Annotated in this window: 114 protein-coding genes and 2 tRNA genes (1 of these 116 running past the window's edge); 56 read left to right on the forward strand and 60 right to left on the reverse strand. The window is 37.7% G+C overall.

What is annotated here, in order from left to right; all coding sequences use genetic code 11:
* Window positions 1-256: 256 nt before the first annotated feature.
* Together SOP96_RS12315 and SOP96_RS12320 are read left to right on the forward strand one after the other, a co-directional pair.
* Window positions 257-676 carry a SufE family protein gene (locus SOP96_RS12315; RefSeq protein WP_326321357.1) on the forward strand — a complete coding sequence of 140 codons (420 nt, stop codon included), beginning with the start codon at window positions 257-259 and terminating at the stop codon, window positions 674-676.
* Between the two features lie 2 nt (window positions 677-678).
* Window positions 679-1,644 (forward strand): glycosyltransferase family 9 protein, encoded by a 966-nt coding sequence (locus SOP96_RS12320; protein ID WP_326321240.1) that lies wholly within the window; start codon window positions 679-681, stop codon window positions 1,642-1,644.
* Window positions 1,645-1,711: 67 nt separating this feature from the next.
* Here SOP96_RS12320 and SOP96_RS12325 read toward each other — a convergent pair.
* The 3 genes from SOP96_RS12325 to SOP96_RS12335 all read right to left on the reverse strand — a co-directional run bounded on the left by SOP96_RS12325 (window position 1,712) and on the right by SOP96_RS12335 (window position 3,183).
* A tRNA-Val gene (locus tag SOP96_RS12325) sits at window positions 1,712-1,786 on the reverse strand.
* A 33-nt stretch (window positions 1,787-1,819) separates the two neighbouring features.
* Window positions 1,820-1,894, reverse strand: a tRNA-Val gene (locus tag SOP96_RS12330).
* Window positions 1,895-1,938: 44 nt separating this feature from the next.
* Window positions 1,939-3,183: a bifunctional folylpolyglutamate synthase/dihydrofolate synthase gene (locus SOP96_RS12335; protein WP_326321241.1), complete on the reverse strand. Its 1,245-nt coding sequence runs from the start codon at window positions 3,181-3,183 to the stop codon at window positions 1,939-1,941.
* A gap of 99 nt (window positions 3,184-3,282) precedes the next feature.
* Here SOP96_RS12335 and SOP96_RS12340 point away from each other — a divergent pair, with 99 nt between their 5' ends.
* From SOP96_RS12340 to SOP96_RS12360, 5 genes are read left to right on the forward strand one after another with little or no spacing between them, the layout of a single operon-like run.
* Window positions 3,283-4,629, forward strand: a complete 1,347-nt coding sequence (locus SOP96_RS12340) for a TolC family protein (protein WP_326321242.1) — start codon at window positions 3,283-3,285, stop codon at window positions 4,627-4,629.
* Between the two features lies 1 nt (window position 4,630).
* Window positions 4,631-5,221: a SprT-like domain-containing protein gene (locus tag SOP96_RS12345; RefSeq protein ID WP_326321243.1), complete on the forward strand. Its 591-nt coding sequence runs from the start codon at window positions 4,631-4,633 to the stop codon at window positions 5,219-5,221.
* 2 nt (window positions 5,222-5,223) lie between these two features.
* Window positions 5,224-6,306 carry a mannose-1-phosphate guanylyltransferase gene (locus SOP96_RS12350; protein ID WP_326321244.1) on the forward strand — a complete coding sequence of 361 codons (1,083 nt, stop codon included), beginning with the start codon at window positions 5,224-5,226 and terminating at the stop codon, window positions 6,304-6,306.
* A gap of 31 nt (window positions 6,307-6,337) precedes the next feature.
* Window positions 6,338-7,012: a hypothetical protein gene (locus SOP96_RS12355; protein ID WP_326321245.1), complete on the forward strand. Its 675-nt coding sequence runs from the start codon at window positions 6,338-6,340 to the stop codon at window positions 7,010-7,012.
* Window positions 6,972-7,517 (forward strand): GNAT family N-acetyltransferase, encoded by a 546-nt coding sequence (locus tag SOP96_RS12360; RefSeq protein ID WP_326321246.1) that lies wholly within the window; start codon window positions 6,972-6,974, stop codon window positions 7,515-7,517. Before SOP96_RS12355 ends, SOP96_RS12360 begins: the two co-directional genes overlap by 41 nt.
* An 82-nt stretch (window positions 7,518-7,599) precedes the next feature.
* On the opposite strand, the gene bcp is transcribed toward SOP96_RS12360, so the two are convergent.
* Entirely contained in the window at window positions 7,600-8,049 is a 450-nt protein-coding gene (gene bcp / locus SOP96_RS12365; RefSeq protein ID WP_326321247.1) for a thioredoxin-dependent thiol peroxidase, read from the reverse strand.
* Window positions 8,050-8,081: 32 nt separating this feature from the next.
* Here bcp and SOP96_RS12370 point away from each other — a divergent pair, with 32 nt between their 5' ends.
* A complete protein-coding gene (locus tag SOP96_RS12370; RefSeq protein ID WP_326321248.1) occupies window positions 8,082-8,702 on the forward strand; it encodes an endonuclease III domain-containing protein in 621 nt (206 codons plus the stop codon).
* Between the two features lie 78 nt (window positions 8,703-8,780).
* Here the strand turns inward: SOP96_RS12370 and SOP96_RS12375 are convergent, their stop codons facing one another.
* Both SOP96_RS12375 and SOP96_RS12380 read right to left on the reverse strand, forming a co-directional pair.
* Window positions 8,781-9,227 carry a DinB family protein gene (locus SOP96_RS12375; RefSeq protein WP_326321249.1) on the reverse strand — a complete coding sequence of 149 codons (447 nt, stop codon included), beginning with the start codon at window positions 9,225-9,227 and terminating at the stop codon, window positions 8,781-8,783.
* Window positions 9,228-9,383: 156 nt separating this feature from the next.
* Complete coding sequence (locus SOP96_RS12380; protein ID WP_326321250.1) at window positions 9,384-11,180, reverse strand: DUF885 domain-containing protein; 1,797 nt, start codon at window positions 11,178-11,180, stop codon at window positions 9,384-9,386.
* 233 nt (window positions 11,181-11,413) lie between these two features.
* Between SOP96_RS12380 and SOP96_RS12385 the strand changes: the two genes are divergently transcribed.
* The 4 genes from SOP96_RS12385 to SOP96_RS12400 all read left to right on the forward strand — a co-directional run bounded on the left by SOP96_RS12385 (window position 11,414) and on the right by SOP96_RS12400 (window position 14,133).
* The gene (locus tag SOP96_RS12385) at window positions 11,414-11,875 is read left to right on the forward strand and encodes a hypothetical protein (RefSeq protein WP_326321251.1); all 462 of its coding nucleotides are present in this window, start codon (window positions 11,414-11,416) and stop codon (window positions 11,873-11,875) included.
* A gap of 181 nt (window positions 11,876-12,056) precedes the next feature.
* Complete coding sequence (locus tag SOP96_RS12390) at window positions 12,057-12,761, forward strand: MotA/TolQ/ExbB proton channel family protein (protein WP_326321252.1); 705 nt, start codon at window positions 12,057-12,059, stop codon at window positions 12,759-12,761.
* Window positions 12,762-12,818: 57 nt separating this feature from the next.
* Window positions 12,819-13,217 carry an ExbD/TolR family protein gene (locus tag SOP96_RS12395; protein WP_326321253.1) on the forward strand — a complete coding sequence of 133 codons (399 nt, stop codon included), beginning with the start codon at window positions 12,819-12,821 and terminating at the stop codon, window positions 13,215-13,217.
* A 34-nt stretch (window positions 13,218-13,251) separates the two neighbouring features.
* Entirely contained in the window at window positions 13,252-14,133 is an 882-nt protein-coding gene (locus SOP96_RS12400; RefSeq protein WP_326321254.1) for a ferric siderophore ABC transporter substrate-binding protein, read from the forward strand.
* Window positions 14,134-14,146: 13 nt separating this feature from the next.
* Here SOP96_RS12400 and SOP96_RS12405 read toward each other — a convergent pair whose 3' ends face one another.
* The 10 genes from SOP96_RS12405 to SOP96_RS12450 all read right to left on the reverse strand — a co-directional run bounded on the left by SOP96_RS12405 (window position 14,147) and on the right by SOP96_RS12450 (window position 22,542).
* Window positions 14,147-14,539 (reverse strand): hypothetical protein, encoded by a 393-nt coding sequence (locus SOP96_RS12405; RefSeq protein WP_326321255.1) that lies wholly within the window; start codon window positions 14,537-14,539, stop codon window positions 14,147-14,149.
* A 50-nt stretch (window positions 14,540-14,589) separates the two neighbouring features.
* Window positions 14,590-15,030: a hypothetical protein gene (locus tag SOP96_RS12410; RefSeq protein WP_326321256.1), complete on the reverse strand. Its 441-nt coding sequence runs from the start codon at window positions 15,028-15,030 to the stop codon at window positions 14,590-14,592.
* 112 nt (window positions 15,031-15,142) lie between these two features.
* Entirely contained in the window at window positions 15,143-16,546 is a 1,404-nt protein-coding gene (locus SOP96_RS12415) for a nucleoside recognition domain-containing protein (RefSeq protein WP_326321257.1), read from the reverse strand.
* 176 nt (window positions 16,547-16,722) lie between these two features.
* The gene (locus tag SOP96_RS12420; RefSeq protein ID WP_326321258.1) at window positions 16,723-17,235 is read right to left on the reverse strand and encodes a DUF6973 domain-containing protein; all 513 of its coding nucleotides are present in this window, start codon (window positions 17,233-17,235) and stop codon (window positions 16,723-16,725) included.
* Between the two features lie 52 nt (window positions 17,236-17,287).
* Window positions 17,288-18,142: an acetyl-CoA carboxylase, carboxyltransferase subunit beta gene (gene accD, locus SOP96_RS12425; RefSeq protein WP_326321259.1), complete on the reverse strand. Its 855-nt coding sequence runs from the start codon at window positions 18,140-18,142 to the stop codon at window positions 17,288-17,290.
* A gap of 79 nt (window positions 18,143-18,221) precedes the next feature.
* On the reverse strand, window positions 18,222-19,292 hold the full coding sequence (fbaA, locus tag SOP96_RS12430; protein WP_326321260.1) for a class II fructose-bisphosphate aldolase: 1,071 nt from the start codon (window positions 19,290-19,292) through the stop codon (window positions 18,222-18,224).
* Between the two features lie 70 nt (window positions 19,293-19,362).
* Complete coding sequence (locus SOP96_RS12435) at window positions 19,363-20,229, reverse strand: NAD kinase (RefSeq protein WP_326321261.1); 867 nt, start codon at window positions 20,227-20,229, stop codon at window positions 19,363-19,365.
* A gap of 6 nt (window positions 20,230-20,235) precedes the next feature.
* Window positions 20,236-20,886, reverse strand: coding sequence for a CBS domain-containing protein (locus SOP96_RS12440; RefSeq protein ID WP_326321262.1), 651 nt, complete (start codon window positions 20,884-20,886; stop codon window positions 20,236-20,238).
* A 185-nt stretch (window positions 20,887-21,071) separates the two neighbouring features.
* Window positions 21,072-21,602 carry an RNA methyltransferase gene (locus SOP96_RS12445; RefSeq protein ID WP_326321263.1) on the reverse strand — a complete coding sequence of 177 codons (531 nt, stop codon included), beginning with the start codon at window positions 21,600-21,602 and terminating at the stop codon, window positions 21,072-21,074.
* A 58-nt stretch (window positions 21,603-21,660) separates the two neighbouring features.
* Window positions 21,661-22,542, reverse strand: a complete 882-nt coding sequence (locus tag SOP96_RS12450) for a bestrophin family protein (protein WP_326321264.1) — start codon at window positions 22,540-22,542, stop codon at window positions 21,661-21,663.
* 105 nt (window positions 22,543-22,647) lie between these two features.
* On the opposite strand from SOP96_RS12450, the gene SOP96_RS12455 reads away from it, so the two are divergent.
* The 3 genes from SOP96_RS12455 to mutS all read left to right on the forward strand — a co-directional run bounded on the left by SOP96_RS12455 (window position 22,648) and on the right by mutS (window position 26,532).
* Window positions 22,648-22,812, forward strand: coding sequence for a hypothetical protein (locus SOP96_RS12455; RefSeq protein WP_326321265.1), 165 nt, complete (start codon window positions 22,648-22,650; stop codon window positions 22,810-22,812).
* A 97-nt stretch (window positions 22,813-22,909) separates the two neighbouring features.
* Window positions 22,910-23,779 carry a cupin-like domain-containing protein gene (locus SOP96_RS12460; RefSeq protein WP_326321266.1) on the forward strand — a complete coding sequence of 290 codons (870 nt, stop codon included), beginning with the start codon at window positions 22,910-22,912 and terminating at the stop codon, window positions 23,777-23,779.
* Between the two features lie 164 nt (window positions 23,780-23,943).
* Window positions 23,944-26,532, forward strand: a complete 2,589-nt coding sequence (gene mutS, locus SOP96_RS12465) for a DNA mismatch repair protein MutS (protein ID WP_326321267.1) — start codon at window positions 23,944-23,946, stop codon at window positions 26,530-26,532.
* A 31-nt stretch (window positions 26,533-26,563) separates the two neighbouring features.
* Here the strand turns inward: mutS and SOP96_RS12470 are convergent, their stop codons facing one another.
* Window positions 26,564-26,992, reverse strand: a complete 429-nt coding sequence (locus tag SOP96_RS12470) for an energy transducer TonB (RefSeq protein ID WP_326321268.1) — start codon at window positions 26,990-26,992, stop codon at window positions 26,564-26,566.
* 206 nt (window positions 26,993-27,198) lie between these two features.
* Between SOP96_RS12470 and SOP96_RS12475 the strand changes: the two genes are divergently transcribed.
* The gene (locus tag SOP96_RS12475) at window positions 27,199-27,570 is read left to right on the forward strand and encodes a ribosomal maturation YjgA family protein (RefSeq protein WP_326321269.1); all 372 of its coding nucleotides are present in this window, start codon (window positions 27,199-27,201) and stop codon (window positions 27,568-27,570) included.
* Window positions 27,571-27,574: 4 nt separating this feature from the next.
* Here the strand turns inward: SOP96_RS12475 and SOP96_RS12480 are convergent, their stop codons facing one another.
* The 3 genes from SOP96_RS12480 to SOP96_RS12490 form a co-directional block, all read right to left on the reverse strand.
* Window positions 27,575-28,492, reverse strand: a complete 918-nt coding sequence (locus SOP96_RS12480) for a YARHG domain-containing protein (protein ID WP_326321270.1) — start codon at window positions 28,490-28,492, stop codon at window positions 27,575-27,577.
* Between the two features lie 34 nt (window positions 28,493-28,526).
* Window positions 28,527-29,165 carry a DUF2306 domain-containing protein gene (locus SOP96_RS12485; RefSeq protein ID WP_326321271.1) on the reverse strand — a complete coding sequence of 213 codons (639 nt, stop codon included), beginning with the start codon at window positions 29,163-29,165 and terminating at the stop codon, window positions 28,527-28,529.
* A gap of 95 nt (window positions 29,166-29,260) precedes the next feature.
* The gene (locus tag SOP96_RS12490; RefSeq protein ID WP_326321272.1) at window positions 29,261-30,463 is read right to left on the reverse strand and encodes a BaiN/RdsA family NAD(P)/FAD-dependent oxidoreductase; all 1,203 of its coding nucleotides are present in this window, start codon (window positions 30,461-30,463) and stop codon (window positions 29,261-29,263) included.
* Between the two features lie 200 nt (window positions 30,464-30,663).
* Between SOP96_RS12490 and SOP96_RS12495 the strand changes: the two genes are divergently transcribed.
* Window positions 30,664-31,158: an acyl-CoA thioesterase gene (locus SOP96_RS12495; RefSeq protein ID WP_326321273.1), complete on the forward strand. Its 495-nt coding sequence runs from the start codon at window positions 30,664-30,666 to the stop codon at window positions 31,156-31,158.
* Window positions 31,159-31,212: 54 nt separating this feature from the next.
* Window positions 31,213-32,268, forward strand: a complete 1,056-nt coding sequence (gene thiL, locus SOP96_RS12500) for a thiamine-phosphate kinase (protein WP_326321274.1) — start codon at window positions 31,213-31,215, stop codon at window positions 32,266-32,268.
* A 267-nt stretch (window positions 32,269-32,535) separates the two neighbouring features.
* Here the strand turns inward: thiL and pepT are convergent, their stop codons facing one another.
* The gene (gene pepT / locus SOP96_RS12505) at window positions 32,536-33,783 is read right to left on the reverse strand and encodes a peptidase T (RefSeq protein WP_326321275.1); all 1,248 of its coding nucleotides are present in this window, start codon (window positions 33,781-33,783) and stop codon (window positions 32,536-32,538) included.
* A 188-nt stretch (window positions 33,784-33,971) separates the two neighbouring features.
* On the opposite strand from pepT, the gene SOP96_RS12510 reads away from it, so the two are divergent.
* Together SOP96_RS12510 and SOP96_RS12515 are read left to right on the forward strand one after the other, a co-directional pair.
* Window positions 33,972-34,820 carry a hydroxymethylglutaryl-CoA lyase gene (locus tag SOP96_RS12510; protein WP_326321276.1) on the forward strand — a complete coding sequence of 283 codons (849 nt, stop codon included), beginning with the start codon at window positions 33,972-33,974 and terminating at the stop codon, window positions 34,818-34,820.
* A gap of 149 nt (window positions 34,821-34,969) precedes the next feature.
* A complete protein-coding gene (locus SOP96_RS12515; protein WP_326321277.1) occupies window positions 34,970-35,806 on the forward strand; it encodes a sulfurtransferase in 837 nt (278 codons plus the stop codon).
* A gap of 56 nt (window positions 35,807-35,862) precedes the next feature.
* On the opposite strand, the gene SOP96_RS12520 is transcribed toward SOP96_RS12515, so the two are convergent.
* The 5 genes from SOP96_RS12520 to SOP96_RS12540 all read right to left on the reverse strand — a co-directional run bounded on the left by SOP96_RS12520 (window position 35,863) and on the right by SOP96_RS12540 (window position 39,120).
* Window positions 35,863-37,164 carry a C2 family cysteine protease gene (locus tag SOP96_RS12520; RefSeq protein ID WP_326321278.1) on the reverse strand — a complete coding sequence of 434 codons (1,302 nt, stop codon included), beginning with the start codon at window positions 37,162-37,164 and terminating at the stop codon, window positions 35,863-35,865.
* 11 nt (window positions 37,165-37,175) lie between these two features.
* Entirely contained in the window at window positions 37,176-37,565 is a 390-nt protein-coding gene (locus tag SOP96_RS12525; protein ID WP_326321279.1) for a hypothetical protein, read from the reverse strand.
* A 159-nt stretch (window positions 37,566-37,724) separates the two neighbouring features.
* A complete protein-coding gene (locus tag SOP96_RS12530; protein WP_029296148.1) occupies window positions 37,725-38,051 on the reverse strand; it encodes an SUF system Fe-S cluster assembly protein in 327 nt (108 codons plus the stop codon).
* Window positions 38,052-38,060: 9 nt separating this feature from the next.
* Complete coding sequence (locus SOP96_RS12535) at window positions 38,061-38,759, reverse strand: 3'-5' exonuclease (RefSeq protein ID WP_326321280.1); 699 nt, start codon at window positions 38,757-38,759, stop codon at window positions 38,061-38,063.
* A gap of 13 nt (window positions 38,760-38,772) precedes the next feature.
* On the reverse strand, window positions 38,773-39,120 hold the full coding sequence (locus SOP96_RS12540) for a tRNA-binding protein (protein ID WP_326321281.1): 348 nt from the start codon (window positions 39,118-39,120) through the stop codon (window positions 38,773-38,775).
* A gap of 213 nt (window positions 39,121-39,333) precedes the next feature.
* Between SOP96_RS12540 and SOP96_RS12545 the strand changes: the two genes are divergently transcribed.
* The 7 genes from SOP96_RS12545 to SOP96_RS12575 all read left to right on the forward strand — a co-directional run bounded on the left by SOP96_RS12545 (window position 39,334) and on the right by SOP96_RS12575 (window position 45,650).
* Window positions 39,334-39,909, forward strand: coding sequence for a DUF4840 domain-containing protein (locus tag SOP96_RS12545; RefSeq protein ID WP_326321282.1), 576 nt, complete (start codon window positions 39,334-39,336; stop codon window positions 39,907-39,909).
* A 97-nt stretch (window positions 39,910-40,006) separates the two neighbouring features.
* A complete protein-coding gene (locus SOP96_RS12550; RefSeq protein WP_326321283.1) occupies window positions 40,007-40,573 on the forward strand; it encodes an RNA polymerase sigma factor in 567 nt (188 codons plus the stop codon).
* Window positions 40,566-41,927, forward strand: a complete 1,362-nt coding sequence (locus tag SOP96_RS12555; protein WP_326321284.1) for an outer membrane beta-barrel protein — start codon at window positions 40,566-40,568, stop codon at window positions 41,925-41,927. The genes SOP96_RS12550 and SOP96_RS12555 overlap by 8 nt, the downstream gene beginning before the upstream one ends.
* A gap of 26 nt (window positions 41,928-41,953) precedes the next feature.
* The gene (locus tag SOP96_RS12560) at window positions 41,954-42,925 is read left to right on the forward strand and encodes a T9SS type A sorting domain-containing protein (RefSeq protein ID WP_326321285.1); all 972 of its coding nucleotides are present in this window, start codon (window positions 41,954-41,956) and stop codon (window positions 42,923-42,925) included.
* Between the two features lie 102 nt (window positions 42,926-43,027).
* On the forward strand, window positions 43,028-44,563 hold the full coding sequence (locus SOP96_RS12565) for a YifB family Mg chelatase-like AAA ATPase (RefSeq protein WP_326321286.1): 1,536 nt from the start codon (window positions 43,028-43,030) through the stop codon (window positions 44,561-44,563).
* A 46-nt stretch (window positions 44,564-44,609) separates the two neighbouring features.
* On the forward strand, window positions 44,610-45,296 hold the full coding sequence (locus SOP96_RS12570) for a hypothetical protein (protein ID WP_326321287.1): 687 nt from the start codon (window positions 44,610-44,612) through the stop codon (window positions 45,294-45,296).
* A 96-nt stretch (window positions 45,297-45,392) separates the two neighbouring features.
* Window positions 45,393-45,650: a hypothetical protein gene (locus SOP96_RS12575; protein WP_326321288.1), complete on the forward strand. Its 258-nt coding sequence runs from the start codon at window positions 45,393-45,395 to the stop codon at window positions 45,648-45,650.
* Between the two features lie 121 nt (window positions 45,651-45,771).
* On the opposite strand, the gene SOP96_RS12580 is transcribed toward SOP96_RS12575, so the two are convergent.
* The 4 genes from SOP96_RS12580 to SOP96_RS12595 form a co-directional block, all read right to left on the reverse strand.
* On the reverse strand, window positions 45,772-46,623 hold the full coding sequence (locus tag SOP96_RS12580) for a GLPGLI family protein (protein ID WP_326321289.1): 852 nt from the start codon (window positions 46,621-46,623) through the stop codon (window positions 45,772-45,774).
* 54 nt (window positions 46,624-46,677) lie between these two features.
* Window positions 46,678-46,962, reverse strand: a complete 285-nt coding sequence (locus SOP96_RS12585) for a hypothetical protein (RefSeq protein ID WP_326321290.1) — start codon at window positions 46,960-46,962, stop codon at window positions 46,678-46,680.
* A gap of 215 nt (window positions 46,963-47,177) precedes the next feature.
* Window positions 47,178-47,654: a YdeI/OmpD-associated family protein gene (locus tag SOP96_RS12590; protein ID WP_326321291.1), complete on the reverse strand. Its 477-nt coding sequence runs from the start codon at window positions 47,652-47,654 to the stop codon at window positions 47,178-47,180.
* A 91-nt stretch (window positions 47,655-47,745) separates the two neighbouring features.
* On the reverse strand, window positions 47,746-49,947 hold the full coding sequence (locus SOP96_RS12595; protein ID WP_326321292.1) for a S46 family peptidase: 2,202 nt from the start codon (window positions 49,945-49,947) through the stop codon (window positions 47,746-47,748).
* 87 nt (window positions 49,948-50,034) lie between these two features.
* Here SOP96_RS12595 and SOP96_RS12600 point away from each other — a divergent pair, with 87 nt between their 5' ends.
* From SOP96_RS12600 to SOP96_RS12660, 13 genes are all read left to right on the forward strand, one after another.
* Window positions 50,035-50,490: an META domain-containing protein gene (locus SOP96_RS12600; protein ID WP_326321293.1), complete on the forward strand. Its 456-nt coding sequence runs from the start codon at window positions 50,035-50,037 to the stop codon at window positions 50,488-50,490.
* A gap of 507 nt (window positions 50,491-50,997) precedes the next feature.
* Complete coding sequence (locus tag SOP96_RS12605) at window positions 50,998-52,788, forward strand: metallophosphoesterase family protein (RefSeq protein WP_326321294.1); 1,791 nt, start codon at window positions 50,998-51,000, stop codon at window positions 52,786-52,788.
* 116 nt (window positions 52,789-52,904) lie between these two features.
* Window positions 52,905-53,237 carry a hypothetical protein gene (locus SOP96_RS12610; protein WP_326321295.1) on the forward strand — a complete coding sequence of 111 codons (333 nt, stop codon included), beginning with the start codon at window positions 52,905-52,907 and terminating at the stop codon, window positions 53,235-53,237.
* A gap of 124 nt (window positions 53,238-53,361) precedes the next feature.
* Window positions 53,362-54,780 (forward strand): hypothetical protein, encoded by a 1,419-nt coding sequence (locus SOP96_RS12615; protein ID WP_326321296.1) that lies wholly within the window; start codon window positions 53,362-53,364, stop codon window positions 54,778-54,780.
* A gap of 275 nt (window positions 54,781-55,055) precedes the next feature.
* Entirely contained in the window at window positions 55,056-56,285 is a 1,230-nt protein-coding gene (hflX, locus tag SOP96_RS12620) for a GTPase HflX (RefSeq protein ID WP_326321297.1), read from the forward strand.
* Window positions 56,285-56,920: a DUF4919 domain-containing protein gene (locus SOP96_RS12625; protein ID WP_326321298.1), complete on the forward strand. Its 636-nt coding sequence runs from the start codon at window positions 56,285-56,287 to the stop codon at window positions 56,918-56,920. Before hflX ends, SOP96_RS12625 begins: the two co-directional genes overlap by 1 nt.
* A 21-nt stretch (window positions 56,921-56,941) precedes the next feature.
* Window positions 56,942-58,219: a cation:proton antiporter gene (locus SOP96_RS12630; RefSeq protein ID WP_326321299.1), complete on the forward strand. Its 1,278-nt coding sequence runs from the start codon at window positions 56,942-56,944 to the stop codon at window positions 58,217-58,219.
* Between the two features lie 50 nt (window positions 58,220-58,269).
* Window positions 58,270-58,986: a DNA alkylation repair protein gene (locus tag SOP96_RS12635; protein ID WP_326321300.1), complete on the forward strand. Its 717-nt coding sequence runs from the start codon at window positions 58,270-58,272 to the stop codon at window positions 58,984-58,986.
* A 17-nt stretch (window positions 58,987-59,003) separates the two neighbouring features.
* Entirely contained in the window at window positions 59,004-59,672 is a 669-nt protein-coding gene (locus SOP96_RS12640) for a hypothetical protein (RefSeq protein WP_326321301.1), read from the forward strand.
* Between the two features lie 14 nt (window positions 59,673-59,686).
* Complete coding sequence (locus SOP96_RS12645; RefSeq protein WP_326321302.1) at window positions 59,687-61,744, forward strand: hypothetical protein; 2,058 nt, start codon at window positions 59,687-59,689, stop codon at window positions 61,742-61,744.
* Entirely contained in the window at window positions 61,744-62,985 is a 1,242-nt protein-coding gene (locus tag SOP96_RS12650) for a hypothetical protein (protein WP_326321303.1), read from the forward strand. Before SOP96_RS12645 ends, SOP96_RS12650 begins: the two co-directional genes overlap by 1 nt.
* An 8-nt stretch (window positions 62,986-62,993) precedes the next feature.
* Window positions 62,994-63,332 carry a DUF6122 family protein gene (locus SOP96_RS12655; RefSeq protein ID WP_326321304.1) on the forward strand — a complete coding sequence of 113 codons (339 nt, stop codon included), beginning with the start codon at window positions 62,994-62,996 and terminating at the stop codon, window positions 63,330-63,332.
* A 64-nt stretch (window positions 63,333-63,396) separates the two neighbouring features.
* A complete protein-coding gene (locus SOP96_RS12660) occupies window positions 63,397-64,467 on the forward strand; it encodes a calcium:cation antiporter (protein ID WP_326321305.1) in 1,071 nt (356 codons plus the stop codon).
* 9 nt (window positions 64,468-64,476) lie between these two features.
* Here the strand turns inward: SOP96_RS12660 and SOP96_RS12665 are convergent, their stop codons facing one another.
* Complete coding sequence (locus SOP96_RS12665; RefSeq protein WP_326321306.1) at window positions 64,477-64,857, reverse strand: group III truncated hemoglobin; 381 nt, start codon at window positions 64,855-64,857, stop codon at window positions 64,477-64,479.
* A gap of 150 nt (window positions 64,858-65,007) precedes the next feature.
* Here SOP96_RS12665 and SOP96_RS12670 point away from each other — a divergent pair, with 150 nt between their 5' ends.
* The 4 genes from SOP96_RS12670 to SOP96_RS12685 all read left to right on the forward strand — a co-directional run bounded on the left by SOP96_RS12670 (window position 65,008) and on the right by SOP96_RS12685 (window position 67,380).
* The gene (locus tag SOP96_RS12670; protein ID WP_326321307.1) at window positions 65,008-65,979 is read left to right on the forward strand and encodes an ion channel; all 972 of its coding nucleotides are present in this window, start codon (window positions 65,008-65,010) and stop codon (window positions 65,977-65,979) included.
* Window positions 65,980-66,468, forward strand: coding sequence for a YkgJ family cysteine cluster protein (locus SOP96_RS12675; RefSeq protein WP_326321308.1), 489 nt, complete (start codon window positions 65,980-65,982; stop codon window positions 66,466-66,468).
* 125 nt (window positions 66,469-66,593) lie between these two features.
* A complete protein-coding gene (locus SOP96_RS12680) occupies window positions 66,594-66,941 on the forward strand; it encodes a hypothetical protein (RefSeq protein WP_326321309.1) in 348 nt (115 codons plus the stop codon).
* A 193-nt stretch (window positions 66,942-67,134) separates the two neighbouring features.
* Window positions 67,135-67,380 carry a hypothetical protein gene (locus tag SOP96_RS12685; protein WP_326321310.1) on the forward strand — a complete coding sequence of 82 codons (246 nt, stop codon included), beginning with the start codon at window positions 67,135-67,137 and terminating at the stop codon, window positions 67,378-67,380.
* Between the two features lie 183 nt (window positions 67,381-67,563).
* Here SOP96_RS12685 and gdhA read toward each other — a convergent pair whose 3' ends face one another.
* From gdhA to SOP96_RS12700, 3 genes are all read right to left on the reverse strand, one after another.
* Window positions 67,564-68,922, reverse strand: a complete 1,359-nt coding sequence (gdhA, locus tag SOP96_RS12690; protein WP_326321311.1) for an NADP-specific glutamate dehydrogenase — start codon at window positions 68,920-68,922, stop codon at window positions 67,564-67,566.
* Window positions 68,923-69,112: 190 nt separating this feature from the next.
* Window positions 69,113-70,222 carry a DNA-processing protein DprA gene (gene dprA / locus SOP96_RS12695; RefSeq protein ID WP_326321312.1) on the reverse strand — a complete coding sequence of 370 codons (1,110 nt, stop codon included), beginning with the start codon at window positions 70,220-70,222 and terminating at the stop codon, window positions 69,113-69,115.
* A gap of 51 nt (window positions 70,223-70,273) precedes the next feature.
* Entirely contained in the window at window positions 70,274-71,044 is a 771-nt protein-coding gene (locus SOP96_RS12700) for a rhomboid family intramembrane serine protease (protein WP_326321313.1), read from the reverse strand.
* 244 nt (window positions 71,045-71,288) lie between these two features.
* Between SOP96_RS12700 and SOP96_RS12705 the strand changes: the two genes are divergently transcribed.
* Window positions 71,289-72,215 (forward strand): DUF3078 domain-containing protein, encoded by a 927-nt coding sequence (locus SOP96_RS12705; RefSeq protein WP_326321314.1) that lies wholly within the window; start codon window positions 71,289-71,291, stop codon window positions 72,213-72,215.
* 145 nt (window positions 72,216-72,360) lie between these two features.
* Here the strand turns inward: SOP96_RS12705 and sufD are convergent, their stop codons facing one another.
* The 6 genes from sufD to SOP96_RS12735 all read right to left on the reverse strand — a co-directional run bounded on the left by sufD (window position 72,361) and on the right by SOP96_RS12735 (window position 77,370).
* Window positions 72,361-73,665, reverse strand: a complete 1,305-nt coding sequence (gene sufD, locus SOP96_RS12710; RefSeq protein ID WP_326321315.1) for a Fe-S cluster assembly protein SufD — start codon at window positions 73,663-73,665, stop codon at window positions 72,361-72,363.
* Between the two features lie 173 nt (window positions 73,666-73,838).
* A complete protein-coding gene (locus SOP96_RS12715) occupies window positions 73,839-73,958 on the reverse strand; it encodes a four helix bundle protein (protein ID WP_326321358.1) in 120 nt (39 codons plus the stop codon).
* Between the two features lie 177 nt (window positions 73,959-74,135).
* The gene (gene sufC, locus SOP96_RS12720) at window positions 74,136-74,879 is read right to left on the reverse strand and encodes a Fe-S cluster assembly ATPase SufC (protein WP_169231780.1); all 744 of its coding nucleotides are present in this window, start codon (window positions 74,877-74,879) and stop codon (window positions 74,136-74,138) included.
* Window positions 74,880-74,996: 117 nt separating this feature from the next.
* The gene (locus tag SOP96_RS12725; protein WP_326321316.1) at window positions 74,997-75,377 is read right to left on the reverse strand and encodes a GxxExxY protein; all 381 of its coding nucleotides are present in this window, start codon (window positions 75,375-75,377) and stop codon (window positions 74,997-74,999) included.
* Window positions 75,378-75,532: 155 nt separating this feature from the next.
* The gene (gene sufB, locus SOP96_RS12730) at window positions 75,533-76,981 is read right to left on the reverse strand and encodes a Fe-S cluster assembly protein SufB (RefSeq protein ID WP_326321317.1); all 1,449 of its coding nucleotides are present in this window, start codon (window positions 76,979-76,981) and stop codon (window positions 75,533-75,535) included.
* 59 nt (window positions 76,982-77,040) lie between these two features.
* Window positions 77,041-77,370, reverse strand: coding sequence for a HesB/IscA family protein (locus tag SOP96_RS12735; RefSeq protein ID WP_326321318.1), 330 nt, complete (start codon window positions 77,368-77,370; stop codon window positions 77,041-77,043).
* A 144-nt stretch (window positions 77,371-77,514) separates the two neighbouring features.
* On the opposite strand from SOP96_RS12735, the gene SOP96_RS12740 reads away from it, so the two are divergent.
* A complete protein-coding gene (locus SOP96_RS12740; RefSeq protein ID WP_326321319.1) occupies window positions 77,515-78,348 on the forward strand; it encodes a GLPGLI family protein in 834 nt (277 codons plus the stop codon).
* A 50-nt stretch (window positions 78,349-78,398) separates the two neighbouring features.
* Here the strand turns inward: SOP96_RS12740 and ypfJ are convergent, their stop codons facing one another.
* The 13 genes from ypfJ to SOP96_RS12805 form a co-directional block, all read right to left on the reverse strand.
* Window positions 78,399-79,250 (reverse strand): KPN_02809 family neutral zinc metallopeptidase, encoded by an 852-nt coding sequence (gene ypfJ, locus SOP96_RS12745; RefSeq protein WP_326321320.1) that lies wholly within the window; start codon window positions 79,248-79,250, stop codon window positions 78,399-78,401.
* 76 nt (window positions 79,251-79,326) lie between these two features.
* Entirely contained in the window at window positions 79,327-81,411 is a 2,085-nt protein-coding gene (locus tag SOP96_RS12750; protein WP_326321359.1) for an LTA synthase family protein, read from the reverse strand.
* Between the two features lie 223 nt (window positions 81,412-81,634).
* On the reverse strand, window positions 81,635-82,153 hold the full coding sequence (ribH, locus tag SOP96_RS12755) for a 6,7-dimethyl-8-ribityllumazine synthase (protein WP_326321321.1): 519 nt from the start codon (window positions 82,151-82,153) through the stop codon (window positions 81,635-81,637).
* A 1-nt stretch (window position 82,154) separates the two neighbouring features.
* A complete protein-coding gene (locus SOP96_RS12760; RefSeq protein ID WP_326321322.1) occupies window positions 82,155-82,862 on the reverse strand; it encodes a YfgM family protein in 708 nt (235 codons plus the stop codon).
* Between the two features lie 182 nt (window positions 82,863-83,044).
* Complete coding sequence (locus SOP96_RS12765) at window positions 83,045-83,581, reverse strand: adenine phosphoribosyltransferase (protein ID WP_326321323.1); 537 nt, start codon at window positions 83,579-83,581, stop codon at window positions 83,045-83,047.
* A 2-nt stretch (window positions 83,582-83,583) separates the two neighbouring features.
* Window positions 83,584-84,774 (reverse strand): hypothetical protein, encoded by a 1,191-nt coding sequence (locus tag SOP96_RS12770; protein WP_326321324.1) that lies wholly within the window; start codon window positions 84,772-84,774, stop codon window positions 83,584-83,586.
* A gap of 50 nt (window positions 84,775-84,824) precedes the next feature.
* A complete protein-coding gene (locus SOP96_RS12775) occupies window positions 84,825-85,838 on the reverse strand; it encodes a hypothetical protein (RefSeq protein WP_326321325.1) in 1,014 nt (337 codons plus the stop codon).
* 147 nt (window positions 85,839-85,985) lie between these two features.
* Window positions 85,986-87,317 carry a quinol:cytochrome C oxidoreductase gene (locus SOP96_RS12780; RefSeq protein ID WP_326321326.1) on the reverse strand — a complete coding sequence of 444 codons (1,332 nt, stop codon included), beginning with the start codon at window positions 87,315-87,317 and terminating at the stop codon, window positions 85,986-85,988.
* Window positions 87,318-87,325: 8 nt separating this feature from the next.
* Window positions 87,326-88,060, reverse strand: a complete 735-nt coding sequence (locus tag SOP96_RS12785) for a c-type cytochrome (protein ID WP_326321327.1) — start codon at window positions 88,058-88,060, stop codon at window positions 87,326-87,328.
* A complete protein-coding gene (locus SOP96_RS12790) occupies window positions 88,053-88,574 on the reverse strand; it encodes a DUF3341 domain-containing protein (protein WP_066435200.1) in 522 nt (173 codons plus the stop codon). The genes SOP96_RS12785 and SOP96_RS12790 overlap by 8 nt, the downstream gene beginning before the upstream one ends.
* Window positions 88,561-89,958, reverse strand: a complete 1,398-nt coding sequence (gene nrfD / locus SOP96_RS12795) for an NrfD/PsrC family molybdoenzyme membrane anchor subunit (protein WP_034677738.1) — start codon at window positions 89,956-89,958, stop codon at window positions 88,561-88,563. The genes SOP96_RS12790 and nrfD overlap by 14 nt, the downstream gene beginning before the upstream one ends.
* Before the next feature lie 25 nt (window positions 89,959-89,983).
* Window positions 89,984-93,043 carry a TAT-variant-translocated molybdopterin oxidoreductase gene (locus SOP96_RS12800; RefSeq protein ID WP_326321328.1) on the reverse strand — a complete coding sequence of 1,020 codons (3,060 nt, stop codon included), beginning with the start codon at window positions 93,041-93,043 and terminating at the stop codon, window positions 89,984-89,986.
* A gap of 22 nt (window positions 93,044-93,065) precedes the next feature.
* The gene (locus SOP96_RS12805; protein ID WP_326321329.1) at window positions 93,066-94,424 is read right to left on the reverse strand and encodes a c-type cytochrome; all 1,359 of its coding nucleotides are present in this window, start codon (window positions 94,422-94,424) and stop codon (window positions 93,066-93,068) included.
* Between the two features lie 184 nt (window positions 94,425-94,608).
* Between SOP96_RS12805 and SOP96_RS12810 the strand changes: the two genes are divergently transcribed.
* The gene (locus SOP96_RS12810) at window positions 94,609-95,148 is read left to right on the forward strand and encodes an SPOR domain-containing protein (RefSeq protein ID WP_326321330.1); all 540 of its coding nucleotides are present in this window, start codon (window positions 94,609-94,611) and stop codon (window positions 95,146-95,148) included.
* Window positions 95,149-95,244: 96 nt separating this feature from the next.
* Here SOP96_RS12810 and SOP96_RS12815 read toward each other — a convergent pair whose 3' ends face one another.
* The 6 genes from SOP96_RS12815 to SOP96_RS12840 form a co-directional block, all read right to left on the reverse strand.
* A complete protein-coding gene (locus tag SOP96_RS12815; protein ID WP_326321331.1) occupies window positions 95,245-96,519 on the reverse strand; it encodes a DUF6080 domain-containing protein in 1,275 nt (424 codons plus the stop codon).
* Between the two features lie 147 nt (window positions 96,520-96,666).
* Window positions 96,667-97,506: a T9SS-dependent choice-of-anchor J family protein gene (locus tag SOP96_RS12820; RefSeq protein WP_326321332.1), complete on the reverse strand. Its 840-nt coding sequence runs from the start codon at window positions 97,504-97,506 to the stop codon at window positions 96,667-96,669.
* 89 nt (window positions 97,507-97,595) lie between these two features.
* Entirely contained in the window at window positions 97,596-99,137 is a 1,542-nt protein-coding gene (locus tag SOP96_RS12825) for a protein adenylyltransferase SelO (protein WP_326321333.1), read from the reverse strand.
* Window positions 99,138-99,212: 75 nt separating this feature from the next.
* Window positions 99,213-101,591, reverse strand: a complete 2,379-nt coding sequence (locus tag SOP96_RS12830) for a transglycosylase domain-containing protein (protein WP_326321334.1) — start codon at window positions 101,589-101,591, stop codon at window positions 99,213-99,215.
* 6 nt (window positions 101,592-101,597) lie between these two features.
* Entirely contained in the window at window positions 101,598-102,062 is a 465-nt protein-coding gene (locus tag SOP96_RS12835) for a gliding motility lipoprotein GldH (protein WP_326321335.1), read from the reverse strand.
* Entirely contained in the window at window positions 102,055-103,470 is a 1,416-nt protein-coding gene (locus SOP96_RS12840) for a PSP1 domain-containing protein (protein WP_326321336.1), read from the reverse strand. Before SOP96_RS12840 ends, SOP96_RS12835 begins: the two co-directional genes overlap by 8 nt.
* A gap of 274 nt (window positions 103,471-103,744) precedes the next feature.
* Here SOP96_RS12840 and SOP96_RS12845 point away from each other — a divergent pair, with 274 nt between their 5' ends.
* The 8 genes from SOP96_RS12845 to SOP96_RS12880 all read left to right on the forward strand — a co-directional run bounded on the left by SOP96_RS12845 (window position 103,745) and on the right by SOP96_RS12880 (window position 112,433).
* Window positions 103,745-104,980 carry an OmpP1/FadL family transporter gene (locus SOP96_RS12845; RefSeq protein ID WP_326321337.1) on the forward strand — a complete coding sequence of 412 codons (1,236 nt, stop codon included), beginning with the start codon at window positions 103,745-103,747 and terminating at the stop codon, window positions 104,978-104,980.
* A gap of 9 nt (window positions 104,981-104,989) precedes the next feature.
* Complete coding sequence (locus tag SOP96_RS12850) at window positions 104,990-106,555, forward strand: G-D-S-L family lipolytic protein (protein WP_326321338.1); 1,566 nt, start codon at window positions 104,990-104,992, stop codon at window positions 106,553-106,555.
* An 84-nt stretch (window positions 106,556-106,639) separates the two neighbouring features.
* On the forward strand, window positions 106,640-107,578 hold the full coding sequence (locus SOP96_RS12855) for a ribose-phosphate pyrophosphokinase (protein WP_326321339.1): 939 nt from the start codon (window positions 106,640-106,642) through the stop codon (window positions 107,576-107,578).
* Between the two features lie 56 nt (window positions 107,579-107,634).
* Window positions 107,635-108,279 (forward strand): 50S ribosomal protein L25/general stress protein Ctc, encoded by a 645-nt coding sequence (locus SOP96_RS12860; RefSeq protein WP_326321340.1) that lies wholly within the window; start codon window positions 107,635-107,637, stop codon window positions 108,277-108,279.
* A gap of 398 nt (window positions 108,280-108,677) precedes the next feature.
* Window positions 108,678-109,898: an aminotransferase class V-fold PLP-dependent enzyme gene (locus tag SOP96_RS12865; RefSeq protein WP_326321341.1), complete on the forward strand. Its 1,221-nt coding sequence runs from the start codon at window positions 108,678-108,680 to the stop codon at window positions 109,896-109,898.
* Between the two features lie 309 nt (window positions 109,899-110,207).
* Window positions 110,208-110,717, forward strand: coding sequence for an RNA polymerase sigma factor (locus SOP96_RS12870; RefSeq protein ID WP_326321342.1), 510 nt, complete (start codon window positions 110,208-110,210; stop codon window positions 110,715-110,717).
* Between the two features lie 36 nt (window positions 110,718-110,753).
* The gene (locus SOP96_RS12875) at window positions 110,754-111,365 is read left to right on the forward strand and encodes a hypothetical protein (RefSeq protein WP_326321343.1); all 612 of its coding nucleotides are present in this window, start codon (window positions 110,754-110,756) and stop codon (window positions 111,363-111,365) included.
* A gap of 27 nt (window positions 111,366-111,392) precedes the next feature.
* Window positions 111,393-112,433, forward strand: coding sequence for a porin family protein (locus tag SOP96_RS12880; RefSeq protein ID WP_326321344.1), 1,041 nt, complete (start codon window positions 111,393-111,395; stop codon window positions 112,431-112,433).
* Between the two features lie 81 nt (window positions 112,434-112,514).
* Here the strand turns inward: SOP96_RS12880 and fumC are convergent, their stop codons facing one another.
* Window positions 112,515-113,909, reverse strand: a complete 1,395-nt coding sequence (gene fumC / locus SOP96_RS12885; RefSeq protein ID WP_326321345.1) for a class II fumarate hydratase — start codon at window positions 113,907-113,909, stop codon at window positions 112,515-112,517.
* Window positions 113,910-114,116: 207 nt separating this feature from the next.
* On the opposite strand from fumC, the gene SOP96_RS12890 reads away from it, so the two are divergent.
* A protein-coding gene (locus SOP96_RS12890; protein ID WP_326321346.1) for a fumarate hydratase crosses the window boundary here: on the forward strand, window positions 114,117-115,343 show its 5' portion. Its footprint extends 381 nt past the window's final position; 1,227 of the gene's 1,608 nt are visible here — the first part of the coding sequence; its start codon is at window positions 114,117-114,119; its stop codon lies beyond the right edge, outside the window.

Below are 115,343 nucleotides of genomic sequence, written 5' to 3' on the forward strand. Positions count from 1 at the left end.
GCCGGCGAAGCCGCCGAGCCGGATCCAAAAAGATACAGCAGAAAGCGTGAAAAAGCTTCAAATTAAAAAATATATTGCTTTTCGATGTGATAAATAGCTCTTTAAACAAAATAAAAGATACAATTCTGGGGAATCAAAAGCTTTAAAAAAATTTGAAAATATCTCAGATACGTCAAAAAGCCGATTTACATCTTATGAGCTTGCTAATAAAATAATCTTTTTAAATTGGTTATCTTTGCAGAAAGAAATCAATCAAATGACCATTAAGGAAAAACAGCAGGAAATAATTGATGAATTTGCCTTTCTTGACGACTGGGAGCAGAAATATGAGTACATCATAGATCTGGGCAAAGAGCTGAAAGGGCTTCCTGAAAATAAGAAAACGGAAGAAAATCTGATCAAAGGCTGCCAGAGTAAAGTCTGGATTGACGCCGAGTTCAGGGACGGCAAATTGTTTTTCAATGCGGATTCCGATGGGATTTTGCCCAAAGGTATTGTTTCTCTTTTAGTAAGTATTTACAGTGGACATTCTACACAGGAAATTTTAGATTCCGACTTTGATTTTATTTCAGAGATTGGGCTGCAGGAGTTTTTATCACCTTCCAGAGCTAACGGATTAATGGCCATGACCAAGCAGATTAAATTTTACGCTGTTGCCTACCAATTGAAATCGTAATCGTGACCAGGATTTTAGCATATCGTTTTTCGGCTTTTGGTGATGTTGCGATGACAGCACCTGTATTCCGGGAATTTTTGGAACAAAATCCGGAAGTGGAAATCATCATGGTGTCCCGAAGTAATTTTGAGGCCTTATTCGCAGATATTCCAAATGTTATATTTAAAGGGGTGAACCTTGATGACTATAAAGGGTTGTTCGGACTCTCACGATTGGCCAATGAGCTGATAAAGGAATTTCAGCCGGATTATATTGCCAACCTTCACGACGTGATCAGAACAAAAATTCTGGATAAAATTTACAGCACGAAAGGATTTAAGGTTTTTAAAATCAATAAAGGAAAAGAAGAAAAAGAGTATTTAACGGATATCTGGAATCTAAATAAAGCTCAGCTTAAAAAAACAGTAGAACGTTATGCCGATGTTTTTCGTGAAATGGGTTTTAAAATAGAGCTTTCTCATCAGTTAAGACCAACAAAATTAAATAAATCTGGAATTGGTTTTGCGCCTTTTGCTCAACATAAGGGAAAGATGCTTCCTCTTGAAAAGTCTTACGAATTAGCAAGAATTTTATCTCAAAAACATACCATTTATTTTTTCGGCGGCGGAAAAGGCGAAGCTGAAATACTGGAAAAATGGGAAAAAGAAATCCCGAATACCAAAAATCTTGCGGGTAAATTGAGCCTTATAGAAGAACTGAATACAATTTCACAACTAGAATTGATGATTTCCATGGATTCTGCGAACATGCATCTTGCCAGCCTCGTGGGAACACGATGTATTTCCGTTTGGGGACAGACTCATCCTTATGCCGGATTTTTAGGCTTTGGACAAAGTGAAAATGATGTGGTTCAGGTAAAGGATCTTACTTGCAGGCCGTGTTCTGTTTTTGGAGATAAACAATGCTTCCGTGGTGATTGGGCTTGCCTGGAAGAGCTTAATATCCAGAAAATTGTTGAAAAAATCTGATCATCTTTTTAATATACTATTCAGAGATTAAACAAAAAAAATCTCCCTTAAAAAAGAGAGATTTGTGTGGGTCCTGAGGGATTCGAACCCCCGACCCTCTGGGTGTAAACCAGATGCTCTGAACCAACTGAGCTAAGAACCCGAATTTTTTTGAAAGGTTTCGTTTCCTTTTCTGTGGGTCCTGAGGGATTCGAACCCCCGACCCTCTGGGTGTAAACCAGATGCTCTGAACCAACTGAGCTAAGAACCCTCTGTATCGTTGTTTCCTCGATTAGAGTGGTGCAAATATACGACTTATTCGGAAATCTCCAAATTTTTTTCTAAAAATTCTCCTACAACAAAGTTGCTGCCTCCGATAAAAATCATATCTTCATTTCTACAATTCTCTTTTGCAGCGATATACGCTTCCTGTACGGAACTGAAAATTTTGTAGGAAATTTTTGCTTCCTGCAGCAAATGTTCATACTCCTGCGGTGGCCTGCCTCTTTGGACAGAAGGTTTTGAAAAATAAAATCTGGCATTTCCGGGTAAAACCTTCATAACTTCATCTATTTTTTTATCATTCACAAATCCTAAAATAATATGCTTATGCCTATCTATAGCGTTTAGCTGAGCAAAAACATGTTCCAGCCCGGCCAGATTATGTGCCGTATCACAGATAGTAAACGGATTTTGGGAAAATTCAAACCAACGGCCGATGAAACCTGTATTTTTATGAACGTGTAATAATCCGTTTTCAATATTCTGATGAGATATATTAAAATTTAATTTTCTTAATTCTTCAATCAATGCCAAAACAACCCGGATATTTTTTTCCTGATAATTTCCTTTTAAATCAGATTTTAGTTGTGCTTTTATTAGAGAAGCATCAATAAAAGGAGCGTTTTCTTTATCAGCCTTATTTTTAATAATACTTTTCACTGTTTCATTTTCATCTCCGGAAATAATAGGAATATGCGGTTTTATAATCCCGGCTTTTTCTGAAGCAATCTCTTCAATGGTGTCTCCCAGAATATTCTGATGATCGAGCTGAACATTGGTAATGGCGGAAATCAGAGGCAAAATAATATTGGTAGAATCCAGCCTTCCCCCTAATCCTACTTCGATAATGGCTGCATCAACCTGCTGCTGATAGAAATATTCAAAAGCCATGATGGTGGTAAATTCAAAAAAGGAAGGACGGATTTCTTTAGGCAGATCTTTCAGTTTCAGGATGAAATGATAAACAAATTCTTTATCGCAGTTTTTACCGTCAATTTTGATGCGTTCCGTAAAATCAATGAGGTGAGGCGAATTGTAAAGTCCTGTTTTATATCCCGATTCCTGTAAAACGGAAGCCAGCATATTGCTTGTAGACCCTTTACCGTTGGTTCCTCCGATGTGGATGCACTTGATTTTATCCTGGGGATTTCCGAAGAAATCACAAAGTTTCCTGATATTATCTAATCCGGGCTTGTAAGCTTTCTGCCCATCAATCTGATAGTTCGGAGCCTGTAGGAAAAGCCACTCTACAGCTTCATGGTATTGTGCGGTTGTCATGGTGCAAAATTCTCAAAAGTTTGATTAAAATAAAACAATAATTTTGAGAAACTGTAACTTTTTTATATTTGCTTCGTCTAATAGGGAAAAATCGGAATTATGAAAAAAGTTTTGACTATTATTTTGGGATTATCTTGCCTGGCTCTCAGCGCCCAGAAAAAGTGGTCTTTGCGGGAATGTGTGGATTATGCTACCAAACATAATCTTCAGGTAATCCAAAATGAATATTCGAAACAAATGCAGGATCTCAACCTGAAAATTGCCAGAAAAAATTACCTTCCTTCGGTCTCTGCCAATGTAGGAAACAGTGTGAGTTTTGGGCAGGCTTCTTTAGGGACAGGAAGTATCAGGAACGACAGGTTCAGCAATAATGCCAATATCGGAGCAGATATCCTTGTTTATAACAACGGAAGACTTGAGAAAACCATCAGAAAAACCGAATTTGATGTAGAAGCAAGCCAATACGATATTGAAACCATAAAGAATGACATTTCCCTTCAGATTGCACAGCAGTATCTTACGACTTTGCTGAACAAAGAGATCGTTAAAATTTCCCAGGCTGCCGTTGAAAACGCCCAAAAGCAGTACGACAGATCGAAAATTACCACTGAAGTCGGAACAACTGCTCAAACGGTTCTGGCGGAGGCAGAAGCAGGTCTTGCACGAGAAAAGCAAAATTTGAAAACAGCTGAAATAAACGTAGGGAGAAGTCTTTTTGCATTGGCCCAACTGCTCCAACTTCAGGATTATAAAAATTTTGATGTGGAAGATGTAAATGTGCCGGATCAGTTAGAATCGCAATTAATATCAGTTGATGAAGTTTTAACAACCGCATATGAAACCCAGCCGCAGGTAAAAGCCGCAGAAAGTAGAATCAGGGCGGCAGAAGCACAGACCGAAGTGACCAAAACTGCTTTCTGGCCTACCGTAACAGCAAGCGCAGGAATCGGAAGTTTTTATAACAATCTTTTAAATACAAGGATCACAGGATACGATCTGTTTGGAAATCCCGCTGTAGAGCCTACTTTTTTTAATCAATATAAAGATAATTTCGGACAGAATATCGGCGTTTCGGTAAATATCCCGATTTTTAACAAAGGAATTACCAAGCTTCAGGTTGAACAGTCGAAGCTTCAGGAAAATATTGCCAAAGCTTCCTTGCTTCAACAAAAACAGATGGTTCGTGAAAATGTTCAGAAAGCACAGTTTGATGCCGATGCAAACTATGAAATTTATTTATCTGCCGTTCAGGCCGAGAAAAGTACAAAGCTTGCCCTTGATTTTGCTGATAAAAGTTACGCAGCCGGAAGATCTACCATCTACGATGTCAATATCGCCAGAAACAACTATGCCAATGCGCAGGGTTCTGTGGCTCAGGCTAAATATAATTATCTTTTCAGCCTGAAATTATTGAATTTCTATGCAGGAATTCCACTAAGTTTGTAAAATGTCTATCCAGTCTTTAGAAAAATATTTACCTCAAAATACATTACAATATTTAAAAATCTGGTTTGCAGATTATTATATTCATATAAAAGTTACAAGGAACAGGAATTCCAAGCTGGGAGATTACCGGAAACTTCCGGACAATTCGCATGAGATTACGATAAACTCAACCCTGGTTCCAGAGCTTTTTTTCTTCGTGCTTACCCACGAGCTTGCCCATCTTATTGCTTTCGAAAAATATGGCAGAAGAATTTCTCCACACGGGAATGAATGGAAAGAAACTTTCAGGCAAATGCTTTTACAAAGCCTTGAGGTTTATAACGAAAATCTGAGGCCGCTCATTGTAAAGTTCTCAAAATCTCCTAAAGCGAATTTCATGGCAAGCCCGGATCTCGTTAAATATTTCCATATTGAAGAACAGGATGATGCGCTTGTATTTATAGAAAAATTACAAAAAGGGGATTTCTTTATTTATCGAAATGAGAAGTATTTATTGGAAGGTCTTATTAAAAAGAACTATCTTTGTAAGAATCTGGCTACGGGAAGGAAGTATTCTTTCAAACCTTTGGCAAGAGTAGAAAAATGTAGTTAATAATGTCAAAATCAAACAGATATTGCGTGATTATGGCGGGAGGAATCGGCAGTAGGTTCTGGCCACTAAGCACACAGAAATTTCCAAAACAGTTTCAGGATATTTTAGGCGTGGGACGCACCATGATCCAGCAGACATACGACAGGATCAGCAAGATTATTCCTGATGAAAATATATTTGTGATCACCAATAAAGAATATGTTGAACTTTCCCATCAGCAGCTTCCGGAAATTCCTCAGGAAAATATCGTAGGCGAGCCTTTGCTCAAAAATACAGCACCTTGCAATCTTTATATGGCCAACAAAATTGGCGAAATTGATCCAGATGCCACCATGATCGTTTTGCCGGCAGATCACCTTATTTTAAAAGAAGAAACTTTCCTGCGAAAAGTGGAAGTGGCTTTTGATCTCGCCGCTAACAATGATTACCTGGTTACGCTCGGAATTACCCCTACAAGGCCCGATACCGGATACGGATACATCCAGTTTGTAGATAAGCATGATTCAGATTATTACAAAGTAAAAACCTTTACGGAAAAACCGATTCTTGAGATTGCAAAAAGCTTTTTGGAAAGCGGAGATTTTCTTTGGAATGCCGGGATTTTTATATGGAACGTTAAAAGTATCCAAAGTGCCTTTGAAAAATATCTTCCGGAAATGACACAGCATTTCATGGCCTGCGAGTACAATGCCGAAGGCGAACAAAGCTGTATCGAGCTGATTTATCCTAAAGTACAGAAAATCTCAATTGATAATGGTATTCTGGAAAAAGCAAAAAACGTCTATGTCATTCCTGCTGACCTCGGATGGAGCGACCTGGGAACATGGACGTCCGTTTTTGAAAATACGGAAAAAGACGAAAACCGGAATGCTACCAAGCAAAAACATATTTTAACCTACAATTCGGAAGGAAATATCATCAATATAAAAAACAGCAATAAAGCGGTGATTATTGATTCATTGAAAGATTTTATTATTGTAGACACAGAAAAAGTTCTGCTCATCTGCCCGAAAGAACACGATCAGCTGATCAAAGATTATGTGCTGGATTTGAAAAACCTTAAAAAAGGGGATAAATTCATGTAAAATAATTCTAATCGATCTTCGTTCTTTACATATGATAAAATTTACATACAGGTTTGCTGTACTCATTTGTTTTTTATCCGGAATAGCCATTTCCGCTCAGGAAAAAAAACAGCTTCCCGGAATTTCGTCAATTTTGCAGAATATTATTCCTGGTACAAAAAACGATTCATGGATTCTGGTTCATAAAAGCTACGGAAAAGACAATATCATAAAGCTGTCAGGAGCAAAAAAAGATTATGAATCTCAGTCTTCAGGATTTAATATCGGAATAGCTGATGAAGATGCATTCTATTACATTGTCGATTTCTCGAAAGCTAACCCGGAATATATTACAGATCTCACGGCACTCAGAAAATTTGTCGGTAAAGTTGATAATATTTATGATGCCGCCGTTTTTGCAACAACAGAAGGATATATTATTGATGAAGAATTCAGGGATCTCGCTGCTAATTACCACCAGGATACTGCCAATTATTACCTTGATTTGGGAAAGCTTACCTCAACAGAATGCCCGTACCAGAAAAAGCATTTTACCTTAACAATTCCAAAATCCGGGGAAACGATTATAAATGTAAAGGAGAATGGATCGTACATTGATCTCTATAATAAAAAATGCACCAACAATCCGAGGTTGTTAAAGCTTGAAAAAAAAGAAGAACCGAAAGATGAGCCTAAAAAATCAAACAAATCTGCAAAACGAAGATAAATTTTACGAGACAGAACGGCTGATCCTGCGACCTATGAGAGTAGAGGATGCTGAATTTATCATGGATCTTTACAACAGACCCAAATTTCTTCAATATATCGGCGACCGCTATATCAGGACGGTTTCTGATGCAGAAGATTATATTCAGAGAAGATTCCTTCCTCAGTTTGAAAAATTAGGTTTTGGAAATTATCTCATGCTTACAAAAGAAGGGAATCACAAAATCGGTGGAGTGGGGATATTTGAAAGAGACGGTCTGGATGTTGTAGATATCGGTTTTTCCCTTCTCGAAGAATTTGAAGGCAAAGGCTATGCTTATGAAGCTGCCTTAAAAATAAAATCTGTAGGAATGATTGATTTTGGCTTAACCAAACTTTCTGCCATCACCACCAAAGAGAATACATCTTCTCAAAAACTAATTGAAAAGCTTGGATTAAAATTTCAAAAATATATTACCATTCCGGGAGATTCTGAAGAGCTGATGTATTACGAAACCCCGGATTAAACACGAATATCACAAATGTTTTCACCAATGAACACCAATGTTTATGAATTAGTGAAAACATTTGAGCAATTTGTTGTTTAATTTATGCTTCCAAAATCTGTTCGGCAGCAGTTTTCGATGTTACCTTTTCAATCACTCTTTCACAGATTCCTTTTTCATCGAAAATAAAAGTAGTCCTTACAATTCCCATATACGTTTTCCCAAAAGTTGTCTTTTCCTGCCAAACCCCGAATTTCTCAAGAATTTCATGGCTTTCATCCGCAATAAGATCATAAGGAAAAGCAAATTTGCTGTGGAAATTTTTCTGTTTTTTCACCGAATCTCCACTGATTCCCAACAGTTGAAAACCAGCCTTTTCCAGTTTAGAATAATTGTCACTCAGGTTACATGCTTCTACCGTACAGGTTGGCGTATTGGCCTGAGGATAAAAGAAAATAACCAGTTTCTTTCCGATTAGCTGTTCAGAACGTACTGTTTCTCCATCCTGATTGAGTCCTTCAAATTGAGGTAATTTGTCGCCGGCTTTAAGCATAATGTTTATTTTTGTTCAAATTTAATGGTTACATGACAAAAAAGCAAAGAGCAGAACTTGTTCAGAGAGAATTGGAAAAATTATATCCTGAAGTCCCGATTCCGTTGGATCACACAGACCCTTACACATTAATGGTAGCAGTGGCGCTTTCTGCACAGACCACTGATAAAAAAGTAAACCAGGTCACTCCGGAGCTGTTTCGGGTAGCAGGAACTCCTGAAAAAATGGCAACGCTGGAAGTAGAAGAGATTAAGGAGTTAATTAAAGAAATCGGTTTATCCAATACGAAAGCAAGAAACCTGAAAAGAATGGCCGAACTTCTTTTGGAAAGGCACAATGGGGTAGTACCGCAAACCTATGAAGAACTTGAAGCATTGCCGGGAGTGGGGCACAAGACAGCATCGGTGGTGATGAGCCAGGGATTTGGGTTTCCTGCATTTCCGGTCGACACACATATTCATCGTTTAATGACGCAATGGAAGCTTACTTCCGGAAAAAATGTGATAGAAACCGAAAAAGATGCAAAATCAATATGGCCGGAAAGCATATGGAATAAGCTTCATCTTCAGATTATTTTCTACGGAAGGGAATATTCTCCGGCAAGAGGAAAAGGAGAAAAAGATTTTATTACGAAAATGTTATTTGAAAAATAGCACAGCTTGCAAATTCCCCTCCTTAGGAGGGGTGGCAAAAATTCTCTCGAATTTTTGACGGGGTGGTTAAAAAGAGACCTATAAATCAAGCAATCTCCGATGATAATTAATCTGTCCCAGATGATAGCTTAAATGCCCGAAAAGATGAATTAAGAAATATTCAGTTGTCATAGGATAGCCTAAAGGTTCAGACGGATATTCTTTCTGAAGCTTTTCTGCAGACAAGTTTTCAAGCGTAAGGCTTACCATTTCAATTGTCTTATCAATTTGCTGAATTAATTTTAAACTGGGAATATCTTTTAAAGCAAATTCAATTTCTCTGTTTCGGATATAGCCGGAATTTCCAAGCGTCATGCCTATATAATGATTGAGGTTGCCAACCAGATGAAGACAAAGATTTCCTGCGGAATTTGAAATGTCTTTATCGGTTTTCCAGATGTTTTCTTCGTGTTGATAAGATTCAATTTCTGTTTTTAATTTATTAAGATCTCTTGAAAATAGGGATTGTAGATTATTTGTTATCATTTTTTTACAGCTGATCGATATAAAAATATAACAAAAAAGCCACAAAAATAAATCTGTGACTTTAATTTTTTTTAATATGGAATTTCTACCGTCAGGATTTCATCTCCAAATTAATTTTTTTAAGTTAAAAACAAAAACGGCTCAGGTGAAAGGAAATTACTTTTGTTTCTTCGCCCACAATTCCATTTTCCGGTTCAGGACATCCAAAGGAAGACAGCCTTGGTTCAGAACTTCATCATGAAATTTAGCCAGATTAAATTTGCTGCCCAGATCTTTTTCATATTTTTCCCTCAGTTCACGAATTCTTAAAGACCCTATTTTGTATCCTAAAGCTTGTCCGGGCATCGCCATATATCTTTCTACTTCAGCTGTTGCACCTGCTTCATCATAAGAAATATTACTTAAGAAATAGGTAATGGCTTCTTCGCGGGTCATATTTCCGGTATGAATGCCTGTGTCTACCACCAATCTTACAGCGCGCAGCATCTGATCGCTTAAATATCCCATTTTCTGGTAAGGATCAGTGTACAACCCGAATTCAGGGCCTAAGGTTTCACAATAATGCGCCCATCCTTCACCGTACGCACCAAACCATCCGAATCTCATGAATTTCGGAAGCTTGGTATTTTCCTGCTGCAAAGAAACCTGATAATGATGTCCGGGGATTGCTTCGTGCAGAAATAAAGATTCCATTCCGGATGTTACATTGAATTTTGAAGGATCCGGAAGGGGAACATAGAAAATTCCCGGCCTTTTTCCATCCGGTGTCCCTTGTATATATTCTGCGCTCGCACTGGCTTCCCTGAATTTTTCGGTCTGCCTGATCTCGAATTTCGTCTTTGGTGTTACGGAAAACATGGTTTTCAGCTTAGGGGTAATTTTCGTTAAAATCCCGTTAAACGCAGCCAGCACTTCTTTCGAAGTTTTGTAAGGCATTGCTTTCGGATCTGTTTTTACATAGCTGATAAATTCTTCAAGCGTTCCGGTAAAGCCAACCTCCTGTTTTACTTTTTCCATTTCGGCACGAAGCATGGCAACCTGCTGAAGTCCGATTTTATTGATTTCTTCTGGTGTTTTATTCGTTGTCGTCCAGCTTTTAGCATAATATTGATAAATTTCCTTTCCGTTGGGCAGGCTGTTGTAACCGTCTGTATCTCTCGCTTTTGGCAGATACTCTTTCTCTAAAAAATCTCCCATTTTTGTATAAGCAGGAATAATCTTCTTGATAATAGCATCTTTATAAAGGGTTGAGAATTTCTCTTTTTGCTCTTTGCTGAAATCTTTCGGGAAATTCCTTATCGGTCCGTAAAAAATATTCTTTTCCAAATCTGGCGTTGTGATTTCTTCGGCTCTCATCTGGGGAATCATTTTAACCACCAGTTTTTTAGGCAAAACCGTCTTATTGTTGATGCCTTCACGGAAATTATCTGTTGCAGCATTCATCCATTGCGGAAATTTTTCCATTCTTTTAAGCCAGTCGGTGTAATCTTTTTCTGTTTTAAAAGGCTGGCTTCCTTCTCCGCTTCCGTACAACGGAAAATTCAGCGGCAGCCCGCCAAATTGTGTAAAAGGAATATATTCCGGATGAAAATCGTAGGCCAGAATCTTATCTTTCAGCGTAAAATCCAAAACGTCGTAAACCACTTTGTCTTCATCCGAAAGATTTTTATAGTCTACATTTTCAAGCTGTTTCTGTACAGAGTGATAAAAAGCCACTTCACCGGAAATAAAATCTTTATCAATGTTGATAGGAAGCTGGTCGTTATATCGTAAATCGCCCTGCGCAGTGGCATCAAGCGGGTAAAGCTTCAGATATTGCTCGTAATAATTGGAAGCAATGGAATCCAGGTTAGAGGGCGTAACTTTTGTTAAAGGCGAATCATATTTTTTGCAGGAAGCAAGGCTTAAGACCAGGCCCATTCCTACAATACTTTTTGATATTATATTTTTCATTCTTCGGAAATTCTTTATAGAAGCAAATGTAAATATTAAAATGATAGATTTTATTTTAAAATGGTAAAACACCGAAAAATTAAAGCTGGGGGTACGCTTAGAATAACTTTACTATATGAAATAACGTCAATTTTCAAAAATAATTTTCAAAAAATTTTTCACATTCAATCTATTTTTTATCTTTGTTGAAAACGTTTAACAATCATATTATTACAGCTCTTTTTTAAGAAAAAATGAAAGGGATTTTAAAAATTTACCATCCGGATGAAACGCTAAAGTACAATATCAGAAACACTTATTGTAAAGCGGTTTACAGCAACCAACAACATTTTTTAGAGGTTGAAATTATAACGGATGACAGTCTGGATCATGTGGAGGACGATTCTCTGCAGTACAATTTTCCTCAGCTTTCACTTGAAATTTTTGATTTCCCTATAGAATCTGCGGAAATAGAAGGAAAAACAATTACCATTAATGATTCTGACGAAGATACTTTTACGGAAGTAGATCTTTTTGATGACGAGGAAGCTTTTATCTATGATAACGAGTTGCAGTTTGATAAAAATGAAGAAGGTGAGCTTCAGGTAGTCTGGAAAGGAACTATTGATGACTTTTACACGGGCTCCGGTACGCCGATTCCTTTCAGGCTGAAATGTGAATTTAGCCAGGATGATATTGAAGTAGACGAAGATTAATCTTTAGCCTCCTTATACTTCTCCGAAATTTATATCAGATTTCTTTTCAGATTTTTTTTGGAAAGAAATTTGCTGTTGTTGAGAATAACAATTTTTAAATGTGTTTTAAGCATTTTTTAAGATATCATTTCATAATATTCCACTACATTTGTCGTTACAACTCTTATAAAAATACAGATTAATGCTGATTACGGAACTTACTCAGATTTTATTTGCACAGGTTGCTGCGCCAGCAGTTGCGGCAGAAGATTTAGAATTTTCATTTTGGAAAATCATGTTTCATGGGGGAGCTTTCGCCAAAATAGTAATGGTGACCGTACTTCTGTTGGGTATATTCTCAGTGTACCTTTTCTTTGAACGTTTTTTCTTTATTAAAAGGCTTACCTCTAAAACAGATGCCAACTTTATGGATAATATTGAAGATTTTATCAAAGATGGAAAAATAGAATCGGCACTGGATTATTGTAAAAGACAGAACTCTCCTGAAGGACGTATCCTGGAAAAAGGAATTTCAAGACTGGGAAGACCGGTTTCCGATATTGTAAGCGCAATGGAATCTCAGGCACAGGTAGAGGTCGCCAATATGGAAAAAAACCTGAACCTTCTGGCGGTAGTTCCGAGTATTGCTCCGATGCTGGGACTTTTGGGAACGGTAATCGGGATGATTATTGCTTTCTTCAACCTTTCCCATGCAAGCGGATCTTTTTCGCCTAAAACGTTATCAGAAGGTATTTATACAGCGTTAGGACAAACTGCGGTTGGTCTTGCAGTTGCAATTCCTGCCAACTTTTTCTACAATTTATTATTAACAAGAATTGATAAATTTGTATTGAAAGCACAGAATATGTCCGGAGAATTTTTAGATCTTATCAACAAACCTTTATAATCTTCATATGAAACCGTAAGGTTTCGTCTGATCATTAAATTAGTAAAAGTAAAACAGATGAAAATTCAGAGAAGAAATAAAGCAAATCCCGAATTCAGTCTTGCAGCGATGACCGATGTTATCCTGTTGATGCTGATCTTCTTTATGGTAACATCTTCAGCAGCGAACCAAAGTGCCATTGATGTGAAATTACCGAAGACGGGAGCAGTTGAAGATAATATTCCGAATCCTGTAACGGTAAGCATTAAGCCGGACGGATCTTATTTTGTAGACGACAGTCCTGTAGAAAAAGCCCAGCTCGAGCAGACCATCGTGAATAAACTGGCGAACCAGACGAATAAATCGTTTACCATTCGTGCAGATGAAAATACGATGCATAAAGACGTGGTTTTTGCCATGGAAATTGCCGAAAAATATAAATTCAATATTGCCATTGCGACCGTTAAAGATAAATAACAATTCCGAAACTTTCGGAAAGGATCTTTTTAAAATGAGAAGCCATATTATAGACAGAAACGAACAGAATAGAGACCGGGTAAAAAGCGCATTGCTTTCTATCCTGATCTGGTCTGCCATCCTCCTGTTTGTTTTTTTATATAAATTAAAACCGGATCTTGATCAGGAACCAGAAATTGTAACGACCATGCTCGTAAACTTCGGGGATAATAGAAACGGAAATGGTGTAGAAGAACCTGCTGACCAGCCGGGAAGCCTTGCCGCAGCCACAGAAAATATTACAGATCCGGCAGAAGCCGCTGTTCCGGAAACCAAAACAGTATTAAAGCCTGAGCCTCAGCCGGAAACTCAAAAGTCGGAGGCAAAAGAAAAAATCATTACCGGGAATAATTCAAAAATAAGCGTTCCGAAGAAAGAAGAATCCAAAGCGGAAACTAAAAAATCGGCAGCAAGTACGAACGCTGCTAAAAATACCAAAAAATCCGGAGCGGTAACTTCCAATTCAAAAACAGGAAATGGCGATGGAAAAGGAACGGCAGCCATCGGAAACCTGATCAGAGGAAGAGGAACTAAAGCAGGAAGCCAGGGAGATGGAAATGGTATCGGAAATGCAGGAGATCCTTTAGGCGGAGACGGAAATGGCGACAGCAGAGTAGGAATCGACAGAAAACTGGTAGGTTTCATACCGGGAACCATGGGAAGAGGAGGAGCGCAACCTGCCAATAATTGTACAGCAAGCGGAACCATCACCATATCTTATACCGTTGATAAAGCCGGAAACGTAGTGTCTGCACGAAGATCAGGCGGAACTTCAGATCCTTGCATCACCTCAAATGCCATATCATGGGTAAAGAAATACGTAAAAGCGGAAAAAGCGAGTGTCTCTTCCACCGGAACCTATAAAATTACTTTCTAAATACAAAAGCACTTTATTCAAGTGCTTTTTTTATTTCTGTAATTCTGTTGATTACCGGAAGTGCAAAAATTCCGCTGGACTGAAGATACAGTTCGTAAAATGTTTTTGCCTTATCCAGAAAATCTTTATTACCTTCCGTTTTGCCTTTAAAATAAAAAAGATTGCCCAGCATTTCATAATAATCTTTGTGATCTCTTTCCTGTCTTTCGTTTACCATTTCAATCAATTCTTCTTTTGTTCTGGAAGAAATCTCCTTGAAGCTCAGCTTAAAAATATCTTTCATTAAAGAATCGAAATCCAGTTCTTTCTGCATTAAACTTTCTTCAGGCTTATCCAAGATCAGTTTTTCTAATGCTTGAGTTAACTGACGGATTAATCGTAGTGTGAATTCTTTATCTGTGATCATAATGGGGTTGAAATTTAGAATTTTATGTTTAAAGTTGTAAATAATTCCAACTAATGTAGTTTATTTTCGTTATTAATCTTGAGGGATTTATAATACTGTAGATGTTCATAAGGATTATTTAACACTTTTAATCCTAAAGAATTAAAAAAATCCTCTAAATTTTTCATGTTGGCTAAAGGCTTTTTATTGCTTTTTATAATATTACATTCAAAGCAGACGGAAATATGTGTTATTATTTTTCCTTTATTTAAAAAAAGGATATTATGTCTTGGATAGAAACAGTCTGCAACAACAATCTGGTCTGCATCATTATTTTTTCTACCACTTAAAATAGTATTAAGATCTTGTATTTGGCTTGAGTTTAATGTTTTGCTAATGGTATCTGTAAACTTTGCTAAATCAATTTTTTTATCAAAGTCATCACCAAAATAGTCCATTGGCTGTAAACTAGCAAGCAATAACTTTGTCATATTCAAAATCAATATAGTCATTTAAGTTGCTTTTTTGTACTAATTGCATTTCTTTTAAGTTTATTTCCTTGCTGTTTTTACAACCAACAAGAAGAAGAAGACAAAAAATAGTTACAGTTAAAAGCTTGACCATTTATGCAAAAAATAAATAAGCCAGCGCGATAGAAGTAATAATTCCCACCAGATCGGCCAGAAGCATGGCAATTACCGTGTAACGTGTATTTTTCACAGCGACTGCCCCAAAGTAAACAGCAATTACGTAAAACGTCGTATCTGAGCTTCCCTGAAGCACGGCTGCCAGTTTACCCTGAAAGCTGTCGGCTCCGAAAGTGGTCATTGTATCCACCATCATGCCTCTCGCACCGGAACCTGAAAGCGGCTTTATCAAAGCAGTCGGAAGTCCGTCTACAAATCTTGCATCGAGATTTGTATGGTAGGCTACCCACTTCATTCCGTCAATAATCACGTCAAAAACTCCGGAAGTTCTTAATAAAGAAATCGCAATCAGCATTCCTACCAGATAAGGGATGATTTTCACGCAGGTAGTAAAACCTTCTTTTGCGCCTTCAATAAAAGCATCAAAAACGTTGATCTTTTTGTATACTGCACCCAGAACAATCGCCAGGAAGATGAAAAGAATTAAACCGTTGCTCAGTACTTTACTGAAATCATCAAGCTGATCCTTACTCAACTGTACAAGATACAAAACCAGTAACGCAATAATCGCCGAAATTCCTCCGACATAAGCAATCACAACCGGTCTTAGCAGGTTAATCCTTTGATATAGGGAAACAATGATCATCGCAGCCAGCGTTGCGGCAAACGTTGCAATCATGCAAGGCAGGAAAATATCCGTCGGTGTTTTTGAACCCATAGAAGCTCTTATGGCAATGATGGAAACCGGAATCAGGGTCATCCCTCCTGCGTGGAGGCATAAAAACATAATCTGGGAGTTGCTCGCCGTATCTTTATGAGGATTTAACGTCTGTAAACTTTCCATTGCTTTTAACCCGAAAGGCGTTGCAGCATTGTCAAGCCCCAGAAGATTCGCGCTGAAATTCATCAGCATATGTCCGAAAGCGGGATGATTTTTAGGAATATCCGGAAATAATTTAGAAAAGAAAGGCTGGATTATACGGCTCAGAAGATTGATTCCGCCGGCCTTTTCAGCAATACTCATAAAGCCCATGAATAAGGTCATAATGCCAATCAGTCCGAGGCAGATTTTTACCGCTGTTTCGGAAGTTCCGATCACACCGTCCGCTTCCTGAATGCGGTAAACTTTTACCTCCTGCTTCAGAGAATCGGTCTTATAATGAATTCTGTTATCCGCAAAGTCGGGTTTTTTCATCAAACTGTCGCGCACAATTGGTGAAACGGTATTTATTTTTTGTGTGGCAACCTGTACCGTATCACCGCCTTTACCCACTACCATATCATTAAATATGGTTTTGTAATGGCTTGACGAAATGTATTTTATACTTGCAATGGCAATGGCCACAATAATGAAAGCCGACCAAATTCTGCTGAGAACCATCCGATTGAATTAAAAATTTTAGAAAAGATAATAAATTATGAGTAAAACTTGAAAAAACTTTTATTTCTTTGAACCATTAAGATTCAATAAGAAATTAAGAATATTAAGGAAAGCCTAAAAATCAGAATGATTATCTTAATTAAGCTTAAAACCTTAATTCTCCTTAATGGTTTAATTTATTTTTCATCCAGATACACCAGAAATCCCTCAAAATCATCATCCTGGTTTTTCAGGACTTTAGCTTCTTTCATTTTCTTCTCCAGCCCGTCAATAAAAAAGCTTTTTTCAAAAAACTGACGATGAATCCCGGGAAGCAGCTCCATGAAATAATTCATCCCGAATGTATTGTTATGGAGATCCATCTTGGTTTCCAGCGGCTTATTGGGAAACAGTTCTTCATGAAGATCGGTCATTCTTTTGCAGAAGGCGAGTGCTTTTTCAGGAGATGAAACTTTACAGCAGTACATCATGATAAAGCAGCACCATAAAGCATGTCTGAAAGCATTTCCAATACCGTTGGTAGAAGCTGTTTTCGGAAATTTTTTCTGTGCAATGGAATAAGCCTGAAGCGTTGCATGAAAGCTTAATAAAGAAAAAAGAGGATGAGGAAGAACAAGCCGCAAAAGACGCATGATTTTTTTAAGGCTCATGCTCCGGATCGTATTGAAAAATATGCTGAATGTTCTCATCAATGAAAAATCTCTCCCTTTTCAGAGAGAGATTGTTGTATTTTGTTAAAGATTATGCCTTTAAAGTTAGCAGATTTACAGTTTTAGAAACAGTATCCTTAATTTCCGTTCTTTTCACGATAAAATCTACGAATCCCTTTTCCTGAAGGAATTCCGAAGTCTGGAATCCTTCCGGAAGATCTCTTCCGATGGTTTCACGGATTACCCTTGGCCCTGCAAAGCCAATCAGCGCACCCGGTTCCGCCATAATGATATCAGCTGTCATAGCAAAAGAAGCGGTAATTCCTCCGAAAGTAGGATCACAAAGATAAGCGATGTATAAAAGTCCTGCTTCCGAAAGCTGGGCCAGCTTCGCCTGAACTTTAGCCAGCTGCATCAAAGAGTACGTTGCTTCCTGCATTCTTGCTCCGCCGGACTGGCAGATAATCATATACGGTAGTTTTTTCTGGATACAATAGTCTACCGCCCTTCTGATTTTTTCGCCCATTACGGAACCCAAAGAACCTCCGATGAAAGCGAAATCCATACACGATACTACCATTTCAGTCCCTTTTACGGTTCCTACCGCATTTCTGATGGAGTCGGTAAGCTTGGTCTTAGCTTTAACTTCTTTCAGACGGTCTGCGTATGGTTTTGTATCTTTAAAGTTCAGCATATCAATGCTTTCAACATTAGCGTCCAGTTCCGTGAATTTGCCTTCGTCAAAAAGGATCTCAAAAAATTCCGCACTTCCAATTCTTACATGAAATCCATCTTCAGGAGAAACGTAATTGTTTCTTCTCAGCTCATCATGTTCCACGATTTTTCCTGACGGTGTCTGATGCCAAAGACCTTTAGGAACGTCTTTTTTCTGATCAGTTGAGGTCGTAATATTTTGTGCTTTTCTCTTAAACCACTCGAATGCCATATTCTAAATATAATTGATGTGTGATAAATGATAAAAGATGAACAACGGATATCATTCATCTTTTATTAATTATAATAATTTATTTAAGCGTATTTACGTTATTTAAATCTTCAAATGCCTGAACCAGTCTCTTAGAGAAGGTTTCTTCTCCTTTTCTTACCCAGACTCTTGGATCATAGAATTTTTTGTTCGGTTTTTCTTCTCCTTCAGGATTTCCGATCTGAGCTTTGAGGTAATCGATATTGTTCACCATGTAATCTCTGATGCCTTCTGTGTAAGCAAACTGAAGATCTGTATCGATATTCATTTTAATTACTCCATAATCAATGGCTTCTCTGATTTCTTCCAAAGTAGATCCTGATCCTCCGTGGAATACAAAGTTAATAGGCTTTTCTGCAGTTCCGAATTTTTCCTGAACATATTTTTGGGAATTATCCAGGATTTTCGGCGTAAGAACTACATTTCCTGGCTTGTAAACCCCGTGCACGTTTCCGAAAGCCGCAGCAATGGTAAAGTTTTCTGAAATAGCTTTTAATTTTTCGTAAGTATAAGCTACATCCTCAGGCTGAGTATATAATTTTGAATTATCAACGTCGGAATTGTCAACACCATCCTCTTCCCCTCCGGTAACACCGATTTCCACTTCAAGAGTCATCTGCAATTTTGCCATCCTCTCGAAATATTGAGCGGAAGTTTCGAGGTTTTCTTCCAAAGACTCTTCAGAAAGATCCAGCATGTGAGAAGAATAAAGAGATTTTCCTGTCTGCTTGTAGAATTCTTCGTTAGCATCCATTAATCCGTCGATCCAAGGCAATAATTTTTTTGCGCAGTGGTCGGTATGAAGGATTACCGTTGCTCCGTAAGCTTCTGCAAGAGTGTGAATATGTTTTGCTCCGGCGATCGCTCCTAAAATAGCTGCTTTCTGCCCGTCATTGCTTAATCCTTTTCCTGCATTGTAAGCAGCCCCTCCGTTTGAGAACTGAATAATAACAGGTGAGTTTAGTTTTGCTGCAGTTTCCATAACCGCATTTACGTTGCTTGAACCAATTACGTTTACTGCTGGTAATGCAAATTTGTTTTCTTTAGCATGCTGAAAAATATCAGTAACTAATTGACCTGTGGCAACTCCTGCCGGGAAAATTCTGCTCATGTTTTACTTTTTAATATAAATTATTAGGGTTTGTAAAATTCCTGTAAAGGTAATCATTTTTGCTTAATTCTTAATTTCTTTTGTCTTTGCCCCAGAGCAGCTTCTGACGGATGGTTTCGAAGAAGCTCAGGTTGTCCGGCTGTACGAGGAGAATCTGGAAATCGGCTTTTTTGATAATGATCTCTGTATCTGTTTCAATATGTATCAACCGGGAGTCTAAGGAAAGTGAATACTGTGGTACACGGCTTTCCACCTTGAATTTTATTTCCACTTTATCATTTACCACCAACGGCCGTACATTGAGATTATGAGGTGCAATTGGTGTAATGACAAAATTTTCGTTATTCGGGGAAATGATCGGGCCGCCACAGCTTAACGAATAGGCCGTAGAACCGGTAGGAGTGGAGACAATAACTCCGTCTCCCCAGAAAACATTCAGGAACTCATTATTAATATAAGAATCTACCGTAATCATAGAGGTGGTTTCTTTTCTGGAAACGGTAACATCATTCAATGCATAAGGAAAAAAGTCTTCAATTTCAGGGGAAATTACTTCAATGACCGAACGGCGGCTGGTTTTAACATCGCCTTTTAAAATAGAATCCAGTTCATTAAACGCTTCTTCTTTGGTAAAGCTCGCCAAAAATCCCAGTCTTCCGGTGTTTACTCCCACAATGGGAATTTCCAGATCTTTAATAAAGGTTAAAGAATTAACGATAGTTCCATCGCCTCCAAAGGTGAAAAACAGGTCGATTTCCTTATCCAGAAGATCCTTTCTGCAATTGAAGGTTTCGAAAATTTTTGAAAACTGAAGCGCTTCAGCCATTTCGTCAAATAAAACAGATTTTACACCCCTGCTTTCAAGCTCTGAAATAAATTTGCTTAAATATAAAAAGGTATCTAAATCTTTTTTCTGGGAATATATGGCTGCCTTCATTGGTTTTTATATTTCTATAAACTTTTGGAAAAACCCGAATCTGTCCTGAAGCAGATCTGATTTTTCATCAGAATAATACTTTTGCACAATCCGGTAATCGTACCGGTCGAATGTTTCATCAATGGAGCTCAGGTTTTCATTGCTTATTTTTATTGTTACCTGAATAAGATCATCAGACATATGGCTGATAAAGGCTCCGTAAAATCTGGAGTTGTTGCTTTCTACAATATTGGCGATTTCCGTCATGGAATACTTTCTGGCGGAAGTCTCAACGGTGAGGATAGCTCCGGATTCCGAAAACAACGGATATTTCGACAAATCCTGGAAGATGTCTTCACAGGTTACATAACCCAGGTATTTTTCATTCTTGTTGATAACCGGAATTACATTCGCATTGAAGGTATAAAACAACCTGATGCTGTCCATAATATTATTATCTTCAAGAATGGCGAAGCGCTCAATCTGGTGTTCGAGGTCTTTCAGGGTGCCTTCTTCTTCGTAGAGGAAATCTTCTGCAAGGGCACCGTAGAAATGATGTGATTTTTTAATAAAAATATGAGAATATCCAAACGCTTCCAGCGTATCTCTTGCTGATTCTATCGAGTCAGTCAGGCTAAAGCATGGAAAGTCTTTCGAGATATATTCCTTGATAAACATTGTGCTAATTTATAAAAAATTAAACGAAACTTTTTCCGAATGTCAAACTTTTTTTCTTTAAAAAATTAAAAAATGATTTTAAAATTTGTTAGTGACAAAAAATTAGGTATCTTTGTCGCCTTTCATTTTTACTTTTTATTAGATTTATTTCAAACTGCACTGTCTTTTAGGCATATGCAGTTTTTTTATTTCAGGGCTTTAGCAAATTCCCACATTACAATTCCTCCGCAAACACTTACGTTTAAGGAATGCTTGGTTCCCAGCTGCGGAATTTCAATAAAAGAATCAATATCAGGCAATGCTTCATCGCTGATTCCTTCTACCTCATTTCCTAAAATTATGGCATATTTCTTAGATTGATCAATAATAAAATCCGTAATCATTGTGCTGCCTGTTGTCTGTTCAATGCCGATCACTTCAAATCCTTCGGATTTTAACTCATTAATAACGGCGATTATATTATTTTCATATTTCCAGTCGACACTTTCTGTTGCTCCCAGTGCAGCTTTGTGAATTTCACGGTGCGGCGGCTGAGGCGTAATTCCGCAAAGAATAATCTTTTGGACCAGAAAGGCATCTGCTGTCCTGAAAGTTGCGCCTACATTATGCATGCTCCTGATATTGTCCAGAACAACAATTAACGGAATTTTTTCTACCGTTTTAAAAGTTTCCACATCAATTCTGTTGAGCTCTTCCAGTTTTAATTTCTGTACCAATTCTATTTTTTATTAATGGTTTATAAATATGTACGATTTCCTGATCATTTCAGATTTGTTATTTTCCTGAGCACATGATCTGATGAACACTCCTTTCAATATTCTGTGCGATTGTTTCCATCGGAATATCATTTTCATCGTTGTTGAACGGATCTTCAATTTCTTCGGCAATCATCTCAAGGCTCATTAAGACATAATATACAAAAACCGTAAGCGGAATCATGAAAAGGCCGATAGAAATAACATAGGCTACCGGCAAAGCCAAAACATACAGGATGATAAACTTTTTGACGAAAGAAGAGTAAGAATATGGAATCGGTGTGTTTTTAATACGTTCACAGCCGCCGCATACATCCAGGAACCCGGAAAGCTGGGTATCCAGATAGAGCATTTCCACATCAGAAATTTTGCCCTCTTTTTTAAGCTGATGAAGCTTGTGCGTCAGCAGGATCACAATTTCACTGGGACCGTGATGTTTGATATATTCTTCAATCTCGGAATAATCTTCGTCCAGCGCAAGTCTTGTAGATTCTTTTGAAAGATGCTTAGCCAAAAAGTGCGGGAAAAATTTCAGGTAGCGGGCAATCTGATCGGCATTTTTCTGGTCGTCGGCAAGAATCGTATTGATCTTAATCGCAAAGTTTCTGGAATCGTTCACGAGTTTTCCCCAGAGCTTCCTTCCTTCCCACCATCTGTCGTAAGCCGTATTCGTTCTGAAAACTAAGAGCAGAGAAAGCACGAATCCCAAAAGAGAGTGAATCATGCTTACATTGCTGATGGGTGATTTAGAAGAAAGATGAAAATATTCTACCTCAAGATATTCAATTCCCCAGGAATACAATCCTACCAGGATCATCGTCGGGAAAAGAATTTTCAGGGTATCGCTTTTATGCAGGCTGAAAAGGATTTTCAGGAAATGTTTGGTATTGTAAACTCTCATAAAATTGGTTGGTGGTACAAATATAAAATTTCGATTTTACTTTTGTTTTACGGAAACCATAAATTTTACAAGAGGATTTATTTTTTCTTTGCAAAAAGGAATACTATGGGATATTACAGAAAAGGGCACTTCAGAAAAGACGGAAAATGGGTGAGCGGACATTATGTAAGTACTTTCGGAGCGAAAAGAAGAAAAGCTAAAATGCCGCAGGGCTGTGCCGTGCTATTTCTGGGAGGAATTATTTCCCTGCTAATTTTTTTACTGAAGTAACACTAATAATAAATGATGAGTTATAGGGTGTGGGAAAATTTTTCCGAAATGTAAAAAAAACAGTACTTTTATTTCGTAATTAAAAACACCACACCAAATGATCCTTGGGAACGTAGACATTGTCAATGATATCAGCAAAGAAGATTTTCAGAACAACTATTTTAAAAAGCATAAACCTTTGCTCATCAAAAATTTTGCAAGCCGATGGGACGCTTTTGATCAATGGAATTTCGATTTTATCCGCGAAAAAGCTGGCGAGCAGGAGGTTCCGCTATACGATAACAAGCCTGCCGATGCATCCAAAAGTTCCGATGCTCCCGTTACCCAAATGAAAATGAAGGATTATATTGATACCATCAGAAATAAACCTTCCGATCTGCGTATTTTCTTTTACATTATTACCGACCGCCTTCCGGAACTTCTTAAAAATTTCAGCTATCCTGATTTGGGAATGAAGTTTTTTAAAAGACTTCCTACACTGTTTTTCGGAGGCAGTAAAGCGCATGTGCTGATGCACTATGATGTGGATTTAGGTGATTTTCTGCATATTCATTTTGAAGGAAAAAAGAGAATTCTGCTGTTTGATCAGAAGCAGTCTGCTTATTTATATAAAGTGCCGTTATCGGTTCACACGATCTACGAGGTAGATTACGAAAATCCAGATTATGAGAAGTTTCCGGCATTGAAACAGGCGCGGGGTTACGAAATTTTTATGGAACATGGGGATGCGCTTTTTATTCCAGGAGGTTTCTGGCATTTCAATAGGTATCTGGAACCCGGATTTTCCATGTCGCTTCGTGCATTGCCCAACAAGCCTGCTGTTTTTGCCAATATGCTGTATCATGTATTTATTATGCGATATACCGATAAGCTTATGCGAAAACTTTTTAAAGCGAAATGGGTGAATTACAAGCAGAAATGGGCATATGAGAAGAGCTCAGAGGCTTTGGCTAAGTATAACAATTAATTTTCTCCCGCGGAATTCACGGATTTTCAGAGGACTTTATATTTTTTAAGGCAAAAAAAATCAATTATTTGGGTGATCTGTGTGATCTGTGAGAAATTATAAAGCACTTTACTGCTAATATTTTATTTCCTATTTTTACCGACCAATTTTAAGACAGAATTTTAATGGCAAAGGCAACGAAGAAAGAAACCCCGCTAATGACGCAGTATAATACCATCAAGGCGAAATATCCTGATGCGCTTTTACTATTCAGGGTGGGAGATTTTTATGAAACGTTTGGCCAGGATGCCATTAGAACATCTCAAATTTTAGGAATTGTTCTCACCAAAAGAGCCAATGGGGAAGGACATATCGAACTGGCAGGATTTCCGCATCATTCTGTAGATTCTTACCTGCCGAAACTCGTGAGAGCCGGAATGAGAGTCGCCATTTGTGACCAGCTGGAAGACCCGAAAATGGTGAAAGGAATTGTAAAAAGAGGGGTCACGGAATTGGTTACTCCGGGTGTTACCTTCAATGATCAGGTACTTAATTCGAAGAAGAATAACTTTTTGCTTTCCCTTCATAAAGAAAAGGAAAAATTCGGGATTGCGTTGGTGGATATTTCTACCGGTGAATTTCTTGTGAGTGAAGGAAATCTGGAAAAGCTGCTTCATATTGTTCATACGTTTGATCCGAGCGAAATCATCTATCAGAGAAGTGTTCAGATTCCGGAACAGCTTAAAAGCAGGAGTGCTTTTAAGCTGGAAGACTGGGCCTATCAGTATAATTTTGCTTATGAAAAACTTACCAATCATTTTAAAACCAATTCATTAAAAGGTTTTGGGATTGAAAATCAGCAGCTGGCCATTACTGCAGCAGGAGCCATTTTTGCCTACCTGGTTGAAGATACGCATCACAATTTGCTGTCCCACATTACCAAAATTCAGATTATTCCGCAGGAAGATTTTCTGATGATGGATAATTTTACGCTGAGAAATCTTGAAATTGTTTATCCGAGCAATGCTCAGGGGAAATCTTTACTTGATATTATCGACAAAACCTCTACACCAATGGGAGGCAGGCTGTTGAGAAGAAGAATTATTTTACCGCTTAAGTCTGTGAATGAAATCAACAGAAGACTTTCCTTGATTGACTTTTTAAATGAAAATGATCATCTGAAATATGAGATTTCCCAATTGCTGAAATCAATTTCGGATCTGGATCGACTGATGGGAAAACTGGCAGCAGAAAAAATTTCTCCGAAAGAATTGGGGTACCTTCGTCAGAGTCTTATTAACATTCATAAAATCAAAGGATTGCTTCGTCATCATGCCGATGTACTGGCGTGGCTTGATCCGCTGTATGATCAGGAAGAATTAATCAAATGCCTTCAGAATCACCTGAATGACGAATTACCGGTGAATCTTGCCAAAGGAAATGTGATTAAAGACGGAATCTCTGAAGAGCTGGACAGGCTAAGAGGATTACAGTCGAAAGGCCGTGGCTTCCTTGATGAAATGTGCCAGCGTGAAATTGAAAGAACCGGAATTTCCAGCCTTAAGATTGATTTTAATAATGTTTTCGGTTATTATATTGAAGTAAGAAATACGCATAAAGACAAAGTTCCGGCCGACTGGCTCAGAAAGCAGACGCTGGTGAATGCAGAAAGATATATTACCGAAGAGCTCAAAGAATACGAAAGCCAGATTCTGGGTGCGGAAGAGAAAATAGGGGTTCTGGAAAATGAACTGTACCGGAAAGTCTGCGGAGATACCATCATTTACATGGACCAGATTCAGGAAAATTCACATATTATTGCGCAGCTTGATGTGGCGGTTGGATTATCCGAGCTTGCTGTTTCTGAAAGCTATACCAAGCCTGTTTTAAACGAAAGTTTCGCTATTGATTTAAAAGAAGCACGGCACCCAATTATTGAAAATGCATTGCCTTTAGGAGAAAAATATATTCCGAATGATATTTATTTAGATAAAGATTCTCAACAGATCATTATGGTTACAGGGCCGAATATGGCCGGTAAATCGGCCATTCTCCGTCAGACCGCAATTGTCTGCCTGATGGCGCAGATCGGAAGTTTTGTTCCGGCTAAACATGCGGAGATCGGAATTCTGGATAAAATCTTTACCAGAGTCGGGGCAACGGATAATATTTCGGCAGGGGAATCAACCTTTATGGTAGAGATGAACGAAGCGGCTAATATTCTCAATAATATTTCAGAACGAAGCCTTATTCTTTTAGATGAAATCGGGCGGGGAACTTCCACCTACGACGGGGTTTCCATCGCATGGGCCATCGCAGAGTACCTTCATCAGCATCCTACGCAGGCAAAAACGTTATTTGCAACGCATTATCACGAGCTGAATGAAATGACCGTGAATTTTGAGCGTGTGAAAAATTTCCACGTTTCTATTCAGGAGAACAAAGGCAATATTATTTTTTTACGAAAGCTTATTCCAGGCGGAAGTGAGCACAGTTTCGGGATTCACGTTGCCAAACTGGCAGGAATGCCTGCGAAAGTGGTTAACAGAGCCAATGAAATCCTGAAAACACTGGAAGCAAGCCGAGCTCAGGGCAGCGCTTCGGAAAGTATCAAAAGGGTAACGGAAGAAAATATGCAGCTTTCTTTTTTTCAATTGGACGATCCTGTTCTGGAAAACATCCGGGAAGAACTTACGAAAATTGATATCAATACTTTAACACCAATAGAAGCTTTAATGAAGCTGAATGCCATCAAAAAAATGATTGGAGGATAAGCAAGATATTGTTAAATACCTTTGATATGTTTTAATGCTTTTTCAATGTCAACGGAAAAGTATAAAGATACCGTACGGGTTCGCCGTTCACTGTTGCAGGTTTCCATTTTATAAATAGTCTTCTCACGGCTGTTTCTGCAGCGTCCGAATGTTTCTTATCGCTTCCTGTTGCAGTTACAAATTTTACATATCCGTTTTTTTCAACAATGAAATAAACCTTTGTGTCAATACTTTTTGACTTTACGTCAATAATATCCATTTTTTCTGCAAACTGCCTTTTGAAGTTTTCCATTCCACCAGGGAATTCAGGAGCGGTATCTGCTTTAGTAACGACATCATCAAGCTTCATTTTCTTTTTTAAAATTTCATAATCCGGAAGCTGGGAAACCGAACCGTATTCCTTCTGTGAGAATAGAAAAGTACTGAACAATACCGTTAAAACAAACAAAATCTTCTTCATATTCTGTAATTTGATGAGTTGGAACAGCAAAAATAACACCGAAAAGCCTTTTTGTGAATAAGGAAATATTAATTTGACCTGATGATTTTGGTTCGGCGCCGAAGGCGCCGAACCAAAATCATCAGAATTAAAAAAAGTAGAAATTGCAGTTAAATAAACCTAACATCCTTAAAAATTCAATATCATTGCAGCAAATAATCATCCGGATGATCAAATTAAAATTTAGCCTTACTTATTTCCTGATCAGCTTAGTCATTTTTATCATCGAGGTGTTGATCGCCACCATATTCAGCAAAATATTCTTCGTAAGGGCTTACCTGGGTGATGTATTTGTTGTTATGCTGCTTTTTACGCTCGTAAAATCATTTATTATCATTAAAAACAATTACAATCTGATTTTGGGAATATTCCTGTTTTCCTGTCTGGTAGAATGGACACAATATTTTCACATTGCCGAAAAGCTTGAATTACAACCGGGCAGCATTATGTATATTATTATCGGAAATTCTTTTTCGTGGATTGATATCATATGCTATGCGGCGGGATGCCTGCTGTTGTTTCTTGTTCCTAAAAAATAAACAATTATCTTCCGAAACTGTCATATTTATCCTCCGCATACTTAATGAAACGGTTCAGCAAGGCTACATTTTCCTTTTCCAGAGTAGACAGATCATTATCTACGTTATCAGAAACCGGAATGTACCAGTCGGTCTGTTCAAAGAAATTACGGTAGGTTGCTTTTTTAAATGAATAGCCGTGGCGTGCAAACACTGAGTTTTTAATAATTTCCATATCCAGCTTACGGAGATTTTTGAGGTCTTTTTCGGTTAACTTCTGTTTGGAGGCGTTGAGTTTGAAAACGGCATCAGAAGCGATTCTGTTTTTGGACGCGGTGTAGGTTTCCGTTTTTCCTGTTTCTTCATCAGTATATTTTTCAACAAAACTTTTCGGGTTTTCCCAGTCGATGAGGTCGTTGTCTGGGCTTAGCATAAAATTAGGATTGTATACAAACTCTTTTTTTACAAGCTTTACTGTTTTCAAGGGTGCTTTTACTGCGGTTTTATTAAATGCATTCCACGTTCCGGTAAGACTGTCATTATTGAGTTTTACCTCAAACCTTCCATCGGTTTTATCATTTCCCGGTTCATTAAGGATGAAAGATTTTGCCGCGTCATTAAAAACTCCGCGGAAAGGGCGCTGGTTTCCTTCTACAATACTTTGTCCGTACACACTGTCTTTCGTGATTCTGTTGATTTTCAGGGCAATTCTTTTGTAAACTTCGCCTTCGTATTCTTCCCCAATTTCAGGAGTAATCATTTCTTTTCCGGCAAAGTCTCCCATGTAAATTCCATAATATTCTTTATGAATTTCACTTGTAACGGCAGAGTCTTTCTTTGCGGTTAAGCTGTCTTTGGTGTTGTTTGTGGTTTCTGCTTCTTTTTTACAGCCTGTTAAACTGATTATAAGCGAAGCCGTCAAAAATAATTTTAAATTTTTCATATTCAGTTGTTGTTTATTTTAGTGTTGATTTAATTCAGATATATTTTTTAGCAATTAAATATTCAATGAGCAAAAGGTTCGGAATCCAACCCAGCCATGCGATGATCTGGTAGGCATCCATCGGATTCGGATGAAATAAATATACCATTATTACTTTCCACATTCTTAATGTAACCGCAGAAAGTGAAAGGGCAAAGCTCCGCCACATCCAATGCTTATGTTCTTTAAATTTTTTCTGCCGGGCTAATTGATAGGCCTTAAAAGTAGAAAACCACCATAAACAGCCCAATATAACAAATGAAATTTTAGAATAGATGCCGCCGTTGGCAAATATCCCTATGTAAATTCCGGATGGCGCCGCAAAAATGAGAATTAGGAAAATGTAAAATTTTCCGAAATTTTTATGGAAATTCCTGATTCCGAAATCTTTTCTTATGATTGCTGAAAATCCGCTTAACAGTACAAAAATGCTTGTGTAAACGTGTGTATAAAAAAAGTATAAATATTCCGGTCTGTTGGTAACTTCCGTTTGTTTGATCATCAAAAAACTCACATCGGAGCGTAACGGAATATATTCCAGCGTGATTTTAAGCATCAGCCAAAAGAAATATCCAAACCCGATCATCAGAAGGATTTTAAACGTGTTTGAAATATTTTTTTTGAGTGAAAGCATTTTTGTTTTTAAATACTAATATCACAAATTTTACACAATGGTCATCAATAATTTGTGTTATTAGTGAAAAAAGATTCGTGCAATCCGTGTTTACATTATTTAGAATTCAAATCCTGCGCAATCAGCCACGCTTCACTCCAGCACGCCTGAAAATTAAAGCCTCCGGTTACGGCATCAATGTTCAGGACTTCTCCGGCAATGTAAAAATTAGGTAAAATTTTAGAGGACATATTTTTAAAGTTAATTTCTTTTAAATCAACGCCTCCGGCCGTTACAAACTCATCTTTAAACGTTGATTTTCCGGTGACCTGAAATTTCTTTTTGCAGAGATTTTCAATCATTCTGTCCATTTCTTTCTTCGAAATATTAGCTGCCTGTTTATTAAAATCAATGTTTGATACTTCCAGGATTTTTTGCCAGAAACGATTCGTTATATCAAAAATTTTCGACTGTCCGATTGTTTTTTTTGGGTTGGATTGCTTGAATTGCTGAAATAATTCTTCCGCATCATCAATTGATCTTGAAATAAAATTAACCTCAATTTCGAAATTATATTTCATCTTCGCCAGATTAACCGCTTCCCATGCAGAAATTTTAAGAATCGCAGGCCCGGAAAGGCCCCAATGTGTTATCAGCAGCGGGCCGCTTTCTTCAGTTTTTAATTTTGGAATGGAAGTTTCTGCCATTTCAAAGCTTGTTCCCGCCAAATCCTTCAACAAATCATCTTTAATATTAAAAGTAAATAATGAAGGAACTAAATCAACAATTTTGTGCCCTAAATTTTGAATTATCTTTAAAGACTTTGGAGAACTTCCCGTAGTATAAATAACATAATCTGCCTCAAAATCACCCAGACTGGTTTTTACCACATATTTTTCATCCTGTTTTTCAATTTCTTTAACGGAGCATTTGGTTTTAACTTCAACATTTTTGTTTCGAATTTCTTCCAGCATCGCGTTTATAATTGTTTGCGACGAATTGCTTTCCGGGAAAACACGGTTGTCATTTTCAATCTTTAACGAAACTTTTCGGTTTTCAAACCACTCCATTGTATCTCCCGGCTGAAAACGGGTGAAGACACTCAGTAATTCCTTATTGCCACGCGGATAAAACTGCACCAGTTCTCTCGGGTCAAAACAGGCATGGGTGACATTGCAGCGGCCTCCTCCCGAAATCTTGACCTTCTGGAGAACATCCGAATTCTGTTCGAGAATAGTGATCTTATACTGCGTTGCGTCAAGGTTGGCAGCGCAAAAAAATCCTGCGGCGCCGCCCCCGATAATGATGATTTGTTTCATATTCCTTGTAATCCTATGCTCAGGATTATTTTTGCAAAACTACAATTTTTATAAACCATCTTATTTGAGTAATTTTGAGGAATGTAATATTTCATTTTTAAAAGTGAAAATTATTAACCGTAAAAGCCGTCAGAATGAGTCAATCTTTAATAAAATGGCACGGTTAATTAAATTAAGTTCATCTTATAAAGAAAGTTTAAATGATATTCTACCACAAATTCGAAGTACGCTGGAGCGATCTTGACGCCAATAAACATTTAGCCAATTCATCCTATGTACAATACTGTGCACAGGCAAGAATGGCATTTATGACCAAAGAAAAAATGGGTGTCACCCAATTGAGCAGATGGGGAATCGGGCCGGTGATCCTTCATGAACGCTATTCGTTTTTTAAAGAAATTTATGCCGATCAGACGGTAATTGTAAGCGTGGAAATCGACGGATGTTCAGAAGATTCTTCCATCTACAGATTTCTTCATAAGTTTTATACGCCAGATGGAGTGCATTGTGCAACTTCCGAAGCCACAGGAGTCTGGATCGATATGATGCTCAGAAAAATGACAACTCCGCCGGATGATGTTGTGGAAGCGATGAACAAATATAAAACTCCGGACACGGTTGTGCTCTCGAAAGAGGATTTTAAAAAATTCCCTTTCCATCCGCATAATATTGATCCGGCTGAATTTACGGTTTAAAGTTTTGAGTGTAAAATTTAAAATTACTCACTATTCATTACTTATATTAAAAATATGTTTGAAGATAAATCACAGGAATTGACACCGATCTCTAAATTAGGAGAATTTGGGTTGATAAAACACCTTACCGAACAGTTTTCTATTTCTAACAGCTCCTCAGAGCTTGGAGTAGGGGATGATGCGGCAATTATTAATCCTGAAAACAAAAAAGTAGTTCTTACAACAGATGTGCTGGCTGAAGGCGTGCATTTCAATTTGGGATATGTCCCATTAAAGCATTTGGGTTATAAAGCAGTTGTCGTAAACCTGAGCGATATTGCAGCGATGAATGCGACACCAACTCAGATTCTTGTTTCGCTTGCCGTTTCCAATCGGTTTCCGGTGGAAGCATTAGAGGAAATTTATTCCGGAATTCAGGCAGCATGCGCAAGATACAAAATTGACTTAATTGGTGGAGATACAACGAGTTCCAACGCTGGCCTTGTCATGAGCATCACCGCAATCGGAATGGAGAATAATGAAAATTTGGTGAAAAGAAGCGGTGCAAAACCAAATGATCTTTTAGTGGTAACCGGAGATTTGGGGGGCGCTTACATGGGCCTCCAGATCCTGGAAAGGGAACATGCTGTTTTCTTAGCCAATCCGAATATGCAGCCTGAAATGGAAGGCTACGATTATATTCTTGAAAGACAGCTGAAGCCGGAAGCAAGAACCGATGTAAAGGGCATTTTGGAGCAGCTGGATATCAAGCCGACTTCTATGATCGATATTTCGGATGGGCTGGCTTCAGAGATTCTTCACCTTTCGGATCAGTCCGGAGTGGGATTCAGATTGTACGAAGAGAAAATTCCGATGGACAGCCTTACGATTTCCACGGCAGATGAATTTAATTTAAATCCTGTGGTAACGGCTTTAAGCGGAGGAGAAGACTATGAATTGCTGTTCACCATTTCTGCGAAAGATTTTGATAAAATTAAAAATCATCCGGACTTTACCATCATTGGTCATGCTGTTGAAAAAGAAGACGGAAATTTTATGGTGGCAAGAGGATCAAATCAATTGGTTGCCTTGACGGCGCAGGGTTGGGATGCTTTTTTAAACTCAAACTAGCATGCTGACTTTTACAGTACTCCCACTTTAATTGTTATTACATTTTTAATAGTCACCCTCTATAGGCATTATGTTAAAAAACAGCATCAAAACTTAAAAGATACATTCAGGGTTGCTTTATTTTTTGCTGCTGTCTGGGCTTTGATCTATTATTGGGTTTTTAGCTGAAACATAGTAAATATCAGATTTAAAGCTCTTATAAATAAAAAACTTTGTCAAAGTTCTGAACTTTGACAAAGTTGATTCTGGTTAAAATATTCTGGTATTTTACGCCTTTACGATATTAATGATTACTTCCATCGCTTTCTCCATACTTTCCAGAGCCACATACTCATACGGTCCGTGGAAATTGATTCCCCCCGCAAAAATATTCGGACAAGGAAGTCCCATGTAAGACAACTGTGCACCGTCTGTCCCTCCTCGGATGGCTTTGATTTTCGGTTCAATTCCTGCTTCTTTCATGGCTGCTGCTGCACGGTCGATGATGTACATTTTGCCTTCAAACTGCTGCTTCATGTTTCTGTATTGCTCTTTAATTTCAATTTCCGCAGTGCCCTCACCGTGTTTTTGATTAAATTCAGCAACTTTTTCTTCCATGACTTTCTTTCTTGCCTCAAATTTGTCGGCATCGTGATCTCGGATGATGTATTGAAGTTTAGCTTCGGAAATATCTGCGTTTAAATCCATTAAATGATAAAAGCCGTCAAATCCTTTTGTTGTTGCCGGAGTCTCGTTTGCAGGAAGCATTTGGACAAATTCGGAAGCTAATAAAGCCGCATTTACCATTTTACCGTAAGCATAACCAGGATGTACACTCAGTCCATGGATTTTTACCACTGCTCCTGCTGCATTGAAGTTTTCATATTCCAGTTCTCCAACTTCACCGCCATCCATCGTATAGGCAAATTCTGCCCCGAATTTTTCCACATCAAATTTGTGAGCTCCTCTTCCTATTTCTTCATCAGGCGTAAATCCTACGGCAATTCTTCCATGCTTGATTTCAGGATGCGCAATTAAATATTCCGCAGCGGTTACAATTTCCGCACAGCCGGCTTTGTCATCTGCTCCTAATAACGTATTTCCGTCCGTCGTAATCAACGTCTGGCCGATGTATTTTTTTAAGCTTTCAAATTTTGAAGGGGATAAGGTAAACCCGGTTGTCCGGTTTAAAACAAGATCACTTCCGTCATAGTTTTCCCAAACCTGAGGCTTTACATTTTCTCCGCTGAAATCCGGGGAAGTGTCATAATGCGAAATAAATCCTATAGTGGGTTGGTCATTATTTTCAAGATTTGAAGGAACATAACCCATGATATACCCATTTCCATCGATAGATACCTCTTCAAGACCAATTGTTTTCAGTTCTTCAGCAATATAGTTGGCGATATTCCACTGTCTTTCCGTAGAAGGAGTGGTTTCACTTTCGGCATCGCTGGTTGAATATATTTTAACATACGTAAGAAAACGGTTCAGTAACTTTTCTTTCCATAGCGGGTTGAATTCTATTGCGCTCATTATTCATATAAATTTGTGGGCAAAGTTAACGAATTTACGGCTCAGAATAGGTTATTTGTAAGCTGATATCCCTAATCGAAATTATAAATGATATATAAATATTTGAGAATCAAAATAATGGTAGATTTGTTTGTGAAGAAATTAAATAGTTTAGTTTTATTATATTTGAGCAAATCTAAAAGTATAAAATGTTCCTTACTGAATGTCCGCGCGATGCCATGCAGGGTTGGGGAGAATTCATCCCCACAGATAAAAAAATAGATTATATCAATTCCCTGATGGATGTTGGTTTTGATGTGCTGGATTGCCTGAGCTTTGTTTCTCCGAAAGCAATTCCGCAGATGGCCGACTCTGCCGAAGTTGCGGAGAATATTGATAAATCCAGATCCAATACGAAAGTTTCTGCCATTATCGGGAATTACCGCGGTGCCGAAAAAGCCCTGAAACACCAATCAGTAGATATTATAGGGTTTCCGTTTTCTATTTCTGAAACTTTTCAGCACAGGAATACCAATAAGAGCCAGGAAGAAGCTTTTAACGAAATTATCAGAATGCTGGAACTGGTAAAAAGTGAAAATAAACAGCTTAATATCTATTTTTCAATGGCTTTTGGAAATCCTTACGGAGAGATGTGGAAATGGGAAGATGTTGATTTCTGGGCGCAGCGCTTTTCGGAAATAGGAATTAAAGATATTTTACTTTCTGATACTACTGGAGTTGCAACGCCGGAAACCATCACGCTTTTGTTTGAAAAGATCCCTGCAAAATATCCGGAGATCAATTTCGGAGGACATTTTCATAACCGTTATGAAGATTCTTATTCTAAATTAAAAGCGGCATACGACAAGGGCTGCAGAAGGTTCGACAGTGCCATTAAAGGAATTGGTGGCTGTCCGATGGCGAAAGATGATTTGGTGGGAAATATGCCTACTGAACAGGTAATCAACTTCATGAGCGTAGAAAAAGCAGAACACAAACTGAACCTGTTGAATTTTGAAAGCGCCTATAATAAAGCAAAGGATATTTTCCATTTTTAAATGACAAATATTTTAATCATTTGTGAGGAAATCATTCTTGTCGAAGATTTCTAATAAATTAAAAATTAATTGGGGCGGGCTTTAGCCCGCCTTACTATTCAGAACTAATTGGCTTTAGCCTAAACTTAATTTTAAAATAAATTAAAAAAATGTCACCCATCATCTCACCATCCGAATTAAAAAATCTTCCTACAGAAAACCTTATTATTCTTGATGCAAGAGTGGGAAAAGATGTTTACCAAAATTATCTGAATAAGCATATTAAGGGAGCAAGGTTTATTGATCTCGATAAGGATCTTGCCGAAATTGGTGAAGACGCTGCGTTCGGAGGAAGACATCCGCTTCCGGATATTAAAAGATTTGCAGAAACGCTTTCCGGCCTTGGAATCACAGAGAATACACACATTGTCATTTATGATGACAAAAACGGGGCTAATGCTGCCACAAGAGCCTGGTGGATGCTGAAAGCTTTCGGACTTGTAAAGGTGCAGGTTTTGGACGGCGGTTTTCAGAACGCTGAAAAACAGGGTGTTGAGTTTTCTTCCGGTGAAGAGACTTTTGAAAGGTCTGAAATCATTAAAAGAGAAAAATGGTTTCTTCCAATTTCAACCTTGGAAGATGTTGATAATGAATTGATAAAAAATGATTCAACGGTAATAGATGTTCGGGATGCGTACCGTTACAGAGGAGAATCTGAGCCGATAGATCTCGTTGCCGGGCATATTCCGGGGGCCATCAATATTCCGTTCTCGGAAAATCTTGATGAAAACGGCAATTTCCTTTCACCTGAAATTTTAAAGGAAAAATATTCAAAATTATTGGAAGGTAAATCTGAAAATCTAATCATTCACTGCGGTTCCGGGGTGACGGCCTGTCATACGATTTTAGCTTTGCATCATGCCGGTTTTGATATCCCGTCTCTGTATGTAGGTTCCTGGAGCGAATGGAGCAGAAGGGAAGGAAAAGAAATTGCAAGGGAAATATAAAAACTTTCACAGAGAAACTCTGTGAAAGCTTAAGGTTAATTAAACGTTATCCGTTTTTATTTTGCAACACCCAAAGCGGCAAAATAATTTTTAAACGCATTGATTTCCAGTGCAAAAACGCCATCGTTTCCAATCATGTTAATCGGTCTCCAGAAACTTCCGTCGAAAAAGCTGATCAGTCCCTGGTAAGAATTTAAACCGTTTGGTTCTGTAACGCCCCATGGATTTCTAAGAATAATATAATTTTTGTTATTGAATGTAGACCATCCCAAAACGGTATAGGCATGGTTCCCTACGATATTGGATCCGGTATAATCTTTTCCGGAGCCGTACGTCCATGCAACCATCGGATTAAAAGTTTTATAGCTCATTGAATTTTCCCTTACCACTCCGAAAAGCTCAAGCGCAGTTCTTGATGAGGTATTATAATAATAGGGTGTCTTGTTGGTAAGCTGTGCAATAGCCTTTGCCGGATCTCCGTAAGCAGTTTGGGTAATGTCCGGCTTGTCATGATTTACATTTGTAATCCATTTTGCAAAAGCTTTTTCATAAACGGCTGGCCAAATTTCTCCTGCATCATTGCTTCTGCAGTAAACAGGGTTATTGGAAGCATTAATGATTGTGTTGTCAGTCACTTCTACAAGTTTTGTTGCGGCATCTTTTCCCCCGCCTTTTGTAAAGAACTGAATCGCATTGGTGCGGTCGGTTTCTCCCGTTCCGGTGGCTCTTACTTTATGCTCAATCATATAAGGTGTTGCCCATGCAATTGCTGAAATTGCGGCAATGAAATAGCAGTTTCCTACCGCGCCTTGAATCGGGTCGTTATATTCGGTAACATCATTGAAGAAATTTCCTCTGTCGCTCCAAGCTGTTCCTGCCGGTGTCCATCCGTTTGCATTTCCCTGTCCGAAAATAATGTTTTTAATGGAAGGAGAAATCAGCTTGTTATTGATGGTATTATTAAGCTTCGGGATATTCAGTACCATTTTTACATCGCCTTTGTCCAGCCTTGCATTTTTTACGGAAATAGCATTAAGGTCTTTGATACCGGTATTGGAAAGGTCATTAAGTGTTTTGATATTGGAGAGGTTTACAGATTCGAGCTTATCAGTTGCTCTTACTTTAATTTCGTCAGATTTCAGGGCGCGTACGGTGTTGTCTTTAGCAAGTTCCAATCCTGCATACAAAGGAGAATTGAATTTAATGTCGAAAAGTTCCGAATAGTTGGTTTCCAGGGTTTCTTCAAGAATCTGGTAAGATTTTGCATCTTTCCAGTCGAATTTTCTTCCTGTGATGGCTTCGGTTAATGCGTAAGGATTAATGACTCCTACAAACATTTCTTTAGGTGCTTGGTCCATGATAATTGGTTTTAAAGATTAAGGTTGTTGTTAATTTGATTTTGAAAATCACTACTGTACAGTTCTAAAAAGCGGTTGAACAAAGAAATTCCGACATCATCACCAGGTTTGATGATAATTTTTTTTGAATTGACTTCGATTATCCTTTCGCTTCCTCCTACCATGGCCTGGTTTTTTTGAGAATTCTCTATTTTGTTTAATAAAGAAAGAAGCTGAAGAAAAATTTCCGTATCAAATTTCTTTTGTTCAGATACAATTATTTTCTCATCGGTGTCATATCCTTTGAAGATTTTCAGTTCGGCAATTCCGTTCTCTTCGGAAAACGTAATCTGATATCGGTACGCATACTGCGGAGGAACACTTCCGTTGTTAAATGATACGATAATGGTATTGGCTTTCATACTGTTGATTTCTGAAACCAAAGTTATAGGAGTTTGATATTCTGCGTATTAGTGGTTTTACGAAATGTGTATGGGGAAAAAACGGAAATAAAAAAAGCTGTCTCAAATGAAACAGCTATTATTTAAATAATATTAAATTCAAAAATTTTTAGCAAGCAATTAAAGCATTCCCAATTCAAATTTGGCTTCTTCACTCATCATATCTTTATTCCAGCTTGGCTCGAAGGTAAGCTCCAGGTCAACACTTTTTACGTTTTCTACTTCTGCTACCTTATCTTTTACTTCCTGAGGAAGCGTTTCGGCAACCGGACAGTTGGGCGTGGTAAGCGTCATGATAATCTTAACGTCCGCATCATCGGAAATCTGAACATCGTAAACCAGTCCCAATTCATAGATATCTACCGGAATTTCAGGGTCATATACGGTTTTTAAGACGTTGATGATCTCTTCACCAATGTCAGCAATCTGATCGTCTGTAAATTTCATTTTTTAATCTCAATTGATATACCTTTTCAACAAATCTTCCTGACGCATGCGCCGGAAAATATTCGCCAAAGTTAAGACATCTTTTTCACAATACTCTACTATTCTTTGCAAGTCTTTTTCTATGTAGTAGATTGATGAAACCATTGAGCCATCAATATCGTCTTTCGGGGTAGGAACTTGGAAGAGATGAGCCAGCAGTTCCAGGGAAACAAAACTTTTGTAATCCCCGAATTTCCAGAGTTCCATCGTATCAATATGAGGAATTTCCCAAGGCTTTTTCCCGAACATCTGAAACGGGACCGGAGGCATTATTCCGTTAATAAGAAACCTTCTCGCAATCCAGGGAAAATCAAATTCTTTTCCGTTGTGGGCGCACAGAATTACTTCCCGAAGCCTTTGGCTGTTGAAGATTTCGCCAAATTCCAGCAAAATCTTTTTTTCATCATGTCCTGCAAAACTTTTAATTTTTAAGGTGTCATTCTTTTCAAGCATCCCGATCGTTATGCAGATAATCTTCCCGAATTCGGCCATAATTCCTGCCTTTTCCGAATAAAAATCCTGTGCTGAAATTTCATCTTTTCTCTGGAATTTTGTTTTTTTATCCCAAAGCATCTGCTCGCTTTCAGGAAGCTCTTCCCAGGATTCTGAGCCCGGAACCGTTTCAATATCAATAAATAAAATTCTTTCTATAGGAATGTGCTGTATCATTTGTTTTTTTATTTTATCCTACCTGCATTCCGTTTTTTACCGGCAATGATGGCGTTAGTAAAGTAACCTCTGTTTTGTCTTCTCCATAAACGCCCAGAACAAGGCATTCACTGAAGAAATTGGCAATCTGCTTTTTAGGGAAATTAACAACCGCAAGAACCTGTAACCCGATTAATTCTTCCTTCTTATAGAATGAAGTTATTTGTGCAGACGATTTTTTAATTCCGAGATCTCCGAAATCTATTTCCAGCTGGTAAGAAGGGTTTCTGGCTTTTTCGAAATCATTTGCCGAAAGTATAGTTCCGCATCTGATATCAATTTTTTCAAAATCTGCCCATGAGATTTCAGGTTTAATGGTCATGATGTATTGATTTATTATTTTGTTTCAGCTTTTCTAACAAAAGTATTAAAATAAAGAAACTTACAGCATATTGCAAATAAAATTTTATGGCTAAAAATCAGGTGGTTAAATATTTTTTAAATTTTTTTTGTGATTTCCGTGCAAGATTTATCCAAAACCGGAATTTATAGAATGAGTACTCAATGATAATGTTTAATACTAAAATTTAAGATAATGAAGATAAAAAAAGTACTTCGTTTCCTGATGCTTGCTGCAATTGCCGTAACAGGAATGTCAGTAGTATCCTGTATGGATGATGAATATATGCCTGTTCCCGTAAAACTGAGTGATGTGAACGGCAACTACAGAGCCCGACTGATAACTTCACAGGGAGTAAAAAGCAATGAAAAAATCATTGATTTTAATGCTAAAGACAGCCTGATTACTTTTAAAGATTTTCCGGCGGGAGAGATCGTAAAAACGATTATAACAGATCCTGCGAAAGCTGATACGGTTTTAGCCCATCTTGGAAAAGTGGAATACACAATAAAATTTAAATCCAAGCTGAATATTGATCAAAATGTGGTAGAACTTGCTTTAGAACCTCAGGTTATGGCATTTCAGATTCCTGTAGGAGGAGTAACAAAAAGTGTTGCTGTGAAAATGACAGCCAAGCAGAAAGGATTTTATGTGGGATATGATAATTCATTGAGATTTGTTTGGGAGGCAGAAAAAATAACCGTTGGAGGAACAGATGTCGCTCCTTATCAGGTGATAAAGTATGAAGTTCCGATTAGTATAAAAAAGTAAATAGTAGTTTTTCCAGATAGGCACGCTTCAAATTGAGGCAGCCTATCTTTGTATTATGTTAAATGATGGCGAACCGGCAGGAATGTCATAAAAATCAATGAGAGAAAACAACGAACAAATTTTGGTAAGCCGCCTTTTACAGAAAGAAGAAGCGGCCTGGAAAGAGCTTTTTGAAGCTCATTCAGGAAGTCTTGCCTATGTATGTTCGAGATATATCATTGATCGGGATGAGGTAAATGATGTTTTACAAAACAGCTTCATTAAAATGTTTCGTTCCATAGATTCCTTTGAATACCGGGGAAATGGTTCCCTGAAAGCCTGGATCACCAGAATTGCAGTCAATGAATCATTACAGCATATTAAGCAAAATTCAGATTTTAAAATAATAGCTGATGAAAATGATATTGCGGATATTGAAATGGAAGAAGAACCGGACCTGGAAGAAATTTCACAACAGGAAATCATGGAAATGATCCGTGCGCTTCCCGATGGTTACAGAACGGTTTTTAACCTTTTTGTTTTTGAAGAAAAAAGCCATAAAGAGATAGCTGAAATACTGGGAATTGCAGAAAACTCTTCCGCATCACAGTTTCACAGGGCCAAATCAATGCTTGCCCGGAAAATAAAAGAATATAAAATGTCTAAAACAGCGCAATATGAATAATGATTGGTTAAATGATCTGCGCATGAAAATGGAGGATCACACAGAAGATATTCCTGATGGATTGTGGAGAAATATCAGGGAAGAATTATTTGTGGAAGATGAGACCGAGAAAATTCCCGGTCCCGTTCCGAACGGCCTCAAAGCGCAGAAGGCTGTTATTGAGTTTAACCGGCCGCTAATGTATCGTATTGTAGGTGTTGCAGCGGCAGTTATTCTATTCTTGATTCTGGGCGGGTTATTTGATTTTACCGGAAAAAGACATAAACCAGAATTTAAAAAGCAATATACTGCAAGAGAAGATTTTAAGAACGAAAATATTACTAAACCAACCAATTCTCATTCAATTGAAGAAATTGATAAACAGTTGTTTAGCTCTAAACAAAAAGGATTGAAAAAGGGAAATTCAATACATGAATATTTTAAAGATTATTTACCGACAATGAAACTTTCATCAGGGATTTATCAGGTTAGCAAATCAGAAATTAACCTCCAAAATAAAACTTTCTCTGAAAACCAATTAGCTCAAAAAGAAGATGCCGAAACCGTTTCGGAAAATCCTTTTGTTGAAGAGAAAGAGAAGAGTATACTCCTGACAAAAGAAGAAAGAAAAATGAAAGAGGAAGCTGAGAAAACGAAGAAATTGGCTTTCAACAAAATTAAAAGAAACTGGATGCTTGGTTTCGGAACGGCCAACGCCTCTTCGGGTTCTTCCGATCAGTTTCCGGGTTACGCCACACTCACTGGAGCCACGCCAACTCTTCCTGAAATCTGGAGTCTCGGATCCGGTGAAGATCCGCTAATGTCCATTCTTTTGGCCAATCAGGATAAAAAGGTGGATGCCACCATTAAGCATAAAACACCCATTACTTTTGGCGTTTCTGTTTATAAAAATGTAGGAAAAAAATGGAGCATCGGAACTGGGATCAATTATACCAGGCTTTCGGCAGAGCTAACCTCCGGAAGCCAGTCGGATTTCATCAGCAGTGAGCAGAATATTCATTATGTGGGAATTCCGGTTCAGGTAAATTACAATATTATTCAGAAAGGAGCTTTTACAGGCTATGTAACAGCTGGAGGCACTATTGAAAAGGCAGTTTCCGGCAATATTAAGACGAAATATATTGTAGATGGAACAGTCAAGCAGGATACAAAAGAAGAAATCCGAGAAAAGCCGATTCAGGTTTCGGTGAATTCGGCTGCAGGTGTTCAGCTCAGAGTGGTAAAAAATATCGGGATTTTTGCAGAACCGGGAATTGGGTACCATTTTAAAGACAACAGTTCGCTCAAAACCATTTATAAAGAAAAACCGCTAAATTTTAATGTAAAGTTCGGAGTAAGAATAGTAGTGGATTAAAATTTCAAATCACAAAATAATTATATATGAAAACAAAACTAATTTTTTTAAGCTTTTTATTGTTAATTTTTTTTCAGCTGAAAGCACAGCAATGCACCCCGGAAATTACCAGTCCGAGACTAGGAGCCATGTTTGCCGAAAAAATTCTTTTCTGCAATACGGAGACAGAAACCCTTTCCACTACCCAGACGTACGGAACGTATCAATGGTACAAACAGCAGTGGGACTGGCAAACGCCGAATAACAATCCGTGGGTAGCCATTCCCGGAGCTACCTCTCAGACGTTAACCATCAACGGAAATGATGACATGCTGTATTATTTCAAGGTTGAGGTAACGCAGAATGACTGTACGGCACAAAGCGCGCCGGTTCTTGCAGACGGCTATGCATATGGCCTTCCATTTATGATGGCAGACTTCCAGCCGGGAACTTTTGAAGAAACCGCACCTGGAGTGTATAATGTGTGTGATGGTGCTTCGGTACAGCTTAATGATGGTTTTCCACAGCTTTACGGCATCCATACATGGTTTAAATGTATTCCGGGAAGCAATCCTCCGTCGCCTTCAGATCCTTGTATCATTCCCGGTGAAACAGGAGATTCTTATACCGCAACCAGTTCGGGAACTTTCGGATTTTATGCCTGTACGGAATATTGTCCGGATCAGTGCGAGATGCTGGGGGATTTTGCTTTCATTACCTTAAATTTCGGAACCTACAGCTTCTGCTCCAATCTCGGGACGGGAGAAATCAAACCGGAGGAAAATAACCTTAGCGTTTATCCGAATCCAGCATCCCAGGTTATTTATATCGGAAAAGAATCTGATAATAAATATCCTGAAGTTTCCATCATCGATATGTCCGGAAAACTGATCCTGCAAAAAAAGAATCACCAATTCTTTGAAGCTATAGATGTAAGTGCAATTGTCCCGGGAACCTACATTATTATATCTAAATCTGCGGAAGGTAAAGTGTATAAAAATAAGTTCATCAAGAAGTAATTTTTTGAGATATTTTGGATTTAATTTGATTGAAAGGCCCGGAGTTGATTCCGGGCTTTTCTTTTAGAAAAAATATTTTATTTTTGCATCAAAACACAGACGATGCTGATTAAAATTTACGGAAGTGCAATACACGGCGTCTCGGCGCAAACCATTACGATTGAAGTTAATGTAGACACCGGAGGAGTAGGCTATCACCTGGTAGGGCTTCCCGATAATGCCATTAAAGAAAGCAGCTACAGGATTTCTGCCGCGCTGAAAAATGTAGGCTATAAAATTCCCGGAAAGAAAATTACTATCAATATGGCACCTGCCGATCTTCGTAAGGAGGGTGCTGCATACGATCTCAGCATTGCCATCGGAATTCTTGCTGCCTCCGACCAGATTCTTGCCGAAAATATTCAGGACTATATCATTATGGGAGAGCTTTCTCTCGACGGAACCTTACAGCCGGTGAAAGGCGTTTTGCCGATTGCCATACAGGCGAGAGAAGAAGGATTTAAAGGAATCATTCTTCCAAAGCAGAATACACGTGAGGCTGCTATTGTAAATAATCTCGATGTTTTTGCCGCCGAAAATATAAAAGAAGTGATTGATTTTTTTAACGAAGGCAAACCGCTGGAGAAAATTGAAATCGATACGAGAAAAGAATTTCAGGAAAAAATTAATGACTTCCCGTTTGATTTTTCAGAAGTGAAAGGGCAGGAGACAGCCAAACGGGCAATGGAAGTTGCAGCAGCTGGCGGACACAATATTATTTTAATCGGGCCTCCCGGAAGCGGAAAAACCATGCTTGCCAAAAGAGTTCCCAGTATTTTGCCTCCGCTCAGTTTAAAAGAAGCGTTGGAAACCACAAAGATCCATTCCGTGGCGGGAAAAATGGGAACGGAAACTTCACTGATGACGGTTCGGCCGTTCCGTGCACCGCATCATACGATTTCTGATGTAGCACTTGTAGGTGGTGGTGGCTATCCGCAGCCCGGAGAGATCTCTCTTGCACACAATGGCGTATTGTTTCTGGATGAAATGCCGGAATTTAAAAGAACCGTGCTGGAAGTGATGCGGCAGCCTCTGGAAGACCGGGAAGTGACAATTTCCAGAGCTAAATTTACGGTTAATTATCCCGCAAGTTTTATGCTGGTCGCTTCGATGAATCCCAGTCCGAGCGGATTTTTCCCTGATGATCCCAATAATACTTCTTCCGTTTACGAAATGCAGCGGTATATGAATAAGCTTTCCGGGCCGCTTCTGGATAGGATTGATATTCATATTGAAGTGCAGAAAGTGGAATTTGAACAGTTAGCGGAAAGAAGAAAAGGTGAAAAAAGTGAGGATATCAGAAAACGTGTTTTGGTAGCCAGAGAAATTCAAAGAGAACGCTATAAAGATTTGAAAATAAGCTATAATGCACAGATTGGTCCCAAAGAAATTGAACAGTACTGTAATCTGGATGAAACGTCATTTAGCCTCATCAAAACCGCCATGGAAAAGCTTAATCTTTCGGCAAGAGCCTACGACCGTATCCTTAAAGTAGCCCGAACGATTGCAGATTTGGAAGAATCTGAAAACATCCTTTCGTATCACGTCTCGGAAGCGATACAGTACAGGAGTTTGGATCGGGAGTTTTGGAATGGGTGATTGTTTTTCCTTCTTATTTTATTTCTATTCATTTAATTTCAGTTATATGAAAAAACTCTTAATTATTTTCATTCTGTTGGTCAAAATATGTCATGCCCAAAATAACAGAGATAAGCGTAATTATCTTGTATATGCTGCACAAGTCAGCTTATATGACAAAAATTATAATCAATCATTAAAATACTTTACAAAAGCATTTAAATATGCTCCCGCACAAACTTCTTATGAATTGCTAACAGCAGCTTCTGTAGCATTTAAACTCAATAAAGTAAAAATCGCAGAATCATATTTAAAAGAATCAATTACTAAATATAAAGTACCATTAGAACTCATAAATACTTACCCAAAATTAGCTCCCTATAAAAATTCAAAATTAATTAAGAAAATCAACTCTTCATATGATAACCTGTTAAAAGAATATTATTTTCATCTAAAAAATATATCTGCTTATCTGGAAGTAGAGCAACTTGTTACAAAAGATCAATATGTTAGGTCTCTAACTAATTATTATCTAGGAGTTAGTGATGAAGAAGGAGGGGAAATGTTATTTAATTATATTAATGCAGTCAATAAAAAAGATTCTTCAGGTATTGAGAAATATGGAAGATATGTAAACTTTAAAGATAAAAATCTTGAAAATCTAAAGTTTAAGTTAATGGAAAATACAGATTCATTAAATATGCAAAAATATATTGATATCACAAAAAGATACGGATATTTTGAAAATGGTTGAATACTGCTTTGGCATCATAGAGGAACATATAATGAAAGTAACTTTGTCTGGAATTTTTTCAAGCCTTATCTTAATTCTGAAATTGAAAAGGGAAATTTGGATAGAGATTTTTTTGTTGCGTTTGAAGACGATTACCATATATCAAAAAAAGGGAAACAAAGATATGGTGCTGAAGCACAATACGATATATATCCTGTCGAAGATATTAAGAATGTAGATTTGCTTAGGGAAAAAGTTGGACTTCCACCGCTTTATTATGATAAAATAATATATGATATAGATATTCCCAAGGATTATGTGATAGATGAGAAAAAATTTCGTGATTCCATTTTTTCAAAAGTTAAATCTTTATGATAAAAATAATCACAGAAGAATTAGACATTACTTCAGATTTAATTATTGAATGGATTTTGTCATTAATCAACCCATCTAAAAACTGATACTCGACAAAAAAGACTGCTTGGAGGCAGTCATATTATTCTAATTCAATAGGGTTATAAGGTAGAGGATTAGACTTTACAGACATTTGAGAACCGTCAATATTATAAGCTTTGCCATGAAAAAATCCAGGATTATCATGATATGATTGTAAAACCTTTCTAAATTTATCTCTTGTTACTTTATAGATACTTTTGTCATTTCGAACATAAATATCATTTGGTTGTTGGTTTACAGCAACTGCTTCAAACTGGAAATGTTTCTTATCATCTTCAATTGCAAGGATCAGACCCGGTAATCCTCCAAATACGTAAGGTCCATTATTAACAGGAATCTTATCAGTGTACCAAGCAGTATATTCCCGACCTCTATATTGTGTTTTTGCCTTTTTACATTCATACCCCAAAATTATTTTCTTTTCTCCACCCATATTCCATTTAAAAACAGGTATTTTCTCTTCGTATTGATATCTATCTTTGGCCTTATCCTGAACAATCAAACTATCGGTAAGTTTATTTTTAAAAACAACACTGGTCCATATTTCTTTCACTTTAAGAAGTTGATTGATTTCTTTCCCCCCAATTCTTTCTTGATGACTGAATTTCTCAGTGATAGAATCTTGTTGAATACTTTTGTAATCACTAAATTTAGAATAATTATTATCCAGTTGTAAAATGCAGAGAGTTTCTTTCTTACTTTCCGGAATATCAATATTGTTAGAAAATTTTACCTGATAGTAAATATTTAAATTACTTTTACCATACGCTTTCACTTGATATTTTGGAGCCTGAAGTGTGAAATTATCAGGAAATGTAGTGTCTTGAGCTTTAGCATAGTTAAAAAGCAAAACGAAAAGAACGGGTATAAATTTAATTTTAATTAGTTTCATCAAATTTAATTTTTATCTAAAAAACAAGACGGACTGAATATCCGTCCTATTTTTTTATGCTAGAGGGTATCCACACTTTTGTAAATTAAAATAAACTACATCACTTACAAATGAATCCAAACTGCTGTAATCACTTGCCTCTAAATAATACACAGCTCCACAAGGAGATGTTACTCTAATCCAATTATAGACAGCTGCCTTAATTTTTTTAGAAGCTTTTTTACTGATAGCTTTCTTTTCAGTGTTTATTGATTTTTTGATTGTTTTTTTATCAGCGTTACCTTTTGCGCTAATAAGTCCTGCTACACTAAGAGCAGCAATAAAGAAAATTTTTTTCATCGTTAAAATTTTAAATTAATTAATTTTAGATTGCAATCTGAAAACAAATTATAAAATATTTTACTTTTTGCAATAATGAAAATTAACTTTTTATTATGTTAATTCCTAATAAGAACTAAAAAATAACCATAAATCTTATATGAATATTGCCACATTATACAAGCAAGATTTTATTCATCAACCTGAAGAGATAAAACAACAAATTTTATTTGCTTCTAAACTCCCTTCTTCCCCTCCAAAATCATCTCAATCATTTTGACCTTCCTGTTTTCCCGGGTTTCTGGCTTTTTAGCTTCGTTGATCCAGCGGATGTATTCTTTACGGTGCGTATAGCTCATTTTGTCGAAAAAAGCCTTTGCTTCGGGGTTTTCATTAAAGACGGTAAGAATATCATCGGCTATTTCCACGGTTCTTTCTTCTTTGTCTTCGGTAAGGCTGACAGAAATTTCATCTCCGAAATTCTTTCCAAGTTGTTTCCTTATTTCCTGGGTAAGGCCTAAGATGTGGCAGTCGGATTTCATTTTGGCAAGGCTTCCGCGGTATTCTACTTTGTCATCGAAAACGGCTTTGATTTTTACCTGTCCTTTTTTATTAAATAATTTTTCGGTAGAAAAAGGAAATTCTACAAAGGCGGCATTCATGGTGCCGTGCTGTTTAATAAGGGCGTTGAATTGAATCGGTTGAGGTTTCATCAGGAATAAAATTTTAGAGCTAATTTATTCATTAAAAACAAAAAAAACCGCAAAAGAAACTTTCGCGGTTTAAAAAATATATCATTAAAGATTATTTTCTTTTTCCTTTGGCTGGTGTTGCTTTAGGCATTTTTGTTTTGGTATCTGCAGGTGTGTTTTCATCTCTTACCAATTGTAACTCGTCGATCAGTCTTCTTGCACCGGCGTACTTATCAATTGTCCAAAGAACGAAACGAACGTCTACGTTAATGGTTTTCTGCCATTCCGGTTCAAAAACGATGTCTCCGCTTAATGCTTCGCTGTTTCCGTCGAAAGCGATACCGATAAGGTTTCCGTCTGCATCAATGACCGGTGAACCGGAGTTACCTCCTGTAATATCATTGTTGGAAAGGAAGTTAACCGGCATATATCCTTTAGCATCGGCGTACTGACCGAAATCTTTCAGATTATAAAGATCGATTACTCTCTGTGGAAGGTCAAATTCTTCATCCCCTTTCTTATATTTTCCTACAAGACCTGCCATATCGGTATAATAGTTTTCGGTAACACCAAAATAGTTTCTGTCTGTTCTTATTGGCAGGGTATCCACTGTTCCGTACGTAAGTCTCATCGTAGAGTTGGCATCCGGGTAGAATTTCTTTTCAGGCATTGCTTTCATTAATCCTGCTAAGAATAATCTGTTGTTTTTAGCAAAATTATCATCAATTTTCACGAATCTTTCTGCAGAAGCTCGCTGGTCTGCAACCAGCCCGTTGGCAATTTTCCAAAGCGGATCTGCATCGAGTTTTAATTTATCAGGATTCAGCACAAAATTGGTTGCTGATGTTTTGTTGGCAAAAATGGAAGAATACGCAACATTGGAAAGATTTTTCGCATCAAGTCCCATGATGGTTTCAGAAGCCACATCTTTGTTTACTCTGGTCTGGTAAAGATTAACCATAGAGTTCAGCATTTCACCTTCAAGCTTGGTGTTGATGTTTTCGTAAGCACTTTTCAAAGCGGCATCTACTTTTGGTTTCATGGCAAGTCTGCCATTCAAGTCCTGATCTGCATATGCTTTAAGCACGCTTCCTACTTGTAAAGCCAAAGAAAAGTATTTAGCATTTCTTGAAAGCTGGGACATGTACATTCTCTCAACATTTCTGTCTGAAGTCTGCTTGTAATAAATGCCGATATCTTCTAATACCGTTTCATATTCGGCAAGATTTTCCGGCTGCAATGCCCATGTTTTGAATCGCTCTTCTACTTTTTGCTTATCGGTAATGGTTCCGTTTTTAATGACGGCATCAATTGTTCCCTGTCTGTTTTTCCAGTAGTTGGCTACAGATGCATATTGAGAAGCATAGTTCAGCTGGGTTCCTTTGTCTTTATCCATGTACTTCTTCATCACGTCCATCGCTAATTTAGAAGCTTCCACCCAAGCCGGATAATCTTTGTTAACCATCTGCTGGATTCCGTAAGAAGTAAGGTAACGGTTGGTTCTTCCAGGATATCCTAAGATCATGGAGAAATCTCCGGGCTTTACTCCTTTCAAAGAAACAGGAAGGAAATGTTTAGGTTTTAACGGAATGTTGCTTGGAGAATATTCTGCGGGGTTTCCGGCAGCATCTGCGTACACTCTGAAAACCGTGAAGTCTGCAGTGTGTCTTGGCCACTCCCAGTTATCTGTATCACCCCCGAATTTCCCTAATGCGGAAGGCGGAGCACCTACCAGTCTGATATCTTTATAATCCTGGTAAACAAAATAATAAAATTCGTTTCCGTTGAAGAAATCTTTTACGACTACTGTGTACTTTCCGTTTTCAGAGTTTTCGGACTGGATCGCTTTGGTTTCAGCATCGATCACAGCTTTTCTTTCTGCAGCAGACATGTTGTTGTTGAGTTTGGAATTGATTCTTTGCGTAGCGTCATCCATTCTCACTAAGAATCTTACGTACAGATCTTTAGCATTGAATTCGTCTTTCTGTTTCATTGCCCAGAATCCGTTCTTTAAATAATCTTTTTCCGGAGTGGAAGCCGCCGCTACCGCGCCGTAACCACAGTGGTGGTTGGTGAAGATAAGGCCCTGCCCGGAAACAATTTCCCCCGTACAGAATCCTCCGAAGCTCACGATCGCATCTTTTAAGCTTGAATTGTTTACGGAATAAATTTCTTCCGGTGTAAGATGCAAGCCTTCTTTTTGCATATCGACACCATTGAGTCTTTTAACAAGCATTAACAACCACATTCCTTCGTCTGCCCTCATTTGCGCAAAACTTAAAAGGAAAGTGAATAGCAGAAGTATTCTTTTCATTGTATAAAATAATTTTTGTGTCGCTAATTTACTAATTTTTACCGTATTCTGGGCTTTGAATGGTACGAAATTGGATTTCATGTGGCTATGAAAACAATATTCGTATCGGTTTGGTGTGTTTTATTTTCAGGAATGTTGCTGAATTGTAATGCCGTAAGCAGCAATACATCGCAAAACACCGACCAGAATTCCCAGCTTCAAAGGGAGTGGATGCTTACTGCTTTCGGATCATATTCTAAATCTGATCTGATTGCGAAAAAGGCAGCAATTAATCTTACGGAAAAAGCAGAAAACGGAAAAGTTAAAGGAAGTGCCTTCATGGGCTGCAACAGTATGTTTTTTACTTCCGAATTTAAGAATAACGGCAAAGTAAAAATGTCAGAAATAGGTTCTACCCTTAAAGCCTGTCAGGATATGAAACTGGAAATGGATTTCTCCAAAGCGTTCAGGAATATAACGACATATTCTGTAAAAGGACACTCTTTGACACTTACAGACGATCAGGGAAACCGGATGGAATTTATCGCAGCCGACTGGGATTAAAAATGAAAGTTGTCTTAAAAGTTTAGATAATCTCTTATTAAGACATTCTGTTTTCAATAATAATTTCCCGGTATACTGTGTGATATCATCATTTTAATTTGCACCGAAGGAGCAATATCTGTGTAGACAATATCAGCATCTTGCAGTACCAGAACTCCTCGGGAGTTCTATTTTATCATACCACATCTGTGGCGTGTTTACAATATTCTATTGTTTTTACTGAGAATTAAACAAAAAAAAGCTGATCGAATGATGTCAGCTGTTCGGTTTTATTAAGGTCTGGAATATTTCAGTTACAAAGAGTTTTAGATTCCTGTATTTGGTTTTCCGTCATCACTTAGCTATAATTTCTAGGCATCATTTTATAAAAACCGACTCCGCTACAATATCTTAGCGGAGTCTTTTTTAATGGGAATTACTAATAGAGAACAATGATAAGCTTCACAATTATTTAAAACTCCATTAAGATCATTCCTGAAATATTCCTTTATCTTCGTCTTTTTTAAGATGCACAAAGGAATTTTCTCATTTTTAATCTTTACTTTTTCATTGTTTTCGGCGCAGAAGAAGCCTGTGCAGATTGCTTTTCTTTCAGATGTACATTTTCAGGATTTGTACGGAAGCTTTTCCGATCATGATTTTAAAGGAATTATCAATCCAAAAACAGGTAAGCCGACGATTCTCCGGACGATGGATGCGCAGCTGCATTCTACCCGGATTTTTAATGAAAACTATTTTGCCTTCCTGAAAGCGTTGGATGATATTGCCCAAAAAGGAATTAAAATTGTAGCCATGCCCGGCGATTTTTCGGATGACGGACAAGCCTACAACCTCCGGGGATTGCATCAAATCCTTTCCAAATACCATCAGCAATACGGAATTGAATTTTACATGACAACCGGCAATCACGATCCGGTAGGCCCGTTCCGAAAAGAGGGAGGAAAAGATGATTTTATGGGACAAAATGGTTATCCGCTCGGTATTTACAGTAAAGAGAACATCGGGAAGGCAAATCATAAAATAATCACCAAAGACATTGCAGAATCAGGCTATCTTGAAATTCTGAATGAATTGAAAGATTTCGGGTTTTATCCTAAAAAGAAAGATCTGTTTTGGGGAACACCTTTCACCCAATACTCACCGAAAGATTATTCCTATGAAAAAGCGTTGCAGGATGCAGATTACACCCAAAGGATATACGATGTAGCCGAAGGATTTCCTGTTCCGGATCTTAGTTACGTTGCAGAACCTGTTAAAGGAATTTGGCTGATGGCCATTGATGGCAATACGTATATTCCCCGGAATTTAAACGGGAGTTCAAAAGACCCTGAAAATTACAAGGGTGCAAGTGTGGGTTACAATAATGTACTTACCCATAAAAAGCATCTGATTGATTGGGTCAAAAGAACTATGGCCGAAGCAAAAAACAATGGCAAAACCGTCATTGCATTTACCCATTATCCCATGATTGATTTCAATGACGGAGCAACAGCGGAATTAAAAAGCCTGTTGGGAGAAAAGAAATGGCAGATGGAAAGAGTTCCGGAAGAAGAGGTTGCAAAAGCTTTTGCAGAAGCCGGTCTGCAGGTTCATTTTGCGGGACACATGCATATTAACGATACCGGAATTCGGAATATTAATGGCAGAATGCTGGTTAATGTTCAGGTTCCTTCACTGGCGGCCTATATTCCGGCATATAAAATACTTACGATTCATACTCCGGAGAAAATAGAAGTACAGACAGAAGTTTTGAATGACGTTCCGCATTTTAATGAATTGTTCCCGCTGTATGAAGCAGAATATAACGCTTTGCAGAATTCTGGAAATACAACAATCTGGAACAGGGATATCCTGAAATCAAAATCGTATCACGATTTTATGCTGTTTCATCTTAAAGAGTTGGTGCGGCTAAGATTGATTCCGGAAGATTGGCCGGAAGATTTTATTGAAAAAACAAAAAATTTCACGGGTGAAAATATTCTCTTTTTAATACAAAATAAAGAGCAGATAAAGAAAAAAAGAATCAAACCGGAACTTTTCAAAGAGTGGACTATGGAAGATCTTCTGCTGGATCTGTACAAATTCCAGTCGGCGGATGAGCTGGCCCGGAAAGATATACCCTATGAAAGGCTCAAGCAATATAAGATTCTGGAAGAGCTTTTTTCAGCATATCAGGGTCAAAATCCCCTTACTGTAACTTTCAGGAAAGTTTTTAAAATTCTTTCGCTTCTTTCCGGCGGAGATCCTGCGGATCATTATGAGATCAATCTAAAAAATAATACGCTAATGAGATTATAAAAACAGTAGAAAAAAATTATCACCTTTTGTTGGATTATTTGCTTGTTATAACTATAATTTATTTATATTTGTTGTGTAAGAAAGTTTGATAACTTTTTATACTAAATAAAAACACGATGAAAACACTGATGATGAATACGTTACACAATTGTAATTCCCTGCGTTTTGATGTGGGTTTTTTTCACGCAGATGTGGTGTTTCTTTCAGGCTGTTTACAATTGCCGGTTTTTTTTCACGAAAAATTTTTCAATTTTTACCCTGAAAATTTATTTTATATATCCTTATCAGCCGATAAGGAAAAATCTTTCGGCGGTAAAGATAGTACTGTTACCGCTACGCATATATTTTCAGCAATAAATCATTCAAGTAAAGACGAATACGATAGAAAAATCTATCCGCCAAAATCATACGAATTTATCTTCGAAGGCTTCAGCAGGGCCCCGCCGTAGAAAAACTCTTCTTTAAAAGCAATTCAAAAATTATCAAAATTAATTTATAATCCCGTGATTATATGGTTGTTTCGAATTAAAACATTTATTCGCGCCACATCAGTCACATTACAAACCTCACAATATGAAAAATACTTTTATAATTACATTTTTGTTCTCAGTTATTACAATACATGCACAAGTAGGGATTAATACACCCTCTCCAAGTGCCACTTTCGACATTACGGCAAAAACCACAGATGGCAGTAAACCCGAAGGTTTAATTGCCCCAAGGCTTACCGGGAATCAGATCCAGGCAGGAGATGCACAATACGGAACCGCACAAAAAGGAGCAATTGTTTATGCCACAGCAGCGGCAACATCTCCGAGTACAAAAACGGCCAATATTACAGCGGAAGGGTATTATTATTTTGATGGTTCCGCATGGCAAAAAATTTCCGGAGACCTAACAAGCGATGCATGGACAAATGATACCACCCATAATCTTGTAAAGCTTGGGAACAGAGCAAACGGTACGACAAGAGCAGCAGGAACGGATGTTATAGTAAAAGACGACGGTACTGTAGGGCTGGGAACTGCTACGCCGGATCCAAGTGCTGCACTGGACATGACATTTAGTAATAAAGGAATACTGATTCCGAGAGTGGCTTTGCAAAATGTAACAGATCAGACAACTATTGCGTCACCGGCAACGGGACTTATGGTTTACAACACAGGTGCTGCTGGGATGACTTATATAGGGTTTGTGTACTGGACGGGAACAGAATGGCGTGCTGTTAACAATTCCAGTGCTACCAATCCTAATATACTTTCTCTTAACTGTGTGAATGCATCAGTTTTCCCAACCACTTTTGTTTCCGGCACTCCATACACCGGAACCATCACGGTTCCTTATACCGAAGGAAACGGAGGAAGCTATGGTACAGCGGCATCCTTTACGCAAAACGGACTTACATTTAAGCTTAATGCCGGAACACTTAATGCCGGAAACGGATCTGTGTCTTATTCAATATCAGGGACACCGAACTTCTCATCTCCTACTACAATATCTGTTCCGGTAAACTTCCTCGGAAAAAGCTGTAATGTAACCATGGGAGATAATGTAAGTGTAAGCCCGATTCAGTATTTAAAAAAAGTAATCAGCCCGATTCCCAATACAACAGATGCAGCAGTGCAAAATGCAACGAAAACAACATTCGGAAATCTTTCTGTACGTTACGGCGGATTGGTCGATAATGTTGCCAATGATCCCAATTCGATAGAACTTAGCCCTTCTGTTACAACTCAAATGACCGTTTGGGGAATGCTTACCGGACAAGGACTTCCCAATGACATAGTATCAACCTATACAGCGGATACGGTTGCCGCAAATAATTGGCTTGGGTGGGGCAATAGCTTTAATCCGAATTTCAGAGATTATGGAATCATATATGTTACACTCCATGTTACCGGGGAAATTTATCGTATTACGATGCTGTGCAATGCCAATATGACCAGCCCGACGGTTGCCAGCAATATCACTTTCTTTATTGAGAAACTATAATAAATAAGCATATTCACAAAAGATTTCTACGAAAAATTTTGATTGATGACAAATCGTAATGGCGGTATTGCAACAGAAATATACTCTTTTTCTTTTCGCAAATACCGTCATACGCTTTGTATATACTTTAATTTCAAAATAATAAGATTGGCTTTTAACTGTAAACAGTCCTGATAGGTCTTTATTCTGTTGAATGGTGATACCACAAAAATTCATCTTGGTTTTTTTAACTAAAAATGGTATCTTGTAAATCTCACAAATACAGACAGAATTTAATGCTAGAAAAGAAAGAACACAATTACGAGAAGGCCGTATTGGTAGGTGTTGTTACGCAGCATCAGGATGAGGATAAGCTTCAGGAATATATGGATGAGCTGGAGTTTTTGGCGTACACAGCAGGAGCCTCCGTAGATAAACGCTTTACACAGAAACTAACGCAGCCGGATTCCAAGACATTTATAGGAAGCGGTAAAGCACAGGAAATCAGAGATTATGTAAAAGAATTCGAAATAGGAACCGTCATTTTTGATGACGAACTTTCTCCGTCCCAGCTTAAAAACCTGGAAAGAGAAATGGAGGTAAAAATATTAGACAGAACCAACCTTATCCTTGATATTTTCGCCCAGCGTGCTACCACGTCATACGCCAGAACCCAGGTAGAGTTGGCGCAGTATCAATACTTGCTGCCGAGACTAACCAGAATGTGGACCCACCTTGAACGTCAGAAAGGGGGAATAGGGATGAGGGGTCCCGGGGAAACGGAAATTGAAACCGACAGACGTATCATCCGTGACCGAATTTCCTTACTGAAAGACAAACTGAAAACTATCGATAAACAGATGGCTACCCAGAGAAACAACAGAGGGAAAGTGGTGCGCGTTGCATTGGTAGGATATACCAACGTAGGAAAATCAACTTTGATGAATGCGCTTTCAAAATCCGAAGTTTTTGCTGAAAATAAACTATTTGCCACGTTAGATACCACCGTTAGGAAAGTGGTGATCGGGAATCTTCCTTTCCTGCTTACCGATACCGTAGGATTCATCAGGAAACTTCCTACCCAGCTTGTAGAATCGTTCAAATCTACCCTGGATGAAGTGCGGGAAGCAGATCTTCTGATTCATGTAGTCGATATTTCTCACGAAAGTTTTGAAGATCATATTGATTCCGTTAATCAGATTTTAATGGAAATCAATGCGCATCAAAAGCCGATGATTATGATTTTCAATAAAATTGATGATTTCAGCTATGAGAAAAAAGATGAAGATGATCTTACGCCGTCTACAAGAAAAAATATATCCCTGGAAGAATGGAAAAATACCTGGATGGCCAAATCAAAATATCCAACCGTATTTATTTCAGCGCTTACAAAAGAGAATTTCCCTGAAATGAAAAAGATGATTTATGATGAGGTAATGAAAATTCACATCTCAAGATTTCCATACAACGACTTCCTTTTCGAGTATTTTGATAATGATGAGGAAGAAAACAATCCTTCATCATAATGAAAAATCATGTTTTGCTTTTATTGCTTTTGTTTTCGGTTTTCAGCTTTGGCCAGAAATCGAAACCGGCGGTTGATCTGAAAACGATCGGAAAAAATCTTAAAAACGGAAAGTCCCCCTACAACTATGAGAAAATGATTTTCAAGTATAAAGGCTATCCCAAATCTCTGGATTCGATAGAGTCCCAACATTTGTATTACGGAAGAAACTTCAGAAATGACCTTGTCTCCACAACGGATGAAAATTTTAAAACTTTGGCAGATGCCTTCAAAAATGGAAATTTTGATGAATGCATAAAACAGGGAAAAGCCCTTTACGAAAAAGATCCTACCAACTTGGATGTTCTTCTCATTTTATTGAGGGCTTATGATTCTAAAAAGGATGGAAGTAATTTTATGCACCACCTCAATCAGTTTCGTACCTTGACAGATGCAGTCAGACATTCCGGTGACGGGAAATCGGAAAATACGGCATATCTCGTTAATTCGGTGGGAGATGAATATATTCTGCTGAATATCCTGAATCTCGGACAGGATTATACAAGGGTTTCAAAGCCGGGAAAAGAAGGAATGGTCGACATATGGAAAAAAGATAACAATATTGTTTATATAAAAGTACTTTATATCGATTTTTAAAATTAATAGAAAAACAGCTTAGTGGAATTATATTATTCATTTTCAGCTTTAATCGTTTTAGCATCCATATTTTCATACCTGAATTACAGATTCCTTAAACTTCCGAGTACAATAGGGATTATGGTAATTGCCATCGCTGTTTCCATATTTTTGGTATCATTTGGAAAGGCCGTGCTGCCAAGAACTTTCGGGCATCTTCATAATCTTATGAATGGCATTGATTTTACAGAAGTCCTTATGGGAGCCATGCTGAATTTCCTTCTCTTTGCAGGAGGAATTCACATTAATATAGACGACCTTAAAGAACAGCTGCGTCCTGTAATCATATTTTCGACCTTAGGTGTTGTGATATCCACCTTTGTGGTGGGATTCGGGATGTTTTATATCCTGCCGTTTCTGGGAATAGAGCTTCCTTTCATTTATTGTCTGCTTTTTGGAGCACTTATTTCACCAACAGACCCTGTAGCGGTTTTAAGTATCCTAAAGCAGACCAACGTTTCTAAATCTTTAGAAACAAAAGTAGCAGGAGAATCCTTATTTAATGATGGGATGGCCGTATTAGTTTTTACGGTTGTTCTTCAACTGGCTATCGGAAATGAAGTAGATCTCGGCGTTGAAAGCATCGGGTTGCTTTTGCTTAAAGAAGCAGGAGGCGGATTATTGCTGGGCGTGGTATTGGGATGGATAACTTCCCGACTGATGCGCGAAGTGGATGATTACATTATTTCCGTGCTGGTAACGCTGTCTGTGGTGATGGGAGGGTATCTCATCGCACGGCAGATGCATATTTCCGGGCCCTTAACAATGGTTGCTGCAGGACTGTTTATGGGTAATTTTAATGTTAAATTTAAAATGAAATCCATTACCCAGGATTATCTGATCAAATTCTGGGAACTGATTGATGAAATACTCAATGCCGTATTATTTCTTTTTATCGGATTTGAGCTTTTGGTGATTAAAGATTTAAGTCATTTCATGATTCCCGGTTTGGTTGCAATTGTTGTTGTATTGGGAGCAAGGGTTGTATCGATTTATGGCCCGACAAGATTTATGAAAAGAACTTTTAGTCCGCAGACAGTAAAAATTTTGGTGTGGGGAGGAATCCGTGGCGGGGTTTCCATCGCTTTGGCACTTTCCATTCCGAAGAATGAGTATAGTACTGCTGTTTTAAGCATTACGTATTGTGTGGTTGTTTTTTCTATTATTGTTCAGGGACTTACGATTGGCAAACTTGCAAATCCGAACAAAATTGCCAAAGAAGAGGAGGAGCTTGAAAATATTATGGTCAGTGAAGAATAATTAAATTTCTGAGTAGTAGTATAAGTAAGATTAAAATATAAGCACAAAAGATGAGTATTGTTAAAGAAATACAGGAAGCATTAACGGTTTTGTCTGTTCCTGAAAAAGCAGAATTTTTCCCGAAATTTTTTAAAACAGGGAAAGGGGAGTATGGTGAAGGAGATTTATTTTTGGGAGTAACCGTTCCGGATCAGCGTTCCGTTGCCAGAGAATATTATGCCCAGGTTTCTTTAACGGATCTTAGTAAACTGCTTTCCTCCGGGTATCATGAACACCGTCTGACAGCCTTGCTGATGCTGGTTTTAAAATTCGAAAAAGCAAAAGAGGAAAACACAAAAAATGAAATTGTAGCATTTTATCTGAGCCATCTGCAATACATTAATAACTGGGATCTTGTAGATTCAAGCTGTTATAAAATCCTGGGCAGATACTGCTTTGAATATCAGAAAGAAGATATTTTAAGAAACCTTTCGGGTTCTGAAGAAATGTGGCACAAAAGAATAGCCGTTGTGGGAACAATGCATTATATTAAAAAAGGTTTCTTTGATCTTACCAAAGAATTTGTGACACAAAATTTAAGCCATACACACGATCTGATGCATAAAGCAAATGGATGGATGCTTAGGGAAATGGGACAAAAAGATAAACAGGAACTTATACTTTATTTAAACAGATATTACAAAGAAATGCCAAGAACCTGTCTTCGATATGCCATTGAAAAACTGGATGAACCGCTCCGTCAGGATTATCTGAAGGGAAGAATTTAAATAAAATAAACCAATCAATGAAAAATATTTTAAAGATACTCTTTGTGATTTTGCCTCTGCTAATCCTCACAAGCTGTTTTGATATTTTAGATAAAGTAAATGTGAAAGCAGACGGAAGCGGAGAGTATATGCTGATACTCAATGCAAGCAAAAGCAAAACGAGTCTGGCTTCCATCTCAAAAATGGAAACCATCAACGGAAAGAAAGTTCCGAAAAAAGCTGAAATTGAAGCGAAGATCAGCGAAGCGGCTAAAATTTTTAAGGCAACACCCGGAATTTCCAATGTAAAAACCTCCATGGATTTTGATAACTACATCATAAAATTAAGCTGTAATTTCAGAAAGATAGAAAATATTAATTCAGGGCTGGAGCAGCTTAAAAGCAAGAACATTATCGGTAAAATGATTCCTACGCAGATTTATGCCCAGAATCTTGCAAAGAACGTTTTTATCAGGAATAAAGTAAATACGTTTAAAAATGATTATGCTAAAATGAGCAAGGCAGACAGAGAGATCTTTAATGATGCACGCTATATTTCCATACTGCAGTTTGAAAACACGGTAAAAACTCAGTCGAATACAGCTTATTCACTCTCTCCAAACCGAAAAGCCCTGAAGCTGGAAGCCCCTATTATCGACCTCATCCTTCAGAAAAAACAACTTCAAAATACAATCCTCTTTCAATAATTCAATCATACACCATGAAATCTATACTACAAAAAACACAGGTAACTCTTTTATTATTCTTCATTTCCCTTGTTTTTGCGCAACAGCGTATGAAAATGCCTGCAGACGTGCTCTTTTACATGGAAATCAACGGAAAACAGCTGGATAAAAAGATCAATTGGGAAAAATTTAACCCATTCCTTCAGGAAGTAACCAAAAAAAACAAGGAAAAACTTTCCTGGACTGATTATTCCAAAACAGGAATTAAATACGATGCCACACAATACCATTATGCTTCTTTCAATGATTCGGTGAAGGCATATACAGCACATTTTATCCTGGACAACAAAGAAAAATTTCAGGAATTCATCAATTCCATCAAGAAAAAAGGACTTGAAAATTCCCGTAAAAACAACTATTCGTATGTAAGCCTGGATGACGATATTTTCGTAGCATGGAACGGAAGCAGGGCTGTTTTGAAAATGATAACCTATGAAAAGCCTTATAAAGACAAATGGGACGAAATAGCTGCTGATAGTGCTGCTACCGTCATTGACAGTGTGGCTGCCGCTGTGGCAGACAGCGTAGCGGTAGACGGCGACTATGTTGAAGAGCCGGAAAAACCTTTCGATTATAAAGAAGAAATACAATATCTGAAAGATGATATTAAATATTTAAAAGAAAGCATTAAAGACAATAACGCTGAAATTCAAAGGATTCAGAAAGACATCAAGTATCTGGAAAAATATCACAAATACCCGGAAGAACAGAAAGGTTCAACGGATAAAGAATATGAAGAACCTATTGTAGAAACAGATCCAATGCCTGCTCCGGAAGAGGATATGGAAGATTTACAGATTCCTGAATATGACGATTTTAAAAAAGAAATGGATTCCCTCAAAGCAGAAAAATTCAAGATGCACAGAAAACTTGCGGAAGAATCTTTCGATCAGTACTTTAACTCTAATTTTGAGCTTGATATTCCTGCGGAAATGACAGCTTCAAGGGACGCAGCAGCAGATGTTTTTGTGTATACCGACTACGGAAGTCTCGTTAATAACGGAATTTATGGGAGGATGATGAAAATGTATGAATTTGGAAGCCTGTTAAATTCTGCTTACAACTCCAACTCGTCCTATAATCTGTACTTTGATAAAGCTCAGGTAAGATTGGTGAACAGTTATCAGCATAAAAATGCCGAGGTTCAGAAGAGCTATGCGGAAATCTACAATGGGCGTAAAAATAAGAAACTTGCACGGCTTATCAACGATAAAAGCATTGGTTATTATGCAATTAACTTAGATGGAAGCAAATATTTCGATATGATGTATGCATTGATGAAAAATGCCGGAAATTCCAAATATCAGAAAGAAACCGAACTGATTATGGAAACGGTGAAAATCGTTCTGGATGAAGAAGCTATTTCTAAAATAGCACCCGGAAACGGAATCTTTGTGCTCAATGAGCTGAAGCCTAAAACCGTAGAATATACGGAGTATGATTATGATGATGACTACAACGAAAAAGAAATAAAGAAAACAAAAGAAGTTGCAGTGCCGGATTTTACTTTCGCTTTCGCTACTGAAAATGAAGGATACTGGAACCGAATTTTTAATTTGCTTGCTACCAATAAAACAACGTCAAAGAACTTTTCTAAAAAAGGAAATATGTATTCTTTCAAAGAAGATCACAATTCCGGTTATATTGGTAAACTTTTCTTTACCGTAAATGACGGAATTGTGTATGTTATGACCTCGGAAAATGGTTTACATGTTGAAAATCAGAAACAAATATCTAAAGAATGGATGAAAGATTCCACAAAATATCCGGCGTCGGGAAGATTCAATGTCCAAAAGCTTTTAGCAGGGCTGGAACAGGAATTCAAAAGCGGTTCCGAAAGAAAAATGCTGGATATGGTGAGAAAGAATGTGGGCGATATTTATTTTAAATCGGAAGCTAAAGGAAATACGATCCAGACGGAAATCGATTATTCAATTAAAGGATCTTCTGAAAACAGCCTGATGTATTTCTTCAATCTTTTTGATGAAATGTACAAGCTGCATGAAGCCGACAAAAAACAGCCGGTTCTGTAATGAAGAAGAAAATATTTGCTTTTATATTGCTGTCTCTTCTCGTCTGCGGATACTTTTTTCTCTATTACCAGAACAAAGAATTAAAATATATTCCACACAATGCAGATGTAGTGGTTTTGGTTGATACTAAAAAAGCAGCCAGGCAATATCTGGTAAGTTTTCTTAAGCATCCTTCGGAATGGCTTGAATCAAAAAAACAAGACAAAAATATAATGTCGATAAAAGAATCGGGAGTGAAAGTTCCCGATTTTTTACAGATCTTCCATCTGGAAAAGACCGGTTTTTCCGAGTGGTATTGTATACTGGAACTTAAAGATGCCGCAAAATTTCTTACCTATATAAAGCAAAACAGATTTACGCAAAAAGGAAATAATATATTTAAAAAAGATCATTTCTTTATCAAAATAGAAGGCGATTATTGTATTGCAGGAACTTCGGATTCAGGTTTTGAAAATTTAAAGCGAATGTTCCCTGATTTGTCTGAAAGAACAAATTTCAGCTCGGATCAGTTTATTAATGGGTCAATGGGAAGTATTTCATTCATTTTTAACCATACAATACGGAATTTTCCTGTACGTTTAAATTCTGATAATATTGAAATAAGTAACGCACAAAAAGAAGATTTTTCTTCAGCTATTTCACAACTTGAGAAAACCAATTATTTTATTGATACAGAATTAAATAAGAGCAATATTGAAACAATTACTTCAATGTTCAGTGGGGATATTGCAGATTCTGTTCAAATCAGTTCCATGAAAGCAACAGCCTTGCTGAAACAGGTAAATGATACGATCATCACTTATGCATACGATGATGATTTTAATGAAATTGAAAAGAAAACCATTCAGAAAATCGTGCAGCCTGATTATATTATTTCATTAAAAACTCAAAACCCTGAAAAAGCTTTAAGGTATTTTCAGAATAAGAAATGGGTTAATGCGCAGAATCAGTTTACAGCCATTCCTTTTCAGCCGAATATCATTGAGAAAATGCCTGCCGGACTTGAAATTTATTCCAAAAGAAAAATGAGTAAGCCATCGGTGAGGTCAAATGAAAATTATATTTTTATTAGAAATAATACATTATTATTTTCAAATTTAAAATTATTAAGCCTAAAAGAAAAGAGAATAATTTCAGATCTTGACTATATTTTTTACGGGAACCGGGGGCAGGAATACTATGTAAGATTACAATTCAAAAAAGAAAGCCTGCCGCTGATACTCAGATGGAAAAACAATTAATTTAAAAGATGGAATATTCAGATTTTGCTTTCTTCAGGACCTTTGTGCATTATTTTCTGCATTTTGTAGTTCCGGTATGTATTGCCTTGATTTTTTACCGCAAAACCTGGAAGAAAACATATCTTATCCTTTTGGGAACGATGCTTGTTGATATGGATCATCTTTTTGCGAATCCTGTTTTTGATCCGAACCGGGCAAGCGTGGGATTTCATTTTTTACATTCTTATTATGCGATTGCAGTGTATTTTTTAATGTTGTTTTTTAAAGGAAATATAAGAATTGTAGCCATTGGATTGCTGTTTCACATGCTTACGGATCTTCAGGATTTTTATTGGTGGCCTCATTAAAATAATCTTAATATCACTGTTATTATTTCAAAAAGCATAGAATTTTCGTATTTTGTAAACGTTTATGAAAATAAAAAATCTTTTACATTATACGTACATTTTCCCCATTCTTGCGGTTGGATATTATTTCTCCGGGCTTATGGGTACCGGAGTTGTTTTTGATGTGATTGCCGGAATTTTATTAACGGGAAGCGTGCTTTCTGCGGTTCATCATGCGGAAGTAGTTGCCCATAAAGTAGGAGAGCCTTTCGGAACGATCATTCTTGCGCTCTGTATTACCATACTTGAAGTGGCGCTCATTATATCGCTCATGGTGGCTGGTGGAGATCAGGCGATTACCCTCGCAAGAGATACGGTATTTGCAGCCGTGATGCTGATTCTCAACGGGATTCTCGGAATTTGTATTTTGGTAGGTGGCGTGAAATATTATGAGCAGTTTTTTGCCAGAACATCAGCGACAACCTATCTGGTAAGTATTGTATCAATTTTAATCCTTACGCTTGTTCTCCCGAATTTTACCTCAAGTGTCAATGGCCCTTTTTATAATCAGGCGCAGCTGATCTTCGTTTCTATTGCCTGCCTTGTGATTTATGGAACTTTCCTGATGGTACAAACGGTACGGCACCGGAATTATTTTATCGCTCCGGAAGAGCATCCCCAAGAAAGCTACATTCCGTCTTTTCAAAAAACGTTGTTAAGCTTTGTTTTTCTTGTGATCTGTCTTGCTATTGTTGTGTTGATGGCGAAAGGACTTTCTTCTGCCATAGAAAGCATGGTTCAGGGTCTGGGGGCACCGAAATCTCTGGTGGGCGTCATTATTGCCGGAATGGTTTTATTGCCGGAAGGGATGGCTGCTATCCGTGCAGCGAGGAGCAATCAGATCCAGTCGAGTCTTAATCTGGCGCTGGGTTCTGCGCTGGCCAGCATCGGGCTTACAATCCCGGCAGTATCCGTGGTGTGCATTATGTACGATATTCCTTTGGTTTTGGGTCTTGACAAAAAAGATATTATTTTGCTTTCATTGTCGGTTTTTATTGTTATGCTTTCGCTGAGCCGTGGAAAAACGAATATTCTTTACGGAACGGTACTTCTGGTAAATCTTGCAGCATATATTTTTACGGTAATTGTCCCTTAAGTTTACAGGCTACAGTCTTCTCGCAAGAGCCATTTTAAATGCCATCAGTTTGGCGATATTCTCAGATTTATAAATAGCCATGTCTGCATTTTCACCGGTGAAGTTTTCCTCAACGGTAGCTTTCCACAATTCAAGCCAGCGGTCGAAATGCTTTTGTTCCATTGCCTGGATTTCATTAATAGGAAAGTGTGCGCCCATAGGATTTCCTTTGTATGTCATCTGCCCGAATAATACTGATTCCCAGAAAGCATACATTTTAGGTAAATGTTTATCCCAGTCTACTTTGGCAATATCGGTAAAGAAGAAGCTTATCATCTCATCCTTAGTCACCTTCGAATAAAAAGAGTTTACAAGATGTTCTATATCTCCGCGTGATTCCAGTTTTTTCATACTTCAAAAGTAAGGTAAAATTCAATCGGAAATTTAATGTTAGGGTTGATAAATTTCATGAAAACAATATTCTATCTTTGCATGTTGGTTCTGATAAAAAGTGATGAACAATCTGCTGATTGAATGAATTAAAAAACAAAATGATTATACATGGCAAGAGAATTCAGTCAAAAAATTCGCCAGAAGAATACCGATAATAGCGGCTTTGGGGATAACGCATCCGGAAGATTTATCAATAAAGACGGCCTTCCGAATGTGAGGAGGAAAGGCGTTAATATTTTCAACCGGTTCAGCTGGTACCACACCATGCTGGAGCTGTCGACTTTTAATTTCCTTTCTTACCTGGTTATTGCCTATGTTGCTGTAAATTTATTTTTTGCTTTAATTTATTACCTCATCGGGGTAGAGCACCTCACGGGAATTGATAAAAGTGATCCGGTAAATGAATTTATCGATGTTTTTTTCTTTAGTTCCCAGACCTTCACTACTGTAGGATACGGAAGAATTGCGCCGGTTGGTTTCATGGCGAGTCTTGTCGCTACTTTTGAAGCTTTCCTCGGATTGCTTACTTTTGCCATCGCAACCGGACTTTTTTACGGAAGATTTTCCAGGCCGAGAGCATATCTGAAATTTTCAGATATTGCACTGATTGCTCCTTTTAAGGACAAGACAGCGTTAATGTTCAGGCTTGCTCCCTATAAAAACAATTCTTTAACGGATGCCGAAGTTACCATTTCAGCAGCAATTGAAGTGATCGAAAACAGTGTGAAGAAAAGCAATTTTTATACGCTGAAAACAAGGCTCAGCAGGATCAATACCCTGGCTTTGAACTGGACAGTTGTACATGAAATTGATGAAGACTCTCCGTTTTTCGGGTTTTCAGATGAAGATTTTAAAAATACGGATATTGAAATCATTGTTCATGTCCGTGCATTTGATGAAGTATTTTCCAATACGGTGGTGCAGCGCACGTCTTATATTTCGGAAGAAATTGTGTACGGAGCCAAATTTATCCCGATGTACTATCCTGATCAGGAGAATCTTTCAACAATACTGAATCTGGATAAAATCAACGATTATCAACAGATAGATCTTCCCGTATTTGAGGAAGAGAAAAGATAAATGAATTTAGAATTATACAAGAAACAGGCTTTACAAAAGCAAAAAGAGCATAAAAAATTTCTCGATGGAATCAAGAAAAAGCCGCCGAAAAATCTTGATTACGTTGTACAGGAAACCCATGATGAAGTTTTTGAAAAGACAGACTGTCTTCAGTGCGCCAACTGCTGCAAAACCACCGGACCTCTTTATACTGAAAAAGATATTGAAAGAATAGCGAAGCATCTTCGCATGAAACCTGCTGATTTTGAAGCTAAATATCTTCGTGTGGATGAAGATAATGACAAGGTGCTGCAACAACTGCCCTGCTTTTTTTTAAACAGCGACAATACCTGTTCTATCTATGAAGTACGCCCGAAAGCCTGTAGGGAGTATCCGCATACCGACAGGAAGAAAATTTATCAGATCAACAATCTTATGATGAAAAATACCCTTATTTGCCCGGCTGCATACGAGTTCGTGGAACGAATTATGAAAAATTTAGCAAAATAATGTATAATTCAAAATCATTCTTAAATAATTATAAAGTACGTTAAATAAAGGCTTTGCGAATAATATTCGGCAAAATGATGACGTTTAAGTTAAACAACCATTTAATAAATAAAATATTAATTATTATGAAGAAGTTAGTTTTAACAGCAGCGTTTACATTAGTCGGAGTAATCGCAGTATCAGCTCAGACGGACTCCACACAACAAAACCCGTCTCAAACCCAAAGTTCTAATAACCCAACGGCAACTCAATCTCAACAAGGTTCACAGGCAGCTTCAGACTTAGGAGTAAACTCATCAGGCAATGCCCAAACCCAGAATACCAACGCAGCTTCAACAACAGATGCGGCAGCAGCAACCACTGCAACTGATGCTTCAGCCAGTGTAACTGCAGATCCGAATACGGATGCTACCAAGCCTAATGACGAAGCGACCAAAGAAGAAAAGAAATCTAAAAAGAAAAAGTCGAAGTAAGTATTTAAATTTAGTAAAGTAGAAATGAAATCCTGGAATTGTATGTTTCAGGATTTTTCTCCGCTTACTTATAATGTAATTTGTCTTAAATTGTTATAAATCAAGTTAAAACATTTTTATACCTACCACTTTGTACGATTGTTGTACATAATAAGTACAAGCCAGTAATTAACACCACTAAATCATTAATATTATGAAAAATTTAATTTTAGCGACAACTTTCGCAATGTTTGGAACGATCGCAGTATCTGCACAAACGACACCACAGATGAAGAATGACACTGTAAAACCTGATACAACCAGGAGCAGAGACATGAGGACTGACAACATGAATAACGGGACCAATAACAATTGGGATAAATCTAAAACCGATACAGCTAACTGGAAAAACAGAGATGCTACAACCGGCGACAGAAAAATGAAAAAGAAAAATAAGTAGATAATGCAAACAACAAATCCTGAAATTTTCAGGATTTGTTGTTTTTAATAATTCTTAGTTTGTATAAAATAAAAAAGCGCTGAATACTCAACGCTTTCTCCTTTCACTTTACTTTTATCCCATTTATAATCCCGGGAACAGGTTGTATGAAAAAAGGCCGGGAAATTCCCAACCTTAGTATTTTTATACGACTCCCTGCGCCAGCATTGCTTCTGCAACTTTCACGAAACCGGCGATATTGGCCCCTTTCACATAGTTTACATAGCCATCTTCCTCTTTACCGTAATCTCTGCATGCTTTATGAATTCCGATCATGATCTCTTTCAGTCTTGCATCAACTTCTTCAGAGGTCCAGTTCAGACGGATAGAGTTTTGCGTCATTTCAAGACCTGAAGTAGCAACGCCTCCTGCATTGGAAGCTTTACCCGGAGAGAATAACACTTTATTGTCAAGGAAATAATTAATAGCATCTAATGTTGATGGCATGTTTGCTGCTTCCGTTACACAAACGCATCCGTTTTCAACAAGAAGCTTAGCATCATCAAGATCCAGCTCGTTTTGGGTGGCAGAAGGGATAGCAACATCACACTTCACTTCCCAAGGGCGCTTTCCTGCAAAAAATTGTGCAGACGGATATTTTTTAGCATAATCTTCGGCTCTGTTGTTTCCGGAAGATCTCAGTTCTAATAAATAATCGATTTTTTCTCCGTCGATTCCGTCTTTATCATAAACATAACCGTCCGGCCCGGAGATCGTTACTACTTTTCCTCCAAGCTCAGATACTTTCTTAATAACACCCCAGGCTACATTTCCAAAACCTGAAACCGTTACGATTTTATCTTTGAATGTTTGTCCGATGGTTTTAAGCATCTGTTCTGCGAAGTATACCACACCATATCCCGTAGCTTCAGGACGGATCAAAGAGCCACCGTAAGCAAGGCCTTTACCGGTAAGCACACCCGTAAACTCGTTTCTGATTTTTTTGTACTGTCCGAAAAGGTAACCTATTTCTCTTGCCCCTACTCCGATATCTCCTGCAGGAACGTCGGTTTCCGGTCCTACGTGTTTGCAAAGTTCCGTCATGAAAGCCTGGCAAAAACGCATTACTTCCATATCAGATTTTCCTTGCGGATCAAAATCTGAACCCCCTTTTCCGCCTCCCATCGGAAGCGTGGTAAGAGAGTTTTTGAATACCTGCTCAAAAGCTAAGAATTTCAGAACCGAAAGATTTACGGTAGGATGGAAACGGATTCCTCCTTTATATGGTCCGATAGCAGAATTCATCTGAATTCTGAACCCTCTGTTTACCTGGATTTCGCCTTTATCGTCAACCCACGGAACTCTGAAAATGATGATTCTTTCAGCCTCAGCCATTCTTTCAAGAAGTTTCATGCCCGTATATTCCTTCTTCGTCATAATAAACGGAATTACTGTAACAGCAACTTCTTTTACGGCTTGTAAAAATTCTGGCTCATTAGGGTTTTTCGCCTCAATTTTTGCTATAAACTCTTGGATTTTCTGGTCAATATTATATTGTTCCATATATTAGGGTTGAATATTATTGCCAACAAATTTAATTTTTTTTTCAAGATTCACAACACCTTAATGAATGATTGCTGAAAGTTTAATAATATAAATACTTAATATTATTAAATTGATAATTTAAGCTTTAATGTTATTAAAAATTAAATGTTATGTTTGAAATAATGCAATATTAAGAAATGGTTAAATCTCATATTGGCATAAATTGTCTCCCCGAAAGTGATTTTACTTTCCCTAAAAGCTCCAAATCGAGAATTACAGGCAAAATTTTATGAGAAGCAAGATCTGTTTTTTCTATGATTTCATCCAGAGAAATCTGCGGATTGTCTTTTATTACATTAAATATTAATTGCTGAAATTCAGTTAATTGAATCTTGATTTCACTTCGGGAAAATAATTCGTCTATTTTTGCCTTAGGCTTTTTAAGCCCTAAATCATCAACAAGATTTTTGACAGTAGAAATAGCGGCTGCTTTATGCTGATAAATTAAATGATTGCAGCCCTGGCTTTGCTTGTCGGTAATCTTTCCGGGTAATGCAAATACTTCACGGTTGTATTGATTGGCAAAAGTTGCGGTACTCACCGATCCGCCGCCGAAAGCTGTTTCTACAACTATTGTAGAAGGCGATAAACCGGCTACAATTCTGTTTCGCTGGATAAAATTTTCACGATCCGGCTTGCGGGAAGAATTAAATTCTGTGAATAATACACCGCCTTCTTCTAAAATTTTTTCTGATAATTTCCTGTTTTTTGAAGGGTAAATGGTATGAAAGCCGTGTGCTAAAACCGCAGCGGTGAGAATTCCTTTTTGAATGGACTGCTCATGAACTTCTTTATCAACACCAAGGGCAAGTCCGCTCACGGAAATATAATTGCAGGAATGTGTTTCTTCAAAAAAATCAAGGAGAAACTGCTGTCCGTACGATGTCATATTTCTGGTCCCGACAATGCTTATCCGCTGATTGTTGTCATCAAAGTTTCCTTTTTGGTAAAGGATTGCCGGAGCATCATTGCATTCACTCAGTAAACCAGGAAGATCTCCATTTTGCCTTAGGTTGATAATAATATTGTTTTTTTCGCAGAATGTAATTTCATTTTCTGCAAATTTCAGGTGTTCATCATTTCCGATGTCGGAAACCATGCGGTAGCCGAAGCCGTCCAATTTTTTGTATTCTTTTTTTGCCTGAAGCCAGGCGTTTTTTGCGCTACCGAAAGTACGCACGAGCTTGTAGAAATTAATATCACCAATTAAATTTGATTCGCGGAGAGCAATGGAATAGAGATGTTCTTCAGAATACATTTGTGTTGTTTTGGCAAATGTATTGAATTTAGCTTTAATTTTAGCAGAGATTTATTTTCTTCTCAGCTCATCAAGATGTTTCCAGATGTCGTCTTTCTTTTTATAGGGAAGCTCCATGAAGTCTTCCGGATTGTTTTCTATATATTCCTGCCATAATTTGTCATCTTTTTCGCTGTAATAATTTGGGAATTCCCAGATGTATTTTTTCTTTTTTTCACCTACCTTTTTAAACATGAAAGCAAGGATTACTCCCACAACTGCACCTGCAATATGTGCCTGCCAGGCAATTTTGCTCGGCTCCTGAAGGTTATAAAATAATTCTTCCGGCAGCATACCCCACACCAGACTTCCGTAATACAATACGACAAGTAAAGAAATGGTGAGCAATTTCATGTTCCATTTAAAAATTCCGCTGAAGAAAAGAAAGAAGGCAAGAACGTACACTACACCGCTGGCTCCGATCGTGCAGGTGTACAGATAATCACCGGTCATAATATCAATTGGCGGCAGCAACCAAACTAAAAGACCCGTAGCGAGCCAGCCGAGAATAAATACTTTATTGGCTACCATCGGGTAAAACTGATACAAGAGAAACATCAGGATCGCAATAGGAATCGAATTTCCGACGATGTGATCGATATTTCCGTGCAACAGGGGAGACGTGATGATTCCCAGCAAGCCTTCCGGCAATAAAGGGATGATCGCTCCGAAGCAACTCTCAAAAAAGCCCTGAAGCTGAAGAAAATATCCCAGCCACATGGCTGAAAGCATCAGCAACGGATTTATAATAGCTTTTTTGGAAAGTACATTATTTTTTAGCATGCATTGGTTATGTCAAATGAAAAGCCAATGATAAATTTCGGAAAATTTGGCGATGAATTTTTATTATTACTTTTTATTTCAGCCAAAAAGTAATTTTTTACTGCTGTTTCATTTTTCAATCATCAGGTTGTCACTGAATTTAGTTTTTAACATCCTGAAAATGAGATTTAATATTTTGCTTTCCCCCATAAAATTTATATTTAATATTTTTGTTTAGAATTTTGTACAATGAAATCCTGAACTCATGAAGAAGCTTTTATTAATTCTTACCCTTTATTCTGGGGTTTTTATCAATGCGCAGGTCATGCTGGATACTGCTTCCATTAAGACAGATACTGTTAAACACTGGTCGGTACTCGGCAAGCAGTCCTTAATGATTAATCAGGCCGCATTCTCCAATTGGGTTGGAGGTGGTGCCAATAACGTTGGCTGGCTTTTGGGCGCAGATTATAATATTACCTATGAAAAAGACAACGATCTCTGGGAAAATATTATTCTTTTAAATTACGGGCAAAATGACACGCAGGGAATTGGCGTACGAAAAACCCAGGACGTAATTAATGTTTCCACCAATTACGGAAGAAAGGTCTCCAAAAGCTGGTATCTTTCGGTAGGAGCGGGGGTGCTATCTCAATTTACGGTAGGATATGAAGACGGAAACAATCCGGAAGCCAAAAAAATTTCCAACTTTATGGCTCCGGGTTATCTGAATGTCGGGATGGGGATTACGTACCGACCCAATGATAATGTTAATGTAACGTTGCGGCCTTCCAATGCCAGATGGGTTTTTGTTTTTGATGAAGATCTTCAGACAGCCGGAACATATGGTCTGAAAGCTGATGGTGATAATTCTTTATTACAATACGGTTTTCTGGGAACAGCCTATTATAAATTTAAATTGATGGAAAATGTAAATGTCACTAATACGGCTTCTGTTTTCTCCAATTATCTGGATCATCCCGAAAGACTGGTTTTGGCATACGGAATGATCCTGAATTTAAAAGTTAATAAATTCATTTCCTCGAATATTACGGTGGATCTGATGTACGATCACAATCAGATCAAAAAAACACAGCTTAAACAAACGTTGGGAGTGGGTTTTGCCTATACGCTGGATAATGGGGTAAAGCGTTCCGACAGAAAAGATAGCCAGTGGTGGATTAAAAAGTAAATAAATTTTAAACCTTCAAGGTTTTTAAAACCTTGAAGATTTGATTAGGATTGATTTTAAAACATTTAACAGTAGAGGCTTTAGCCAAATTTAAATAAAAAAGCACTTCGTTTTTGAAGTGCTTACTATTATCAATTATATATTACTAAAATTCTATATCAACTTCCAGTTTCTCGGCCAAAAGCTTAGAAATTTTTTCTTTTAACGGCTCAATGTCTATATTCTGCATAGCATCGTTGGCGAAAGCATATAATAAAAGTGCCTGAGCTTCTTTTTTAGAAATACCTCTTGCTCTTAAGTAGAACAGAGCATCTTCATTTAGCTGTCCTACGGTACATCCGTGAGAGCATTTTACATCATCTGCGAAGATTTCCAGCTGAGGTTTCGTATCAATGGTTGCTCCTTCGCTCAGCAACACATTATTATTCTGCTGATAGGCATTTGTTTTCTGAGCAATTTTATCAACAAATACCTTTCCGTTGAAAACACCGTGAGATTTTCCGTTAAAAATACCCTTGTAATTCTGGTAACTTTCACAGTTCGGGAAATTATGGTGAACCGCTGTATGATGGTCTACTAGCTGGTCTTTACCGATAATGGTGATTCCGTTCATAAACGAATTGATATTAGATCCGTTATGAATAAAATCCAGGTTATTTCTTACCAGCTTTCCTCCGAAAGAAAATGTATTGACGGTAGTTAAACTGTCTTTCTCCTGTTTTGCAAAAGTATTGTCAATGAGATAAGAAGTATCGTTGTCGTTTTGTAATTTATGCCAATCTGCTTTTGCATTTGGATAGGTGAAAATTTCCGTCACAGAATTTGTAAGTACGTACGTGCTGTCAAAATTGTGGTGGCTTTCAATGATTTCCACTTTGGCGCCTTCTTCTACGATGAGTAAATTTCTCGTATTGTAGAAAGTGTTCTCTTCCTGATTTTGAGAGATGTAGAAAATATGAATCGGTTTCTCGATCACTACATTTTTAGGAACTTTCAGAAAGAATCCGTATTTGCAATATGCTTCATTCAAATTGGTAAAGGCAGAATCTGTTGAAGCAATTGTATTAAAATAATTATCGAAAACTTCTCTGTGTTTTTCGTCATTTAAGGCATAATTAAATGAAAGAAACTCAACATTTTCAATAGAAACTTTTGAAAGTTCTTTATGAAGTTTACCATTTACGAAAGTAATCCAGTCAAAATTTTCTTCGCCCAAATGGAGACTGTCCAATTGCTCTTTGGTAATATTATGGTTTTCTTTCGGAAAAAAATTATATCCTTTTTCCGTAATCTCCTTTAGATTGGTGTATTTATATTCTTCGTCTTTTTTTGTCGGAAAACCCATTCTTTCAAATCTTTGAAGAGCTGCTTTTCTTTTTTTGTCCAGGAATCTGTGACGAAGGCTCTCCAAAAATTCGTTATGATTTTCTATAATCTTTTCTAATAACATATTTATTTGAAATTTGAAGTTTGAGATTTGATATTCTGTTTGGCAGTATTAATCATTACTTCGGCTAAGTTTATTTCCTTTGTGTACTGAATTTTTAAGATAATTAATAAATCCCGAAAGTTTTTTTGAAATCTCAATACTCTCATTTTTAAGTTTTAAGAATTTTTCTTCATCTAATTATTTCTGTCATATGCTCCGATAAGCTGAGAACGAGCTTCGCCACAAGAGCCTTTTGACATGGTAAGAAAATTAATGAATTCTCTATTGCCTTCTCTTTCAAAGCCTTCAGCAATATTATCATTATAGAAGAAGAGGCTCTGTCAATTTGCGATTTATCGTGTTTTGAAACTTGTCATTTTGAGGGCAATTCTGATAGATCATTTCACAAAAACGTCTTGCATCTTTCCAAATTTCAAAATCTTCAAAATTATTTATTGTACCCAAAATTTCAAATATTTTTTAATCTCAAATTAATTTAAAAGCCAGTCATAACCTTTTTCTTCCAGTTCCAGTGCAAGGGATTTATCACCAGTCTTGATGATTTTCCCGTTGGCTAATACATGAACGAAATCAGGTTGGATATAATTAAGCAATCTCTGATAGTGGGTAATCAGAAGCACTGCATTGCCTTCGTTTTTAAAAGCATTCACACCGTCTGCAACAATTCTCAGGGCATCAATGTCTAATCCGGAATCGGTTTCATCAAGGATGGCCAGTTTCGGATTGAGCATCATCATCTGGAAGATTTCATTTCTTTTCTTTTCACCTCCGGAAAACCCTTCGTTCAATGATCTTGAAAGGAAATCTTTCTTAATGCCTAATTTTTCCGATTTCTCACGAATCATCGAAAGCATTTCCTTGGCAGGCATTTCTCCCAATCCGTTGGCTTTTCTGTTTTCGTTCATCGCTGCTTTGATAAAGTTGGTTACAGAAACCCCTGGAATTTCTACCGGATACTGGAAAGAAAGGAAAATCCCTTTGTGTGCTCTTTCTTCAGGAGCATCTTCAATAATGTTTTCACCTCCGAAAATGATTTCCCCGTCCGTCACTTCATAATCTTCTTTTCCAGCGATTACGGAAGAGAGGGTTGATTTCCCGGCGCCGTTTGGCCCCATGATAGCGTGAACTTCACCCGGCTTTATTTCAAGATTGATTCCTTTTAAAATTTCTGCGCCGTCTTCAATTTTGGCGTGCAAGTTTTTTATCTCTAACATATATTTTAGTTTATCGCAAGGTTAGACTAAGATTTTAATCTTCCTTTGTTTTCTAAGATAAACAAAGGCGCTAACGCTTATCAATGAAATACTATTTCTTAATTTTTATATCTAAAATTATTCAAGACCATTTGCTATTCTCATAACTCCGTTTTTAAATAGCTGAGAATTGAAATTAATAAGCATTCCTAACTTAAAATTTCCAAGTCTTACATAATTTTTTAGTTGTGCAGCATGAAAATTGGTTAAAACTTCAACGGATTTGATTTCTAAAACAACTTTGTTCTCAAGCAGTAAATCCATTCTGAAGGCATTTTCTAAAAACAATTCTTCGTATTGAATATTAAGAGATTTTTGCTTTTCCACACTAATCCCAGCTTTTTTCAATTCATAGAACAAACATTCTTCATAAATGCTTTCGTACAAACCTATTCCTAGTTTTCTGTGAATTTTTAATCCACTTTCAAAAACAATTTTTGAAATTTCATTTTCTGTCATTCGTGTAATTTTTCGCAAAGATACACAAGTTAATCAGAGAAATTCAATTTTAAACTTGTATTACTTCCCTAAGCGTTAGCGCCTTTGTATATCTTAAAAATATAAACAATAAGTGATTAAAAAGCTTAGTTTGCCTTTGCGATTAATACAAAAAATTATCCTACGGAACCTTCTAAAGAAATCTCAAGTAACTTCTGAGCTTCAATGGCAAATTCCATAGGAAGTTTATTTAAAACTTCTTTACTGAACCCGTTTACGATCAAAGCAATCGCTCGTTCTGTGTCAATTCCTCTCTGGTTGCAATAGAAAATCTGGTCTTCCCCGATTTTTGAAGTTGTAGCTTCGTGCTCCAGCTGTGCAGAAGGATCTTTGATTTCAATATAGGGGAACGTGTGCGCTCCACATTCGTTACCCATCAGCAAAGAATCACATTGAGAGAAATTTCTTGCCCCTTTTGCGGAAGGCATTACTTTTACCAGTCCTCTGTATGAATTCTGGGATTTCCCTGCGGAAATGCCTTTTGAAATAATCGTAGACCTTGTATTCTTCCCGATGTGGATCATTTTTGTTCCTGTATCAGCATATTGGTGATTGTTGGTTACTGCAATAGAGTAGAACTCACCGATAGATCCGTCACCTTTTAAGATGCAGGAAGGATATTTCCATGTTACCGCAGAACCTGTTTCCACCTGAGTCCAGGAGATTTTTGCATTTTTTTCGCAAAGTCCTCTTTTCGTTACGAAATTGAAAACTCCGCCTTTTCCTTCTTCATTTCCGGGATACCAGTTTTGTACGGTTGAATATTTAATTTCAGCATTATCTAAAGCGATCAGCTCAACAACTGCTGCGTGAAGCTGATTTTCATCTCTTGACGGTGCAGTACATCCTTCAAGGTATGAGACATAGCTTCCTTCGTCTGCGATTACCAGCGTTCTTTCGAACTGACCTGTCCCTGCCTGGTTGATACGGAAATACGTAGAAAGCTCCATCGGGCATCGTACGCCTTTAGGAATATAGCAGAAACTCCCGTCAGAGAATACTGCGGAGTTTAATGCTGCGTAAAAATTATCTCCTCTCGGAACAACTTTTCCAAGATATTTTCTTACCAGGTCAGGATGATTTTTAATGGCTTCCGAGATGGAGCAGAAGATAATTCCTTTTTCCATCAACGTATCCTGAAAAGTGGTTTTCACGGAAACTGAATCCATAACGATATCTACAGCAACACCGGAAAGTCTTTTCTGCTCTTCGATATTGATTCCTAATTTTTCAAAGGTTTTGATCAATTCAGGGTCAACTTCGTCAAGGCTGGCCAGTTCAGGCTTCACTTTGGGAGCTGCGTAATATCTGATAGCCTGGAAGTCGGGCTTGTCATATTTGATGTTGGCCCATTCAGGTTCCACCATTTTCAACCAGATTCTGAATGATTCCAGGCGCCATTCCGTCATCCACTCAGGTTCCTCTTTTTTAGCGGAAATTGCGCGGACGATGTCTTCATTTAAACCCGTCGGGAAATCTTCGTAATCGATCTGCGTCTCCCAGCCGAATTCGTATTTTTTATTTTCTAAATCGACGCGTAAATCGTCTTCGGTATATTTATTCATTATTTTTTATTAAGATTTCGAAGGCGCGTTACATTAAACTGCACTTTCAATGTCTTGTTCTATAAAGAAAAACTTTCTCCGCATCCGCATGTTCTGGATGCATTAGGATTGTTAAAAACAAACCCTTTTCCATTCAAACCTCCTGAATATTCAAGAGTTGTTCCCGCAAGGTAGAGGATTGATTTTTTGTCGACAATAATTTTAATGTTATTGTCTTCAAAAAGTTGATCTGTGTCTGTTTTTTGGTTGTCAAACTTCAAAACATATTCTAAACCAGAACATCCTCCGCTTTTTACCCCCACTCTTATATAGTCTTCAACAGGGTTAAAGCCTTCCTCTGTCATCAGTTGGACGGCTTTTGCCTTTGCTTGATCTGATACTTTTATCATTGTATTTATTTAGAATGATTTAATAGTGCAAAAATACGAACAATAATTAGCATATAAAAATTAGCGATTTTATTTTATCAATTTTTATTATTGATGGCTTTAACTTTGCAAAGATTTTAAAATCCAAACTATAAATTTACCTTAATGAAAAAATTAGGAATAATCGTTTTGTCTTTATTTGTACAGACTGTTATGGCACAAACCAACAGATTTGTATATCAGGTTACTATGAAACCGGATGCTTCCGATAAAAATGATATAAAAACAGAAAATGCATACCTTGATATTTCTGCGGAGAAATCGGTGTTTTACTCTGAAAACAGGATAAAAAGAGATTCCGTTATACAGGCAACCATACAAAGTGGCGGTGCAAGAGGATTTAACAGGGATCAGATGCAAAATCTGAGATCGAATATCAATTATTCTATAGAAAAAGATAAAAAAAATCAGAAAACTATTTTTAAGGATAGAATAGGAAGAGATGTTTACACCTATGAAGAAGACAGAACTATCAGCTGGAAAATATTTCCCGAAACTACAAAGATAGGTGAGTATAAGGTACAAAAAGCTGAAGCTGATTTCGGAGGAAGAAAATGGACAGCCTGGTTTACTACAGATCTTCCTTATCAGGACGGACCTTATAAATTCGGAGGGCTTCCTGGGCTTATTGTAAAAGTGGAAGATGATAAAGGGGAATATTCTTTCGATTTAATGAAAAATTATAAAATTGCTGATTTTCCTACTTTGAACCAATTCGGAAATACCATTAAAGTTAAAAGAGCTGATTATATAAAGCAACAGAAAAAATTCATGGAAGATCCTATGGCATTCATGTCACAGGGTGGTGGCGGACCGATGAGAATGGGCGGCGGTAACCGTGGTGGAAGCGGCGGAAACCCTGCTGATATGAGAAAAAGGATGGAAGAGCGGGTGAAAGAAGAAGCCAAGAAAAACAGTAATCCAATCGAATTGCAATAAACACAGCCCCGAAGATTCTCTTTGGGGCTTTTTATTTTAGACTAATTTTTCTACCTCAAAAGCTGATTAAAAGTATCACCCTGCCGGATGTCTCCGGTATTGTATCCTTTCATGAACCATTCTCTGCGCTGTGCAGAAGAACCGTGGGTAAAGCTTTCCTGGTTGACATATCCCTGGGATCTTTTCTGAATGTTATCATCTCCAACAGCCTCTGCAGCCTCAATGGCAGATTGTATATCTCCCGGTTCCAGAATGTGTTTTTCAGCATCTGTTCTTTTGGCCCAGAGTCCGGCGTAAAAGTCTGCCTGTAATTCCGTAGCAACGGAAACCCTGTTCATTTCCGCTTCGCTGTATTGTCCGCTTCTTCGCATCTGATCAACTTTTTGGGTTGTTCCCAGAAGGGTCTGAACATGATGGCCAACTTCATGTGCAAGCACATAGGCAACCGTAAATTCCGTTACTTCTGCCCCGAACCTTTTCTCTAGTTCATTGAAAAAACTCATATCCATATACACCGACTGGTCTGCGGGACAATAAAAAGGCCCCATTGCTGCCTGAGCGGTTCCGCATCCGGATTGTGTTGTGCTTTCAAAAAGTACGATTTTCGGAGGTTCATAGGTCATTCCGTTTTCACTGAATACCTGTTCCCAGGTAATGGTATTCCATTTTCCCATCATATCTACCATATCGCCGATTTTTCTTTCTTCTGCCGTAAGTTCCCGCTGTTCGGTTGGTGCCTGTCCGGAACTATTGCCCGAAGAAAGTATGGAGGAAGGATCTCCTCCCAGGAAAAAAATGATGGCCGCAATGATCAAAGTTCCCAATCCGCCTCCCACAACGGCTCCGCCGCCTAGTCCACGCCTGTCTTCCACGTTGCCGCCTCTGTCGTCAGTCCATCTCATAGTTGTATTATTTTGTGCTATATAAATTTAGAAATTTAAAACGTAATTTTTATGGATGGAGCAATATTTTTACCAATTAATAATTGAGTTGGTTTTCCTTCAGCCAATAGGAGGTCGATTGATATGCCGAAATGGTCTGTTCAATAAGTTTTTTGTTCTGAAGATTTTGTTGTAGATACTTTTCATCATAATACAGATTGAATTCTGGGGAAAGATTGTTTTTTTGCAGTGTTAAAGCATATTGCTTAATTTTTTTTAAGGGAGAAATAATGGTTAAATAATTATCTTTAATGAGTCCTAAATCTTCATAAGTTGCCACATAAGCTTTAGGCTGAAACTCTTTTAAAAATACATCCTGACCCAGAAATTTAGTCTTATAATTAAAATTAAGGAGTCCGAAAAGGGTAGGCATCAAATCAATCTGCGACATCGTCTGTGTAAATTTTTGAGGTTGAATAAAACCTTCTGAAAAGATCATTGCAGGAATTTTATATTTATCCATCGGAAGTTCCGTATCTCCTGCGCTTGAAGCACAATGGTCGGCAACGATCACAAAAACCGTATTGGAATACCATTTTTGTTTTTTGGCCATTTCAAAGAATTTTCTTAATGAATAATCAGTGTATTTTACACCGCCTTCCCTTGACTTCGCATCACCCGGAATATCAATTTTTCTGTTCGGATAAGTAAAAGGACGGTGGTTGGAAACGGTCATCCAATGGTTGAAAAACGGTTTCCCGGATTTTGCTTCTGCATTCATGGTCTGGATTGCTTTTTTAGCCATATCTTCATCTGCAACGCCCCAGACATTGGCAAAGAAGATTTCGTCCGGCTTGAAATTATTTCTGTCCACAATTTCATAGCCGTTTCCTTCATAAAAATCTTTCATATTGTCGAAATAACTGTAGCCGCCATACAGGAATTTCACATCGTAACCTTTTGATTTGAATACACTTCCTGTTGTGAATTTATTTTTGTTATTTTCTCTTTTGATAATGCTCTCTCCGGCAGTAGGCGGAATACAAAGTGTAAGTGCTTCCAAACCGCGAACCGTTCTGTTTCCGGTAGCGTAAAGATTGGTAAACATCAACGAGCGGTCAGCAAGACTGTCCAGAAAAGGAGTGATTTTCTGTGTATTTCCGTAATGTGCCATAAAGTCGGCAGATAAACTTTCAATAGAAATTAATACAACATTTTTCTTCAATTCTGATTTTTCAGGCTGAATGGTTCTTTTTAATTCAGGCGGAGTAAACTGGCTCAGGAACACATTTTCTGCAACCTGTTGATTAATCTGAGGGTAAAACTGAAAATAATCCAATTCATTATGGGTAAATGCCCAGTAAAATTTGGGTAATCCGTTGGCCTGGATTTCTTCTTCAAAAACATTGTGTGATTTCAATTTTGTGGTGAAGTTTAATCCAAACAAACTTATCGCCACCAAAACACAGAAAGAACCTAATAGTATGATTTTCTGTTTAATATTTGGGAGTGTAAGAAGCTCTGTTCTTGTCTTTTTATAAATATAAATCGTACAAACAACTGCAAGGGAAAATATGGCCAGAAATAAAGGAACAATGGGATAACTTTCCATAATATTTCCAATGACTTCATTAGTGTAGATGAGGTAATCTACCGCAATGAAATTGTACCGCAATCCAAATTCATTATAAAAGAAATACTCGCTTACGGTATTAAAAATAATGAGCAGGACATATAGGAAAATGGTAATAAAATACATTGAATTCCTAATCTTTACACGTTTTTCCGGAAGGAAAAGCATTAAACTGAATATAATGATTTTCAGACCGATAAATATCATCGCAATTTCAGCAGCTGATCCTCCGTATTGCTTGAAAACATTATTCGGAATAAGAAGGATGTAGAAAAAGAATGCGCATAATAATCCCAGGATAATGTACCCGTAAGGCTTCTGGTATTTCGAATCAGACAAAAACAGAAAGTAGAGCGCCAGAAAAGGACATGTTAAGATGAACACAAAAATATCATTTACAATTCCTGTTAAAACTATTTTTGCTACTTCTAAAATGCTGAAATCTGCTGTGGTGATAGGATGAAAAATAAAGGTAATTCTAAGCAGTAATGAGATTGAAAGATAGAAAATACCAAGATATAGGAACGGTTTTATTTTTTGAAAAAACATCATTATTAAGTAAATGTTAATTCCTGCAAATTTAGTATTTGGTAATATTTCTTTATTATAAAATCTTAAAAGTTAAAAATAATTAGAAAATTTATAATTATTTAAAATAAAATTAAAAATGTGATAGCTGTGGAAAATGCAATTTATAAGGTTTTCGCATTATTTCTCAAAGAGAAAGGATCGTTTTCACGATCCCTCAAATATTAAAAAATGTTAAATTTAATTATGAATGTCCAAATCCGATATTTCCTTTTTTACCGGAAAGGGTTTTTCTGAAGTCGATCATTCTTAATGCTGTTACTGCTGCTTCAACACCCTTGTTTCCAAGATCTCCGCCGCTTCTGGCGATAGACTGTTCTTTCGTATCATCGGTAAGCACACAGAAAATAGTAGGCGTATCGGTAAGGATATTGCAGTCTTTAATTCCCTGCGCAACTGCAGAGCACACATAATCGAAGTGTGGCGTTTCTCCACGGATGACGCAGCCGATGGCAATTACCGCATCGTATTTGCGCTCTTTACAAAGCTGCATGCTTGCATAGTTCAGTTCAAAAGCACCGGGAACCGGGAAAAGCTTAATGTTTTCAGATTTTACCCCTTCTTTTTGAAGGATTTCCAATGCAGCATCACGAAGATTGTAGGTTACAAAATCATTCCACTCTGAAAAAACAATGCCGATTGAAAATTCATCGGCATTGGTTATATGAAGTGGCTTATAATCAGAAAGATTAACTGTTGCCATTTTAGTAATATTTAGTCATTTCAATATAAGAATCAGACATTCCGTTGTCGTAGTCCTGGTATTTTTCATCGATTGTTGCAAAATATTTTTTAGCTTCGGTTTTTTTGTTGAGTCCTAAAGCCAGAATACCTGCTTTTCTTGTAAAATAATACGTTGTGTATGGATCATCTGAAGCAGAAGCTGCTTTTTCCAATAACTGGAGCGCATCTTCATTTTTATTAAGTCCGGATTGTGCATCTGCCATTGCGCCGTATTTCATGGCCATCAAGGTTTTGTTGTCTGATGAAAATTTATCCAGAAGATCGTATGCTTCCTGGAATTTTCCTTCTTTAAACTTCAGGAGTCCTGCATTGTAAGCAGAAAGCTTACCAATATTGGTTGCAGAATATTCATTATAAGTTCCTAAAAATCCCGGGTTTGCAGCAGATTTACCGCCTAATGCCTCTTTGTCTTTTCCTTCAGTAAGATTTTTCTGTGCGGCAAGGAAACTTTTTACAGCTTCAGCGTTTTTAGGAGTTACAACAAATTGCTGATAAGCGAAGAATCCCAGAACACCTAAAACAAGCACCCCGAAAACAATACCCAATGGTTTTGAATATCTTTCAATAAATCTTTCGGTGTTTAAAGCTTCTCTGTCAAGATCTTTAAAAAACTCCACTGTTTCTTTACCTTCTTGCTCATTTTGAGCATTCTTTGTAATTTTTGCCATAAATTGTTAAAAATTGAAATGCAAATTTAATTGTTTCTGAATGATTTACAAAATACTTTGTGTGTATTGTTGAATTTTATTTAAACAAATAGATTGAAGCGTGAATAGTTATATATGATTTTTTAAAAAATGCTTCAGCAGGCTCAGTATTCTTAACCTGCCGAAGCATCCATATCTTAAGTTTAATATTCTAAAATATGATATACTTCTGCATTGAACTTCTTTAATTTTTCTTCTCCTTTTAGATCCTTTAAGCCAATCAGAAAGCTGAACTGAGATACGGTTGCACCCTGTTTTTCGACCAGTTTTGCTGCCGCTTCGGTTGTGCCTCCGGTAGCCAGCAAATCATCGTGAATGAGAACTCTTTGTCCGGGTTTTATTTGTCCTTCCCGTGTTTCGATGACAGCACTTCCGTATTCAAGATCATATTCTTCCGAAATGACAGGTGGAGGGAGCTTTCCTGATTTTCTGATCAGTACGAAAGGAACTTCCAGGGCAACAGCGACGGCAATCCCGAATAGATAACCACGGCTTTCGATTCCGCAGACGGCGTCTACTTTCCCTTTGCTGAATGCTACAAGGTCTGCGATTACGTCTTCATATAATTTAGGATCTAAAAAAATGGTAGAAATATCTTTAAACTGAATTCCCGGAATCGGAAAATCGGGGACATTTTCTATCGTTTCTTCCAGTCTCCTGATCAGTTCTTGTGATGCCATTATTAAGGATTGATTTTATAGCTGGAAATTTTCCATTCGCCGTTTACATTTTTTAATCCGAAAGTGGCTTTCAAAGAAGTTGTTCTTCCGTTTTTATCAGTTACATCGTAGGTAGCATTTACACTCGCCACATTGGTGTTGGAAAGATTTGTGGTGATATTTTTCACACTCACATTTTTTACTGATCCGAATCCTGAAGTGGGATTGGAGAATGATTCATAGCTTCCCCAGCTTGGATTGCTGGAAGAGTTATAAGCTGCTTTTAAGTTTTGAGCGCTTACATTATTCAAAAAGCCTGAAACTACGTTTTTCGGGTCTGCTGCAGGCTGTTTTGGGGTAGCTGGTGTTGCAGCCGGTGCATTTGGATCTGCTGGAACTGTTGTTCCCGGATTATTTGGGTCAATTACTACTGGATCCTGTTCTATAGCCATTGAATCTACAACCACAGGTGCCGGAACTTTCAAAAGAGAAGGATTAACATCCAACCCTATTTTCGTCATTTTGAATGTTTTAGCTGTTGTTTTTACGGATACGGTAACATCAATTTTATTATCAACTACTTTTGCAGCGGGAATTGAAGAGAATTTTAAGTTAAATCCTTTAAAGTTGTTATCCTGCATCAGGTTTTTTGCAGTGGAAAGCTTTACGCCATTGCTGAAAACTTCAAGGGTTGCTTCCAATCCTGCTCCTGTAAAAGAAACCGGGTTTCCTGCATTGTCTACCAATCGGGGAACGATTTGGATTGCGGTTGGAGCACCAGTTCCGTCATCACCTGTAGGCCTTGTGAGGATGCTTAATGAATTTGCTTTTACATCATTAGGATCGCTTTCTTTTGCTTTATCATCACCAAAGATATTCATTTCTCCTAATGAAGGAGGAGCATTGCTGGCCCATTCGATGCCGTTTTTCTGGGCTACCTGATCTGCCATTGCCATGATTTCAGGAACTTTTTTGCCGTTGATGAGCTGGCCGAGTGCTTTTAGTTCTGCAACATCGCCTTCGGCTTCCACTCCGAAAGTCTTTAAAATATAGAGGGCTTCATTAAACTTAATCTGTTTAATGGTTGGAAGGCTTGCCGTCATATCATTGATACTCGACTGTAACGTTTTAGTATTGGTAGCATCTACCGAATCTTTTTTGCAGGCTGTGAAAAGCAACAAGCTGAAAATCAGTAGAAAGGACAACTTTTTCATTTTTTTTCCGTTTGTGACAAATTTAGTAAAACGTTTATTAATAGAGGATTTTATTTTATATTTTGTTTTTCCTTTAATTTATCCCCGAAATACGAACTAAAAACGGACTGCATGTTTGGGAAATCCTGGCTTTCCCAATACTTTGTAGTATAGCTGCTGTTTTTTAAGTCAAACTTATTTTTTTCCGAATCATTTTCATTTCTAAAGTCGAGTTCTGTAGGGTAAAAATTTCTGTAAACGATTAACTGATTGTATTCAGGTTCAGTTTTATGTTTGAGTTTCAAGAATGCAATTTCGTTATATTCCAATAAATCTCTAAGCATTTTTTGAGTATCTTTCTCGTAGGCAGCATTGATGATTGTTTTTACATCAAAAAAGCGATATCCGAACAAAGCAAATTCTTTTTCCTGTAATGCTTCGCCGGTGATTTCGATTTGGTCTTTCTGTGGTCCTTTAAGCTCTTTAACAACAGAATTTTTTTTCTTGTATTCCAGGATATTTCCAACTTCTTTCATTTCAGGAAGTCTTAACATAGACTGATAATCCCACATCCCGGTTTGTTTTTTTTCAAAGATAGCATCTTCCAATCTGTAAATTCGGTATTGCTCTATATTTGTTGCTTTCAGCTTTTTTGTTTTGTTATCGAAAATATAGGTAACGATTCCATCGGCATAGCAATTAAGCTTGTTGTTTACGGTAACGTATGCATTAAAATTACCTTTAACGAAGACATATTTTGCGGGTTTGTTATTTTTTATGACAACCGGTTCAATATTTCTTATTTTGTCATCAACCTTAATAATTTCTTTTTCAAAATCGGCATACGTTAATGTAGTCACTGAATAATTGTCATAGACCAACTGAAATTTTTCCTGATCTGGTTTGATTAAATTTTTATCAATCTTACCATCAATATCCGAATAAGCAACGATACTTCCGTCTTTTCCAAATACGGAAACTTTAGGTAATGGTTTATTTGTTTTTTCGGAAATAAATGTAATTGTTTGTGCATTATAAAAGTTAAATGCGAATGTTAAAAGTAATAACAGTAAATTGTTTTTCATGGTTTTAAATTTAAAATAAAATACTATTTATCGTTGTAAGAAATAAAAATTAAAAAGGTTTTACAAAATTGCATATTTTTTCAATTAATACAAAAAAGACTGATCGCAATGATCAGTCTTTCAGTTTTTATCTTGTTATAAAATTCCTTAGAAAGGATATTCATAAATTTCAGATTCGTGTAAGTAAGGGTTTCCTGTAGGAATTAATTTAAGTTTAGATAATGCGGAAAGCACGGTAAACATAAATAATCCAACGACGAATAGAATTGCTCCTAAGATCAGGATGAATACTTCCGGAGTTTTCCAGTATGGGCCTACTGTTCCCGGCATTACCATGTTGAAGTAATCTAATATGTGGCCACAGATCACAACAACTGCCATTGTAGTTACTACTTTGTAGTTTCTCTTAATGCTGCTGCTCACTAATACCAATAATGGCAATAAGAAGTTTATAATTAGCATCGGTAAGAAAGTAGGAGAGTAGTGCTGGAATCTTCCAAAGAAGTAGTTAACCTCTTCCGGAATGTTCGCGTACCAGTACAACATAAATTGTGCAAACCATGTGTACGTCCAAAGCATACTTGTTGCGAAAAGGAATACTCCTAAATCGTGTAAGTGGTTATCATTGAACTGTGGAAGGAATCCGTTTTTCTTTAAATAAACACTTAAAAGAATAATCACTGCGATACCACTTGAAAGGCAGCTCACCATAGAATACCAGATATACATGGTAGAATACCAGTGAGGGTCGATAGACATCAACCAGTCCCAAGCCCAGGCCGCAGAAGCAAATCCGAAGAATGCGATATATCCTACCGCCCATCTGTACAGCATTTGGTAATCTACTTTTGATTTGGTTTCGTCTACTTTTTTAGACTGAGCTTTCAGTTTCCATGCGAAGAAAGAAGCACCTAAAACATATATAAATGTTCTTACGGCATAGAAAGGTATGTTTAAGAAAATTCTTTTTTCAAATAAGATCACATCGAAATGAGCAGAGTTTGGGTCTGTCAGCTCCGGGTCCATCCAATGGAACAGGTGGCCTTGGTGGGTGATGTTTAAAAGCATTAAGATGATCAGGATAGCACCACCGTAAGGGATATAAGAAGCAATTGCTTCCATTACTCTTGTGATAATGATTGGCCATCCTGCGTGTGCAGCGTGCTGAATAGAATAAAAGAATAATACGCAGCAGCTCACTCCGAAGAAAAATACAGCTACAAAATGTAATGCCGCTAAAGGCTGGTTGTGTACCTGAAGAGTAGCGTGCTCCAAATGAGCAGCATGATCCTGAGGACCTACCATTTCACTAGAATGTGTAGGAGCATTATGACCAGAAGCATGAACAGCTTCCATCATGTGTTCTATTTCTTCAGTGGAGATTCCTTTGTTTAAAAAGAAACCAATACCAAAAAGAACTAAACCTACAACAAGAAGGATTATAGAAGTTGATTTTAATTTTGGTGAAAAACTATACATTTCTTTTCTTATTTTTTAGTTTCGGTAGTCTTAGTTTCAGTAGTTGCCGGTGCTGCTGTAGCTGAAGCCGTAGTAGCGGTTCCTGCTGCCGGTGTTGCAGCGGCAGGTGCTGCAGCTCCTTTTTTGAAGGCATTCATCACATACATGGCTACTCTCCATCTGTCTCCGGCGCTCAATTGGCCTGCATATGATCCCATTGCGTTTCTACCGTTTGTTATTACATAATGAACAGACCCTACAGTAATTTCTCTGTCAGCATAATTTGGTACACCTGAGTACGCTCCGGATTGTACGATAGGTCCCTGTCCGTCTCCGCCTACACCGTGACAAGCTGAACATGTTTTTTCAAAAAGCTGTTTTCCTCTTTCCAGATCCTTTGCAGAGTTTGCAGGATTTAAAGGAGAAGTGGTCATTGTTTTTGAAGCATCATATCCGGCGTTGTATTCGTCTACATTTTTCGGAAGTAATCCTTCTTCAAAAATACCGTCTTTATTCTGAGCAACAGATCCCTCTACTGGGGCAAGGCCTGTGGCTCCATTATTTCTTACGAAAGCAGGAATTTCATTTTCATGGTCTGAATAAGCATCCTGAGCTTTCATCAATGGATCGTAAGCTACCGGAAAATACATATCTGGAAAGTATACTAACGGTGTATTTTCTTTTGGCCCGCAAGAGTTAAGCAACACTGTTGTTAAACCTAAAACTGCTGTAATTTTTAATACATTCTTTTTCATTTTAAGCATCTTTAACAGTTATTTCTTCAACTCCGGTTTCAATCAGCAACTGCTTTACAGATTCTACATCATCAGTTACAAATTCCATCATAAATTTATCATCCGTTGTTCTCGGGTCCGGGTTTTGTGCAGGTGCTCCGGGATACATTTTATTTCTTACCAAGAAAGTCAATGACATCATGTGAGCGGCACAGAATACCATAAGCTCGAACATGGGTACCACGAAGGCAGGCATATTGTGTCCCCAGTCAAAAGCTGGTTTACCACCGATGTTTTGGGGCCAGTCGTGATTCATTACATACCAGGTTAAAGTAGCACCGATCGTAACACCGTAAAGTGCATAAAGAAATGCGGCATCGGAAATTCTGGTTTTCTTTAAACCTAAAGCTTTGTCTAGCCCGTGAACCGGAAACGGAGTATATACTTCGTTTATTGCGATTCCTTTATCGTTGAATGCTTTAACGCCGTTCATCAAATCGTCGTCGTCAGCATAAAGTCCGTATACAATTTTAGTGGTGCTCATCTCCTTCTTTTGCTTTATAAGTTTCACCTGAGATTTTCAAAATCGATTTTAATTCAGCCTGTGCAATCACAGGGAATGTTCTTGCGTATAATAAGAATAATACAGAGAAAAACCCGATTGTTCCTAAGTATACCCCCACATCAATGATGGTTGGTTTAAACATCGTCCAAGATCCAGGTAAGTAGTCTCTTGAAAGGTTGATAACGATGATGTCAAAACGCTCAAACCACATACCGATGTTGATGATTAATGCAACGATGAATGTCCAGATAATATTTGTTCTTAGTCTCTTGAACCAGAAAGAAGCAGGAACAACAAGGTTACAGATAATTAATGACCAGAAAGCCCACCAGTAAGGTCCTACAGCTGCTCCCGGAGAAAGATACGTAAAGTCTTCATATCTTGATCCGGAATACCATCCGATGAAATATTCGGTGGCATAAGCTACAGTTACCATACCTCCTGTTAAGATGATTACAATGTTCATAATTTCGATATGATACATGGTGATGTAGTCTTCAAGGTGACAAACTTTTCTTGCAACTAATAGTAAGGTTTGTACCATTGCGAATCCTGAGAATATCGCCCCGGCAACGAAGTAAGGAGGGTAGATTGTAGAGTGCCATCCTTTAATAACCGAAGTTGCGAAGTCAAAAGATACGGTAGTATGCACTGAGAATACTAGTGGAGTAGCTAACCCTGCAAGAACCAAAGAAAGTTCTTCGAATCTTTGCCAGTGTTTTGCTTTACCACCCCATCCGAATGCAAGGAATGTATAAATTTTCTTAGTCCAAGGCGTTTTTGCTCTGTCTCTGATCATTGCAAAGTCAGGGATAAGACCCATGAACCAGAATACTGTTGATACTGAGAAATACGTAGAGATCGCAAATACGTCCCAAAGTAGCGGAGAGTTGAAGTTCCCCCAAAGAGAACCGAACTGGTTTGGTAAAGGGAATACCCAATATCCTACCCAAACTCTACCCATGTGAATTACCGGGAAAATTGCTGCCTGTACTACTGCGAAGATCGTCATTGCTTCCGCAGACCTGTTTACAGACATTCTCCATCTCTGTCTAAATAATAATAATACCGCTGAGATTAGGGTTCCGGCGTGACCGATACCAACCCACCATACGAAGTTAGTAATATCCCATCCCCAGTTAATAGTTCTGTTAAGTCCCCATGCTCCAATACCTGTTCCGATAGTATAAGCGATACACCCGAATCCGTAGATGAATAGAACCAGGGCTGCATATAATGAGATCCACCATAATTTCCCTGCTCTTTCTTCGATAGGTCGTGCAATATCTTCCGTGATATCGTGATAAGTTTTGTGACCAATAATCAGAGGTTCCCTTATCGGAGCTTCGTAATGTCCTGACATTTTTTACCTATTTATTATTTAAACTTTATTTTTCTACTCTGTTTCTTACTTTAGTATGATAGAACACGTTTGGCTTGGTTCCGATCTCTTCAAGTAAATAATATCTTCTGTTGCCAGCATATAATTTTCTGACTTCAGATCCTTTGTCATTCATGTCTCCGAACTGGATGGATCCTGTAGTACAAGCTTTTGAACAAGCTGTCTGGAACTCTCCGTCTTTTACAATTCTGTTCTCTTTTTTAGCCTCAAGAATCGTTGTCTGAGTCATTTGGATACATAATGAACATTTCTCCATTACCCCTCTTGTTCTTACAACCACATCCGGGTTCAGTACCATTCTTCCAAGATCGTTGTTCATATTAAAATCGAACTTGTCATTCAGGTTATATGTAAACCAGTTGAAACGTCTTACTTTGTACGGACAGTTGTTTGCACAATATCTTGTACCGATACATCTGTTGTAAGCCATATGGTTTTGCCCCTGAGAACCGTGAGATGTAGCCGCTACCGGACATACTGTTTCACAAGGTGCGTGGTTACAGTGCTGACACATTACCGGCTGGAAGATCACGTCAGGATTATCAGCAGGGTGGTTCAATGCACCTCCGTCGCCGAATGCAGTACCGTACAATTCAGGAACTGCCATTCCTTCTTTTAATCCTTCATATACTTCTACTTTCTGTCTTGAAGAATAGTAACGGTCGATTCTTAACCAGTACATATCTCTTGACATTCTGATCTCTTCTTTTCCTACTACAGGAACGTTGTTCTCAGCCTGACAGGCAATGATACAAGATCCGCAGCCTGTACAGGAGTTAAGGTCGATGGACATATTGAAGTGAGGCCCGTCCGTATCATCGAAAGCATCCCAAAGGTCAATCTTTCTTGCAGGAAGTGCTCCACTGATGGTATGATATTCCAAAGGCTTATTCCATCCTTTGTGCTCATCATCGAATGCTACGTTTAAGAAATCTGCCAAAGGAACTTCCTTAGCAATTTCGTAACGTCCCATTAATGTATTTTGAAGCTGGATCCCTGCAAATTCATGGTCTTCTCCTGTTTTTTCCAATTTTACATTAGAAACAACCAGGTTAGAACCATCAAAAAGAGGATAAGCATTTACTCCTGTATCAGCAGTAGCTCCTGAGTTTTTCTTACCATATCCAAGCGCAAGACCTACAGATCCTTCCGCCTGTCCCGGCTGAATGAAAACAGGAACATCTTTTATTGTAACTCCGTTTACCGTAAGATTTACGATAGAACCGTCCAGCTGCATTCTTGCGTTAAGGTCGTTTTCTATACCTAATCTTTCTGCATCCTTAGGAGAAATTGTTAAGTAGTTATCCCAAGACATTCTTGTAATCGGGTCCGGTAATTCCTGAAGCCAAGGGTTGTTGGCCTGAGTACCATCTCCCATTGCTGTTTTGGTGTACAATACCAATTCTAAATCAGATGCTTTGAAGCCTCCTAATTCAGCTACAGCCTGAGCGGCATTTCCTCCTGCATACGATAATGCTGTTGCATTTGCAGAAGTATTAAACCCGTTGTATAAAGCTTTGTTGAATGAAGTTCCACCTAAAAGAGAGGTAGCATTCGCCTTAAGGTAATCGTAATAATTGTTGGCGGCGTTATTCTTACCGTTTTTCCAAACCAATAAAGACTCTTCAATCTGTCTTGATTTGTAAATTTTTTGGATCGTTGGCTGCATTAAAGAATATACTCCTGTCTGAGGCTCAATATCACCCCAGGATTCCAGCCAGTTGGCTACAGGAATTACAGCTTTCGCTGCTTTGTACATTTCATTTTTCTTATCTGCAATAGCGATTACATACGGAACTTTTGTTAAAGATTTTTTGAAATCTTCTCCTTTATGGTAAGAATAAATTGGGTCTACATTGTTAGCGATTAGTACTCCAACCTGACCTGCATTTACCCATCCAAGGAATTCCTCGAATCTTGCTTTGTCGAATTCTTTTAATAGGTTTGCTTTACCTGTGAAAGCTGTAGAAGCAAGCTTCTGGTTAATAAGGTGCGCTAAAACCTGAGCTCCTTTTGAGCCGTCTGCGAAAACTACTGCTTTGTTTCCTTTTGTCTGTAGTTCTTTGGCAATTTCAGAAGCTGTTTTATCTGAAGTTCCTCCACCAACGATCGCATTGTAAACTTCAACTAATGTTTTGTTTACCAGGCTTGGCTTTAATCTAACTCTTGAATCAGCATTAGCACCTGTTAATGACATGTTTGATTCCACCTGAATGTGTCTCAACATGTTTGGTCCCGGCTTTCTTGCAGCAGCGTATGAAGATTCTAATCCTCCTCCGTTATAGTCTCCTAAGAAATCTGCCTGGAAAGAAACTACCAATTCAGTTCCTCTAAGGTCATAAACCGGTAATGCTCTTGTTCCGAAAACTTCCTGTGCTGCGTCTAAAGCTGCAGCGTAAGGATAAGCATCATAAGTTACTAATTCTGCTGTAGGGTATTTAGCCTTAAATTCTGAGAATAATTTTTTGAAAGTAGGGGAAGCAAAAGAATGTGATAATAAAACAATTCTTTTTCCTGCAGCATTAGCTTCTTCAAGTCCTTTGATGATATAGCTGTCTACTTTATCGAAAGTTTCGTCTTTACCTTCAAATTTAGGCTGCTTTACTTTATCGTTGTCATAAAGAGAAAGCACGCTTGCCTGTGCTCTTGCACTTGTTTTGCCAAGGTCTCCTGCAACAGGATTCGGTTCGATTTTAATAGGTCTTCCTTCTCTTGTTTTTACTAAAACACTCGCAAAGTCAAAACCATCGAAATATGTTGAAGCGTAATAGTTTGGAATCCCCGGGATGATTTCATGCGGCTTTACCACATAAGGAATCGTTTTGATTACCGGAGCTTCACATGCAGCAAGTGTAACCGCTGCAGTAGAGAATCCTAATAGTTTTAAGAAATCTCTTCTTGAAGTACTGGATCCGTTCTTTTCAGCATCTCCAAGGAAATCTTCTACCGGAATTTCTTCCTGGAACTCTTTTTGAGCCAGCTTGTTGTTTAGAGCCGGGTCTTTAAGTTCGTGAATACTTCTAAATTGTATTTTGTTTGAAGCCATTTATACTTCTAATTTTTAGTTATTAATAATGACATTTACCACACTCAAGACCTCCAATTGCATCTACAGTAATCTTACCACCATCTTTAGGGTATTGTTTTTTCAACTTGTCATGTAGATTCTTGAAGTATTCTTTATTATAACCGTTGTTCATATCAACCTCAGTAGTTCTGTGGCACTCAATACACCATCCCATTGTGAAGTCATTGGCCATCTGAACAACATTCATTGTATCAATTTTACCGTGGCAGGCTTTACATACAACGTCGATTTTATTGTTTGGATTCTTTTTGTTGAAAGAATTGATGATTGCCTGTTCACCTGCTACAACGTGCTGAGCGTGGTTGAAATAAACGAAGTCCGGCATGTTGTGGATTCTTGTCCATTCAACCGGCTGGGTTTTTCCTGTGTACTGTTGTTTTGCAGGATCCCAGCCTGTAGCGGCATAAATTTTCTGGATTTCTCCGTCGTAGAATGCCTTGTCTTTTCCTGGCTCCATGTAATGTTCTGCGTTGTACTCGGAAATTGTTCTGTGGCAGTTCATACAAACGTTCATAGAAGGGATTTCAGATACTTTACCGTATTTGGCACTGGAGTGACAAAGCTGACAGTCAATTTTCTGTTCTCCTGCGTGGATTTTGTGAGAGAAATAGATTGGCTGTTCTGGCTTATAGCCTTTGTATACCCCGATCCACATGATCCAGTTCCATACTCCGTATGCTGCCAGTAAAGCCAGTATAGCGATAAGTCCTTTCCCGATATAGTGGTATTTCTCGTAAATTTCACTGAAAGATTTTACCCTTGTTTCGTTAAGCCCTGCTAAGTCTTCAGATTGCCCTAGTTTTACTAATTGTCTTAGTTTTACCAAGATCCAAACTAATAAACCTGCAATTGCTAAAAGTGAAATAATTACTACGTTTGTAGTGGTAGAGCTTGCCGGAGCGGCTTGATTGGTATCAGAAGCAGGTGCTGTATCTGTTTTTTTCTCTTCCGGAGCCGGAGGATTAGTTGTGTAAGCTAAGATGTCGTCAATATCCTTATCAGTAAGATTTGGAAAGAGCTGCATCTCAGTCTTATTGAATTTTTCGAAAACTTCATTGGCGTATTTGTCACCAGAGGCTCTTAGCTCTTTGTTGTTCTTGATCCATTTGTGAAGCCAGTCTTTTCCAAGCCCCTGTTCTGTTTCAAGTCTTGCAACCACACCTTTCAATGCAGGCCCTACAAGCTGTTTGTCTAATGCGTGACATGCAGTACAATTCGCTTTGAAAAGTTTTTCTCCGTTTTTAGGATCGCCGTCTTGCCCGTAAATTGAAGCACTGGTTGATAACAATAAGCCTATTGCGATCAACGTTTGTCTATAATGCTTTCTCCAACTAATCATTTAAATTATCTTATGTTAGTAAATATTGAACATTCAATCAATTCGGCAAAAATAATATATTTAACAGGAATTTAACGGCATATAGAAAGGGGAAAATATCATTTCCGTTTAATTTGTATTGATTCTAAATAACTGTATTTGGTATAATTTTTTAATTTACCTAAATTTGCGGAAACAAGTTTAAATGAAAAATTTGATTAAAATATTTTCGATAGTTTTGTTTGGAGGATTTTATACGCTTGAAGCCCAACAAATTGTAAAAAAAGACACCTTAGCAGGAACGGAATTGGTAATGACCATGGATTCTAAGGTAAATGCTGCGCTGGAGAGCATTGAAGATAAGTGTGCAAGAACAAGCAGCATGGTGGTTTCAAATGATGGCGATGAAGATTCCGGAGTTACCAGGCCTGCAAAAATTTATGTGCCCAACAGGGAACTTACCAATGCGGAGATATGCAGAAGAAATCCGAGAATTTTAGGATACAAAATTCAGATCACTACCGTTAAAAGCAATGAAGAGGCAAATGAAGTAAAAGCATATTTCAGAAAAAGATTTCCGAACCTGAAAGTTGAAACCGATGCGTCATTAAGACCGAATTATAAAATTCTGGCGGGAAGCTATTTTACAAAACAAAGCGCAGCATCTGATCTTTCAAGAGTTAGAGAGTATTTTAAATCCGCTATTGCCGTACAATACAGGATTTTCTGTGCAGAAGCAAAATAAGTTTAATTTTGATATATTGTAAAAGCTGAGATTCATTCTCAGCTTCTTTTATTTCTTTTAATAAGGTCAAAATACAATCCGGAAATAGACAATCTGTTAATAATACTTATTTAAAAACCAAAAGAACTCGGTCATTCTTAAGTAATTATTTGTTAAAAGATAAACAAGTAAAATGCTGAAAACCACGGTTAAAAAAGAAAGCATTTTGGGTAATTCTTTGTAGGAATAAAAAAGCCATCCCAGCAGTAGCGGATATACAAAAACAAAATGGCCTCCGTATATGTATGAGGTGTGCAGTCCAAACCTCATAACGCAGTGAATTACAATATCAAATACAAATGAAATCATAAGCACCTGAACCAGCTTGTTTTTAAAATTTTTATAATAACTCCAAATTATAAGCATCAATAAAGCGGTAATGAAAATATAAGGAACCCAGGATGAATAAACGCTCATTATCAGCCCTTTGTAATGGTAACCCATCATATTATGCTTATCCCTAATTATGAAATCTGAAAATAGGATATTTCCGCCAAAAAAATAAGAAAGGATCATATCCCAGGTTGGAGTAGAGTTTACATTAGAGAATTTTTCATACTGCTCATTGGTTTTGCTAAAAATATTCTCATATTTAAAATCAATTCGGTTTAGGTACAGTAAAACAAAGCAGATAACAGTAAAAACTCCTCTGAAAACTGCATTTCCAAATTTTTTCCAGCTTTTGAAAAGCCCTTTCTCGAAGGTAACAGGAATGAATACCTTAGCAATATTGGTTACCGTTAAACCTGCGATTGTAATTCCTGCAAAAGCAAGTGCCACAACCGGTATTTTTTCATCTTTTTTAAGTTTTATTGCTGAATAATGATTGAATAATGTCAGTAAAAATAAGGTATAAGTAAAGTTTTCCGGGGTGAAAGACAGCATGATTGTCGTTGAAAATGCTCCGAAAAATATAATCAATAGTAAACTTAAAATTAACGGAAGCTGAATGATATTTTTCAGATATTTGAAAACCTGAAGCACGCTTAAACTAACCGCAATATTACTGAACCATGCAAGTATAAAGCGGAAATCCCCGTTCATTTTACCACCTGAAAAAAGTAATGCCAGTTCACGGATCCAATTAAAAAAATAATACGATAAAGGATGTCTTTCAAAGCTGCCTCCGGTCATTACGATAGATTTATTATCAAAGCTGAAATAGGCATCCCAGGGAATTCTGGAGTCAAAAATAATTTTGTAATGTATGGCAATGTAAGATCCCAGGTATCCGTAAGCAACCAGAAAAAAAAGAAAAACCACCAGCTCAATTCCTGAAGACGGAAATATTAACTTCAGAAAGTGGATGAATTTTGTTTTGAATTTTGTCACGGGCTAAATTTTATGCAAAAATAAATAAAAAGCCCATCATCTGTCTATAAATATAGCATATCAAACAAAAAACCAAAGTAATTCAAATTACTTTGGCCAAATTTTTTTTGAATGAAATAGTATTCGGTTTAGGAATATTAAATTAATTTATTCTTTAAGTATTTTTTTTGCTAAAGATGTCCCATCAGAAAAGTCAATAGCAACAAAATAAGTTCCTTTTGGCAGACTGCCAATGTCTATTTTTTCCGTTTCAGCTTTCATTATTTGTTTTCCCAAAACATCAAAAACAGTTAATAATTTTATTTTTTTATCAGCCTGAACAGTAATTTCACCTTTTGTAGGATTCGGGTAAATATTAGCCTTTGGCCTTGCAGTAACCTCGTGTGTCGCTAAAACCGATCCTAAAACTTGTACGTCGTCAATAGAGACAGCATCTGCATTATTTCCAGTATATCGAAATCTTATCTGAACATTCGTTTGTCCGATATAAGGAGTCAAACTTTTCTGAACAAGAACCGTGTTGTATAAATCAGTATCCGGATCTCCATCGCCATCATTAGTAAACCCTGGTTCGGTATCTTCGGTCCACACATCTGTCCATGTTGTTCCGTTAGTTGATATTTGGGCGACTAAATTTCCGGCATTCTGGTTAATCATATATGACCATCCAACTTTTACATTAAACTTTAAAACAGGATTGGAAGCTGAAGCCATGCTAAACGTCGGACTCGTTAAATTTGCGGTATTTGCAACTGCAATCCAATCTATACAGGCAGATTTTGTTCCAGTTATTTTAAAAGTAGTTTCCAAGACAGAACCACTGGTGAAATTAACGTTTGTAAAATCCCAGGGTCTTGAAGCATTTGTATTAGATCTTGTCCAGCCAGTAGGTGGAAAAGTAGTTCCTTCAAATGTTTCAGACAATAATGTCTGTGCATTTCCGATAATCCCTAAAAAAAGAGATGCCAATAGTAAATATTTTTTCATGTGATTTATTTATTGTAAAGCTAATAAAAAAAATATATAATCATTACAAAATATTTACTAAAAGTTTCATTGCAGTAATTTTATTTGATTCATGAGCTGCAAGAAAGCATAGAGCAACCGGAAATATCATCATAACCCGAAGGCCTCTTCGCTGAAAATTCAGGGTAAATCGTATGGTACGGATTTTCAAGAGCATGGGTTAATTTATTCAGCATTTCTGTTTTTCCTTCATTAATTTCTTCGATGCATTGATACAAAAGATAATTCCTTAGAATGAATTTCGGATTTGTTTTGTGCATAATTTCCAAAGATTGTTCTCTCGGAATAATATTTTTCTCCAATCTGGATTTATAATCTTTTATAAAATCATCCAATCTGGAGAGTTTTTCATCATTAAGGAATGTGTAAGAAACATTTTCAAACTGAAGCCTCAAATCCTTTTGATCATCATATTTTTCAAGCTCATTAAAAAACAATGTGTAATCAAACTGAAGATCCTGCATCAGACTTTGCCAATTCGTGAAAAACTTTTCGTCATTCGTTAATAACTGGTCAAACCCGAATTTCCTGCAAAGCATCCGGTCATGAGATTCCCAGAAATAATTTCCGTAATCATTCAGGATATCTTCCAGGAATTTTTCATCTTCAATTAAAGGATGAAGTGCATTGGCCAGCTGCCAGAGATTCCATTGGGAAATTTGTGCCTGCCTTCCGAAAGCATATCTTTTTCCAGGCAGGTCGGTTGTATTGGGCGTGAAATTCAGGTTATATTCATCCATCATGGAATAGGGGCCATAATCAATAGTAAGACCTAAAACCGACATATTATCCGTATTCATCACCCCATGGACAAATCCCACACGGTACCATTCAACCATGAGGTCAGCGGTTCTTCTGCAGACATTTTCAAAAAAATCTTTGTATTTCTGTTGGCCTTCCGATTGAATTTCTTTAAAATAATTTTCAATGGTGAAGTCAGCAAGTTCTTTAAGGGTTGTGTATTCCTGTTGGGCAGACATCAGTTCAAAATGTCCGAACCGTAAAAAGCTTTCTGCTGTTCTTATGACTACCGCCCCTTTTTCATTCTCCGGATTTCCGTTGTACATCATATCTCTTACCACTTCTTCTCCTGTAAGAGCAAGGCTTAATGCTCTTGTAGTAGGAATTCCTAAATGATGCATGGCTTCACTCATCAGATATTCACGCACTGAAGATCTCAGGACAGCTCTTCCATCTGCGTGTCTGGAATAAGGAGTTGCACCGGCGCCTTTCCACTGGATTTCATTTTTTTGCCCCTGGTTGTTTACGATTTCTCCGGCAAGTATTGCTCTTCCGTCTCCCAATTGTCCGGCCCAGTTCCCAAACTGATGTCCTGCATAAGCCGTAGAATAAGTTTGCATTTCTGCCGGAATTTTATTTCCCACTAAAAAATCCAGATCTTTTTCTTCAAATTTTCCCAAACCAATTTCTTCGGAAAGCTTTTCATTAAATGCAATAAGTGCAGGATGATCGAAACCTGCCGGTTTTACTGTTGAAAATAAAACTTTCGGGGTATTTCTCTGCATTGTGTTGCCGGAAAAATCTCCCGGAAACTTTTTTATGAAGGGTTGTTGTATGTTTTCAATATTCATGATTCAAAGGTATTAATTAAAAAAGAAAAGACCTTCCAAATCATTGAAAGGTCTTGTGTATTTCTAAAAGAGAATTTATTTATTATTAAAATCGATATCTTCACCGCTATTAAGATTCTCGTTCACGTTTTCTTCTTTTTTGCCCGGTGTTTTTGGTCCGGAAGGTTCAACAGGTTTCGGATTCTTAATTTCGTCCAGCGTTTGCAGTCCGCCGTCGTCTCCATAACCAGATCCTAATCCTTTAAGGTTTGAACAGCCGTCTTTCCATTCCGATGGTTTTACAAATTTATCGCTTGGCGAAACACCGAGGCTTTTATCTGCCCATACTTTCTTCATGAAAATCGCCCAGATTGGAAGTGCCATTTTAGCTCCCTGTCCTTCCCCGGTTCCGTAAAAGTGGGTTGCCCTGTCTTCCCAGCCTACCCATGCTCCGGTTGCCAGTTTTGGAACAATTCCCATAAACCAACCATCTGAATTATTTTGTGTAGTACCGGTTTTACCCGCAATTTCTATATCTTTTGAAATTCCTTTTCTTCCCAATTCTCCCGAAGCCGTACCATATTGTGCAACCCCTTTCATCAGTTCAATCATCGTATAAGCATACAGCGGGTTCATCACTTCTTTAGGCTCTACATTAACTTCTTTAATTACTCTACCGTTGGCATCTTCAATTCTCCAGATCATCTCCGGTTTGTTGTAGTTCCCGTAGTTGGCAAAAGTACTGTAAGCTCCCACCATCTCGTAGATGGTAATATCTGATGAACCTAATGCCATCGGAAGGCTTGTTGAAATTTCTTCCGTTACACCAAGATCTCTCGCGGTCTGAATTACACTCTGTGTGGTCGTCATTTCAGCAAGTCTTAATGCTACTGGGTTTTGAGAGTGTGCCAAAGCATCTTTCAAAGTAAGCATTCCCCCTCTTCCCGGTACATGATAAGTTCCTTTATTAAAGCTTGCATTGGAAACAACAGAGCAAGGGGTCATTCCTAATTTCATAATGGCAGTTGCATAAACGAAAGGTTTGAAGGTAGATCCTACCTGTCTTTTCCCTTGTTTGATGTGGTCGTACTGGAAGTGCTGCCAGTCGATTCCTCCTACCCAGGCTTTGATTTCCCCGGTTCCCGGAACCATAGACATTAAACCGGCCTGAGCCACTTTTTTGTGCCATCTGATAGAATCCCAAGGTGACATTTCAACCTCTTCTTCTCCGCCCCAGGTGAAACGTGAAGTTTTGACAGGCTTTTTGAATTCCATCATGATGGAATCTTCAGAAACCCCTGCTGCTTTCAATTGTTTGTAGCGGCCGGTTCTCTTCATTGCCTGAACCATAAGATCGTTGATTTGTTTGCTATTAAGGTAATAGAATGGCCAGTCTTTCCTGCCTCTCTGCTCCGCATCAAATCTTTTCTGAAGATCTGTTAAATGTTCTCTGATGGCTTCTTCTGCATACTTCTGCATTTTGGAATCCAGCGTAACATAGATTTTTAATCCGTCTTTATAAAGATTGAGCTTTTTGCCGTTTTCTTTTTCGTACTCTTTTAGATAGTTGTCAATTTCTTTCTTCAGATAAAACTTATAATACGCAGAATAATCATCATTGATATTCTTGATGGGGTGATAATCCAACTCAATAGGTGTTGCAACTGCTTTGTCATAAGTAGCCTGCTCGATGTATCCTGTTTTCAGCATTTGTTCTAACACGACATCCCTTCTTGCTTTTGCTTTTTCAGGATTTCTCATCGGGTTATTTTTTACCGGATTTTCCAGCATGGCCACAAACATCGCGGCTTCCGGCAGAGTAAGCTCAGATGTTTTTTTATTGAAGTAGATCTTGGATGCCATTTCAATACCGTTGGCATTGTATAAGAAATCAAACTTATTAAAATATAAAGTCACGATTTCTTCTTTGGTATATCTTCTTTCAAGACTTACGGCAACGACCCATTCTTTCAACTTTTGAAAAACTGCTTTAATCTTGTTATCAGCTCTTTTTCCTGTGAAGAGCAATTTGGCAAGCTGTTGGGTGATTGTAGAGCCACCACCGCGTCCTCCACCATAAACAACTGCTCTTGCAACTGACTGCAAATCAATCCCTGAGTGTTCTTTAAAACGTTCATCTTCTTTAGCCTGTAAAGCATATACCAGATATGGCGGAAGATCTTTATAAATGATAGGCTGGGTTTTTTCTTTTTCGAATTTTCCCAACAAAACGCCGTCGGAAGAATAAATTTCAGAGGCGACATAAATATCCGGGTTTTCAAGTTCTTTTACATCCGGCATTTCCCCAAGAAAACCCTGGGAAACAGCGAAGAAAAGCCCTGATATTCCTAATACTACAGCAATAAGTCCGACCCAGATAAATTTCACCCACTTTTTCCAGCCGGCATTTTTTTTCTTAGGAGGAAGAGGGAATGTTTTCCCTTTATTTCCTGTAATTTGTTTGTTTACTTCCATTTATGATTACGGTTTAGCCGTTTCTATTTTTACTCCAACATCTTCAATTCCCGGAAGGATATCGTTTCGCATAGCTTGTGTGAGCCCGATTTCATATTTTCCTTTTGCCGGGAATCTGTAATTCAGCTTATACTGAAATAAAGTTTCCTTTGTATCACCGAAGCCTGTACCCAGCCATTCTCCATTAGGTTTAGCCAAAATGTAATTCAGCGTATCTGTATCCTTTTTTTTGGTCTGCATATCGGTGAAATTCACAATAAACCTAATGTTACTGTAAGGATACTCGTTATTGTTTCTTACAACAAATATAATATTTTTAGGATTTTGCGGATCTGAAACTTCAAAATTAAATTTCTGTTCACTTTTCTTATTCCACTTGTTATCAATAGAATTCATGATCACTTCTTCGTTGAAAGAAGTGTTGCAACTGAAGAGAAGCATAAGCGGGAATAATCCTAAGATTTTACGCATTATTATCTTTTTTTGGAGGGAATTTCTTTTTAAATTTTTTCTTATTCGGATTAGGCTTTTTATCAGCGGAAGAATCTGTTGCAGCTTCTATTTTTTCCAACTGTGGCTTTTGCTGAGGGCTGTTTCTTTGTTGTTTCTGCTGATTATTCGGATTCGGGTTCTGCTGTTTTTCCTGCTTCTGAGGCCTGTCTGGCCTTTCAGAACGTTCCTGTCTTTCTGGCCTGCTGTTGTTTTTCCTTTGTCCTTGGTTCTGGTTATTCTGGCTGTTCTGATTATTGTTCGGCCTGTTCTGGTTCCTGTTTCTGTTATTAGATCTTCCTTTCTTCTCAAAACGGTCAACATTATTTTCCTGAATCAGGTCTATGCTTGCCAACGGAGCTTCAGGCTGTTTGAGTTCTTCCAGCGGAAGGGTCTTTTCGCCGCGCTTGTTTTTTGCAATAAGCTTTTTAACCAAATCAATATCAAAGTCATACCAGGCAATAGAATTTTCTACATAAGCAAACCACATTTTCTTTTTGAAAACATCGATTTTTATACAGAATGCTCTTCCTTTTTCGGTATCCAGTGTTGTTGATGAGGACGGGAAATTGCTCAAAGCATCAAGATAACTATCCAGTTCGTAATTCAGGCAGCATTTTAGCTTCCCGCATTGTCCTGCAAGCTTTTGAGGGTTGATGCTGAGCTGCTGGTAACGGGCAACATTGGTATTTACGGATCTGAAATCCGTAAGCCATGTCGAACAGCACAGTTCTCTTCCGCAGGATCCTATTCCGCCGACTTTTGCCGCTTCCTGCCTGAAGCCAATCTGCTTCATGTCGATCTTTGTACGGAACGCTCCTGCGTATTCTTTAATTAACTGTCTGAAATCTACACGATTATCGGCAGTATAATAAAATGTAACTTTAGAGGCATCACCCTGGTATTCCACATCGGTGATCTTCATTTCAAGACCTAGCCGGTGAGCAATTTTTCGGGCTTCTATTTTTACATTTTCTTCTTTTTTTCGGGCTTCCTGCCAGACTTCGAGGTCTTTCTGGTTAGCCAGCCTGTATATTTTCGGTACAGATTCTTCAGAAAATTTTTTCTTTTTCATCTGAATCTTTACCAGTTCGCCGGTGAGACTTATCACACCTACATCATGTCCGGGACTTGATTCTACTGTTACGACACTACCTATGTGTAATGGGATATTATTTACATTTTTATAAAACGATTTTCTGTCATTTTTAAATCTAACTTCAACAAAATCACATCTGTTCGGTGCGGGATTGTTGATGTTGGAAAGCCAGTCAAAAACACTTAATTTATAACTATTACCACAGGTATTTACATTTTCACAGCCATTCGCGGTTTTCTTGGGTCCGCAAGAATGTGCAGAATCGCCGGATGTTTTACATCCACAACTCATATATTATATGTTTAATTTGCAAATTTATGATTTTTATCTTTATGAGGTCTAAAATAATCAAATAATCAGAAATATGGATGTTTAGTTTTAAACAATGCTCAAAAAACAGTGATTTAATATGGGTTAAGTTTCTTATAATCTTTTATTTACTATGAAAGATGTTTAAAGTACTATTTCAAACATAGTTTTATTTGGTCTTATTGTTTAAAATTTTATGATTTATTAACAGACGTAAGTAAAATAATTTTATATTTGGGTTATATAATAATAGTCTATGAAAAAAATATTAGTATCAACTGCATTATTGGCAGGTGTTCTATCTTATGCGGGAGGCTTCAGGGTTTCTCTGCAGGGGGTGAAACAATTGGCAATGGCACATACAAGTGCTCATGCTGAAGATGCGAGTGTGGCATTCTTCAATCCTGCAGGGATGTCATTCATTCCCTCGAAATTAAGTATTGTAGCCGGTGGTTTTGGTGCCAGCAACAGAATCACTTTTCAAAATCGGAATACATTACAGACCACTGAAACTGATAATCCTTTAGGAACACCTATTTACGCTGCCGTAACATACAGGCCTCTTGAGAAGCTAACTGTAGGTTTCAGTTTTACGACTCCTTTCGGAAGTACTATAGAATGGCCGAACGATTGGGAAGGAAAAGAAATGGTACAGAAGCTTGAGCTGAAAAGCTATTATTTCCAGCCAATGGTTTCTTATAAATTTAACGACTGGCTGGCTTTCGGAGCGAGCTATATCTACGCAAAAGGTACGGTAAACTGGGACAGAGCAGTTACTCAGTTTGGAGGACAGCTTAACCTAGACAGTGATGCGAGTGGCCACGGGTATGGTTTCGGTTTTTATTTCAGACCGGATCCTAAAGTGGATGTAAGTGTTGCCTATCGGTCTCCTGTTGATATGAAAGCCAAAGAAGGTACAGCTACATTTAAATTCCCGTCTACATCAATCTACCCTTTATTAGGATTAAATTCTTCAGGAACAGATGGCTTTACGGCAACTTTACCTTTAGTTGAGGAATATACAATCGGTTTAACGTACAAAGTAACTCCGAAATGGTTGATTTCAGCAGATTTCAACTATCACGGATGGTCCAGGTACAACCAGCTTACCCTCGATTTTGCAAGCGCTCCTTTGGCTACGGGAAATCCGGATCCAACGGTGGTGGTTGCCCCTAAAAACTTCAGAAATGCAAAAACATTCCGCTTAGGAACGCAGTATGCTTTCAGCGATATGATCTACGGGCGTCTTGGAGCTTATTATGATGAGTCGCCTTATTCTGATGATAATTTCATTCCGGAAACTCCATCTTTTAATACCTATGTAGTGACAGGTGGTGTAGGATTTAAGCTGAAACAATTTGGAGTTGATATTGCAGGAGGTTATGCCATGCCTCAGTCGAGAAATGTAAACAATAAAACCCTTGGTTTCTACGGACAGGCTAAAGCAACTGCTTATTATTTCGGTTTAGGTTTATCTTACAATCCTTTTTAATTGAAGACTATGAAAAAAATTATAATTTCAACATTAGCGATTTCCGCACTTTTATTTACAACGAGCTGCGAGGATGATTTTGATAAAGACGTAAATGATGTTGTGGTAACAAGTGGTGAAGCCAACTTTTCCAGATATGTAGCATTAGGGAATTCATTAACTTCAGGATATAGAGAAGGTGCTTTGTATTCGGGAGGGCAAAATGAATCTTATCCTTTAATTATTGCACAACAGATGAAGCTTGCAGGCGGTGGCGATTTTAAGCAGCCATTGATGCCTAATAATACAGGAGGATTTAATAATTTACCGGGTTTTCCTGGAAAACTTACCCTTCAGGTTGTTAACGGTTCATTAACCCCCGTTGCCGGTACTCCCGGAGGAGCTTTAGATAATGTAGCTTCAGGAAGGCCTTACCAGAATATGGGGGTACCCGGAGCAAAATCATATCATCTTGTAGCTCCCGGATATGGAAATCTTGCGGGGCTTGCAACCGGAACAGCAAATCCGTATTTCGTAAGATTTGCGTCATCTGCTACAACTTCTGTTTTAGCAGATGCAATGTCTCAAACTCCTACTTTCTTTTCCCTTTGGATAGGGAACAACGATGTCCTGTCGTATGCAACGAATGGGGGAACAAACTCTCAGACAGTGGGAGGTGTTACGACGTATACGGCGGCAACGGTTCAGCCGGCAACTGTTAGTCCTGCAATGTACAGGTCGAATGATATTTCAAATCCTAATGTTGTGGCAGCTTCTATCAAAGCTGTTTTGGACGGTCTTAAAAGTGTTGGTGCTACAAAAGGAGTTATTGCCAATATTCCGGATGTTACCAATATTCCGTTTTTCACACGAGTTCCTTATAATGCGATTCCTTTAGACGCAACGAGAGCCCAGGCTTTAAACACGCAGCTTTATGGACCTTTAAAGGCTGTTCTTACGGCATATGGTCAAGGAAGCAGAATTAACCCTGTCGTAGCGGGAAATAATCCTGTGCTTATTATTGATAATAAATTAACTGATCTTTCGGCTCAGCTTACGGCTGCTTTAGCAGCAAACGGCTATACTCCTACTCAGGCTGCCTTTATAGGTAATGCTTTCGGGAGAGCACGTCAGGCAAAGCCAGGAGAATTAATGCTTCTTACATCCAGCAGTTTATTAGGTTTAGATGCAACAACCAATCAGCCGGCAACTCCGAGTTCTTTATTCATTTATGGTGCAAGTTTCCCAATTGGTGATCAATATTCGTTAACAGCTGATGAAGTAAACAATATTTCTACAGCCGTAACTGCTTATAATACATCAATCAGGTCAATGGCAGATTCTTATGGTTTGGCTTTTGTTGATATGAACCTGAAAATGGTAGAGCTGAACTCAAAATCCGGAATAACTTATAACGGAGTTAAATACACTGCAACATTTGTTAGCGGAGGTACTTTTTCTCTTGATGGAGTACACCTTACCGGAAGAGGATATGCTATTGTAGCTAATGAATTTATTAAATCGATCAACGCAAAATACAGATCTAATCTGCCGCAGGTTGACGCCAATAAATACTCAGGGGTTACCTTTCCGTAATTCTCATAAAATAAAAACTTAGAAACCACAGGATAGATTCTTGTGGTTTTTTTTTAAATTTGCAAAATCTTTTAAAAAGTAAAAATGGCCCATCAGTTAAGTTATCTATTTTGTACAAGGACGAGCAAGGACTTGGCAGAGAAAATTGCCCAACATTACGGGAAAGAATTAGGAAAAATAAACTTTCAGGAGTTCAGCGACGGAGAATTTGAGCCGGTTCTGGACGAGTCTGTACGAGGAGGAAGAGTTTTCCTGATCGGATCTACATTTCCTCCGGCGGATAATCTTTTAGAGCTTCTTCTAATGATTGACGCAGCAAAAAGAGCCTCTGCAAAAAGCATTACCGTAGTGCTTCCTTATTTCGGACTTGCCAGACAAGACAGAAAGGACAAACCACGAGCGCCAATCGGAGCAAAGCTTGTAGCCAACCTTTTAACGGCTGCAGGTGCAACCAGAGTAATGACGATGGATCTTCATGCCGATCAGATCCAGGGATTCTTTGAAATCCCGGTAGATCATTTATATGCATCTACAATTTTCGTAGACTACATCAGAGATCTTAATCTTGAGAATCTTACCATTGCTTCTCCGGATATGGGTGGGGCTAAACGAGCAAAAAACTATGCGGGTCACCTGGGTGCAGATGTAGTAATTGCTTATAAGGAAAGAAAAAAGGCAAATGTTGTAGAAGAAATGTTCCTTATTGGAGATGTAGATGGAAAGAATGTAATTCTTATTGATGATATGATCGATACGGCAGGTACCCTTTGCAAAGCAGCAGATATCCTGATGGAAAAAGGTGCTAAAACTGTAAGAGCTATGGCAACGCACGGAGTACTTTCAGGAAAAGCTTATGAGAATATAGAAAACTCAAAACTGTTGGAAGTTATTGTAACTGACTCAATTCCTGTAAAAAATAATTTGTCATCTAAAATAAAAGTGCTATCTTGCGCCCCATTATTTGCAGACGTTATGAAGATGGTTCATGAGCATCAGTCAATTAGCAGTAAATTTGTTATTTAATTGATAATTAGCAGTTTGCAAGTTTAATTTTGAAACAATTTTTTAAATTTTTATAAATGAAATCTATTACAATTCAAGGTACAAAAAGAGAAAGCGTGGGCAAAAAGTCTACAAAAGCTTTACGTGATGCTGAATTAGTTCCTTGTGTTGTTTACGGAGGTGGTGAGCCATTGAACTTCTCTGCAGAAGAGAGAGCATTCAAAGGTTTGGTATATACTCCTGAAGCACACACGGTATCTATTGAGGTTGATGGTCAAACAATTCCGGCTGTTCTTCAGGATATTCAGTTCCACCCGATTACAGACAAAATTCTTCACGCAGATTTCTATCAGCTGGCAGACGATAAGCCGGTTATCATGGAAGTTCCTGTAAGAATCACTGGTCGTTCTAAAGGTGTTGTTGCTGGTGGTGTTTTACGTCAGTCTTTCAGAAAACTGAAGGTAAAAGCTGTTCCTGCTAATTTACCAGATGAGATCGTTGTAGATGTTACTCCGCTAAGAATCGGTAACAAACTGTATATCGGTGGTATTAAAACTGAAGGATATACTTTCATGCACCCTGACAATGCAGTTGTTGTGGCTGTTAAGATGTCTAGAAATGCAATGAAAGGTGGTGCTGCAGCAATGGATGATGAGGATGAAGAAGAAGGTGCAGCAGAAGAAGGAGCAGCTCCGGCAGCAGAAGAAACAGCAGCAGAATAAGAATTTCTTATCTGATCAATATAGAACCTGTCATTTTTTGGCAGGTTTTTTTGTGTTAAAGACTTTATCAGCTAAAAAAAATTTGCGACCTTATAAGTGAAACGGCATTGTGAACCTAAAGCATTAAGTAATAAAAACTTCATGATCATGGTGTTAAAATTTAAGTTCTTAGCATTAAACAACATTGCTGTCATTTGCTGAGTGAAACGTCATTGCGAACGAAATATTCTAAATAAACTATCCAATATTCGCGATCTTAGCGTTAAAAGAAAAATAAAGATGTGGTCTATCGAATCTTTCTATCAATTTACAGACATCTATCATCTATAACAATCCGAAAAAAAGCCGTAAATTTGAAATGTTCTAAATAAGAACGTTTTAATTTAAATTTTTAATAAATGTTTGACATTCAGGAAATCAGAAGTCAGTTTTCTATATTAGATCAGAAGGTGAATGGTAAACCGCTGGTTTATCTCGATAATGCAGCAACATCACAAAAGCCGGATTCCGTATTAACAGCATGGGATCAATATTATAAAGAAATTAATGCCAATGTACACAGAGGGATTCATACCCTGAGCCAGCTGGCTACCGAAGAAATGGAACTTTCCAGGAGAAAAATTCAGAAATTCATTAATGCAAAACATGATTTCGAAGTAATTTTTACTAAAGGAACAACGGAAGGTCTCAATTTAATCTCTTATATTTTAACGCAAAAACTTAAAAAGGATGATGAGATTATTATTTCTTACCTGGAGCACCATTCCAACATTGTTCCGTGGCAATTGCTTTGTGAAAGAACCGGTGCGAAATTAAAAGTCATTCCTATTGATGAAAACGGAATACTGCAGCTGGATAAATTTGATGAATTCCTAAGCGAGAAAACAAAAGTAGTCTCTGTGAATCATGTTTCCAATGCATTGGGAATTGTAAATCCTATTGAGGAAATCATAGCAAAAACAAGAAAAAATACGGATACTTTTATCGTAATCGACGGCGCACAATCTGCTCCGCATTTTACAATTGATGTCCAGAAAATGGATTGCGACTTCTACGTTTTTTCAGGGCATAAAATGTATGCGCCAATGGGAACGGGGATTTTGTATGGTAAACAGCATGTTCTTGAAGAGCTGCCGCCATTTCATGGGGGAGGAGAAATGATCGCAACATGTTCATTCGATGGAACGACTTACGCTCCGCTGCCATTTAAATACGAAGCGGGAACACCAAATGTAGGAGGAAATATTGCATTGGGTGCAGCAGTAGATTTTATTCTTAAAGTAGGACAGGAGAATATCCAGAGACATGAAAACGCTCTGCTGGAATATGCTCAAAGAAAATTGCTTGAATTAGACGGGATAAAAATATACGGTGAAAAGGCCAACAGAACCGGAGTGGTTTCATTTAACCTTGAAGGTGTAGGAATCGCTTCTGATGTGGGTATGATTCTGGATAAATTAGGAATTGCCGTAAGAACGGGGCATCACTGTACACAGCCGATTATGGATTTTTTCAATATTGCAGGTACCGTAAGAGCCAGTTTTGCCGTGTATAATGAATTTCATGAAATTGATCTTCTTGTGGAAGGCGTAAAAAAAGCGCAGAGAATGCTTAGTTAGTTTTTGTATTTTCTATAAAATAAAGACCCGGGCGGAAATTTTTCCGCCCGGGTCTGTTTTAATTATCAGCAAAAGAATTATGACAGGATTAAAAACTGTAATTATGTAATGGAGACCTACGATAATTATAGTTTTTTTATATCCAGATTATTTATAATTATTTCACTAAATTATGAAAAATATTTACATAATGAAAAATGCAATCGAAAAATTCTTGTTTCTTTTAGAAATTGCATATTATTAAAAAAAATCTTTTAGGTTGTAACCTTTTTGTTTTTTTATTGTCTTACTAACAGAAACAGTTAATTTATGATGATTTTGTTCAGCAATAAAAAAGATGACTTGCTTAGCCGGCTTAAAAAGCAGGATGCGGCTGCGCAGAAAATCTTTTATGATCAGAATGTAAAAAAATATCTGAGTATCAGCCGAAGCTATATCAATGACCTTTACCAGGCAGAAGATTGTGTTATCAAAGCATTCTGCAAAATCTTTAAAAGCATTGAAAGCTTTCGCAGTGAAGGAAGTTTCGATGGATGGGCAAGAAGAATAGTGGTGAATGAATGCCTTAATTTCATTAAAAGCCACAAAACGGTTTTTTATCTCGACGATATCAGCGAATCTTACCTGGAAGAAATGTATGAAGAAGAAATGATATTTGATTTTAATGCCCAGGAACTCTTAGATCAGCTTCCCGATGCCTACAGAATGGTTTTCAACCTCTATGTTTTTGAAGACTATTCCCATCAGGAGATTGCCGATCTGCTTCAAATTTCAACTGCTGTAAGTAAAACGCAATTGTTCAGAGCAAAAGAAAAATGAGAAAAATTTACTTTCAACAACAAAAAGCCTTGAAAAATGAACACATCTAAAAATAATATAGAATATCAGATAAAAAAACAGATCAGCGAAAGGGAAATTACGCCTTCCAGAGATTTATGGTCCGAAATAAAATCCCAATCTGTTGATAAAGCGCCAAAATCAAATATGAACTGGTTATTAGCAGCAGCATGTTTGGTTTTAACATTCAGTTTGGGTGCGGTTTTATTTATGGATAAAAACGAGATTGAAAAGCCAAAAGTGATCTCTGGAATTAAAAAATCAACCCTTCAAGAAAAAACAGAAGATCCTGCGGTAAACTCTCTTGAAGTTGCAGAACAAAAACAGCAAGAATCTGTTGCCGTAGAAAAAATTTCAACCGGGAAAAAGAAAAAAACGGTAGAATCACAAACCGTTATTGAGCAAGAGCAACTGCCTTTAATAAAAGAAAATACCCCCGAAATCAGGGCCAGTATCTATAGAATAAAGCCTGAAAATATTATCGCAAAATCAGATTCGGCAAAAATTCAGGTAAAAAAGAAAAGGTATGTAGATCCTTCCACATTGTTGTTTTCTGTAGAACATAAGGATGTTATAGAAAAAACCAAAGAAGGAAGCAATGTTGCCACAATCGACGTGAATTTAAGATAACATAATTTTTAACGTAAAAACAATAATATGATTAAGAAATTTATCCTGATGGGAAGCGTATGTCTTTTTTCGACTTCATTTTACGCACAGAAAACATTGAAAATCAATCTGAACTCTAAAAAAGAGACAGAAGTAAGCCCGATTGTGAAAGAAAAAGTAGAAGAATATGCTGAGAAAATAAATGCAATCATTCAGGAAGAAAAAAAACTCATGGAAGAAGAATTGCGTGTTCTTCAGGCTAAAGATTTGGATAAAACTGAATTTGATAAAGAAAAGGCGCAAGTTGCCGACCGTTATTCAGAAAAAATAGACGAAAGAATAGAAGATCTTGGCTTTGATCTGGATTCTGTGATCGAAAAGCAGGTAAGATATTCGCTTCTGAATTCAGATGTAACTTCCAACGAAGAAATCAAAGCAAAACTTTTGAAGAAATTCAGTCCCGCAAGAAGCATTACAGGATATTTTTCTTACGGCATCATGACATTAACGAATGATCTTCCGGACAATGAACTGGATAAAAACATAGGCTATTCCAGCAACTTAGAGTTTGGATTAAAGCTTCATTATCAGTTCAGCAGAACAAGTCCGTGGGCGTTGACTTCGGGTTTGGGATTCTCTTGGAGAACGCTTCGCACAGACAATAATAGGGTTTTTGCTAAAGATGCTGATAATGGAATTTATCTGGAAAATTACTCAGGAAGCCTGGATAAAAATAAACTTAGAACAGGATATATTGTAGTTCCGCTTGGGATCCAGTACAATTTCTCCAAAGTGAAAGATGCAGGAATGGATATTAAATACAGAAACTGTTATGAAGGCTTCAAAGTGGGAGCAAATATTTACGGAGGGGTACAGATGTCTACCAATAATATCATCAAAGGAAATGAAGCAGAGCTGAGACAAAGAGGGAATTATCAGGTGAATCCGTTTGTCTATGGAGCTCAGTTTACGGTATCCTACGACAATATAAGTCTATTTGTAAAAAAAGATTTCAGCAATTATTTTAAAGACAGCTATTTTAAAAATGATAAGGCATTGACATTTGGAATAAGCATAGGCTTTGAATAAAAAAGATTCTTCATAATTAAATGATAAACGCCGGAAAAATTTTTCCGGCGCTTTTTACAATATCAACGTTTAAATTTATTTCTATTTCAAACTTCCCACCATATCTTCAGGCTTCACCCATTCGTCAAACTGCTCAGCAGTTAAAAGTCCGAGATTAACAGCCTCTTCTTTAAGAGTAGTTCCGTTTTTATGGGCTGTTTTTGCAATTTTTGCAGCATTTTCATAGCCGATATGCGTATTCAAAGCAGTGACAAGCATTAACGACTTGTCTACGAGTTCTTTAATTCTTTCGTGATTTGGTTCAATTCCTACTGCGCAATGATCGTTAAAAGAAATACATGCATCCGCAATTAGCTGTGCCGACTGTAAAAAGTTATAGGCCATTACCGGCTTAAAAACATTCAGCTCATAATTTCCCTGTGTTCCGGCAAAAGAAATCGTTGTATCGTTTCCTAAAACCTGAGCACAAACCATCGTCATCGCCTCGTTTTGGGTAGGATTCACTTTTCCCGGCATGATGGAAGATCCCGGTTCGTTTTCAGGAATATGAATTTCCCCGATTCCCGAACGTGGTCCCGAAGCCAGTAATCTGATATCCTGGGCAATTTTGAAAAGTGAAACAGCCAGTTGTTTTAAAGCACCATGTGATTCCACAATAGCATCGTGCGCTGCTAACGCTTCAAATTTATTTTCAGCCGTTACAAATGGATGGTTGGTAAATTCAGCAATATATTCGGCCACTTTTACATCATAACCTTTCGGAGTATTCAGTCCGGTCCCTACTGCCGTTCCTCCCAAAGCCAGTTCTGAAAGATGTGGAAGGGTATTTTTTAAAGCTTTTAAACCGTAATTCAGCTGGGCGATATAGCCGGAAAATTCCTGTCCCAACGTTAATGGAGTGGCATCCATCAAATGTGTTCTCCCGATCTTTACAATATCTTTAAATGCCTCTGATTTTTGCGCTAAAGTATCTCTCAGTTTTTCAACCGCAGGAATTGTTATTTCCACCACTTTACGGTACGCCGCAATATGCATTGCCGTAGGATAGGTATCGTTGGAAGACTGCGATTTATTAACATCGTCATTCGGGTGGATTTCTGATTTGTCGCCCAGCGTTCCTCCGCTGTTAACGTGGGCTCTGTTAGAAATGACTTCATTCACATTCATGTTAGACTGTGTTCCGGAACCGGTTTGCCAGATCACCAAAGGAAATTGGTCATTCAGTTTTCCTTCAAGAATTTCGTCACATACTTTTGCGATCATATCTCTTTTCTCGGCAGGAAGTACTCCCAGATCTGCGTTGGTATAGGCGGCTGCTTTTTTAAGATAAGCAAATGCTTCAATGATTTCATGAGGCATTGATCCTTCCGGCCCTATTTTGAAATTGTTTCTGGATCTTTCGGTTTGTGCGCCCCAAAACTTATCTGCAGGAACCTGCACTTCACCCATAGTGTCTTTTTCTATTCTGTAATTCATTGTGATGGAATTTTTTATTAACTCAGGTTAGGAAAAAGTTGAGGTTAAAAAATCTCAGCCTAATCATAGGCCTGACCTGATTCTATAAAATTACATATAAATAAAAAATCTCACAATTTATAATCATTATAAATATCAATCTAAGCTTCTGATTTTACTCATGTTTTTTGGCGAAGTTTTATTTTTGCACCCAAAGAAAAAAGAAGAATGGAATTTAGATATCAGGATCCGTATCCGATTCAGAAAGATGATACGGTGTACAAGAAGCTTACCTCAGACTATGTAAAAGTTGAACAATTAGGTGACAGGGAAATTTTAACCATTGATCCGAAAGGCCTCGAATTGCTGGCTGAAGAAGCAATGGCGGATGTTTCTTTCATGCTTCGTTCTTCCCATCTGGAAAGCTTAAGAAGAATCATCGATGATCCTGAAGCTACTGACAATGACAGATTCGTTGCTTATAATTTACTGCAAAATGCAGCCGTGGCGGCAGAAGGAGCTTTACCTTCCTGTCAGGATACCGGAACTGCCATTGTAATGGGTAAAAAAGGAGAAAATGTTTATACGGGTGTTGATGACGGAGAATATTTAAGCAAAGGAATCTACAATACTTATCAGAAAAGAAACTTAAGATATTCACAGGTGGTTCCTTTAACGATGTTTGAGGAGAAAAATTCCGGCTCCAATCTTCCGGCGCAGATCGATATCTATGCTAAAAAAGGAGATTATTACGAATTTTTATTCTTAACAAAAGGAGGAGGTTCTGCCAACAAAACATTCTTATATCAAAAAACAAAATCCTTGCTGAACGAAAAATCGTTAGAAGAATTCATTAAAGAAAAAATTTCCGATTTGGGAACGGCAGCTTGTCCGCCCTATCACTTAGCTTTGGTAATCGGAGGAACTTCTGCAGAGGCAAATTTAGCAACGGTAAAAAAAGCTTCAGCAAAATATTACGATAATCTCCCTACTGAAGGAAATGAAGCAGGGCAGGCTTTCAGGGATCTGGAATGGGAAGCCAAAGTTCAGAAAATCTGCCAGGAAAGTGCGATTGGGGCACAGTTTGGCGGGAAATATTTAACGCACGACGTGAGAGTTATCAGACTTCCCCGTCACGCAGCTTCCTGCCCGGTTGGAATGGGGGTTTCCTGTTCGGCCGATAGAAATATCAAAGGTAAAATTACAAGAGAGGGTATTTTCCTTGAGCAATTGGAAGAAAATCCGAAGAGATTTTTACCGGATACACCGCCACATTTGGAAGAAGCGGTAGAAATTGATCTGAACAGGCCAATGTCTGAAATTCTGGCCGAACTTTCAAAATATCCTGTTAAAACAAGATTAAAACTGAACGGAACTTTAATTGTTGCAAGAGATATAGCTCATGCAAAAATCAAGGAATTATTGGATGCGGGACAGCCAATGCCGGAATATTTC

The sequence above is a fragment of the Chryseobacterium salviniae genome, assembly GCF_035819015.1.
Taxonomy (GTDB): domain Bacteria; phylum Bacteroidota; class Bacteroidia; order Flavobacteriales; family Weeksellaceae; genus Chryseobacterium; species Chryseobacterium salviniae.

Excerpts from the sequence above, each read along its gene's own strand:
- SOP96_RS12590 (WP_326321291.1), bottom strand. The coding sequence starts at position 47,654 with ATGAAACCTCAACCGATTCAATTCAACGCCCTTATTAAACAGCACGGC.
- SOP96_RS12585 (WP_326321290.1), bottom strand. The coding sequence starts at position 46,962 with ATGAAAAAAATTTTCTTTATTGCTGCTCTTAGTGTAGCAGGACTTATT.
- SOP96_RS12765 (WP_326321323.1), bottom strand. The coding sequence starts at position 83,581 with ATGGCATCACAAGAACTGATCAGGAGACTGGAAGAAACGATAGAAAAT.
- nrfD (WP_034677738.1), bottom strand. The coding sequence starts at position 89,958 with ATGTCAGGACATTACGAAGCTCCGATAAGGGAACCTCTGATTATTGGT.
- SOP96_RS12390 (WP_326321252.1), top strand. The coding sequence starts at position 12,057 with ATGCTGATTACGGAACTTACTCAGATTTTATTTGCACAGGTTGCTGCG.
- SOP96_RS12515 (WP_326321277.1), top strand. The coding sequence starts at position 34,970 with ATGTCACCCATCATCTCACCATCCGAATTAAAAAATCTTCCTACAGAA.
- SOP96_RS12870 (WP_326321342.1), top strand. The coding sequence starts at position 110,208 with ATGATGATTTTGTTCAGCAATAAAAAAGATGACTTGCTTAGCCGGCTT.
- SOP96_RS12725 (WP_326321316.1), bottom strand. The coding sequence starts at position 75,377 with ATGACAGAAAATGAAATTTCAAAAATTGTTTTTGAAAGTGGATTAAAA.
- SOP96_RS12780 (WP_326321326.1), bottom strand. The coding sequence starts at position 87,317 with ATGTATAGTTTTTCACCAAAATTAAAATCAACTTCTATAATCCTTCTT.
- sufC (WP_169231780.1), bottom strand. The coding sequence starts at position 74,879 with ATGTTAGAGATAAAAAACTTGCACGCCAAAATTGAAGACGGCGCAGAA.
- SOP96_RS12820 (WP_326321332.1), bottom strand. The coding sequence starts at position 97,506 with ATGAAAAAATATTTACTATTGGCATCTCTTTTTTTAGGGATTATCGGA.
- SOP96_RS12395 (WP_326321253.1), top strand. The coding sequence starts at position 12,819 with ATGAAAATTCAGAGAAGAAATAAAGCAAATCCCGAATTCAGTCTTGCA.
- SOP96_RS12645 (WP_326321302.1), top strand. The coding sequence starts at position 59,687 with ATGAAATCTATACTACAAAAAACACAGGTAACTCTTTTATTATTCTTC.
- SOP96_RS12625 (WP_326321298.1), top strand. The coding sequence starts at position 56,285 with ATGAAAAATCATGTTTTGCTTTTATTGCTTTTGTTTTCGGTTTTCAGC.
- SOP96_RS12335 (WP_326321241.1), bottom strand. The coding sequence starts at position 3,183 with ATGACAACCGCACAATACCATGAAGCTGTAGAGTGGCTTTTCCTACAG.
- SOP96_RS12470 (WP_326321268.1), bottom strand. The coding sequence starts at position 26,992 with ATGAAGAAGATTTTGTTTGTTTTAACGGTATTGTTCAGTACTTTTCTA.
- SOP96_RS12440 (WP_326321262.1), bottom strand. The coding sequence starts at position 20,886 with ATGTTTATCAAGGAATATATCTCGAAAGACTTTCCATGCTTTAGCCTG.
- SOP96_RS12340 (WP_326321242.1), top strand. The coding sequence starts at position 3,283 with ATGAAAAAAGTTTTGACTATTATTTTGGGATTATCTTGCCTGGCTCTC.
- SOP96_RS12835 (WP_326321335.1), bottom strand. The coding sequence starts at position 102,062 with ATGCGTAAAATCTTAGGATTATTCCCGCTTATGCTTCTCTTCAGTTGC.
- SOP96_RS12460 (WP_326321266.1), top strand. The coding sequence starts at position 22,910 with ATGATCCTTGGGAACGTAGACATTGTCAATGATATCAGCAAAGAAGAT.
- hflX (WP_326321297.1), top strand. The coding sequence starts at position 55,056 with ATGCTAGAAAAGAAAGAACACAATTACGAGAAGGCCGTATTGGTAGGT.
- SOP96_RS12420 (WP_326321258.1), bottom strand. The coding sequence starts at position 17,235 with ATGAGAACATTCAGCATATTTTTCAATACGATCCGGAGCATGAGCCTT.
- SOP96_RS12875 (WP_326321343.1), top strand. The coding sequence starts at position 110,754 with ATGAACACATCTAAAAATAATATAGAATATCAGATAAAAAAACAGATC.
- SOP96_RS12355 (WP_326321245.1), top strand. The coding sequence starts at position 6,338 with ATGATAAAATTTACATACAGGTTTGCTGTACTCATTTGTTTTTTATCC.
- SOP96_RS12495 (WP_326321273.1), top strand. The coding sequence starts at position 30,664 with ATGATATTCTACCACAAATTCGAAGTACGCTGGAGCGATCTTGACGCC.
- SOP96_RS12315 (WP_326321357.1), top strand. The coding sequence starts at position 257 with ATGACCATTAAGGAAAAACAGCAGGAAATAATTGATGAATTTGCCTTT.
- SOP96_RS12375 (WP_326321249.1), bottom strand. The coding sequence starts at position 9,227 with ATGATAACAAATAATCTACAATCCCTATTTTCAAGAGATCTTAATAAA.
- SOP96_RS12810 (WP_326321330.1), top strand. The coding sequence starts at position 94,609 with ATGAAAAATTTGATTAAAATATTTTCGATAGTTTTGTTTGGAGGATTT.
- dprA (WP_326321312.1), bottom strand. The coding sequence starts at position 70,222 with ATGTATTCTGAAGAACATCTCTATTCCATTGCTCTCCGCGAATCAAAT.
- SOP96_RS12735 (WP_326321318.1), bottom strand. The coding sequence starts at position 77,370 with ATGATAAAAGTATCAGATCAAGCAAAGGCAAAAGCCGTCCAACTGATG.
- SOP96_RS12785 (WP_326321327.1), bottom strand. The coding sequence starts at position 88,060 with ATGCTTAAAATGAAAAAGAATGTATTAAAAATTACAGCAGTTTTAGGT.
- SOP96_RS12790 (WP_066435200.1), bottom strand. The coding sequence starts at position 88,574 with ATGAGCACCACTAAAATTGTATACGGACTTTATGCTGACGACGACGAT.
- SOP96_RS12565 (WP_326321286.1), top strand. The coding sequence starts at position 43,028 with ATGCTGATTAAAATTTACGGAAGTGCAATACACGGCGTCTCGGCGCAA.
- SOP96_RS12665 (WP_326321306.1), bottom strand. The coding sequence starts at position 64,857 with ATGAAAAAACTGGAATCACGCGGAGATATAGAACATCTTGTAAACTCT.
- SOP96_RS12825 (WP_326321333.1), bottom strand. The coding sequence starts at position 99,137 with ATGAATATTGAAAACATACAACAACCCTTCATAAAAAAGTTTCCGGGA.
- SOP96_RS12740 (WP_326321319.1), top strand. The coding sequence starts at position 77,515 with ATGAAAAAATTAGGAATAATCGTTTTGTCTTTATTTGTACAGACTGTT.
- SOP96_RS12750 (WP_326321359.1), bottom strand. The coding sequence starts at position 81,411 with ATGTTTTTTCAAAAAATAAAACCGTTCCTATATCTTGGTATTTTCTAT.
- SOP96_RS12775 (WP_326321325.1), bottom strand. The coding sequence starts at position 85,838 with ATGAAAAACAATTTACTGTTATTACTTTTAACATTCGCATTTAACTTT.
- ribH (WP_326321321.1), bottom strand. The coding sequence starts at position 82,153 with ATGGCAACAGTTAATCTTTCTGATTATAAGCCACTTCATATAACCAAT.
- SOP96_RS12570 (WP_326321287.1), top strand. The coding sequence starts at position 44,610 with ATGAAAAAACTCTTAATTATTTTCATTCTGTTGGTCAAAATATGTCAT.
- SOP96_RS12655 (WP_326321304.1), top strand. The coding sequence starts at position 62,994 with ATGGAATATTCAGATTTTGCTTTCTTCAGGACCTTTGTGCATTATTTT.
- SOP96_RS12525 (WP_326321279.1), bottom strand. The coding sequence starts at position 37,565 with ATGAAAGCCAATACCATTATCGTATCATTTAACAACGGAAGTGTTCCT.
- SOP96_RS12830 (WP_326321334.1), bottom strand. The coding sequence starts at position 101,591 with ATGGAAGTAAACAAACAAATTACAGGAAATAAAGGGAAAACATTCCCT.
- gdhA (WP_326321311.1), bottom strand. The coding sequence starts at position 68,922 with ATGGAACAATATAATATTGACCAGAAAATCCAAGAGTTTATAGCAAAA.
- SOP96_RS12880 (WP_326321344.1), top strand. The coding sequence starts at position 111,393 with ATGATTAAGAAATTTATCCTGATGGGAAGCGTATGTCTTTTTTCGACT.
- sufB (WP_326321317.1), bottom strand. The coding sequence starts at position 76,981 with ATGAATAAATATACCGAAGACGATTTACGCGTCGATTTAGAAAATAAA.
- SOP96_RS12845 (WP_326321337.1), top strand. The coding sequence starts at position 103,745 with ATGAAAAAAATATTAGTATCAACTGCATTATTGGCAGGTGTTCTATCT.
- SOP96_RS12415 (WP_326321257.1), bottom strand. The coding sequence starts at position 16,546 with ATGGTTCTCAGCAGAATTTGGTCGGCTTTCATTATTGTGGCCATTGCC.
- fbaA (WP_326321260.1), bottom strand. The coding sequence starts at position 19,292 with ATGAGCAGAATTTTCCCGGCAGGAGTTGCCACAGGTCAATTAGTTACT.
- SOP96_RS12700 (WP_326321313.1), bottom strand. The coding sequence starts at position 71,044 with ATGCTAAAAAATAATGTACTTTCCAAAAAAGCTATTATAAATCCGTTG.
- SOP96_RS12345 (WP_326321243.1), top strand. The coding sequence starts at position 4,631 with ATGTCTATCCAGTCTTTAGAAAAATATTTACCTCAAAATACATTACAA.
- SOP96_RS12660 (WP_326321305.1), top strand. The coding sequence starts at position 63,397 with ATGAAAATAAAAAATCTTTTACATTATACGTACATTTTCCCCATTCTT.
- thiL (WP_326321274.1), top strand. The coding sequence starts at position 31,213 with ATGTTTGAAGATAAATCACAGGAATTGACACCGATCTCTAAATTAGGA.
- bcp (WP_326321247.1), bottom strand. The coding sequence starts at position 8,049 with ATGCTTAAAGCCGGCGACAAATTACCTCAATTTGAAGGACTCAATCAG.
- SOP96_RS12840 (WP_326321336.1), bottom strand. The coding sequence starts at position 103,470 with ATGAGTTGTGGATGTAAAACATCCGGCGATTCTGCACATTCTTGCGGA.
- SOP96_RS12615 (WP_326321296.1), top strand. The coding sequence starts at position 53,362 with ATGAAAAATACTTTTATAATTACATTTTTGTTCTCAGTTATTACAATA.
- SOP96_RS12490 (WP_326321272.1), bottom strand. The coding sequence starts at position 30,463 with ATGAAACAAATCATCATTATCGGGGGCGGCGCCGCAGGATTTTTTTGC.
- SOP96_RS12685 (WP_326321310.1), top strand. The coding sequence starts at position 67,135 with ATGAAAAATTTAATTTTAGCGACAACTTTCGCAATGTTTGGAACGATC.
- SOP96_RS12540 (WP_326321281.1), bottom strand. The coding sequence starts at position 39,120 with ATGACCATTAAACCTGAAATCTCATGGGCAGATTTTGAAAAAATTGAT.
- SOP96_RS12385 (WP_326321251.1), top strand. The coding sequence starts at position 11,414 with ATGAAAGGGATTTTAAAAATTTACCATCCGGATGAAACGCTAAAGTAC.
- fumC (WP_326321345.1), bottom strand. The coding sequence starts at position 113,909 with ATGAATTACAGAATAGAAAAAGACACTATGGGTGAAGTGCAGGTTCCT.
- SOP96_RS12860 (WP_326321340.1), top strand. The coding sequence starts at position 107,635 with ATGAAATCTATTACAATTCAAGGTACAAAAAGAGAAAGCGTGGGCAAA.
- SOP96_RS12770 (WP_326321324.1), bottom strand. The coding sequence starts at position 84,774 with ATGAAAAAGTTGTCCTTTCTACTGATTTTCAGCTTGTTGCTTTTCACA.
- SOP96_RS12865 (WP_326321341.1), top strand. The coding sequence starts at position 108,678 with ATGTTTGACATTCAGGAAATCAGAAGTCAGTTTTCTATATTAGATCAG.
- SOP96_RS12400 (WP_326321254.1), top strand. The coding sequence starts at position 13,252 with ATGAGAAGCCATATTATAGACAGAAACGAACAGAATAGAGACCGGGTA.
- SOP96_RS12450 (WP_326321264.1), bottom strand. The coding sequence starts at position 22,542 with ATGAGAGTTTACAATACCAAACATTTCCTGAAAATCCTTTTCAGCCTG.
- SOP96_RS12360 (WP_326321246.1), top strand. The coding sequence starts at position 6,972 with ATGAGCCTAAAAAATCAAACAAATCTGCAAAACGAAGATAAATTTTAC.
- SOP96_RS12850 (WP_326321338.1), top strand. The coding sequence starts at position 104,990 with ATGAAAAAAATTATAATTTCAACATTAGCGATTTCCGCACTTTTATTT.
- ypfJ (WP_326321320.1), bottom strand. The coding sequence starts at position 79,250 with ATGAGATGGACTGACGACAGAGGCGGCAACGTGGAAGACAGGCGTGGA.
- SOP96_RS12475 (WP_326321269.1), top strand. The coding sequence starts at position 27,199 with ATGATCAAATTAAAATTTAGCCTTACTTATTTCCTGATCAGCTTAGTC.
- SOP96_RS12370 (WP_326321248.1), top strand. The coding sequence starts at position 8,082 with ATGACAAAAAAGCAAAGAGCAGAACTTGTTCAGAGAGAATTGGAAAAA.
- SOP96_RS12510 (WP_326321276.1), top strand. The coding sequence starts at position 33,972 with ATGTTCCTTACTGAATGTCCGCGCGATGCCATGCAGGGTTGGGGAGAA.
- SOP96_RS12560 (WP_326321285.1), top strand. The coding sequence starts at position 41,954 with ATGAAAACAAAACTAATTTTTTTAAGCTTTTTATTGTTAATTTTTTTT.
- pepT (WP_326321275.1), bottom strand. The coding sequence starts at position 33,783 with ATGAGCGCAATAGAATTCAACCCGCTATGGAAAGAAAAGTTACTGAAC.
- SOP96_RS12380 (WP_326321250.1), bottom strand. The coding sequence starts at position 11,180 with ATGAAAAATATAATATCAAAAAGTATTGTAGGAATGGGCCTGGTCTTA.
- SOP96_RS12605 (WP_326321294.1), top strand. The coding sequence starts at position 50,998 with ATGCACAAAGGAATTTTCTCATTTTTAATCTTTACTTTTTCATTGTTT.
- SOP96_RS12800 (WP_326321328.1), bottom strand. The coding sequence starts at position 93,043 with ATGGCTTCAAACAAAATACAATTTAGAAGTATTCACGAACTTAAAGAC.
- SOP96_RS12670 (WP_326321307.1), top strand. The coding sequence starts at position 65,008 with ATGGCAAGAGAATTCAGTCAAAAAATTCGCCAGAAGAATACCGATAAT.
- SOP96_RS12640 (WP_326321301.1), top strand. The coding sequence starts at position 59,004 with ATGAAAAATATTTTAAAGATACTCTTTGTGATTTTGCCTCTGCTAATC.
- SOP96_RS12705 (WP_326321314.1), top strand. The coding sequence starts at position 71,289 with ATGAAGAAGCTTTTATTAATTCTTACCCTTTATTCTGGGGTTTTTATC.
- SOP96_RS12555 (WP_326321284.1), top strand. The coding sequence starts at position 40,566 with ATGAATAATGATTGGTTAAATGATCTGCGCATGAAAATGGAGGATCAC.
- SOP96_RS12675 (WP_326321308.1), top strand. The coding sequence starts at position 65,980 with ATGAATTTAGAATTATACAAGAAACAGGCTTTACAAAAGCAAAAAGAG.
- SOP96_RS12480 (WP_326321270.1), bottom strand. The coding sequence starts at position 28,492 with ATGAAAAATTTAAAATTATTTTTGACGGCTTCGCTTATAATCAGTTTA.
- SOP96_RS12760 (WP_326321322.1), bottom strand. The coding sequence starts at position 82,862 with ATGGCAAAAATTACAAAGAATGCTCAAAATGAGCAAGAAGGTAAAGAA.
- SOP96_RS12550 (WP_326321283.1), top strand. The coding sequence starts at position 40,007 with ATGAGAGAAAACAACGAACAAATTTTGGTAAGCCGCCTTTTACAGAAA.
- SOP96_RS12650 (WP_326321303.1), top strand. The coding sequence starts at position 61,744 with ATGAAGAAGAAAATATTTGCTTTTATATTGCTGTCTCTTCTCGTCTGC.
- sufD (WP_326321315.1), bottom strand. The coding sequence starts at position 73,665 with ATGTTATTAGAAAAGATTATAGAAAATCATAACGAATTTTTGGAGAGC.
- SOP96_RS12580 (WP_326321289.1), bottom strand. The coding sequence starts at position 46,623 with ATGAAACTAATTAAAATTAAATTTATACCCGTTCTTTTCGTTTTGCTT.
- SOP96_RS12520 (WP_326321278.1), bottom strand. The coding sequence starts at position 37,164 with ATGGACCAAGCACCTAAAGAAATGTTTGTAGGAGTCATTAATCCTTAC.
- SOP96_RS12595 (WP_326321292.1), bottom strand. The coding sequence starts at position 49,947 with ATGAAAAGAATACTTCTGCTATTCACTTTCCTTTTAAGTTTTGCGCAA.
- accD (WP_326321259.1), bottom strand. The coding sequence starts at position 18,142 with ATGGCATTCGAGTGGTTTAAGAGAAAAGCACAAAATATTACGACCTCA.
- SOP96_RS12805 (WP_326321329.1), bottom strand. The coding sequence starts at position 94,424 with ATGATTAGTTGGAGAAAGCATTATAGACAAACGTTGATCGCAATAGGC.
- SOP96_RS12405 (WP_326321255.1), bottom strand. The coding sequence starts at position 14,539 with ATGATCACAGATAAAGAATTCACACTACGATTAATCCGTCAGTTAACT.
- SOP96_RS12455 (WP_326321265.1), top strand. The coding sequence starts at position 22,648 with ATGGGATATTACAGAAAAGGGCACTTCAGAAAAGACGGAAAATGGGTG.
- SOP96_RS12435 (WP_326321261.1), bottom strand. The coding sequence starts at position 20,229 with ATGAAGGCAGCCATATATTCCCAGAAAAAAGATTTAGATACCTTTTTA.
- SOP96_RS12485 (WP_326321271.1), bottom strand. The coding sequence starts at position 29,165 with ATGCTTTCACTCAAAAAAAATATTTCAAACACGTTTAAAATCCTTCTG.
- mutS (WP_326321267.1), top strand. The coding sequence starts at position 23,944 with ATGGCAAAGGCAACGAAGAAAGAAACCCCGCTAATGACGCAGTATAAT.
- SOP96_RS12610 (WP_326321295.1), top strand. The coding sequence starts at position 52,905 with ATGAAAACACTGATGATGAATACGTTACACAATTGTAATTCCCTGCGT.
- SOP96_RS12535 (WP_326321280.1), bottom strand. The coding sequence starts at position 38,759 with ATGATACAGCACATTCCTATAGAAAGAATTTTATTTATTGATATTGAA.
- SOP96_RS12855 (WP_326321339.1), top strand. The coding sequence starts at position 106,640 with ATGGCCCATCAGTTAAGTTATCTATTTTGTACAAGGACGAGCAAGGAC.
- SOP96_RS12545 (WP_326321282.1), top strand. The coding sequence starts at position 39,334 with ATGAAGATAAAAAAAGTACTTCGTTTCCTGATGCTTGCTGCAATTGCC.
- SOP96_RS12350 (WP_326321244.1), top strand. The coding sequence starts at position 5,224 with ATGTCAAAATCAAACAGATATTGCGTGATTATGGCGGGAGGAATCGGC.
- SOP96_RS12530 (WP_029296148.1), bottom strand. The coding sequence starts at position 38,051 with ATGAAATTTACAGACGATCAGATTGCTGACATTGGTGAAGAGATCATC.
- SOP96_RS12410 (WP_326321256.1), bottom strand. The coding sequence starts at position 15,030 with ATGACTATATTGATTTTGAATATGACAAAGTTATTGCTTGCTAGTTTA.
- SOP96_RS12635 (WP_326321300.1), top strand. The coding sequence starts at position 58,270 with ATGAGTATTGTTAAAGAAATACAGGAAGCATTAACGGTTTTGTCTGTT.
- SOP96_RS12600 (WP_326321293.1), top strand. The coding sequence starts at position 50,035 with ATGAAAACAATATTCGTATCGGTTTGGTGTGTTTTATTTTCAGGAATG.
- SOP96_RS12680 (WP_326321309.1), top strand. The coding sequence starts at position 66,594 with ATGAAGAAGTTAGTTTTAACAGCAGCGTTTACATTAGTCGGAGTAATC.